We start from the raw sequence: 113,188 nt of genomic DNA on the forward strand, positions 1-113,188 counted from the left end.
CGCAACGGGCAGACGGCGAATATGCCGGGTTGGTGCGGTCATGTCATGTCTTGCGAGCATGGCCGTATTCCTCCTGAAGCCCCTGGATGACAAGTGTGTGTTCGAGTGGAGACACTTGCGCGATCTTGTTGAAAACATTGATGGAACGTGACCTAACCTCTCGAATGTATCACGCACTTGCACCCCTCGCCAGCGCATGCCCGACCCGCCGGAACGCGATATGTACCCTGTGAAGTGTTGTACAAGATGTCGATTTTCTTGTACAAATATTGCACGCCATACGTTCCACCACGTCATCTGCACGACGTCATTCTGTACGAGGTCACCATGCACGAGGTCGCCAGCATGCATTCGGGCAATGCGCCCGAAACCTCTCTGGTGTGGTTGCGTCACGACCTGCGGCTGGAAGACAACCCGCTGTTCGCGCTGCCCCTGTCACGTCGCCCGCACCAGATGCTGGTGATGTATGTCTTCGACCGTCGCTTGCTTGCGCCGAGCGACGGCTTGCCACGCCTGGGGCCAGCGCGTCTGCGCCTGCTGTGGCAGAGCTTGATGAACCTGCGTGGCATGCTGCTGCGCCGCGGAAGCGACCTGCTGGTGCGCGTCGGGGACCCCGTCGAGGAAGTGCTGACGCAGGTCGCCCGGCATGATGTCCAGTGTCTGGAAGTCAGCCTCGCCGCCGCGCCGGAAGACAGCCGCGCTCTGCAGCAGCTCTCACGCCGCCTGCCGGCCTCGACTCGGCTCCACTGTCACCCCCCTGACCAGATCGCCTTCGATAGCCAGCTGCTGGATGGCCCGCTGCTTGATCGCCTGCTGCCGGGCAGACTCCCCCGCGAAAAGTCTGCGCGCCTGGGTGATGCGCACGGGGCGACCCCTGTCGCAGACGAGCGTGCGGCTCCCTCTGGTGATCATCTCGATCTGCGTGATACAGACTCTGCTGATACAGGCGCATCAGGCGATCATGAGGATCTGGCGACCTGCGCAGCGCTTGCCTCGCAGGTGCTGCATGCCAGTGGTGGCGATGACTCTGGGGTGGCCGACCTGATGTTGCCGCCTTCGGCCGTGCTGGCGCCGGTACCCGGTGCCTTGCAGGCGCGTCCTCAGTGCGAGGCTCGGTCTCAACGCGCGGCTCTGTCTCAACGCGAGGCTTCCCCGTCGGGGCTGAATGATGAGCAGTGGCGCGCGCTGTGCGAGGCGCAGTCACCCTTGCAGGGGCTGCCCTATTCCCTGCCGCCGTGGCCCGATTCTGCCTCGCGTGGCTTTCCGCCGCTGGATGCCATCTGTGGCTCGGCGCAAGCCTGGCAGCCGGCGACTGACAGGCTTGCGGAGTTGCAGGGCGGCGAGGAACCCGCCCGCACCCACCTGTCGACCTTGCTGTGGGGCAAGGCCTGGGCGAAGGGAGATGCCGGCAAGAGGGATGATGACTCGATCGAAGGAGCGTCCTATCAGCGATCGCACCTTGCCGATGCCGAAGGCGCTGGTGTGCCGGCGGGGCTGGCACCCCAGCGGGAGGCGGGGAAGACGCTGGACGATATGCAATTGATGGCGCGTCCGGCGGATGCATGGCCCCTGGCAGCCTGGCTGGCGCTGGGTTGCATCAGTCCGCGCCGCATCCTGCAGGTGCTGGATGCCCGCCGCCACGAGGCGGGTGATGAGGCGATCAATCAGCAGCTGCTGGCCATCGTGCTGCAGCGCGAGTGCTGGCAGCGCATGCTGCGCGACAAGGACGAGGAGGCTCGCGCCGCCTGGTATGGCGCCGCGTTGCGGGAAGACGCCGCAAATGACGACGCCTTTGCGCGCTGGCGCGAAGGGCGAACCGGTGATGCCCGTGCCGACAAGGCCATGCAGGTGCTGGTACGCGAAGGCTGGTTGCCGTGGTCCGAGCGCAAGTATCTGGCCGGTGCCTGGCTGGAGCGCGGCGGCGACTGGCGGTTGGGTGCGCGTTGGTTCGAGCGTTGCCTGCTCGATTACGACGCCGCCATCCACTGGGGGGAATGGCGGCATCTGGCGGGCTTCGATGTGTGATCAGGCGGTGTCGATGCCACGCGAGTCGTCCGGGAAGATCCAGGCTCGACTGGCACCTCTTCTACGTCCTGCAGCCATGGCCAGCTGCTATGACTGCTGCTTTCATGACCTGCTTTTATGACCTGGCGCTCTTCAGCCCAGACGTGCCAATAGCGCCGTGACGGCCGTCTCGACGCGCAGGATACGCTCGCCCAGATGCACCCCTTCAAAGCCTGCCGCCATGAATTTCTCGACCTCATAGTCCACGAAGCCGCCTTCCGGGCCGATGGCCAGCATTACCGGCTCGCGGACGGCGCGTGGGCACTCATTCGGCATGCCCGGATGGGCGATGATGCCGCGGGGAGGCGTGCCTGATGCCGGTGCCATCAGTGCCGGCAGGCGGTCTTCCACGAAAGGTTTGAACAGTTTCTCGTGGGTCACCGTCGGCATGATGGTGTCACGTGCCTGCTCCAGTCCCAGCACCAGATGCTGGCGAATCTTGTCTTCCTTGAGCTCCGGCGACTGCCAATAACTCTTCTCGACACGTCGCGTATGCAGCAGGGTGATGTGCTTCACGCCCAATGCCGTGACGTGTTCCAGCGAGCGTGCCAGCATGCGCGGGCGCGGCAGCGCCAGCAGCAGATGCACATCGAGTGGCGCCGGCGGCTGACGGTCCAGCGTCAGGCTGAATTCGGCGCCGTCCGCGTCCAGTCGCTCCAGGCGGCCACGGCCGATCAGGCCACCCTCCACCCCCAGCGTCATCTCGTCGCCGACGTTGGCACGATGCACCTCACGCAGATGGCGCAGGCGGCGCGGGTCCGTGACACGTGCGTGGTCCTGAGTGGTCAGGTCATCAGCGCCGAGCAAAATCAGATTCATGGCAATACCGGGGCAGTGGAGGGCGGGATGCATCGCTTGCAGACAGTGGCAAGCGGGGCGTTATTCTAGCATGTCGTGCCTGCTGTCCCGACGGGGACAGCGTTGGCATGGCGTCAATGGCTGACGCGTGGAGACGCCTTTTCTTGCAGTCCCCCCCCTTGAGTGCACAATGAAGAAAAATCGACAGGAGCCTGACACGTGCGAGTGATCCGCAAATATGCCAATCGGCGCCTATACGACACCGAGCAGAGCCGCTACGTGACCCTGGAAGACCTGCGCAGCCTGGTGCTGGCGGAAGAGGTCTTCAAGGTCGAGGACGCCAAGAGCGGTGAGGACCTCACGCGTACCATCCTGCTGACCATCATCATCGAGCAGGAGCAGGGCGAGGGCGACGCCGAGGTCTTCTCCAACGAGCTGCTGGAGCAGTTCATCCGTATCTACGCGATGGCCAAGCCGTTGCCGCTGGCCGGTTATCTGGAGCAGGGTACGCGGCTGATGATGGAGCAGCAGCAGCGCATGCAGGAGCAGTGGTCTCAGGCCATGCGTCACTCGCCGATGGAAATGATGCGCGAGGTCGCCGAAGAGAATCTGCGCTTCTGGCAGCAGGCCATGGGAGGGGGCATGGGCGCTGGCAGGAACTCCTCGCGCTCACGGCCCGACGATGCGGATGCGGCGCCTGATGAGTCGGATATGCCGCCGGATGATGAGCGACGCTGAGTGTGACGCCGTGTCAGACTCAGCTTTCACACAAATTCATCATGATGTGAAAAGGGGCGCCCCGAGCAGGGCGCCTTTCTGCCATAATGCGCAGCCTGATATTTCCTCGGTAGCTCGCGCCATGCGGGTAGCCCTGATCCTCACTGGCTCATGAAGGTTGAAAAGATGAAGGTCCTGATCATCGGCGGCGGTGGCCGCGAACATGCGCTGGCCTGGAAGGCCGCCCAGTCATCCCGTGTCGAGGAGGTCTTCGTGGCGCCCGGCAATGCGGGTACGGCGCGCGAGTCCAAGCTGACCAATCTGGCGATTGCCGCTGACGATCTCGAGGCGCTGGTCGCCTTCGCGCGTGACAACGCCATCGAGCTGACCATCGTCGGCCCGGAAGCGCCGCTGGTGATCGGCGTGGTCGATCGCTTCCGCGAAGCGGGTCTCAAGTGCTTCGGCCCGACGGCCGGAGCCGCCCAGCTGGAAGGCTCCAAGGCCTTCACCAAGGACTTCCTGGCGCGTCATGCCATCCCGACCGGCGACTACGCGACCTTCGCGGAGGTCGATGCGGCGCTTGAGTACCTGGCGGCCCATCCGGCGCCCATCGTCATCAAGGCTGATGGCCTGGCGGCGGGCAAGGGTGTCGTGGTCGCGATGAGCGACGAGGAAGCCCGCGCAGCGGTGCGTGACATGCTCGAGGACAACGCCTTCGGCGATGCCGGCGCACGCGTGGTGATCGAGGAATTCCTCGACGGCGAGGAAGCCAGCTTCATCGTGATGGTCGACGGCGAGAACGTGCTGCCGATGGCCACCAGTCAGGATCACAAGCGCGTCGGCGAAGGCGATACCGGCCCCAACACCGGTGGCATGGGGGCCTACTCTCCGGCACCGGTGGTGACGGCTGACGTTCACCAGCGCGTGATGGACGAGATCATTCTGCCCACCGTTCGTGGCATGGCGGCCGAAGGCCACCCCTACACCGGCTTCCTGTATGCCGGTCTGATGATCGATGCCCAGGGCGCGCCGAAGATCATCGAGTACAACTGCCGCTTCGGTGACCCGGAAACCCAGCCGATCATGGTGCGTCTGAAGTCCGATCTGGTCGCGCTGTGTCTGGCCGCCGAAGAGGGGCGTCTCGACACCCAGAGCTGCGAGTGGGATTCCCGCGCGGCGGTCGGCGTGGTGCTGGCAGCGGGTGGCTATCCGGCCAGCTACCGCAAGGGCGATGTCATCAGCGGGTTCGACGCTGCCGAAGCGACCGGCTGCAAGGTCTTCCATGCCGGCACCGCCGAAAAGGACGGCCAGGTCATCACCAGCGGTGGTCGCGTGCTGTGCGTCACTGCACTGGGCGACAGCGTCGCGGCGGCCACCGAGCGTGCCTATGAAGGCGTCGATGCCATCAGCTGGCAGGACATGCTGGTGCGTCGCGACATCGCCTGGCGCGCCATCGCTCGCGAGCGCGGCGATAGCTGAAAGCGCTGAGTCGCACGGGCCATCCCCCCGCGACATGCCTGCTTCACGACAAGACCCGGCCTCAGGCCGGGTCTTGTCGTTGGGGTGTCTCTCGACGCCCTGAGCGCCTACGACCATCGTGTCGGGGTCTGGTCATGGCGGTGTCGGGCATGCGATAACCCTAGTCATCCTCTATTCCTTCTTGAGGCTGACCGGCGGCGAACGATGGCGTCGCCGTCCGCCCTGAACCCTTTTCCTGTCTCGCCGACAAGGAGTCTGCATGGACCGTATCCGGCTTGAATTTCCGGTTTCCCGCCTGGTACATCGCCACCCGATGACGATTCGGGTCAGCGACATCAACTATGGCCAGCACCTGGGCCACGACAGCGTGGTCAGCCTGGCGCACGAGGCGCGGGGCCAGGCTTGGCAGGCGCTGGGCTTCCCCGAGTGGAACATCGATGGGCTGATGAGCATCGTCGCGGATCTCGCCGTGCAGTATCAGGGCGAGGGCCGGCTGGGTGACGCTCTCGTGGTGGAAACGGCCATCGACAGCGTGTCCGGCAAGGGGCTTGGCGTCCATCACCGCCTGCTGCGTGTCAGCGATGACGCGGTACTGGCGACGCTGCGCGTCGGGCTGGTGTTCGCTGGCGAGCAGGGGCTGGCGGAACCGAGCGCGCGCGTCAGTACCGCCATCGAGCAGGCCGTCACTGCCATGTCTTCTCAGGTAACCAACTGATGTCGCGGGAATATCCGATCATCGCCGTGACGGGGTCTTCCGGCGCGGGCACCACTACCGTCATGCGCACCTTCGAGCGCATGTTCTCGCGTGAGGCGATTCATGCCGCCTACGTGGATGGGGATGCCTTTCACCGTTATACCCGTGATGAGCTGGTGCGCATGTTCCAGGAGGCGCCGGAGCGCAAGCGCGAGCTGTCTCACTTCGCGGTCGAGGCCAATCAGCTCGATCGTCTGGAAGCGCTGTTCGTCGAGTATGGCGAGCAGGGCTCCGGCACGCATCGTCATTACATCCATGCCGAAGACAAGCGCATGATCGAGGCCGGCTACAAGGTCGGCACCTTCACCGAATGGCAGTCGCTGCCGGACTGTACGGACCTGCTGTTCTACGAGGGGTTGCATGGCGGGCTGGTGACGCCGGAGCATGACATCGCGCGTCATGTCGATCTGCTGATCGGGGTGGCACCGACCATGAATCTGGAGTGGATCCAGAAGATCGATCGCGACACCAAGCTGCGCGGGCATTCCCAGGAAGCGGTGGTCGACACCATCCTGAGCCGCATGGATGACTACGTGCGCTACATCCAGCCGCAGTTCTCACGCACGCACATCAACTTCCAGCGCGTGCCGACGGTGGATACCTCCAACCCCTTCGAACCGCAGGATATCCCGACGGATGCCGAGTCGATGGTCGTGATTCACTTCCGTGATCCCGGCAGTGTCGACTTCCCCTTCCTGCTCGCGATGATCCAGGGCTCGTTCATGTCGCGTCCTCACACGCTGGTGGTACCGGGCGCGCTGATGGCACTGGCTATTGAACTGATCATCACGCCCTTGGTCAGAAGCCTGCTGGCGCAGCGGCGTTTCCGCTGACGCCAGTCAGCACCTGCGCGATGCCGTCATCGGGCATGCGTCGTCTTCATTCATTACAGGAATCATCGATGTCCCCGATCAAGGCCTTGTGTTTCTCCAGCTTGCTGCTCCTGGCAGGCAATACCTATGCCGCTCAGCCCGCTGATACCTCGTCACTCTCCTACGATGCCATGTTGACCGGCTATGCGTACGACTTCGACGTGAACTACTTCGCGTTCAATTCACAGCGCCAGTCCTTGAAGATGGCGTACATCTATCTGGCGCCATCCGAGGGCATGCCGGTCGTCACGCTCATGCATGGCAAGAACTTCAACGCCGATTACTGGACGCCAACCGCGCGCTATCTCCAGTCCCTCGGCTACGGCGTATTGATTCCGGACCAGATCGGGTTCGGGAAATCCTCCAAGCCGGTGGATTACCAGTATTCCTTCGCTGCCCTGGCGAAGCATACCCACGATCTGATGGATTCTCTGGGGATCAAGGACTCGATCATACTCGGGCACTCCATGGGCGGAATGCTGGCAAGTCGCTTTGCCTTGATGTATCCGAAGACGACGGATGAGTTGATTCTGGTCAATCCGATCGGCCTCGAGAACTATCTCGAATACGAGGATTACAAGGACACCGATTTCTTCTACAAGAACGAGCTGGCCAAGACACCGGAAAGCGTCAAGCGCTACCAGCAGAAGAACTACTACGCCGGAGACTGGAATGACGAGTACTCCTCGCTCACCGATTTCATCACCGGTCAGATCCAGGGGCCTGACAAGGACACCATGGCGTGGGTCAATGCCAAGACCTACGACATGATCTTCACCCAGCCGGTGATCACGGAATTCGAGGACTTTGCCGTTCCCGTGAAACTGATCATCGGGACGCGGGACAGAACCGCGCCGGGGCGCGGCTGGAAGAAGGACGGGGTGGAGCGCGAGCTGGGGCGTTATGATCAGCTCGGCAAGCATGCTGCTGCCTTGATCCCGGATGCCGAGCTTTATGAGCTTGACGGTCTGGGACACCTGCCGCAGATGGAAGACTTCGAGCGCTTCAAGGTGACACTGGACAAGGCGCTCAAGCAGGATTCATGAGCCTCTGCCACCTGAGATGACGTGGATAGAGGCTGGTTTGCGTCGTGACCTACCGACCCTTGAGGCGCGGCAGGATGCCTTTCTTCCAGACGCGCAGGGTGCGATTCAGACGGCCACTGCGGATCAGCAGGCGTGCCTCGCGGGTGCTCAGCGGCAGGCCGAGGGTGCGTTGCTTGAGCTTCAGCGAGTGGCGCAGATCGAAGCGGCGCATCATGCGCGCAAGGCTGGCCGTGCCCGGCAGGCGTGGCAGGCGCACGGCAGAGGTGAAGTCGATCAGGACCGGCACGCCATCGCGCAGCACGACGTTGGAACCTCGGATGTCGTTATGAGCCATCTGGCGCTGATGGAGTTGCTGCACGACGAGAATCAGCTGCTGACTGAGGCGGGCATCCGTCACGTCATCCAGGGCGGCATCACTCAGCAGCGGCCCGGGGATGTACTCCATCGCCAGCGACAGCGGTGACAGGCGCGCCACGGCGCGAGGGGCGTGTGTCCAGTCGCCCAAGCGCTCGAGCATCTTCAGCTCATGGCGTACCAGCCAGCGTGCCACCAATGCCGCCGGCGTGCCGGCATAGCGGCGGTAATCCTTGCAGACCACCGCCTGGCCATTGAGGTGCGTGATATAGACCTCGGCCTTGAGAAAGCCCTTGGCGCGCTGCAGGAACTCGCCCGGGGTCTGTTCGCCGTCAACACGCGCGACCCTGGGCGCGGCACGCAGTGCCGCCTGCGCCTTCTCGGCGCGCGTAGGCTCAGCGCGATCAACGGCGGGGGAGCCGACAGTGGCCGGTCGTGTCTCGCCGTGAGTGCCAAGGCCGGCCTCCAGTTCGTGGTTGGCCTTGCGCAGGGAGGAATCTTGGCGAGTGAACACGGGCATGACAGACGGCTTCTCGTTAGCGGGATAACAATGATTATCCTACTGTTTTCCTCATTCGCCCACTGGCAGCGGTGAATCAGTCTGTTTCCCTGAAGGCGACATTGCCCTGTCTGCAAGCTGGCCCGCGTATTCCTGTCTCTGCCCTTGGCCTGTTGCCCGGCTGGCGCTACGCTGGCAAGCCACGCTGCCATGGGCAGCCTCACTTCAAGGGAGAAGGTGTCATGGACTGTCTGTTCTGCAAGATCATCAACCGCGAGATTCCCGCCGATATCGTCTATGAGGATGATGAGGTGCTGGCCTTCAATGACATCAATCCGCAGGCGCCGACCCATGTGTTGATCATCCCCAAGCAGCACATCGCCACGCTCAACGATATCGAGGAGCATCAGCTGGCCACGGTAGGGCGCCTGCAGTACACCGCCGCCAGACTGGCGAAGGACTACGGTTTTGCCGAGGGCGGTTATCGCGTGGTGATGAACTGCAATGAAGATGGCGGCCAGACGGTCTATCATATTCATATGCACCTGATGGGTGGTCGCCGCTTCACATGGCCGGCTGGCTGAGCCGGCATAGAGCAGGCGCCTGTACCGGCGGTTCGCGGGCAGGTAGCGGCTAGCGATAACAAGCGCGCGGCACACAGGCGCATACCGGCAATGTCGTGAAAACGGCATTGCCGGTTTTTCATTGGGGAAGCCACGGCGCAAGGGGGCCGGTCAGGCCTCGCCCGGCGACACTCTGCCCCTTACCGTCGCGGGCTGGCTTGAGTAAGATGGCCTCATTGCTCACGCCGTGCAGGAGTCTTCCCATGCCGCATTCCGATGCCATTTCGGCGCAACGTCATCACAGCCGCGCCGATCAGTTGATCCATCAGTTCGACACCGTACTGCGTACCCTGGTGCCACATGCCGCCCAGCCGTCGCGTCCCTCTCCGGCGGGCGACATCCATGACGAAGCGATCAGCGATGAAGAGCGTCAGCACGCCGCTGGCCTGATGCGCATCAACCACACTGGCGAGGTGTGTGCCCAGGCGCTCTATCAGGGTCAGGGGTTCACGGCGCGTCTGCCCGAAACGCGCACGCAGATGGAGCTGGCCGCCCAGGAAGAGATCGACCACCTGGCCTGGTGCGATGCACGACTCGTCGAGCTGGATGCCAATACCAGCCTGCTCAATCCGCTGTTCTACATGACGAGTTTCGCGCTCGGGGCAGCGGCGGGAGCCATCAATGACAAGGTCAGCCTCGGGTTTGTGGCCGCGACCGAAGAGTTGGTCGGCGAGCACCTGTCGAAGCACCAGCAGACGTTGCCCGAGGGTGATCAGCGCTCACGCGCCGTGTTGCGTCAGATGGAAATCGACGAAGCCCATCATGAGCAGTGGGCGCTGGAAGCCGGTGGTCATCGCTTCCCGGGGCCGCTGAAGAGCGCCATGCGCCTGATGTCCAAGGTGATGACGGCCAGCGTCTATCGGGTGTGATGGTCAGACGCCTGAGCTTGCCTTGGCAGCTTCAGGATGCTGCAACGCAAAAGGCCGCCCCATGGGGCGGCCTTTTGCGTTCTTGGCGAACGTCGTGATGATCATTACGGGACAGTCATTGCGAGACGGCCGGTGTAAGACGTACAGCGGTCTCTGGCGTCAGGGCTTATTCCTTGACCTGGTACTCACCGTCCAGCGTCTCGGTGCTGCTGCCGTCTTCACGCGTGGCATCACGCGAATAGTTCTGGCGGCCATTGGCCTTGTCCTGGGCCTCCTGCATGCGCTGCTGCATCTCGCTCATGCGCTTTTTCATGCGACGGCGGATGAAGGGCAGCATGATGATGCCGAGTACCATCATCACCAGCGCTGCGAACAGGCTGAAGATCATGACCACGCCACCGATCAGCCAGGCGGCGACCAGCTTGAGGCCGGACAGGCCATTGGAGGGACGTTGGTTGCCTGCATTGGCCTGCCATTGGCGAGCCTGGTTCCACAGAGTGTTGTGCTGTTGGCCTTGCATGTGTCTTCTCCACGATAGAGCCGGGCCGTCAGGCCGGGCGAGGATGACCCGATAGGTGAAAGTGGGTGGTCGGGGATATCGGGTCAGGAAACAGGGGGTTATCTTTTCCGGCGCTACTGGCATTCGTGCTCAGGGCCGGGGAATGGATAAGTGGGGCTCGATGCGACGCACTTTTGCATGAGGCGTCTGATGGCATCGGGCGGGCGGTTGACTCGTTCAGCATCGAAGTTGGCATCGTTGCCGTCAAGCGGCTTCGGCGTTGACCCAGCGCTGGCGGTCGGGCCCAGTCCCGGAACCGCAATGAAGCACGATTGCGGGTCAAGCGGGTCAATCAGTTCACGGCCTGTAATCCGGATTCATGGATGCGCTGGCGGCGAGGTTGAAAGCATTGCCCGGCAGCGGCATGTTCAATGCCATCCTCTGCGGCCTGCCTTGCGCATCGCGCCCGTGAATCTTGATGGAGTGCGCGGTGACTTCGACGCTCTGCACTCTCTTGATGCCGTCGACAGCGGCAAAATTCAAGGTCTGACGCATGCTGTCGCCATCGATGGCCTTGCTGCCGGGCGCGGAATCACTCTGACGCAGCGCTTCGCTGATGAATTCTCCATCGGCGAGATTGATGGCCAGTTCCATCTGCCACCCATTATGCCCCCAGCCCGTGAACTGAACATGATCGTCGCGGATATCCAGCGTACTGAATTCCAGCATGCCTTTGCGACTGGCGTGGAGCATCATCTGCGTGAGCAGCTCTGGCGCAAGTCCCTGAGTGGACGCGGCGTCAGAGATATCCGTCGCCGGCTTCCCGGCATCATTGCCGAGCGTGGCGTGCGCCCGGTCGCCATTTGAGTGCTTGGTGGTCGAGGACCCATTGGCCGAGAGTCCAGAGGTCGAGAGCTCTGCCGCTGACAACTGATGGCGCACCGGCAGGTCCTCGATGCCATTGGCATAGGCGGGAGCCGAGCCCAGCATCAGGCCGAGTGCGCTGACGCCCAGGCCGTGTCGCCAGTGCTGGACTGCGCGGCTGGCGAGCCAGAAGCGAGACGGGGCGGCACCTGCGGCCGGCGGCTGCCGGGATGCGGAGTCTGATTCACGAACGGGAGCAATACGGGACGCGGCTGATGGGGACATGACACCCTCCTCAAGGATGGCTGGGCATGGCGCTCACTGTGGGCCAGGCGACCTTGCGCGACGCTGAGACGTGAATTCATCTGAGGTTCATTGCCTCCTGTCAGTCTCTGCATCACAGGGTCAGTGGTTGCTCTCGGAGTGGTCCGCGTTGTTCCAACGCAGGTTTGAGTGCACATTCCGTTGCTAGATTGCTCGCCACGCGCAAGCGTCCGCCATGGGCGCACACCAGCCCCGCCGTCATTCACGAGGTTCCCCTTCATGCAGACTCCCCACAAGGCTCAGCCAGACGCCAATGCAGCGCGTGGCAGTCAATGGCGGCAACGTTATGTCTGGCTGTGCCTCGGGCTCGGGAGCCTGCTGGTCGGTGCGCTGGCTCTGCCACCGCATGCGCTATGTGACAGCGAGCGCTGGCGCAGCCTGCACGATGAAGTCGCCGCCGGACGCGTCATCTCGTTGTCCGAGCTGCTCGATAGCCTCGAGCGTGACTGGCTGGGGCAGGTGGTCGAGGTGGAGCTCGAAGAGACACATGGCGAGCTGATCTACGAGGTCGAGATGCTCGGCCCGCAGGGCCAGATGGCCAGATTCACCGTGCGTGCCTCGGATGGCAGTCTACGTGAGGTGCGCGGGGTCAATCTCGATGCCATGCGTCGTGCTGGCAGTGGTTCCTTGTCTGAGCCCCTGCCCGAGACCGGCGACGCGCCGCTTGCGTCTGACGCTGGTAGTGCCGAGAGCGAGCGTCAGTAGGGCACGGCAGGCAGAGACCGCGCCAGGCAGTGCCAGCGCAGGCTTTGATAAGGCGCCGAGGGTGCCTGGCGGCCCGGAGGAACGGTATGCTAGTGCCATTGTCCATTGCGCCACCGGTAGAACGCCGCTTGCGTCAGGAGCCCGAGAATCGATGAAGATATTGCTGGTTGAAGATGACATGCCGTTGGCCGAAGCGCTGATGGCGCGCCTGGGAGAAGCCGATGTTCTGGTTGAGCATGCCACTACCGGGGGAGACGCCGACTTTCTGATCCAGACCGAGAGCTACGATGCCGTGGTGCTGGATCTCGGCCTGCCGGACGGCGATGGCACCCGCTGGCTGTCCCAGTGGCGAGAAGCCGGCATCGAGGTGCCGGTGCTGGTACTGACCGCGCGGGAGCGCTGGTCTGACAAGGCTGCCGGCTTCTCTGCCGGTGCCGATGATTACGTCACCAAGCCCTTCGAGACCGCCGAGGTCATCTTCCGTCTGCGCGCCCTGGTGCGTCGCTCACGCGGCCATGCCCACCCCGTGCTCAAGCTGGGTGATCTGGCCTGTGATACCCACGGCGGTACCGTCAGTCTGGCGGGGCGCCCCGTGTCGCTGACCGCCCAGGAAACGCGCCTGCTGATGCACCTGATGCACGCCGTGCCCGGTGTGGTCAGCCGTTCTGAACTGGTCGAGCATGTCTATGACCGCGACCACGAACCCGATTCCAACGTCATCGACGTGCAGATCAGCCGTCTGCGTCGCAAGCTGGGTGCCGAGCGCATCGAGACGCTGCGCGGACGTGGCTATCGTCTGCGTGATCCGGACGCCGAGACACAGGCGCCGACGGATGGCCGTGACGCATGAAGCCACTGTCCGTCGGCCGCCGCTTGCTGGGCGGCTCGCTGGTCATTGCCTTGATCGTCATGCCGCTGACCGGGCTCGGTCTGGCCTGGAGCTTCCGTGATGCCGTGACCACCGCCTTCGACCAGCGCCTGCTGTCGCTGTCGAAGGTGCTGATCGCCGCCATCCAGTTCGACCGCGAGAAGGGCCGCCCCGGCCTGACACGCTCGCTGGGCGACCCACGCTTCGACCAGGCCTACTCGGGCTGGTACTGGCAGATCTCCGATCGCAACGGCAATGTGCTGACGTCGCGCTCGCTGTGGGACCAACGCCTGCCGCCGCTGGAAGACATGGACAAGGGCGTCATCATCAGCCGTGACCTCAAGGGGCCGCGCCATCAGGTGCTGCGCTCCCTCGAGCGTGATATTCGCCTGCCCGGCCGCAATCAGCCACTGCACGTGATGGTGGCGGCCAGTCGTAGCGAGGTCGATGCCGAGGTCGCGCGCTTCGAGTGGCTGCTGGCGGGTGCGCTGGTGGCCTTGGCATCGCTTTTGGTGTGCGGCTCTGCCGCCCAGATCAGCTGGGGGCTGGCGCCTCTGCGGCGCCTGCGGGCTCGCCTCAAGAAGGTCGCCGACGGCGAGGCGGAGCGGCTGGAGGAGACCCGCCTGCCGCCGGAGCTGACCGAGCTGACCCGCGCCATCAATGCCGTGCTCGAGCGTGACCAGCGCTTGATCGAGCGTGGTCGCGCGGCGGCCGGCAATCTGGCGCATGCCCTCAAGACGCCGGTCAGCGTGCTCAAGGCGCAGTCCGAGCGCTTTGACGGCGAGGACCGTGCGCGGATCGACGCCGAGCTCAGGCGCATCGATGAAGCCGTGCGTCACCACCTGGCGCGTGCCAGTGCCGCCGGTGGCGCGCATCTCAGCGGGCGCATCAGCCTGCGTGAGGCGGCGGGGCCGGTCTTCGAGGGGCTCGGGCGGTTGGCGAGTCGGCGTGGCATCACGCTCAGTCTGGCGCTGGAGGATGACGCCAGCGTGAGGGTCGACCCGCAGGACCTGCAGGAAATGGTCGGCAATCTGCTCGAGAACGCCTTGCAGTGGGCGCGCCAGCAAGTGCGCGTCAGCAGCGAGACCCGCGATGGCGGCGTGTTGTTGATCATCGAGGATGATGGCCCCGGCATGAATGAAGAAGAGGGCGCTGCCGCTCTGGGGCGTGGGGCGCGTCTTGATGAAGGGCGCTCCGGTTCCGGTCTGGGGCTGGCGATCGTTGATGATCTGATGGCGCTCTACGGGGGCGAGCTGGCGTTGGAGCGCTCCAGTCTGGGCGGGCTGGCGGCACGCGTCTGGCTGCCGAGCTCTCCGCTGGTCGGGGCACAGCCGACGGAGTGACAGGGCGTCGCCTCGTTTATCGTCGGTCTTGTTTTGATAGTCAAGCGCTATCACAGCCATCCCGAGAGATGATTGGGCGCGGCCGGGGCGACACCGTATTCTGACGGTGTCCGGCTGGCAGCTGGACGGGCTTCGTTTCTGAGTCTCGTCTGCCGCGCCCTGCGGTGATGACGAACTGGCGCTCCTTCGGGAGCGCTTTTTTTTGCCTGTCATTCGCCACGCCGTGCCTGATCTATGATGCTCAAGGCGCCGATTGAACGCTGGCGGGGCTAACGGTCACGCTCAGGATCGCATAGGCTGTCAGAGAGTAAGCATCCGTTACGCCGGGCGTCAGGAGGTGGTGATGAAGGACATGACAATGTGTGCTCAGCATGGCGATCTGGAGGGCCTGGCGCAGGCATTGGCCGCCCCCGATGCGCACGAGCGAGTCAATGACGTGGATTATCGCGGGCGCTCGCCATTGCTGGTCGCGGTGCAGGCCAATCAGCCGGAAGCGGTAGAGGCACTGCTGTCCGCCGGCGCCGATTGCGAGCAGACCGATGCTCTGCATGACACGCCCCTGCTCGCCGCCGCCGCTCTCGGCTATGGCCGCTGTCTGAGCCGGCTGCTGGCGCATGGTGCCTCGGCGACGGTACTCAATCGCTTCTCCTCCACTGCGCTGATGTCGGCCAGTGAGCGTGGTCATGCCGATATCTGCCGTCAGCTGCTCGAGGAGACCGATGTCGACGTCAATCACCAGAATACGCTCGGCTGGACGGCGCTGATCGAGGCCGTGCTACTGGGGGATGGCAGCGTTGATTATCAACAGGTCGTCGAGCAGCTGCTGGCCCACGGTGCCGACGTCAATCTGGCGGACGCCGAAGGTGTCACGCCGCTGGCGCATGCGCGCTGGCGCCAGTTCGATGCGCTGAGCGAGAGGCTGGAAGCGGCAGGTGGTCGGGAGCAGGGCGTCGCCCATGATGTAAGTGAAGACGTCCATGCCCGTACCTCGACACCGCGTCGTGCATGATGGCACCGACCACAAGGAGGCATCGCATGGCGTTGACCTGGGGACTGATCATCATCGGCATCGCCTTGCTGCTGCTCGGTGGCTATCGCTGGCAGCAGGCGCAGTCCTTCGCCCGCAACAGCGCACAGGTGATGGGCGAGGTCATCAATCACGACCGCACCCTGCACGTTGAAGGGCGTGGCCCTATCCATCTGCCCAAGGGGGGCAGGCTCAGCGAGGATGAAGCCCTGGCGATGGCGGGCCTGCCGCCGGGCGGGCGCTTCAATATCGAGTCGATCCAGTATGCGCCCGTGGTGCGCTATCAGGATCAGCGTGATGGCTGGCACGAGATCATCTCGCCGCTGGCAGTGCCCTCGCCGACACCCGCGGTGGGGGAGAGCATGGCACTGGTCTATCGCCTGGATGCCCCGCATGAGGCCAGCCTGCCGGGAACGCGCGGCTGGCTGATCGGAGTGCCGTTGATACTGGGGTTCGCACTGTGCGCCGTCGGTTTGCGCCTGCTGTTGCGGGGTGGTGGATGAGTGATTCAGGAGGCGGCGCGACCCGCCGTTATGGTGTCGGCATGCTGGTGCTGTGCTGGGCGCTGATTCTCGCCATGCTGGTGTGGTGGTTTCAGGGCCAGCTTGATGAGCGCACCCGGCCCAATGCCTCGCTGGCCGGCCAGTCGCTGTCATCTGGAGAGCCACTGACGCTGTCGCGCAATCGCTCAGGGCACTTCGTGGCCCCCGGCACGATCAACGGTGAGCCGGTGACCTTCCTGCTCGATACTGGCGCCACCTATGTCTCGGTGTCCGAAGCGTTGGCCGAGCGTCTGCAGCTGCCACGCGGGCGGGATGCGCGCTTCACCACCGCCAATGGCGTCAGTCACGGCGCACTGACGACATTGGACGCCGTCAGCCTGGCGGGGCTCAGCCAGCGCGAGGTGCGCGGGGCCATCGTGCCGGGCATGCACGATGAGGTGGTGCTGCTGGGAATGAGTTTCCTTGGGGAGTTCGATATCAACATGCGCGGTCAGCAGATGACGCTGACGCCGGTGGATGGCGCTGGCGGCGGCCGATAACGTCAGTCGCCGACGCTGAGGGCTGACTGGGCTGGCAAAGGGCGGCTGACACTCCACCGCTCTGCCAGCAGACTCTGCAAACGACAACGCCCCGCTCATGATCTCCATGAGCGGGGCGTTTCATGTCTGGCGTGTCAGAGCAGGCGATCAGTCTTTCTTGGGCGGCTCGACATGGCCACCGAAGCCGAAGCGCATCGCTGACAGCAGGCGGTTGGCGTAGGTGTTTTCCTTGCGCGAGCTGAAGCGCGAGAACAGCGCATTGGCCAGCACCGGCACCGCGACACCCTGCTCGACGGCGGCATCGACGGTCCAGCGGCCTTCGCCACTGTCGGAGACGGCACCGCTGTAGTGGTCCAGACGCTCGTCACCGGCCAGTGCCTGGGCGGTCAGATCGAGCAGCCAGGAAGACACCACGCTGCCACGACGCCAGACCTCGGCGATATCGGCCAGATTGAGGTCGAAGCGCTGATCTTCCGGCAGCGCGTCGGAGCCCTTGCTCTGCATCAGCTCGAAGCCTTCGGCGTAAGCCTGCATCAGGCCGTACTCGATACCGTTGTGGACCATCTTCACATAGTGACCGGAACCGACCGGACCGGCGTGGATGTAGCCGCGCTCGGCGCGCTCATCCGGGGCGTTGCGGCCCTTGGTGCGTTCGAGGTCGCCATAGCCCGGGGCGAGGGTGTCGAACAGCGGCTCGAGATGCTCGAACACGGCCTTCTCGGCGCCGATCATCATGCAGTAGCCGCGCTCCAGGCCCCACACGCCGCCGGAAGTGCCCACATCGACGTAGTTCAGGCCCTTCAGCTTCAGGGCCGTGGCGCGGCGGATGTCGTCCTTGTAGAAGGTGTTGCCGCCATCGATGATGGTGTCGCCGGCTTCCATCAGCTCGGCAAGCGTGGCGATGGTCTGCTCGGTGATCTCGCCAGCCGGTAGCATGACCCAGACGGCGCGCGGCGCCTCGAGCTGTTGAACCAGTTCCACGAGGCTATCGACGTGCGTCGCACCGTCGGCGACCAGTGACTGGGCGATTGCCGCGTCACGATCATGGGCGACCACTTCGTGGCCATTGCGCATCAAGCGACGAGCGATATTGCCGCCCATGCGGCCGAGTCCGATGATACCGAGTTGCATGTTCGTTCCTTTCACGTGAAGCCGGGGAGAGTCGGGACGGCGCGAAGCCTACCCTGTGCGGGCGCTGGACGCAAAAACGGGCCATATCAATGACATGGCCCGTTGGGGTGCTCAGCGGAGACAGGCGTCAGTCGCGTGCCTGTCTCCGGGAGAGGGAGTGATCAGCGATCAATCCCAGCTCAGGGCACCGCCGACCTGATATTCGGTGACGCGCGTCTCGAAGAAGTTCTTCTCCTTGCGCAGGTCGATGATCTCGGACATCCACGGGAACGGGTTCTTGGCGCCCGGGAACTGCTCCTTGAGGCCCAGCTGCGCGAGGCGACGGTTGCAGATGAAGTGGAGGTATTCCTCCATGATGGCCGCGTTCATGCCCAGTACGCCGCGCGGCATGGTGTCACGCGCGTATTCGATCTCGAGCTGGGTGCCTTCCAGGATCATCTGGGTGACTTCGTCCTGGAATTCGGCAGTCCACAGGTGCGGATTCTCGACCTTGATCTGGTTGATCACGTCGATGCCGAAGTTCAGGTGCATGGACTCGTCACGCAGGATGTACTGGAACTGCTCGGCGACGCCGGTCATCTTGTTGCGACGACCCATGGACAGGATCTGGGAGAAGCCGCAGTAGAAGAAGATGCCTTCGGTGACGGCGTAGAAGCCGATCAGGTTGCGCAGGAATTCCTGGTCCGCTTCCGGTGTACCGGTGTGGAAGTCGGCACGCGCCAGCGCCTGGGTGTGCTTGAGGCTCCAGGCGGACTTGCGCGCCACGGAGTCCACTTCACGGTACATGTTGAAGACTTCGCCTTCGTCCATGCCCAGTGACTCGATGCAGTACTGGTAGGCGTGAGTGTGGATCGCCTCTTCGAAGGCCTGACGCAGCAGGTACTGGCGGCACTCCGGGTTGGTGATGTTCTTGTAGACGGCCAGCACCAGGTTGTTGGCGACCAGCGAGTCGGCAGTGGAGAAGTAACCCAGCGAACGCATCACGATCAGACGTTCGTCCTCGGTCAGACCGTCCTGGCTCTTCCAGAGCGCGATGTCCGCGTTCATGTTCACTTCCTGCGGCATCCAGTGGTTCGCGGAGCCGTCGAGGTACTTCTGCCATGCCCAGTCGTACTTGAAGGGCACCAGCTGGTTGACGTCGGCGCGGGCATTGATCATGCGCTTCTCGTCGACCTGAATGCGCTGGGCACCCATTTCCAGTTCTTCCAGACCCTTGGCCACGTCGAGATCGTCCAGCGCCTGCTGGGCGCGGGCGATGCGCTCGGCATCGCTGATCGCGTAGCCTTCGCTGTTCTCGCTCGCGACGACAGCGTCAGCCGCCGGAGCAGCAGCGGGAGCTTCGGACTGCGGCGCCGGTTTGGCTGTCGCCGGCTTCTCGGCAGCGGGGGCTTCGTCTTCGTGGAAATCGTCCCAGTTCAACATGTTGCGTTCCTCGTGTTCGGTGATGGTCACGCGGGCAGTCAGCGTGACGAAAAGGCAGGGGCGGTGCGTTCTACGACGCGAGCGCCATCGAGTGGCGTGGCTCCCGGAGGGGAGTCAGGCCCGGGCTTGTTTCGAGGTAATGTCAGGAGGCAGTGATTGTTGGTGGCGGCACAAGACCGAGCCAGGCTCGGTCTTGAGGGTTTGCCGCAGTCCGCCTGCAAGGTGTGTCCTGGCAGGCGGTGAGTCAGCGTCAGCGGACTCGGGTCTGGCGCAATCGCTTACTGACAGGCCTCACAGCCCAGCTCATCGATGTTGCTGGCGGAGGGGGCACGCTGACCGCTCTTGCCTTGCAGGAAGTCTTCGATGCCGCGCGGTTCCGGCTTGGCTTCCGGTGCCGGCGTCGGCGCGGGAGCCGGTGCCGGAGTCGGGGCGTTGCCGACGGCGTTGTGCTTGCTGCGATCGACGGTGGATTTCTCCACGGCGGTCGCACCCAGAGCACGGAGGTAATAGGTGGTCTTGAGGCCACGGAACCATGCCATGCGGTAGGTCACGTCCAGCTTCTTGCCGGACACGCCCTGGATGTACAGGTTCAGGGACTGGGCCTGATCGATCCACTTCTGACGACGCGAGGCGGCTTCGACGATCCACTTCGGCTCGACTTCGAAGGCGTTGGCGTACAGCGCCTTGAGGTCTTCCGGGATGCGCTCGATCGGCTGGACGCTGCCATCGTAGTACTTGAGGTCGTTGATCATGACCTCGTCCCACAGGCCGCGCGCCTTGAGGTCGTTGACCATGTAGGCGTTGACCACGGTGAACTCGCCAGACAGGTTCGATTTGACGAACAGGTTCTGGTAGGTCGGCTCGATGGACTGCGAGACGCCACAGATGTTGGAGATCGTCGCGGTCGGCGCGATCGCCATCACGTTGGAGTTGCGCATGCCCTGGGTGCGGACCTTCTCACGGATGTAGTCCCAGTCCTGGGTCTGGCTTTCGTCCATCTCGATGTAGTCGGCGCCACGTTCGGTCTTGAGCTTCTCGATGGAATCGATCGGCAGGATGCCCTGACTCCACAGAGAGCCGTCGAAGCTCTCGTAACGACCACGCTCGGCGGCCAGATCACTGGAAGCTTCGATGGCGTGATAGCTGACGAGTTCCATGGATTCGTCGGCGAAGGTCACGGCTTCTTCGGAGGCATAGGCGATGGACTGTGCATAGAGCGCGTCCTGGAAGCCCATGATACCGAGGCCGACCGGGCGGTGACGCATGTTGGAGCGACGTGCCTGCGGTACGGCGTAGTAGTTGATGTCGATGACGTTGTCGAGCATGCGCACGGCGGTACGCACCGACTTCTTGAGCTTGTCGCCGTCCAGCTTGCCGTCGATGACGTGCTGCGCCAGGTTGATCGAGCCCAGGTTGCAGACCGCGATCTCGTCCTCGGAGGTGTTGAGGGTGATCTCGGTGCACAGGTTGGACGAGTGCACGACACCGGCGTGCTGCTGCGGGCTGCGCAGGTTGCACGGGTCCTTGAAGGTGATCCACGGGTGGCCGGTCTCGAACAGCATGGACAGCATCTTGCGCCACAGATCACGTGCCTTGACGCGCTTGAACAGCTTCAGCTGGCCCTGACGGGTCATCTCCTCGTACTGCTCGTAACGCGCCTGGAAGGCCGCGCCGTACAGATCGTGGAGGTCCGGGCAGTCGGACGGCGAGAACAGGGTCCACTCGGTGTCATCGAAGACACGCTTCATGAACAGGTCCGGCACCCAGTTGGCGGTGTTCATGTCGTGGGTACGACGACGATCATCACCGGTGTTCTTGCGCAGGTCGAGGAATTCCTCGACGTCCATGTGCCAGGTTTCCAGATAGGCACAGACGGCGCCCTTGCGCTTGCCACCCTGGTTGACGGCAACGGCGGTGTCGTTGACGACCTTCAGGAAGGGCACGACGCCCTGGGACTTGCCGTTGGTGCCCTTGATGTAGGACCCCAGCGCACGCACCGGCGTCCAGTCATTGCCGAGACCCCCCGCCCACTTGGAGAGCATGGCGTTGTCGCGGATGGCGCCGTAGATGCCGTCGAGGGCGTCCGGCACGGTGGTCAGGTAGCAGCTGGACAGCTGGCTGCGACGGGTACCGGCGTTGAACAGGGTCGGCGTGGAGGCCATGTAGTCGAAGCTGGACAGCAGCTCGTAGAACTCGATGGCGCGACCTTCGCGGTCTTCCTCGTTCAGGGACAGACCCATGGCGACACGCATGAACATGACCTGCGGCAGCTCATAGCGCACGTCGTTCTGGTGCAGGAAGTAGCGGTCATACAGGGTCTGCAGGCCGAGATAGGTGAACTGGTTGTCACGTGTGTGATCGATGGCCGCGCCGAGGCGATCCAGATCGAAGGTGGCCAGTTGCTCATCCAGCTGCTCGAAGGCGATGCCGCTCTCGATGTAGGCCTTGAAGGCGACCGGGTAGTGCTCCTTCATCTCGCCGAAGGTGGCCTCGTCAGCGACCTTGAGGAAGCTCAGGGCTTCGCGGCGCAGGTTGTCCTGCAGCAGGCGGGCGGTGACGTAGGTGTAGTTCGGGTCCTTCTCGACCAGCGTACGCGCGGTCATCATCAGCGCGGTGGACACGCCATCGACCGGCACGCCGTCGTACAGATTCTTCAGGGAGTCATCGACGATCTTCTGGGCATCGACGTTGGAGAGCTCGGCGCAGGCATCGAAGACGAGGGTCTCGATACGGCCCAGATCCAGCGGACGCACGCTGCCGTCGAGGTGGGTGACATTGATGGTTGGGTGCGGCTTGGCGATGCCTTCGCTCTGGGCGCTGCGGGCACGGGCGTGCTCATCGCGGTACAGCACATAGGCGCGGGCGACCTTGTGCTCGCCGGAGCGCATCAGCGCCAGCTCGACTTGATCCTGGATGTCTTCGATGTGCAGGGTGCCACCGTCAGGCATGCGACGCTGGAAGGCGTCGGTGATCTGGCTGGTCAGCTGCTGAACCAGGTCGCGGATGCGCGAGCTGGACTCGACCTGATCGCCTTCCACGGCGATGAACGCCTTGGAGAGAGCGACGGAGATCTTGCTGGCGTCGAAGGCCGCAACATCGCCATTGCGCTTGATGACGCGCAGGCGCTGGGGGGCAGTCACGTCGACTGTCGCCTGATCGGTGCTGAAAGTGGAATCCATGACGCCTTCCTGAATCGTCTGAAGGTGAATCGTTGCCCGTTAGGGCTCGAGGGCAATTCGTATCGGGTCGCAGGCTGGAAATTCCCGTCTGCGGCCGGGGACATTCTGTCGTCGTCAGCCTTGTCGCCGAGAAACTCGATCAGGCTCAGACGGGGCAATCGACGCCCGGGCTGAGCCTGATATCGTTCATGAGACACGGATCCAGCAGCCTTGCGTGACTGCCGTCCCATACGCTGATTCATGCTTTCGGGGCTTGACAATCGTCGCCATGATCTATGGGTGTCGACGTCGCCAAAACCCTACATATGGGGTGTGAGCTGATTTTGGACACAAGATAGTGTTGTTTGGTGGGGCGTGCAAGTGGATAACTTGTGGGTAAGGTGTGGTTGAAAATCCGGCCTTGCCGCTGGAGGATGTCAAGAGTTCAGGTGTTAAATTTTCTGCGCTCCGTCAAAGCAGATGGTGCCTGCGCTGCTGGCGCGTAAACGCCCAAATTGGCGTATCATTCGTGACAAATCACCCTGAAAAGGTTACGACGTGGCACAGGAAAGTAACTGCTTGTGAGCTGCTGGCCACGTTGACCCAACGATGCGGATGGAATGCCCTTGGATACCAATGCGCAAGAACATGTATTGATTGTTGAGGATGACGAGCGTCTGGCGACACTGACGCGCGAATACCTCGAAGCCAACAACTTCCGCGTGAGCGTCGAGAACGACGGCGCGCGGGCGGTGGACCTGATCATCAGTCTGCGCCCCGACATCGTGATTCTGGACCTGATGCTGCCGGGGGAGGATGGCCTGTCCATCTGTCGTCGCGTGCGGCCTCAGTTCGCCGGGCCGATCCTGATGCTGACGGCGCGTACCGATGACATGGATCAGGTGCTGGGTCTGGAGATGGGCGCCGACGATTACGTGCCCAAGCCGGTGCAGCCGCGTGTCCTGCTGGCACGCATGCGAGCCTTGCTGCGTCGCGCCGATGGCCCCGAAGTGGCCGCCGGTGAAACGCGCCTGGTGTTCAATGATCTCGAGATCGACAACGCCACCCGTGAGGCATGGTTGGCGCGCGAGCGCATCGAGCTGACCAGTGCCGAGTTCGACCTGCTGTGGCTGCTGTCCTCGAACGCGGGTCGCGTGCTGACGCGCGAGGAGATCTTCTCTGCGCTGCGCGGCATCAAGTACGACGGCCAGGACCGCTCCATCGACGTGCGTGTCTCGCGCATCCGCCCCAAGATTGGCGATGACCCCAATCATCCTGAGCGGATCAAGACGGTGCGCAGCAAGGGATACCTGTTCGTCAAGGACCTCTAGACGATGCGCCGGGCTCTCTCCGACAGCATCTTCCTGCGTGTCTATGTCGCCTTGCTGGTGGCATTGGTGCTCACGCTGGGCATCGCGCTGGGCGGCTTTCAGCTGACCAACATGGTCCGGCTGGAGGCGTACCAGACGCGTCTGGGTGCGGCGCCGATGCGCCTGCTGGTGAGCCAGATCGCGGCCACGCCGGAAGCTGAGCGCGGCGCCTTCCTCAATCGGACCGCCCGGCTGCTGGATGGGCGGTTGTTGCTGGCACCGGCGGCGGTCTTTGACCTCAGCTGGTGGGAGCAGCGCCGCCTTGAAGCAGGGCGGCCGCTGGTGCGGCCCCATGATGACGCCGGCTGGCAGCTGCTGATGGCGGTGCCGGGCGAAGAGAGAGTGCTGGAATTCCGGCTGCTGCATCTCGCGGAGCGGCAGTTGCGCGGGTTGATGGTGTCGCTGCATGACACCCTGCAGCCCATGAATGCCGAGCAGCGCAGCGACTTGCTGGCCCGGCTGCAGCAGGCCTCCGGTCTGTCCTTCGCGCTGCTGCCGGACATTCCGCAGAACCTCGATGCGCAGCAGGCCAGCCGCCTGGAGGCCGGTCGGGTGGTGCTCAACGTGGCCAGTCACGGTCAGGCGATGGCGCTCTATACTCGTCTGGGTGACCGCACCATGCTCAAGGTCGGGCCCATCCGCGGCTTCGAGACAACACCGCCGGCCTTGATCATCGCCATGATACTGGCGGTCATCAGTCTGTTGGGCGGCGTCATCTATCTGGTGGTGCGTTCACTGGAGGCGCGCCTGACGCGCCTGGAAAAGGCTGCGACACGCATTGCGGGCGGTTATCTCGATACGCGAGTGCGCATCGAGTCCAATGACTTTCTCGGGCGTCTCGGCATGGCCTTCAATGGCATGGCCGAGCGGGTGCAGGGGTTGCTGGGCGCGCAGCAGGACATGATTCGAGCGGTCTCGCATGAATTGCGTACCCCGGTGGCGCGTATCCGCTTCGCACTGCAGATGATCGAGGACATGGTCGATGATGATTTCGTCCAGCGTCAGATAAAGGGCGCAGACGGTGACATCGAGGAGCTCGACAAGCTGATCGACGAGATCCTGACCTATGCACGCCTCAACAATGCCGCCGGTATCCAGCTGGATCTCGGCATGGTGGATTGCCGTGAGATCGCGGAGCAGGTCTGCGAGACGCTGGCGCCGCTGCACCCTGAATTGCTGCTGAGCATCGAAGGTGAGGCGCTGGAGGTCGAGGCCGAGGCGCGCTATCTGCAGCGGGCGTTGCAGAATCTGGTCTCCAATGCCTGCCGGCATGCGGACTCCCGTGTGCTGGTGCGCATCACCAGTGACCCGCAGGTGGTCAGGCTCGATGTCGAGGACGATGGCCCCGGCATCGATGAGGAAGACCGCAAGAAGGTCTTCAAGCCCTTTGCGCGCCTGGATGATTCGCGTACGCGTGCCTCCGGCGGCTACGGGCTGGGGCTCTCCATCGTGCAGAAGATCCTGCATTCCCACGGCGGCAGTGTGGTGGTGGACAAGGGCAGGTCGCTCAAGGGCGCACGCTTCAGCCTGTTGCTGCCACTGACCTCCAGTCAGCTGGAACGCAAGGCGCCTGTGCCCTTGCCGCCGGTCAAGCCGCCGTCACTCCAGGACGAGCACACCACCTGATCACGACCGTTTGAGGAATCGGCCATGCGGCAATCTTCCTTGTCACTGCATCCTGACTTGATCGGCGCATGGCGGCTCGAGCGTTTCTGGTATGCCTGGCCGGATGGACGCGAGCTGGAGCCGCTGGGCGAGTGCAAGGGCCAGCTGCATTACATGGCCAATGGCTATATGAGTGTGCAGCTGGTGTCCTGTGACCGTCAGCCTCTGGGGATGGCGCCGACGGATGATCAGCTGGTCGCCGCCTTTCGTGAAGGCTTTGCCTACTGTGGGCGCTGGCAGTGGGACAGTGAGCGGGAGGAGGTCTGCCATCATCTGTCGCTGGCCACGATCGCCGACTGGGATGAGGTGACGCTCGTGCGGCGGGTCACGCTCGAGGGGGACCGCCTGCTGCTGGGGACCGATGCGCCGAATCTGCAGCTGCCGGAAGGTGGTTTTCTGACATGGCTTGAGTGGCATCGATTGGCGACTGTGTGAAGTGATTGTCGAAAAGGCTTGACGTGATCATGGGTTAGCGTGCAATGTAGCCCCTGTTGGATAGCAAGACGCACCACTCAGTCGCCTGTGCTGCTCGGTAAATCGCCTTGAGCGCCCCGAGAAGCCTCGCTGATTTGATGCATGGTTTTGCTTTGCCCACGCTCTTCGGGTAATGCCCGTTATTTCAAACATGCTAATCAGAGAGGAATTTCTCATGGCTACAGGTACAGTTAAGTGGTTCAACGACGCTAAAGGTTTTGGTTTCATCGCTCCGGCTGACGGTGGTGACGATCTGTTCGTTCACTTCTCCGAAGTCCAGGCTGATGGCTTCAAGACCCTGCAGGACGGCCAGCAGGTCTCCTTCGACGTGACTCAGGGCCAGAAAGGCCTGCAGGCAGCCAACGTCAAGGCTATCGACTGATCATCACTCATTGCGGAATGCTTTCCGCTTGAGATGATAGATGTCAAGAACCGCCCCAGCTCATGCTGGGGCGGTTCTGTTTGTGCTGAAGAAAAGTCTTGCGCGCAAGCCGTAGTGATATGGCGCGAATACGCAGTGAACAGCAATGACAAGAAGCCCCACCACTCGACAGGCCGCAAGGCATCGAGTGGTGGGGCTTTCGTGTATCTATCCCTCGTAAGCGCTGAAGCCCGGGTATCAGGCAGGCTTCACGCCACTCAGCACCTCGAATGATGTCTCACGGGCGGTACGCAGGAAGTCGTCCATCCACGGCGTGCCGAGCAGGTCTTCTCTGACGGCGGCGTAAAGTGTCGCCCAGACACCGTCGCCCAGCGACAGGCCACGCACGTAATCACGTGTCAGATATTCGGCCAGCGCCCAGTTGGGGAGCGCCGTGACGCCGCGGCCGCTGGCGACCAGCTGCATCATCATCACCGTCATCTCGGCGCTGCGGATCTCGCGCGGGCTCACATTGGCCGGTTCGAGGAACTGGGTGAAGACGTCCAGGCGATCATGCTCGACCGGATAGATGATCAAGGTCTCGTCACACAGGTCCTGCGGCTCCACATGGCCCTTGATGGCCAATGCATGCTGGCGTGCCACGGCCAGCATGACCTCATAGCGGAACAGCGGGATGTACTGGATGCCGGTCATCTCCACCGGGTTGGCGGTGATGACCAGGTCCAGCTGCTCACGGCCCAATGCCTGCAGGGGAGCGAAGCTGTGGCCCGAGGGGATATCGACTTCAATCTCCGGCCAGTGATCGCGGAAGCGATCCACCGTGGGCATCAGCCACTGAAAGCAGCTATGGCACTCGATGGCCATGTGCAGTCGGCCCTGCTCGCTTCCCGCCATGCGGGCAATGTCGCGCTCAGCCATGCGGAACTGCGGCAGTACCTGCTCTGCCAGCGACAACAGGCGCTGTCCGGCGCGCGTGAATTCTACCGGCCGTGTCTTGCGGATGAACAGCGGCGCGCCCAGGCGCTCCTCGAGGTCCTTCAACTGATGGGACAGGGCGGACTGGGTGAGGTGGACACGTTCCGCGGCTTCGACCAGCGAGCCTGCATCACGCAGGGCCAGCAGGGTACGCAGATGGCGCAATTCAAGCATGATGAATGGTGCTCATGTTGAGAGGTTGAAAAAGGTACGTCGTGGAAGGTCACCATCATGAAGCGCGGCTGCCAGAGGGCGCTCATGACACTGTCTCATATTCATGGCGATTCGCGTATCACTAGGGGCGCTGGAACAGAAGGGGGCCGGAGTCGGATGCCAGGAGGGTGTCATGCAAGGCCGGCAGGGCACGTGTCTTGCGCCAACAGTGTATTCCCATCCCCACAAGGCTCACTGCGCTTGATAGACTTTGGCAGAGTGCGCCAGGAAGGCCGCCGTCTCCGCCTTGAAGTCCAGCCATGCCGCAGTGTCTCGTCGCGCGAGTCCTGCGCTGCATCTTGTCGTCCGACATGCCCAGGGAGGGTTCATCATGTCACGTCATTGCTGTCGTCTTTTTGCCATTTCCCGTGCGTTGCCTCATAGGTGGGCCACGAGCCTCACGCCAGGGGTGATCGCTGCCGGGCGAGCAGGCTTGCGCCTGTCGCCTCTGGCGGTGCCCATGCTACTGGCCGGATGTACCTCCCTGCCGTGGAGTCAGGACGCCACGACAGGGGTGGGTGCTGGCCAGCCGCCGCTGAAGGTGCCGGCCCCCGCGCAGGACCCGGGTCCCGTGGTGCATGAAGTGGCGGAGAAGCCTGCGCCGCCCAGTGTGGAGTCGCTGGGCAAGGCCGCTGCCGTGACCTTGCCCTCCAGCTTTCTGCCCCCGCCCCGAGCGAGCGAGTATCAGGTATGGCGCTGCACTCCGGCGCAGGATCTGTTGATGGCCTTCAGCGAAGGTGACGCCGAGACGTCTCATGACTGGCTGCGGCTGTGGTCACGGCGGCATGCCTATACCCTGGAGCGGGTCGTCAGTGCCTCGGGCGCGCGCTATCAGGCCAATGCCGGTGCATCGCCGGCCGGGCAGGCGTCCGGTGAAGTGAAGGCACTGCCCGGCGAAGAGGGGCTGGAGGTGTGGTTCAAGGGTTCCGAGGCGATGCTGCAGAATGCCCGCGGCAATCTGGAATGTGTGCAGGATGATCGGCGTGTGATTCATCCAACGACGCAAAAGCCGCTATTGGTGGCGCAGGGCAATGAGCCGGGCTGGCAGGTCAGTCTCGACAGCCAGCACAATCTGCTGACGCTGACGGCCATGCAGGGCTTGCTCGAGTCGCCACACGAGGCGCAGGCATCCGAGCGCTCTGCAGAGGCTGATGCTCGCTCGTCAGGTGTTCAGGTGGTGAAGCTGCCTTATCGGGTCGCCCGCGAAGCAAGCGATAGTCGTGTGCTCAAGGCGCAGCTCCCGACTGACGGCAAGCAGAGCGAGCCGTTGCAGCTGGTGGTCGCGCCGGGTGCCTGCTTCGATTCCATGCAGGGCGCGCCCTATCCCCTGACGGCGACCTTGACGATTGCAGGGCAGGAATTGAAAGGCTGTGGCGAGGCGTTCCGTTATCAGCCGGCGGTCGAATGAGGGGCGGGACTGGCTACAGTGTTCGTTTTTTTCGAATGATATAGGCGATTTAAGTCGCTTTTCGTGTGGAATGTTTCATTTATCATGCTGTGCATGCGGATCGGGTCGAATACTGTCGACAGGATCGCGCCTCACCTTGATGGAGACCCTCTACATGTCAAAAGCTTCGCTCAATGTCCTGCTGGTGTCTGCTTCCCTGTTCGCTGACAAGGGCAATTCACGTGCGCTGGCCACATCCTTCGTCAGTGCGCTCGAGGCCTCCGGGCAGCCATTTCAGCTGACGCACCATGATCTGGTCGAGCGTGACCTGCCGCATCTCGATGGCGTGGAAATGCAGGCCTGGATGACGCCAGCGGATGAGCGCAGCGCCGAGCAACGCAAGCTCGCCGCACTGTCCGATGGTTTTCTGGCCGAGCTGAGAGCGGCAGACCTGCTGGTCGTCGCGGCACCGCTCTACAATCTGGGCCTGCCGACGCAGATGAAGGCGTGGTTCGATCGAGTGCTGCGTGCCGGCGAGACCTTCCGTTACACCGAGAAGGGGCCGTCAGGTCTGCTGGAAGGCAAGCAGGCACTGGTATTGGCAGCACGTGGCGGGATGTATGCGGGCAGTGAGTTGGACTCCCAGACTCCGCATCTCAAATCCATGCTTGGGCTGATGGGCATCACCGAGCAGCACTTCATATACGCTGAAGGCCTCAACATGGGCGATGAGCAAAAGGTGGGGGCTTTGTCAGAGGCGAGGACCAGCATCGCCAACTACGTAGATGCTCTCTGACCCGATGTATCCGCTGTAGTTGAGCCACATGGGGTGAGCATGCAGAACGAAAACACCACCGCCGCTCTGAGAGGAGCGGCGGTGGTGTTTGTGCTATCGGGAAGCAGAGGTCACTGGGGGGAGGGGGGGCAGGTTGTCGGAAACGCTCAGCTTTGGTCTTCGAGCACTTCCAGTGCGCCCTTGAGGCGCGCATGCAGTTCTTCCAGCGGCGGCTGGGCACCGCCTTGCGGCCAGCCCGCCGTCAACACCACGCCATCGGCACCATAGTCGCTGGCATCCACCGGTACATCGTAGCCGCTCAGCCAGTGGCGAGCATCGGCTTCATGGGCGAAGCCGACCTTCAGGCGCCTGGGCGTGCGTGGTGTGAAGGTCGTGGTGGGCAGGTGCTCGAGCGCCTCGAGCACCGCGCGGCTGTATGCTCGCACCAGGCCACCGGTACCCAGCTTGATGCCGCCGAAGTAGCGGATCACCACACAGGCCACCTGGCCGACGCCGCTGCCTTCCAGCACCTGATACATCGGTCTGCCGGCGGTGCCACCCGGCTCACCATCATCGGAGAAGCCGATGGCGTTCTGCTCATTCGGCGCCCCGGCGATGAACGCCGTGCAGTGGTGGCGCGCGTTGGGGTGGGCGAGATGCGCCTGGGCCAGCAGCCGCGTCATGCCGTCTGGCGTCGGGGCATGGGCCAGCCAGGCGATGAAGCGGCTCTTCTCGATCTCGATGCTGTGTTCATGGTGCGCCTCGGGCGCCAGTGCTGGTATCTGATAGCTCATCTTGCCATCTTACCAAAGCATCGCTCTCAGTGAGTGACGGCATTGCCGCGGACCACGCCCATCACCATGCCCAGCACTTCGATATCGGCATTCTTGAGATAGATGGGGGCCATGCTGTCATTGGCCGGCTGCAGGCGCACGCCGGTCTTCTCGATATACAGCTTCTTCAGCGTCACTTCCTGCTGATTGATCATCACCACGGCGGTCTCGCCGTTCTCGGCGCTTTCGCTGCGTTCGATGATGATGATGTCGCCATCATGGATATTGCAGTTGATCATCGAGTGGCCGCGCACGCGCAGGGCGTAGGTGTTGCGGCGCACCATGCGTGTCGGCACGGCAACCGTACCGCAGTCGGCGATGGCTTCGATGGGCATGCCGGCGGTGATGTTGCCGAGCAGCGGGATATCCATCATGTCGCTGGCGGTGATTTCCTGCCAGGCCTGGTCATTGAGCGGCAGGTTGTGAAGACGCTGAAGGTAGTGCGGAGCGTGAAGACGTGACATGAGCTATCCCCTGATGCCATGCGGTCGGCGCGGATGGTGCGTCGGCCTGCGGTGCAGCGTGGAGGGTCGTCAGGCTGAGTTCATCTGTCGCCTGCTAGGCTCCGCGGACATGCTGACAACGCGTTGAGCCGACCCGATCAGTCTGTGCCTGCACTCGGCAGGCGTGTGATGAAGGTACTGTATGGATACTGTTTTTGTATACAGTGTCTGCATCATAGCAAGCTCTCGCGAAGTGGCAAGAGGTGAGCGAATTGACCGGCGCCAATTCAGCGAAAGTGTGTCGTATGAATGTGCATCACAAGTCGCTGATTTATTTCTCGAGTGCTTGACTGCCCGTCATGGCGGGGCCCTGAGGTCAGGCGATTGGCTGCTCGGTGGTCAGTGTCGGCCTCAGCTCGTAGAATGGCACGCAGTGACCCTTCGGGGTCAGCCCTTGATGTCGCACTCCGCGATGGCCCAGCCGCGAGAATCCGGGATGCCCAGCCAGCCTGCCAGCGATGAAGTCTGTAGCGCGCCGCCTCTGTTGACGGTCGTGGCGCTCGGCTGTGAGCGTGATGAGCGCTGGCTGTTCGAGGGGCTGGATCTCTCGCTGCATGCGGGAGAGATCCTGCAGGTCGAAGGGCCCAATGGCAGTGGCAAGACGACCCTGCTCAAGATTCTGTCCGGGCAGTTCCATGATCACGAGGGAGAAGTGCTGTGGCGCGGCCAGCCCACCTCGCGGATACGTGATGACTTTCTGGGCTCACTGCTTTATCTGGGCCACCAGCCCGGCATCAAGGGTGCCCTGACCGCATTGGAAAACCTCGCCTGGTATCAGGCACTTGGTGGTCAGTCGCAGGAGGGGGGAGGGGCTCGTAGCGAGCTTGCCTGGGCGGCTCTGGACGCCGTGGGGCTGGCCGGTTTCGAGGATGTGCCTGCCCAGCAGCTGTCCGCCGGCCAGCAGCGGCGTATCGCGTTGGCGCGACTACATCTGACGCCACGCCGGCTGTGGGTGCTGGACGAGCCCTTCACCGCCATCGATCGCGACGGCGTTCAGGCGCTGGAGGCATTGCTGCTGGCCCACGCCCAGCGTGGGGGCAGCGTGGTGATGACGACTCATCATCGCTTCTCACAGGCCTCGCGCTTGCGACGGATATGTCTGGGGCAAGCCTCAGGCGTGGATTCGAGAGGGAGCGTCTCGGCATGAATCATGAGCTGCTGACGGCACTGCCCGAGGCCCCGCCCACCAGTTCGCTGGCCGGTGCCTTCAAGGCGACCCTCGCGCGCGACCTGCGTCAGGCGCTGCGCCGACGCAGTGAGCTAATCAATCCGCTGGTGTTCTTCGCCCTGGTGATCACGCTGTTTCCGTTGGGCATCTCACCGGACAAGGCGCTGCTGGCGACGCTGGCACCGGGCTTATTGTGGGTGGCGGCGTTGCTGGCGACGCTGCTGTCACTGGATGGCCTGTTCCGGCAGGACCTGGAAGACGGCAGCCTCGAGCAACTGTTGCTGACACCGCAGCCATTGCCGTTGCTGGTGCTGGCCAAGGTGGCGGGCCACTGGCTGCTGACCGGCCTGCCGTTGGCGTTGATGGCACCTTTGCTGGGCGTGATGCTGGGGCTGCCGAGCGGCACCTTCGGCATCTTGATCGCCTCGCTGGCGCTGGGCAGCATGAGTCTGTCATTGATCGGTGCGATCGGTGCGGCGCTCACAGTGGGGCTGCGGCGCGGCGGTGTGCTGCTCTCGCTGATCATCCTGCCACTGTACATCCCGGTGCTGATCTTTGGTGCCGGCGCCGTACAGAGCGCCGTCAACGGCATGCCCAGTCTGGCGCATCTGGCCATTCTGGGCGCGATGCTGGCGCTGGCCCTGCTGCTGGCGCCGCTCGCCATCGCCGCCGGACTCAGGCTGAGCATCAATGGCTAGCCCGATCAAGAACTGCATGACGCTGCCCGAGTATTCTCGGGCATTCGCAAGGCTCTTCATTGCCCCTGACAAGAGGCCCGTGTGACCGCCGATTCCGACTCTCCTCAAGCGCCTGCCCACAAGGTTCGCCCCCGCAAGGGCGGACTGTGGCCGTGGCTGCATCGCATGGGCGCACCGGCGACCTTCTTCACAGCCAGCCGACGCTGGCTGCCCTGGCTGTGGGCGCTGGCGATCATCGCGCTGGTGGCCGGCAGTGTCTGGGGGCTGGCCTTCGCGCCCGCTGACTACCAGCAGGGCAACAGCTTCCGCATCATCTATGTGCATGTGCCGGCGGCGATTCTCGCCCAGTCGTGCTTCATGCTGCTGGCGGTGTGCGCGCTGCTCTTCCTGGTGTGGAAGATCAAGCTGGCCGACATGGTCGCCACGGCTGCCGCTCCCGTCGGCGCCTTGATGACGGCGCTGGCACTGTTTTCCGGCTCGGTATGGGGCATTCCCACCTGGGGCACCTGGTGGATCTGGGATGCCCGGCTGACGTCGATGCTGATCCAGCTGTTCCTGTATCTGGGCGTGATCGTGCTGCGTGGCTCCTTTGCCAGTCGTGACAGCGGTTCGCGTGCGGCCTCGATCCTCGCGCTGGTCGGCATGGTCAATATCCCGATCATCAAGTATTCGGTGGACTGGTGGAGCACACTGCATCAATCGGCCACCTTCACGCTCAGCGAAGCACCGCCGATGCCGGCCAGCATGTGGATTCCGTTGCTGTTGATGGTGATCGGCTTCTACGCCTTGTTCGGTGCATTGGTGCTGATGCGCACTCGCGTCGAAGTCCTGCGCCGCGAGAGCCGCAAGCAGTGGGTGCGTGATCTGCTGAGGCCGCACTCGGACTCACGCCCCGGCCAGAATTCGCCTGCGGGCTCCGTTTCCACAGAGGGTGATCACTGATGAGCCTGCCCGATGTCGCTTTCTCGAGTGTCAGCGAGTTCTTCGCCATGGGCGGCCATGCACTGTATGTGTGGTCCGCCTGGGGGCTGACGGCGACGTGCCTCGCGGGGCTGGTGATCGCCACGCGGCTGTCCCGTCGCGCGGTGGAGGCCGATATCCGCCGTCGCCTGCGTCGGGAATCCGCCCGCTCCTGAATCCATTCTCGACCTCCCGTGCCAGTCGTCCCGCTGGCCGCGAGAGGCATGACTGTCCCTTGCCCTGACCGAGCCCTGACCATGACTCCCAAACGCAAGCAGCGCCTGTATATCGTCACGGCCATCGTGCTGCTGGCTGCCCTCGCGGTCGGCCTGACGCTCTATGCCCTGCGCGCCAACATCAACGCCTTCTATACCCCGACGCAGATCGCCAATGGCGAGGCGCCCCAGGGGCGCCAGTTCCGCGCAGGCGGCATGGTGCGTGATGGCAGTGTCAGGCGCGACAACGAGACGCTGGATGCCATCTTCACCGTCACGGATTTCGATCATGACGTGACGGTGCATTATCAGGGCATCCTGCCGGACCTGTTCCGTGAAGGGCAGGGCGTGGTGGTGATGGGCACCTTCGATGGTGATCATCTCGAGGCCAGCGAAGTGCTGGCCAAGCATGACGAGAAGTACATGCCGCCGGAGGTATCCGACGCACTCAAGGCCTCCGGGCGCGATGTGTCTGGCAACAGGACCGGGAACATGGCTGGGAACGAGTCGAGCGACAAGATGACCGGCTCCTCCGTGGTCGAGAAAGCTTCGCGGGAGGCCCAGTGATGGTGACGCAACTGCTGCCGGAAATCGGCCACTTCGCGCTGATTCTGGGTGCCTGTCTGGCCCTCGTGCAGGCTGTCGTGCCGCTGGCGGGGGCCGCCACACGTCGCCCGTTGTGGATGAGCTTCGCCCAGCCGATGGCCTGGGGTCAGTTCCTGTTCGTGCTGATCGCCTATGCCTGCCTGACGGCGAGCTTCCTGCTGGATGATTTCAGCGTCGCCTACATCGCCAACAACTCCAACAGTCAGCTGCCGTGGTACTTCAAGTTCAGTGCCGTCTGGGGCAGCCACGAAGGCTCGGTGCTGCTGTGGAGTCTGATTCTGGCCGGTTGGGGCTTTGCCGTCTCGCTGGGCGCGCGTCATCTGCCGCGCGACATGCTGGCGCGAGTGCTGGGCATCATGGGACTGATCTCGACTGGTTTCATGGCCTTCGTGCTGCTGACCTCCAATCCCTTCGCACGCCTATTGCCGGACATGCCGACAGATGGCGCGGACCTCAATCCGCTGTTGCAGGACATCGGCCTGATCATCCATCCGCCGATGCTCTACATGGGCTATGTCGGCTTCTCGGTAGCCTTCGCCTTCGCGATGGCAGCGCTGATGGGCGGGCGTCTCGATGCTGCCTGGGCACGCTGGGCGCGCCCCTGGACCAACATCGCCTGGGCCTTCCTCACCGTCGGCATCGCGCTGGGCAGCTGGTGGGCCTACTACGAGCTTGGCTGGGGCGGCTGGTGGTTCTGGGACCCGGTCGAGAATGCCTCCCTGATGCCGTGGCTGGCCGGTACCGCCCTGATCCACTCGTTGGCGGTCACCGAGAAGCGCGGTGCCTTCAAGAGCTGGACGGTGCTGCTGTCGATCTTCGCCTTCTCGCTGTCACTGCTGGGCACCTTCCTGGTGCGCTCCGGCGTGCTGACCTCGGTGCACGCCTTCGCCAGTGATCCGGACCGCGGGCTGTTCATCCTCGTGCTGCTCGGTATCACCGTTGGTGGCTCGCTGCTGCTGTTCGCGCTGCGCGCACCGCGTGTGCGCTCAACGCTGGGCTTCCATTGGCTCTCGCGAGACGCCTTCCTGCTGGTCAACAATCTCGTGTTGCTGGTGATGATGGTTACCGTGCTGCTGGGCACTCTCTATCCGCTGGTACTGGATTCGCTGGGGCTGGGCAAGATCTCGGTGGGCCCGCCGTACTTCAATGCGCTGTTCGTGCCGCTGACCACCCTGCTGTGCGCCTTCATGGGCCTCGGGCCGGCCTCGCGCTGGAAGCAGATGCCAGGGCGCGAGCTCGTGCGCCGCCTGGCGCTGGCCGGTTGCGCGGCACTCGTGATCGGTGGGCTGCTGCCGCTGTTGCTGGATATCGAGTGGAGTCTCTCGGTGGCGCTGGGGCTGGTCATCGCGCTGTGGGTGGTGCTGCCGCTGCTGCGCGACCTGTGGGACAAGAGTGCCTCGAAGGCGGGGCGCTGGGCAGGACTCAAGCGACTCACGCCCAGTTACTGGGGCATGCAGCTGGCGCACCTGGGCCTGGCGGTGACCATCGTCGGCGTGACGCTGGTCTCCAATACCGAAGTCGCCGAGAACGTGCGCATGGTGCAGGGCAAGGAGGTCAGCGTGGGCGGCTATCAATTCCGCATGACCGAGCTTGGCGAGTATCGCGGCCCAAATTACCTGTCGGACCGTGCCACGGTGGAAGTCAGCCGAGATGGTGACCCCGTGACGACACTGCATCCCGAGAAGCGCCTGTTCCTGGCCAGCGGCATGCCGATGACTGAAACCGCGCTGGATGCCGGCTTCACGCGTGACCTCTACGTCGCCATGGGCGAGAAGCTCGATGACGACAGCTGGGCAGTGCGGATTCAGGTCAAACCCTTCGTGCGCTGGCTGTGGCTGGGCGCCTTGCTGATGGGCGCAGGTGGTGTGATCGCCGTGCTGGATCGCCGTTATCGTCGTCGTGTCGAGACCAGCACGGTGACCGACAATCCCTCACTCACCCCGCAGGAGGCTCGCCCATGAATCTTCGTCGTCTGGTGCTGTTCGTGCCGCTGCTGGTCGTGGTGGGGCTGGGTGCCTTCCTCTACCAGCGCCTCGATGATGACCCCTATGCGCGAGATTCCGCGCTGCTGTCGCGGCCCTTCCCCGAATTCTCGCTCAGCACGCTGAGTGACCCGCAGGCGCGCATCGATGCCTCGCTGCTCAAGGGCCAGGTCAGTCTCGTCAATGTGTGGGGCGAGTGGTGTCCGACCTGCAAGCATGAGATGCCACAGCTGCTGGACCTCGCCGATCGTGGCGTGCGCATGATCGGCGTCGACTACAAGGACACGCGCGCCAAGGGGCATGAGTTTCTTGAGGAGTTCGGGAATCCCTTCAGTCTCAACATCTTCGATCCCGATGGCACGCTGGGCTTTGATCTTGGCGTCTACGGTGCACCGGAAACCTTCCTGGTCGATGCCGAGGGCGTGATTCGCTATCACCACACCGGCTATATCCGCCCGGAAGACATCCGCGATGTGATCATGCCGACGCTGGAGCGAATCGCCGAGCCAGCGGCTGCCGACAACAAGAGCCGCAATGAGGCCCGTTCATGAAGCCTGTCCTCAAGAGCTTTGCCATCCCGCTGGTGCAGGCATTGGTCGTGCTGCTGTTTCTCTCATGGCTGGCAGCTGGCAAGGCACAGGCTGCCATCGAGGTGCATCAGTTCGACAACCCCGTGCTGCAGAAGCGCTACGACAGCCTGACGGCAGCCCTGCGCTGCCCCAAGTGTCAGAACCAGGCAATCGGCGACTCGGATTCGCCGATTGCCGGCGATATGCGTCAGAACGTGGCCGACCTGCTCAAGGACGGACGCAGTGACAGCGAGATCCAGAATTTCATGGTCGCGCGCTTCGGTGAGTACGTGCTCTACAATCCGCGCCTTGATGGCCGTACCTGGCTGCTGTGGGGCGGCCCGGCGGCGCTGATTCTGCTCGGCCTCATCATCGTCGCGCTGATCGTGCGCGCTCGGCGGCGTGCGCGGGTGCGCGCACTGGACCCCGAGGAACAGGCGCGCCTGTCAGCACTGCTCAATACGCATCGACAGTCCAGCGATGAGCTTGAGGCTGCCAGTGATGAGCAGGTATCAGGCACCCAAGACCGCTCGCCGAACGCCAAGGAGCGCTCATGATTCTGTTATGGCTGGCGATTGCCGTGCTGTTGATTCCCGCGGGCTGGTTGCTGTTGCTGCCGCTGCGTCGCGCGCGTCGCGTGCATGTTGACCAGCAGGCCTTCGAGGACAACGACAGCCTCGGCGCCGAGAACGTGCGCGTCTACCGCCGCCGGTTGGCCTCGCTGGAGCGCGGCCATGCGCGGGGCGAGCTGGATGACACGGCGCTGGCGGAAGGGCGGGTCGAGTTGGAACGCAGCTTGCTGGAAGACGCCGAAGCCCTGAAACGTTCTCCGCTCAAGCCCGCAAGCAGTGGACGCCTGCTGGTGCCCCTGTTGCTGGTGGCGATGGTGGCGGGGTCGCTCTACTGGTATCAGCGCGAAGGCGCGAGCGGAGACCTGGCGCTGGCGCAGGCGATCGCCGCCACGCCGATCCATGATGCCGCCAGCTTCGAGGCGCGCCTCGCGCGCCTGCGTGCCGAGGCCGAGGCCCAGCCCGACAACGCCAAGGTATGGATGGCGCTGTTCCCGCTCTACCGCGATGCCGGGCGCCTCGACGAGGCCATGCAGTCGCTCGAGGCGTTGATCGCGCTCGAAGGTCGCGTGCCCGCGCTGATCGCGCAGCTGGCGCAGCTCAAGTTCTTCGCCGCCCAGCGTACCTTGACCGATGAGGTGCAGGGACTGACCGATGAGGTGCTGGCAGCCGATCCGCGTCAGCCCACGGTACTCGGTCTGCTGGGCATCGAGGCCTTCGACCATGCCCGCTATCCCGAGGCCATCGACTACTGGCGCAAGGCGATTGCCGGCTTCGAGAATCCCGATGCCGCCAAGGCACTGCGCGAAGGCATCAGTGCTGCTCGCAAGCGCATGGCCAGCGCGGGTGAGGTCGATGCCTCGGTTGCCCTGGATGCCTCGGCAGCGGCGGGTCAGGACGCGGCGGCTGATCAGGATGCTGCAACTACTCAGAACATGAAAAAGAGCACGGCTCGCCTGACACTGAAAGTCTCGTTGGATTCATCGCTCAAGGCGCAGCTGGCAGCGATGCCCGTGAGTGCAGATGCCGCGACCGTATTCATCGTGGCGCGTGATGCTGAGGGCAAGCTGCCACCATTGGCGGTAGTGCGCACCACGGCTGACAAGTTGCCACTGACGGTCACGTTGTCGGATGACAATGCCATGGCCCCGATGGCGCGGCTCTCGATGGCAGAGAGCGTCAATCTGGTCGCGCGCATCTCTCCCTCAGGCAAGCCGGCGGCTCAGCCGGGGGATCTTGAAGGCAAGCTCGAGAATGTCATCGTCACGCGAGGGGCCGACTCCGGCGGCGAGGAAAGTTCTGGCATCAGTTCTGATGCCAGCTCTGATACCAGCATTGATGCTTCACAGGCGCCGCTGGCGCTGAAGATCGATCACGTCGTCGCTCAATAAGTCCCGCAAGGCCCCGGCTCGGCGTTGTGACGGCAGGCTTTGTCATCGCGCCGGTTGGGGCCATCGCCGCTTTTGGGTAGACTGCGCGCTGGTTTTTCGAAAATATCCTCGATGACCGCCTGTTTCGTTGTAAGGACCTGTTTACCCCGTCATTGCGCAAGCCCTTCATGCAGAGGCCTGTCCGCCGTGGTACTGCAGGTTTTTCTACTTCAGATTTTCTTTGTCTCGACTCAAGGACGCGCCAGGCGCAATGCGGCTCAAATCGATCAAGCTGGTCGGCTTCAAATCCTTCGTCGATCCGGTCACCGTGCCCTTCGACAGCAACATGACGGCGATTCTCGGCCCCAACGGCTGCGGGAAATCGAACGTCATCGATGCTGTGCGTTGGGTCATGGGCGAGTCCAGCGCCAAGAACCTGCGCGGCGAGTCGATGACGGACGTAATCTTCAATGGCTCCACCGGGCGCAAGCCGGTGGGGCAGGCCTCCATCGAGCTGACCTTCGACAATGCCGATGGCAGCCTCGGCGGTGCCTGGTCCGAGTATGCCGAGATCGCCGTCAAACGTCTGGTGACGCGCGATAGCCAGTCCGGTTACTTCCTCAATGGCCAGAAATGCCGTCGTCGCGATATCGCCGATGTCTTCCTCGGTACCGGTCTCGGGCCGCGCTCCTACTCCATCATCGGTCAGGGCATGATCTCGCAGCTGATCGAGGCGCGCCCGGATGACCTGCGCAGCACCCTCGAGGAGGCCGCCGGCATCTCCAAGTACAAGGAGCGCCGCCGCGAGACCGAGAATCGCATGAAGCGCACCCAGGAGAACATGGAGCGCCTGGATGACCTGCGCGAGGAGCTCGACAAGCAGCTCGAACGCCTCAAACGTCAGGCCGAAGCCGCCAGGCGCTACCAGACCCTCAAGCAGGACGAATACCGCCTCAAGGGCGAGCTGGCCGTGCTGCGTCGGCGTGGCCTGCGTGCGCAGCAGCGCGAGCAGCAGTCACGCGTCGCGGAGCTGGAAACCGGTGTCGAGCGCGAGATTCTCGGTCAGCGTCAGTGCGAGAGCCAGCTGGAAGAGCAGCGCTATCAGCACGACGAGCTGGCCGGAGAGCTGGAAACGCATCAGGCCGCCTTCTATGAGACCGGTGCCCAGATCGCGCGTCTCGAGCAGAGCCTCGAGCACGCTCGGACCCGTGAGCAGCAGCTGGCCGCGGATCTCGATATGGCCAGGCGCGAGCTGAGCGATATCCAGCGTGTCGAGGGCGAGGACGGCGAGCGTCTCGAGATGATCGATGCACGTCTGGAAGACATCGCCCCGGAACTCGAGCTGGCCCGCGAGACCCTCGAAGGGCTCGAGCTGTCATTGGAAGAGGCCGAAGAGCGTCGCCAGGACAGCCAGAGCGAGTGGGAGCGTTTCAGTCAGGCCGACAACGAATCCCAGCGTGGCGCCGAGCGCGCCCAGAGCGAGATTCAGCAGCTCGAGAATGCCATCGCCGACTCCGAGCGCCAGCGCGAACGTCGTCGTCAGCAACTCGCGGAGCTGCCCGATGTCGCCGAGCTGCGCGAGTCGCGTGAGGAGCTGCGCGAGCAGCTCGATGAATTGTCGCTCAGCGGCGAATCGCTGGAGTCGCGTCGCGAGCAGGCCAGTGAAGCCCGTGAGCAGGCTCAGGCCGATCGTCTGGCGCTGGATGGTGAGCGTGATCAGCTGCGCCAGCGTCGCAACGTCTTGCAGGGTGAGAAGGCCTCGCTCGAGGCACTGATCGACGCGGCACTGCGTGATGACGATGACAGTCTGGCGAGCCACCTGGAGCAGCACGGGCTCGCCGAGACCCCGGCGCTGGCCGAGGGGCTCGAGGTCGCCGAGGGCTGGGAATCGGCCAGTGCCTGGGTGCTGGGCCCCTTCCTCAAGGCGCGTCTGGCGGCGAGCGAGCCGTCTCGGCTGGCCACGCTGATGGATGAGCTGCCCGGCGGCGAGCTGTTGCTGGTCGATGGCACGCCGGCGTCCAGCGCGACAGCCCGCCCCGCTGGCACTCTGGCGGCGCAGGTGAGCGGCGCGGATGCCCTGGCCGGTTGGCTGGCGAGTATCCACTGTGTCGAGTCGCAGGCCGCCGCCTGGGCCAGGCGTGATTCGCTGGCCGCGCACGAGAGCGTGCTGACACCGGACGGTCTGTGGCTCGGACGAGGCTGGAGCCGCCGTCAGGTGGCCGGTGAACGTGCCGATAGCGTCATCGCCCAGCGGGCGCGCCTCGAGCAGGTGGTGCTGGAGCTAGAGTCACTGGATGAGCGTCTCGAGGAGATCGAGACGCGACTGGCCGCAGCCGCCGAACAGATTGCCGGCGCCGAGCAGCAGCTCGAGCATCTGCGCGTCGAAGAGCGGGAGCTGGGCGAGCGCCAGCGTGAACTCAGTCTCAAGGAGGCCGGCATCGCCAGCCGCCTGGAGCATGTCGATGGCCGCGCCCGAGAGCTGGATGAGGAGCTCGAGCAGCTGGCGGAAACGCGCGAGACTCAGGCCCTGACGCTGGAAGAGGCACGTGAGCGCTGGCAGCAGGCACTGGAGGCGGTCGAGAACAACGCCCAGTCGCGTGAGTCGCTGGAGCGTTCACGGCGCGAACATCAGGAGGCGCTGGCCGGGCTGCGTGCCCAGCTGGCGCCCGCGCGTGAGCAGGTCAACCGTCTCGACATGGAGCGTCAGCGCCTGACCACCGAGCGTGATGGCATGCAGGGCCAGCGCATGAGAGCCGTCGAGCAGCGCGAGAAGCTCGCCGAGCGTATCGAGATGCTCGAGGCCAGCCGCGAAGAGGCCTCGCTGCCGCAGGAAGAGGAGCGCGAAAAGCTCGAGATGCTGCTCGAGACGCGTCTGTATCAGGAAACCAAGCTCAACGCCTGTCGTGACAAGACTCATGAATTGGTCGAACAGATGCGCCAGGCGGAACAGTCGCGTCAGACTCATGAGCGCAATCTCGAGGGGATTCGCCAGCGTCTCGAGGAAGGCCGCATGCAGGTGCAGGCGCTGACCCTCAAGGGCGATGCGCAGGACGAGCAACTGGCGGAACTGGGTTATGACGAGGCGGCGATCACGCAGCTCGAGGACGAGCTGGATCCCAATGCCACCGAATCGGCCTGGAGTCACAACCTCGAGCAGATCGGCGAGCGCATCAAGCGGCTGGGGGCCATCAACCTGGCGGCCATCGAGGAATACGACCAGCAGGCCGAGCGTCGCAACTACCTGGAAGCCCAGCATGCCGAGCTGAGCGAGGCGCTGGAGACCCTCGAGCGCGCCATCCGCAAGATTGACCAGGAAACGCGGGTGCGCTTCAAGGACACCTTCGACAAGGTCAATGCCGGAATCCAGGCGCTTTTCCCCAAGATCTTCGGGGGCGGAACCGCATGGTTGACGCTGACTGGTGATGATTTGCTGGAGACGGGAGTCGCGATCATGGCGCGGCCACCGGGCAAGAAAAACTCCACCATTCACCTGTTGTCAGGCGGTGAGAAGGCACTGACGGCACTGGCGCTGGTCTTCGCCATCTTCCAGCTCAATCCGGCCCCGTTCTGCATGCTCGATGAGGTGGATGCACCGCTGGATGATGCCAACGTCGGACGCTATGCGAGGCTGGTGAAGGAGATGTCGGAAAGCGTACAGTTCATCTATATCACCCATAACAAGATCGCCATGGAAGCGGCAGATCGGCTGATGGGTGTCACCATGCAGGAACCCGGCGTCTCGCGCCTTGTCTCTGTAGGGATAGAAGAAGCTGCCGTGCTTGCCGAAGCGTGAGGGAAAAGCCGTTCAGGAGGGCAAGGTCATCCTCCGGCGCGGTAGCCAGTGGCCGCCTTGGCGGCCTAGTTGGCAAGATCGTGTTGCATCTAGAGATCGAAAGCACTACGAGTTTGCGTCATAGTGTCAGTCAGGGATAATTGAAGGGCGATTGCGCAGGTCACCACCACAGGATTGACATTCGAAAAAATGTCCCCTTTTTCTGCAATCGCGCTATGCTGTTCACGTGCATGGTGCCCAAGCAAACAGGCTAATGACCCATGGAATTGAGAGAGTGGCTCATCTTGTTGGGGTTGGTGCTGGTCGCAATCATCGTCGTTGACGGTGTGCGCAGGCTCCAACGTCAACGTCGAGTACCCCGACTGGATCGAGCGGGTACAGAGGATTCCACCGACGATGCGGGCAATCCCGCGGTGGAAGAAGAGGAAGAACGTGACAACTGGGAGCTGCCGAACGGCGGCTACCGGGTGGTTGGCGATTCCGGAACGCATGCCGAGGACGAGGAAGATGTCGTGCTCGACAATGCTCATGGCATTAAGGCCTCGCGGGTGACTCAACCGAGTCGTCCGGCGCAGCCCATGGAGCGTCGTGAAGCGCCGGAGCGCAAGGGCTTCGGCGAGCGTGCGGCTGCCTTCGGTGCACGTGCCAGTCAGTCAATGCGCGATGTGACGGCCAGTCTGGGCGCGCGGCGCGACGACGAGCATGAGCACGACGATGCGCATCGTGAGCCCGTGCTCGGCAGCGCCTCCAGTGAGCAGGCCGAGACGGCGCGCGAAGACGACTTCCATGAGAAGCCGGTGATCACCGCCGAGGACGACAGCATCAGCGTCTCCTCCACCCAGGCCGATGATCTCGAGCCGATGGCCGAGATCGAGGAAGGTCAGGATGTCAGGACTGAGGCGTCCTCCGCTGGCAAGCCGGCCGATGTCGCCAGCAGTGCTTCCCAGCGCCAGGAACCTTCACTGGAAGCGGCCGTCGCGCCTGCTGCCGATGCGACAGCGCCCGAGGATGATCGTCATCCTCTGGTGCTGCGTGCCGAACGCAATCAGGTCGATGACCAGCTCGCACGTGACACCCTGGCCGACGCCAGTGAAGTCATCATCATCTCGGTGATGGCGCGTGGCGATGAGGGCTTCAGCGGTGAAGACGTGCTGGGTATCTCGCTGGCCTGTGGTCTGCGTCATTCCGAGATGGGGCTGTTCCTGCGCCACGAGGAAGATGACGATGACAGCCCGCTGCAGTTCGCGATGGCCAACGTGGTCAAGCCGGGCATCTTCAAGCCGGCCGAGATGGTGGACAGCCAGCTGGATGGCGTCACCTTCCTCATGCCGCTGCCGGGCGCGGACGACACCTCCGCCGCCTTCGAGACCATGGTCGAGATCGCCATGCTGCTGGTGCGTCGTCTGGGGGGTGAGCTGAAAGACGAGAACCACAGCGTGATGACGGCCCAGACCATCGAGTTCAAGCGCCAGCAGGTGCACGAGTTCGAGCGCCGCAATCGTCTGCATCGCTACCAGGCCAACTGATCGACTCCCCAGCCATTCTCTGAGTCGACCAGTCATGCCAGAACGCCAACGGCGACCTTCGGGTCGCCGTTGGCGTTTTCGTTCCTGGTCACAGTACAGACGGCTTGAAGGTTCGGACTCGTGGTCGCATTGAGTACAATGGCAGCATCAAGGCGACCCCTCCGCCTGCAAGTCTTTGCAAGCTCTTGCAAGGGCGTCAGGTCGGAGGGTTCGCCACCCGTTTTCAGGTCGCTCAGCGCTGTCTTCTGGCAGTGCTGGCGAGCCACTGTATCGAGTGAGTGTCATGTCAGCCCAGGATGATCTGTTTTCGGCGCCCGCCGATGATTCCAACGCCTCGAGCGCTTCTCGCTCCGCTGCACCGGCCGCGCTGGAAGGCGTGCCAGCCAAGGTGATGGAGGAGGTTGCGCAGCTGCATCGCGAGCTGCTTGAGGCCAGCCACCGCTATTACGTGCTGGATGATCCGACGCTGACTGATGCTGACTACGACACGCGCCTGCGACGTCTCGAAGCGCTGGAAGCCGAATATCCTCAGCTGATCAGCTCGGAATCGCCTACCCAGCGTGTCGGAGCCGCGCCGGCCAGCGGCTTCGAGGAAGTGCAGCATGCGGTGCCGATGCTGTCGCTCAACAACGCCTTCGATGACGATGAGCTGCGAGCCTTCGTGCAGCGTGCGGCGAAAACGCTGGAGCTGGGAGACGCCCAGGATGCGGGGAATGAACTGAGCTTCTGCTGCGAGCCCAAGCTCGATGGCCTGGCCGTGTCGCTCATCTATGAGAACGGCGTATTGGTGCAGGGCGTGACGCGCGGCGATGGCCGCACCGGCGAAGGCATCACCACCAATCTTCGCACCATCCGCTCGATTCCGCTCAAGCTGCGGGGTGATGATCTGCCGGCGCTGCTGGAAGTACGTGGCGAGGTCTACATCAGCCACGCAGGCTTCGAGGCGCTGAACGCGCGCGGCCGCGACGAGGATGGCAAGGTGTTCGCCAACCCGCGCAATGCCGCCGCCGGTAGCCTGCGCCAGCTGGATTCCAACATCGCCGCTTCGCGTCCGCTGGAATTCTGCGCCTATCAGGTCGCGCGAGTAGATGATGCGCTGCTCGCCAGCGAGGCCGGCCAGAATCATTCCGGTCTGATGGCGCTGCTCAACGACTATGGCTTCCGCACCAGCCCGCAGCTTGAGGTGGTGCGCGGTGCCCAGGGCATCATCGACTACACCCGTCGCCTCGGCGAGCAGCGTGATGGCCTCGATCACGACATCGATGGCGCAGTCATCAAGCTCGATGCACTGCGTCTGCAGCGTGAACTGGGCTTCGTGGCGCGCGCACCGCGCTGGGCCATCGCCTACAAGTACCCGGCGCAGGAGCAGGAAACCACCTTGGAAGGTGTTGATTTCCAGGTCGGACGCACTGGCGCGCTGACACCGGTCGCCCGTCTGGCACCGGTGCAGGTCGCCGGTGTGGTGGTCTCCAACGCCACGCTGCACAACATGGACGAGGTGGAACGTCTCGGCGTACAGATCGGTGACAGCGTCATCATCCGCCGCGCCGGCGATGTCATCCCGCAGGTGGTGCGGGTCGCCAGTGAAGGTGCCAGCCGCGAAGCCATCGTGCTGCCGGACGGCTGCCCGGTGTGTGGCTCCGAGATCGAGCGCCTCGAAGGCGAGGTGGTGGCACGCTGCGCGGGCGGACTGATCTGCGCCGCGCAGCGCAAGGAAGCCCTCAAGCACTTCTCCAGTCGCAAGGCGCTGGATGTCGATGGCCTCGGCGAGAAGCTGATCGAGCAGCTGATCGAGCGCGAACTGGTCAAGACGCCGGCGGACCTGTTCCATCTCGACGCTGCCACGCTCGCCGAGCTGCCGCGCATGGGCGAGAAGTCCGCGGCCAATCTGGTCGCCTCGCTGGACAAGAGCCGCAGCACTACCCTGGCGCGCTTCATCTATGCCCTTGGCATCCGCGAAGTCGGTGAAGCCACCGCCGCGAACCTGGCCACGCACTTCGGCACGCTTGAGGCGCTGCGTGCAGCCGATCAGGCCGCGCTGGAGGCAGTGGAGGATGTCGGCCCCATCGTCGCCACGCATATCCATACCTTCTTCCAGCAGCCGACCAACAACGAGACGCTGGAGGCCTTGCTCGCTTGTGGCCTGAGCTGGGAAGAGGTCGAGATCGGTGAGCGTCCCCAGCCGCTGGCAGGCCAGACCTGGGTGCTGACCGGTAGCCTCGACAGCATGACGCGCGATGAAGGCAAGGCGCGTCTGCAGGCGCTGGGCGCCAAGGTGGCGGGCAGCGTCTCGAAGAAGACCGCTGGCGTGGTTGCCGGTGAGGCAGCGGGCAGCAAGCTGGAGAAAGCCATGCAGCTGGGCCTCACGGTGCTGGACGAAGCGACCTTCGTGGCGCGCCTGGCCGAATGGGAATCCGGGGCTGATGCACGGCAGGACAATCCGCAAGACAGTGCGCAAGACAGCGCGGGAGAGGATGCATGAGTACGGATACGCTGAATGATGCACCGCAGGCGGCGTCACGCCACCCTGATGATGGACAGGAGCTACCCATGAGCCAGATGCCGCTTGATCAGATGGATCCCAAGGATCGCTTCATCGAGGTGCCGCAGACCATGCTGCCCGCCGATACACGGCGTGCCCTGCTGGAAGCCTTCGTCACTCGTCAGGGCTACGACACCACCGATGTCGGTGAAGGCATGGCCGGCTGGGTCGCGGAGCTGGAAGGCCAGCTGTCACGCGGCAAGCTGTTGATCGTCCATGACATCGGCACCGAATCCACCGAGGTGATGACGCTGGAGCAATGGCAATCCTTCGGTCGCCAGCTGGCGGACGATGAGGAAGAAGGCGACTGAGCCCGGTCAGCTGACATGATGGGGTGAGCATGCCCTGCCCCCGGGGCTGGAAATAACAACGCCCCCGGCACAAGCCGGGGGCGTTGTCGTTCATGCAGCGCCTGTCGTTGCGCCAGTTGGTGCGGCTAGTGGCGTCTGGCGATGGGCCGGATCAGGCAAACCACATCGGTACGACCAGGCTTGAGATCAGCAGGATCAAGGCTCCGCCCAGGCGCGAGGAAATCTGCGCGAAGGGCATCAGCTGCATGCGATTGGCCGCCGAGAGCACGGCGACGTCACCCGTGCCGCCCATGTTGGCCATGCACAGGCCAGCGGTGATGGCAGATTCTATGGGGTAGAAGCCGACCAGCTTGCCCACCAGACCCGCACCGAAGGCGGCACCAGCGACGACACCGAACACGATCACCACGTAGGTGACGGTGATGGCATCGATCACCTGGCCCAGATCGGTGTAGGCCACGCCGATGCCGAACAGCAGCGCGAAGGTCCAGTTGCCTGCGACGAACCGGAACCATTGGGCGGCGGCCTGATTGATGTTCTCCGGCACCAGGTTGGCGCACTTGAGCACGGCGACCGCGATGATCATCAGCGCGTAGGGGTGCAGCGGAATGACCTTGCCGAGAATCTGGCTGGCGACGAAGAAGCTCAGGGCAATCACCATGCCGATGCCCAGCTGGGACAGATCAGGCGCACTCTTCTCTTCGCGGACATTGACGCCCGGCATCATCTGGCCACCACCGGTCAGCGACGGGAAGCGCTTGCCAAGCCCGTTGAGCAGCCCGGCAATGATGATGGCGAAGACATTGCCCAGCGCCAGTGCCGGCACCAGGATCGAGATATAGTAGCTGGCCGGCTGCCCCAGCAGGTGCTCGTAGATCTGGCTCATCGGCACGGCACCTGCGCCCATGCCGCCGCCCATGATGGGCAGGGCGATGACCATGACGGCATCCTTGGGCGAAAAGCCCATGACCCAGCCCACCAGCATCGCGAAGAGCGCCGCGAACAGCACCGAGCACAGCAGTGGCAGCGCGAAACGGGCCCCGACCTTGACCAGTACACGGGAGTCCATGCCGAGAATGCTGCCGGTGATCAGTGCCGCGATGTAGAAGTTCAGGAAGCCACCGGCCTTCATGAACTCACTGACATTCGCCGTGACGTCCTGCGGCAGCCAGCCGCTGTAGACCAGCGCTGCGGCACCGAAGATGGCGAGAATGGCGCCGCCACCCAGATAGCTGTTGATGATCGGCAGGCGGTCGCCCAGAAAGCCCAGCAGCTCACCGAGAATCATCATGACCAGCAGCGCGCCGATCATGCCGGCAGGCAGGGTATCGGTGGCGATGGCGGCAATCAGGACCAGAAAGGACAGGGCGAAGATCGGCAGCGACATGCCGAAGATGCGCGTCTTCTGCCAGGGGGACTCTGCGGCAGGCGTGGCCGTGGCGGTCTGCGAGGAATGTGTCATGCATGCTCCTTGTCCTGCACTCTGTCGTTGCAGGACCTGTTGTCATGCCCGGATGCGCTGGCGTGGCATCGCGGGATCGTTTGGGACGGGGTAGAGACATCATGTTCGCGCACCGGGTGTGCGCCACAGGGAGCTTACGGTGTGACTCCCGAGGGCCAAGTTTTGCGAATTAAAGAAAGCCTTTTGAAACTTATGAAACCGCTGACTGCTGCTCGCCCATGCGCAAGGCCGATTGACCATGCCACCAAGGGGGAAGAGGGCGTGTCGTGCGTGCTGCGACATTCTCATCCCGGGCTGAGCGCGCTGACCTCATTGCTCGCCGCCGGCATGGTGATCGTCAGCCTGCTGGTCGCGGCCTGGCTCTTCAGTACCCAGCTGGAGCGGACCCAGCGCGAGATTCAGGGCCAGCGTATTGCCGCTCTTGCCCAGCGTATCGCGCGTCTGCCCGAGGTGCGTTCCGCCCTGAGCGAGGCCAGCTCGCCGCAGGCTGCGCCTCCTGTCGCGGACAGCCGCCTGGCGGCACGCATCGAGCGACTGCGTCAGGAGAATGCCGTCGACTTCATCGTGGTGATGCGCCCGGATGGCTTGCGGCTCAGTCACCCGGATCCCGCACGTATCGGACAGCCCTTCCAGGGCGGCGACGAGCAGCGTGCGCTGGCCGGCGCCTCCTATCTCTCCGAATCCCGGGGTACGCTCGGTGAAAGCCTGCGCAGCTTCGTGCCGGTCATGGCGACCGCGTCCAAGGGCGGTGAGCGCTCCGTCGTCGGTGCGGTGGCCATCGGCATCACGCTGGACTCCCTGGGGCGGCGTCTGGCCGACGAAAAGCGCCAGCTGCTGCTCGGGCTGGGTGTACTGATGCTGTTCGGCACGCTGGGCGCACTGGGACTGGCGCGCTATCTGCGCAGACAGCTCAAGGGGCTTGAGCCTGCCGCCATCGCGCGTCTGGTAGAGGAGCATCAGGCGGTGCTCGCCAGCCTGGAAGAAGGCATCATCGTGGTCGACCCCAAGGGGCGGATCACGCTGGTGAATGCCGCGGCGCGCGAGTTGCTGGGAGCCTTGCCGACTTTGGGGCAGCGCCTCGATGACGGGTTGCCGGATACCGGCATGCGCGAGTGTCTCGCTGGCCATCTGCCAGTGAGCGAGCAGGAAGCGACTCGTCTGCGGCAGGTGACCTGTGGCGGGCGGCGATTGCTGGCGCGTTGCCAGCGGATGCATGATGGCGAGCTGCTGATGGGCGGCGTGCTGGTACTGCGTGAGTATGATCGCATGCAGCGCCTCGCCGAGGAGCTGACAGGCGTTCGCCGCCAGGCGGAGTCACTGCGTGCCGCGCGCCATGAGTTTCGCAATCGACTGCACGTACTGTCCGGGCTGACGCAGATGAAGGATCTCGCCGGACTGCGCGATTATCTGGCGTTGCTGGTGGAGCGGGAGTTGCCGGCGGATGCCGCGGCCGCCGAGCGCATCGCGGACCCTCTGCTGGCAGGTCTTCTGATCGGCAAGCACAGCGAGGCCCGGGAGCGTGGCATCACACTCAATGTCGAGCTGGAGATCGAATGCTCCAATGGCCGCCATGATGAGGGAATGTCGCCGGAAGAGGGGGCTCCGGTCGAGTTCCCGGTACTGGAGCGCAGTCTGAGTCATGATCTGGTCAGTGTGATCGGCAATCTGCTCGACAATGCCTTCGAAGCGCTGGAGGAGGTGGGCGCTGACGCTCACGCCCCGTCTGTGACCTTGGGGTTGATGCTGGAATCACTGGACCCGTCGGCAGAGGCGCAGTTGTCGATCAGCGTAGCGGACAATGGCCCCGGCATGCCGACGGAATTGAGGCAGACGGCACGCGAGGCGGGGGTGAGCAGTCATGGGGAAGGGCGCGGGCTGGGCCTGTCGCTGGTGCAGGAGATCGTGTCTGCGCGCGAGGGCGAATGGCACCTCTATGCGCCCTCGGGCGGCGGTACCCTGGTCGAGCTGACCCTGCCTTGCCGACTGCTGACTGGCGCGGCGCCCTGATAGGGGGCCGTGCATCACGGGATGGCGTTGCGGCCGGAATTTGCACAACGAAGGAGCCAGAGCGCATGCGTGTGCTGATAGTCGAAGACGACCCCATGGTCATGCGTCTCAATGTCGAATACCTCAGTCGCATCGACGGCATGCGCCTGGTGGCCCAGTGCGAGGATGTCGCGACGGCACTCGACGTACTGGCGCAGGAAGCGGTGGACCTGGTGCTGCTGGATGTCTACCTGCGCAGCCGCAGCGGGCTGGAAGTGTTGCGATGGCTGAGGCGCCACGCCGCCCCCGATATCCAGGTGATCCTGATCACCGCTGCCAGCGAAGCGGATACGGTACGTAGCGCACATGCGCTCGGGGTATGCGACTACCTGGTCAAACCCTTCAGCTTCGCTCGCTTTCAGCAGGCCCTGGCCTTGGCACAACGCGGCCGCCAGCAGCTGGAAAGCCTCGAGGGGGAGGTCAGCCAGCAGCAGCTGGATCAGCTGTTCGCAGTTCAGGGAATGGCCGCTGCTACCTCGGGTACCGTTCCAGATGGCCGCCTGCCCAAGGGTGTGACGGCGGCGTCACTTGCCCTGGTGGCCAGTGCCATCATGGCGCTGCCGCGCGAGGAAGGCAGCTTCACCAGTGAGGCGTTGCTGCCTGCCACCGGCATGTCGCGAGTGACCATCCGCAAGTACCTGCGCCATCTCGCGGCCTGCGGCATGCTCAGCGAGGCCTTCCACTACGGTCAGATCGGCCGGCCATCCTTCACCTATCAGGTCATCGACCGTCAGGCCCTGTCCAGACAGTGCCGTCAGGCCTGAGTGATGCCGACCTCTCAGCGCCGCTGGACGATATCGCGGATCAGGCGGCGTCCCGGGTGCAGGTGCTCGGCCAGTTCGCGTTCCAGCGGCAGCGGCTCGCCGCACAGTTGCGAGGCGATCAGTTCGGCGCACAGCGGGGCGGTGGTGAAGCCGCGTGAGCCGTGTGCGGTGGAGAGCCACAGGCCGGGCAGGTGGGCGCCGCTCGACTGTGGCACGCGCTTTTTCGCATCGAAGGCCATGGCGGCGTAGTCCTCACGCCATTGCGCGGCGTCCGGTGCCGGGCCGGCCAGCGGGCTCTTGTCGGGGCTCGCGGCGCGCCAGGCGACACGCCCCTGCCAGGCATCGTCTTCCAGCCTGACGCCACGCGCCTGCTCCCATGCGGCGACGAAGGCGGGCAGGGCACTGCGCAGCTCGGCGACATTGGCGGCGTGGTCGGCCTCACGTACCGAGTCATCCTCATCGCGCGGGGCGAAGGTCGCGCCGAAGCTCAAGGTCACGCTGCCATCGGTGTGGCGCTGACAGGGCGAGACATAGCCACCGGCACACACCACGCTGTCGAGCATGGGCAGACCTGCTGCCTGTTCGGGCGCTACCGTGATCTCGCTGACCTGGCCACGAATCGGCTGCAGCGGCAGGTGTGCGAGCGGCTCGGGCAGGTAAGTCTGCTCGCCCAGCGCGACGATCAGCTGATCCACTTCCAGACAGTGGCCGTCGCTGGCTTCCAGCTGCCAGCGTGGCGCTCCGTTGTCTGTCTTTCCGCCTTGCTCTCTGCCTTCCCCAGCCCCCAGCAACTGAATCGCCTCGATGCGCGCCTGCAGAAAGCGGATACCCGGCGTCGCGGCGAGGTGCTGACAGAGTGCTTTGGGGCGCACCCAGCCCGCCACCGGATAGAAGAGACCGTCGAAGGTGATCTCGCTGCCGGCGATTCGGCTGGCCTCGCTGGCACTGACAGGCGTGATCAGCGCCTCGGGCAGCGGGTGATTGTCGAGGAAGCGCTGTTGGCGCTTGCGCTCGCGCTCGCTCGTGGCCAGTTGCAGCACGCCGCTGGCGGACCACAGGGTCTGCTCGGGGTCGAGGCTTGCCAGCCAGCGACGGCTGTACTGCAGTGCGGCCAGCTGGAAGCGACTGGCGGGATTGGTCTCGGCGGCCAGCTTGACGTAGAGCGCGCCCTGGCGATTGCCGGAGGCCCGCGCGCCGGGGGCTTCGGCATCGATCAGCGTGACCCTCGCGCCGCGCCTTGCCAGCGCCTCGGCGCAGCTGGTGCCGGCGATGCCCGCGCCGAGTACCGCGACATGCGTCTCGCGAGAAATGGCGGCGGGTTGGGGAGGCTGCGTCCAGGGCTGTTCCCGGCGCAGTGGGTGGAGGGCGCCACGCACCGCATGCTCCTTCACGGGGGCATGACCGGACACGGGAGAGGCATCAAGCCCCATCAGTGCGGCGCGCGCGGCGGCGGTCGGCTCGTCCAGCTCGCCGCAGATCATCTCGCGCTTCATGCCGTGGCCGGGCACCTTGCGCCAGACAAAGCCTGCCGCGCGCAGGCCACGCCGCACGAAGCCCGCGGCGGTGAAGGTCGCGAAGGTCGCGCTGGGTTGCGAGACCCCCGCCATGGCTGCGAACAGCTCGGGGGACCACATTTCCGGATTCTTCGATGGTGAGAAGCCATCGAGGAACCAGGCATCCACACCACCTTCCAGCCGTGAGAGACGCTCCACCGCGTCGCCGAAGTGCAGGTCCAGGGTGATGCGCTCATCCAGCCACAGGCGGTGCACGCCGAGCACTGCTGACGGCCATTGAGCGACCAGCGGCTTCGCCAGTGAGGCAAGATCCGGCCAGGCGGACAGCGCACGTTCAAGGTCCGCTGCCTGCATCGGGTGCTTTTCCACCGAGACGACATGCAGGCGTGCCTCGGCGGGTGCAGTGGCCAGAAAGCGCTGGGCGGCGCACAGGATGTTGAGGCCGGTGCCGAAGCCGGTCTCGCCGATCACGAAGGGGCGCGCTTCCCGCCAGTCACGGAAACGCTCGCTCAGCCGGTTGCTGTCCAGGAAGACGTGTACGGTCTCGGCGCGGCCATCGTGGATCGAGAAGTACACATCGCCGTAATCGGTGGCCTGTGGCGCGGTGTCGTCCCACTCGAGCTGCGCCTCCTCCAATGCCGCCAGCGGCGCCAGCGGCACGTTCGGCACCACGCCGGGCGCCGTGACCGGCTCGATCGCGCTCGGCGGCGTCGTGGCAGGCTTGCGTGCCGCGGTGCCCGGGGTGTCCTGAGGCGACGTCTTTCGGGCTGACGCGGCGGCCTGATCAGGGGCTGGCTGATCGAAAGTTGATAGATCAGGAGCTGACGGATCGGGAGTGATCTGGCCGGGAGCGGGCTGGCGGGTAGAGGAGGGGCGATCGTTCACGGGCATTCCTGGCAGGAGGTCGAGCGGGAGAGCGGCACAGCGAGTCAGCATCAGAGTGAGACAGCATCAAGGCAAGGCCTGCAACGCAGACGACGGACAGCCAGGCTGTCCGTCGTCAGAAAGAAACCGCCGGTCAGATGACCGGCCGGGCGCCGGGCTAGGGCAGGGTCTGCTTGAAGGGCTTCACTTCGGCGCTTGCATAGACACCGGCGATGACGAAGGGGTCGGCATCGGCCCACTTCTGGGCGTCTTCGAGAGAATCGAACTCGGCGATGATGACGCTGCCGCTGAAACCGGCTTCGCCCGGGGTTTCGCTGTCGATGGCCGGGTTGGGGCCGGCGATGACCAGACGCCCGGCGGCGTGCAGCGCTTCCAGACGTGCCAGATGCGGCGGACGCGCCGCCATGCGCGCTTCGAGGCTACCTTCGACGTCCTGACAGACAATGGAGTAGAGCATCACGAATCATCCTTTTGAGAATTGGTCGAGGAAGCGTTCTCTTCCTGAGGGGCCTGCACCATATGACGGGACAGGTAGACGCCCTGAACGATGACGAACAGCAGTGTCAGACCGAGCATGCCGAACAGCTTGAAATCGACCCAGATGTCTTCCGAATAGTGACTGAAGACGTAGATGTTGAGGCCGCCCATGGCGAGGAAGAATACCACCCAGGCCAGGTTGAGGCGGTGCCAGATGGGGCGCGGCAGCTGAATCGCCTTTTCCATCATGCGCTCCACCAGCGGCTTGCCGCCGAACAGCGGCGACAGCAGGAAGGCGACGGCGAACAGCCAGTTGACCACGGTGGGCTTCCACTGGATGAAGGAGCTGTTGCCGAACAGCACGGTCGCGCCGCCCAGCACGACGACCAGCGCGAGAGTGACCAGCTGCATCTTCTCGACGCGCTTGTGGCGCCAATAGATGTACAGCACCTGCGCGAGGGTCGCGGGAATCAACACGGCGGTAGCCATGATCATGTCGCCAGTCATCTTGTAGACGGCGAAGAAGATCACGATCGGCAGAAAGTCGAGCAACATCTTCATGGGTAATGCGCACTCCTGAACACGACGACGCAGCCGTCGGGAAGGCAAGGGCCTGTGCGAGTGGTATCCTGTCTGACACCAGCGGCGCACCCCTGCCTGCATGTGCTCATTCTGCCGCCATTGCTGCCTGCTGACAAAGCCCCTGTATCTCCGGGCGCGCATCGCAGCCAATACTGCCCGACGTCTGTCGCGCTGGATCGCCTGCATCTCAGGCATCGCGTGGTACAGACGTTCATCCCGAGAGGTTCCCCGTGTCCGACGTCCCGTCCGACTCTTCGCCGATTTCCGCATCCCGCAAGCCGATCGAGTTTCGCCCGCTGCCCCAGCGCTTCGATTCCGATATCGAGGTGCCGGACATCGACCTGCACATGCATTCCACCGCCTCCGATGGCGGCATGGCACCGACAGAGCTGGTGGCGTTGGCCGCGCGGCGCGGTCTGTCACGCATGTCACTGACCGATCACGACAGCATGGAAGGCATCTTCGAGGCCCAGCAGGCCGCCCGCGCCGAGGGAATCTCGTTGCTGCCCGGCTGTGAGCTGTCAGTGCGCTGGCGCAACCAGACCATCCACATCGTCGCGTTGATGCCCGAGGGGGCCGGCGATGCGCTGAGTGCCGGCCTCAAGCAGCAGCACGAGGCGCGTGAGCGCCGCAGCCACGAGATCGCCATGCGCATGGAAAGGCTCGGGCTCGAAAATGCCTTCGAGCGCGCCCGTGAGCAGGCCACGCTGAGTGGCGCGGGCGACCGCCCGCTGTCACGCCCGGATTTTGCCCGTGCGCTGGTCGAGGCCGGGATTGCACGCAACCTGCAGGACGCCTTCAAGCGGCATCTGGGCGCGGGCCAGAAGGGCGACGTCAAGGCGCACTGGCCAGAGATGGAAGAGGCGGTGGGCTGGGTGCGTGCCGATGGCGGCATCGCCGTGATGGCGCACCCGATGCGCTACAAGCTGACGCGCACCAAGCGTGGCGAGCTGCTGCGTGACTTCATTGCCGCCGGTGGCGAAGGCGCGGAACTGGTCAGCGGCTTCCAGAATATCGATCGCGCGCGAGACCTGGCGCGTCAGCTGGATGAGCTGGGCCTTTATGCCTCCGTCGGTAGTGACTTCCACTTCCCCGGCGGCCCGCTGGCGCCTGGCAGCATGAGTCCGCCGCCGCGCACCAAGGTGCCGCCCGTGTGGTGTCATCCGCGCATCGCGCCCTTTTTTGCGGCCGACGCTGCCTCCATGTGATATCAAGAGATCACCGTGACGCCAGTCCGCCTGCCGGGCTGGTGCCCAGACGCAAGGAGCACCGCATGGGACAGTTCTTCCAGATTCATCCCGAAAATCCCCAGAAACGCCTCATCGATCAGGCCGTCGCCATCATCCAGCAGGGTGGCGTGATTGCCTATCCGACCGACTCCGGCTACGCGCTGGGCTGTCATCTGGGCGAGAAGAAGGCCATCGAGCGCATCAAGCGCCTGCGTCAGCTGGACGACAAGCACAACTTCACCCTGGTGTGTTCTGACCTCTCGGAAATCGGCACCTACGCCAAGGTCGACAACGCCATCTTTCGTCTGCTCAAGAGTCACACGCCGGGCGCCTATACCTTCATCCTGCAGGCGACTTCCGAAGTGCCGCGTCTGCTGCTGCACCCCAAGCGTCGCTCCATCGGCGTGCGCGTGCCGGACCACGCCATCACCCACGCCCTGTTGGAAACCCATCGCGAACCGCTGATGAGCGTGACGCTGATTCCGCCGGGCGAGGAGCTGCCGATGACGGACGCCGAAGAGATTCGCGAGCGCTTCGGACACGCGCTGGATCTGGTCATCGACGGCGGCGCCTGCAGCTTCGAGACCACCAGTGTGGTGGACCTGCGCGAGCTGCCGCCGGTGATCGTGCGTGAAGGGCGCGGCGATATCTCGAGCTTCACGGAGTGATCGCGACAGCGTAGCGCTTCACGGCGCTGGCTGACATCGCCTTGCCATACGAAGACGCCCCCGGACCTTGCGGTCGCGGGGGCGTTGTCATTTCTGAGGCATTGTCATTTCCGAGGCGTTGTCGTGGGCTGAGTGACACTCGGCTTCGTCAGCTGCGGTCGCGGTCGGGGGAGTCGTCACCTGGGGACGCGGTTTCCTCCTTCGCTGGCGGCTCGGCGTCGGGCTCTGGTCCAGATCCAGATCCAGGTTCGGGGTCTGAGTCTGTCTCAGGTTCCGGTTCCGGTTCCGGCTCCGGTTCCGGCTCGCGTGGGTCGCGGGTGTCCTCATCCAGCCAGGTGCCGCAGAACTTGCAGTACTTGGCGTTGCGGTCATGGCCTTCACGACCACAGCCCGGGCAGGCTTCGTCGCTGGTCTGCTGCATGCGCAGGCCGTTGAGGACCTCGGCCGAGAACACCCCGGTGGGCACGGCGAGAATCGAGTAGCCGAGAATCATCATCAGCGCCGAGATGAACTGCCCCAGTGGCGTGATGGGCGCGATGTCGCCATAGCCCACCGTCGTCAGCGTCACCACGCCCCAGTAGAGCGCCTTGGGGATGGAGGTGAAGCCGGCCTCGGGCGGCTCGATCAGATAGATCAGAGCGCCGAACACCGTGACGATGCTGAGCACGGTGATGAAGAACAGCAGGATCTTGCGCCGGCTGCGCGTCATGGCCTCGACCAGCATGCGGCCCTCGCCGACGAAGGCCATCAGGCGCAACACGCGGAACAGGCGCAGCACACGCAGCACGCGCACCACCAGCAGGGCCTGGGCGCCCGGTATCAGCAGCGACAGCCAGGTGGGCGCGATCGACAGCAGGTCGAGCACGCCGTAGAAGCCCTTGGCCCAGGTGCCGGGATGCTTCAGGCAGTAGAGGCGGACGGCGTATTCCAGCGTGAAGATGATCGTGAAGCCCCACTCCATGATGCGGAACAGTTCGCCGTATTGCGCATTCAGCGAGGGGACGCTGTCGAGCATCACCACGGCGACACTGGCGAAGATCATCAGGATCAGGCCGATGTCGAAGGCCTTGGCCGCCTTGGTGTCGGATTCGAAGATCCAATGGAACAGTCGCGCGCGCAGTCGACCTGTCGCGGGCTCGTAGTCGCTGGGGTGCGAGGGGGCCGCTGGGGGGCTTTGCGGAGTGCTGCCATATTCATTGGCAGGGCCCTGGCGTTCAGGCATGCAGGCTTCCTTGACGGGCGTGACGACGCCGGATGTATGTCAGGGCGTATCGGGGATGTCTCAGTGTGTGACCTTCAGTGACTGCCCGGCCGTTGTCCATCAGTCAGTGGTCTAGCGCCTGGCAGCTGGGCAGTCAGTGTCGTGCTGAGGTTCAGCTGCGCAGTGTCGCGAGCAGTGACAGGCTGTGCTGGCCGAAGTCGCGAGTCGCCCAGTCCTGTGAAGCGTCGCCGTCGCTGCTTTCCAGCGCCTCGACCAGCGCCACCGCATGGATATGGCCGGGATGCTGACAAGCGGCCAGCCGTGTTGCGAGCGCCGACAGGGCGGCCAGCGCATGCGCGTGCCACTTGAGGTCGTCTTTCGCCTGACGGTCGGCGTGGGCATCGAGTGCATCGATGGCGGCGGACAGCAGCGCGCCCGGGTCAGCGGTATCCAGCGTCTTCTCATGCCATTCGCCATCCCGCAGCGCCGCGCCGCGCTTGGCCTTGCTGGCATCTGCCGGACGCAGTGCCAGGCGGCTGGCCAGTGAATCCGCCAGCTGCCAGAGCACGCCTTCTCTCACCTCGGGGGCGAGTTCTTCGCCGCCGGTCAGCTCGAGCTCGATCTCCTGGATGGCCACTTCGCGACCACCGGCCTTCACCGCGCCCAGGTCCAGCGCCATCTCGACGCCGACGGTGACCTGCTCATCGCTCAGATTCTCGTCGCTAGATGTCGCCGTGACGTCGAGCTGCCAGGCATGGCGCTCGAAATCGGTGCTGAAACTGGGCGCGAGCGCATTCAGCAGCTGCTCGCGGGCGCCGTCTTCCAGTGCCTGCAAGGGCGGCAGGCCCCGCAGGCCGTCGAGGTCGAGGCCGGTCTGGCCCTCTGGCAGCTCCCACTCCCATTCGCCGCGAGAATGCAGCCCGCCATGGCTCTCGCCGCTGGTCTTGAGCGTCTGGCGCAGGGCGCCCGTGCTGTCGGCGTCCTCACCGCTCTGGCGCAGACGCAGCGCCATGCGCGCGCGCTCCAGCGCATGCTCGGGGGTGTCGAAGTAGGTGTTGGCCAGCCAGCGCCGCCTAGGGGTGACCGTTGCCAGCTCTGCAATGCTCGTCAGTGTTTCCAGAATGGCGTCGCGATCAATGACGGGTTGAGACAGTGCCAGTTTGAGTTCGATTTCCTGCGCCATGATGGGCACTCCCTGTACAGATGAAAGAAGGCGGATGCTGACGGATGAGGGTGACAGCGGCGCCAGGACCGCAGAGCCTTCGGCAAGCGTGGTGCATGGTGGTGAAGGCCCATGTGTCTCATGCTCGCGCCTGGCCCGCGGCAAGGCAAGCACGGGGAGTGGCAAGGGCATGGTGAGCGTCGGCGTGTTGGTGTGATCACACTTGTGTGACAGCATGATGACATTGGAGTGACAGCAATTGCCTGTCGTCACGTCCTTGGTTATATTAAGAACAGTGGATCAAGCCAGCGACCACGGGTCCTGCCGCTACAAGACAATCTCTCCTCTGGAATCCTTCGTGTTCCCCCGAACTGCCGCTGTTGTTGCGTAAACTACAACAGCATGGCGGTATCATGACGTTACGATGAAAGTTATGTGATCGTCACAAAGGCTTTGCTACACTCCGCGCGTCAATCCTTAACGCCGACGGCCACTATGGTAACGACCAACCCTTTCTCTTCGATGTTCGGGCGCTCGCCTTTCAAGGCGCTGCACACCCACATCATCAAGACCGACGAGTGCGCCCAGCACTTGCTGACCTTCTTCGACGCCTGCGAGCAGGGTGATTGGGAGCAGGCAGCCAGCATTCGCAAGACTATCAGCAGGCTGGAGCGTGAAGCGGACGAGTTGAAGACGCAGCTGCGTCTCAACCTGCCCAACTCGCTGTTCCTGCCGGTCTCGCGCTCCGACCTTCTCGAGCTGATCCATGTCCAGGATTCCATCGCGAATGTCACCAAGGACATCGCCGGGATCATGCTGGGTCGTCATATGCAGATACCCGCCGCACTGGTGCCCGCCATGCGTGAGTATCTCAAGACTGCGGTCGAATCGGTCTGCCAGGCGCGTCGTGCGTTGGGTGAACTGGAAGACCTCGTCGAGTCCGGTTTCGGGCGCAACATGAGCGAGCTGGTCGACAAGCTGATCAACGAGCTGCATGAGCTCGAGAAGCAGTCCGACGAACAGCAGATCGCCATCCGCCAGACCCTGTTCTCGCTGGAAGCCAGTCTCCCGCCCGTCGATGTGATCTTCCTCTACAAGATCATCGATTGGGTCGGCGATGTGGCTGACCAAGCGGAAAAGGTCGGTACCCGACTGCAGATCCTGATGGCGCGCTGAGCGCCATCAGGACGTCCTGCCATCTGTCCAAGAGTCTTCTATGTCCATCATTGCTCAATACGGCGATGTGCTCGTCATTCTTGCCTGCCTGTTCGGCTTCTTCATGGCATGGGGTGTGGGTGCGAATGACGTCGCCAATGCCATGGGAACCTCGGTAGGTTCCAAGGCGATCACCATCAAGCAGGCGATCATCATCGCCGTGATCTTCGAATTCCTCGGTGCCTGGCTTGCCGGTGGTGAGGTGACTGATACCATCCGCAAGGGCATCATCGACCCGTCACTGCTGATCGAGAATCCGCAGTTCCTGGTCTACGGCATGCTGGCCTCGCTGCTGGCCGCCGGTATCTGGCTGCTGATCGCTTCCATGAAGGGCTGGCCGGTCTCGACCACCCACTCCATCGTCGGCGCCATCGTCGGCTTCTCCGCTGCGGGGCTGGGCGTGGACGCTGTCGAGTGGTCCAAGGTCGGTCAGATCGCAGCCTCCTGGCTGGTCTCGCCGCTGCTGGCGGGCTCCATCGCTTTCGTGCTGTTCAAGTCCGTGCAGACGCTGATCTTCGACAACGAAGACCCGTTCGCGGCCGCCAAGCGCTACGTGCCGATGTACATGTTCCTGGTCGGTTTCATCATCTCGATGGTGACCATGGTCAAGGGCCTCAAGCATGTCGGCCTGCACTTGAGCTTCGAATCCAGCCTGCTGCTAGCCGTCGTCATCGGCGCCATCGTGATGGGTATCGGCGTGTTGATGGAGCGCAAGGTCGCGCGTTCACGTCTCAAGGAGAAGAATCGCGCCACCGGTGACGACTTCGACTTCAGCGGCGTCGAGAAGGTCTTCGGCCTGCTGATGATGTTCACCGCCTGCGCGATGGCCTTCGCCCACGGCTCCAACGACGTGGCCAATGCGGTCGGTCCGCTGGCGGCCATCATCAGCGTCGTCGACTCTGCCGGTCAGATCGGCGCCAAGGCGAGCATGCCGTGGTGGGTGCTGGTACTGGGCGGCGGCGGTATCGTCTTCGGTCTGGTCACCTATGGTCGCCGCGTCATCGCCACCGTCGGCACCGGCATCACTGAGCTGACGCCGTCACGCGGCTTCGCGGCCACCCTGGCGGCGGCCTCCACCGTGGTGCTGGCCTCCGGCACCGGCCTGCCGATCTCCACCACCCACACCCTCGTCGGTGCGGTGCTGGGGGTAGGTCTGGCACGCGGCATGGCTGCGCTCAACCTGCGCGTGATCGGCACCATCGTGATGTCCTGGCTGATCACTCTGCCGGCCGGCGCGATCCTGTCGATCCTGTTCTTCTTCATGTTCAAGGGCATGTTCGGCTAAGCCGATGCATGGTTCTGAGCCTGAGCCTTGGCTCGAGCAGACGCTCTGCATGAGATGAACGGGAAAACGAGAAAGGCGACCTTCGGGTCGCCTTTCTCGTGTCTGACACATGGATGTCAGGGGGCACCGCTCGCCGTGCAGGCTGCGGCGCTGATATGATGATTCATGGGCATGCCTGACATGCCATTTTCCCTCTCTCCTGCCCGGAGCTGGCTCTTGAACACGCGTTTCCCCTTCGCGGACTGGTTTCGCAACTCCTCTCCCTATATCAATGCCCATCGCGGCCGTACCTTCGTCATTCTGATCGAGGGCGATGCCCTGTCCTCGTCACGACGAACGCAGTTGATACAGGATCTGGCGTTGCTGCATACCCTCGGCGTGAAGCTGGTGGTGGTGTTCGGGGTGCGCCCGCAGGTGGCCGAGGCGTTGCAGGCTGCCGGTGTCGAGGCGGACCGTCATCAGGGCCGCTGGGTGGTGACGCGCGAGATTCTCGGCCACCTGGAGCAGCAGGTCGCCACACTGCGCCTGCGCCTTGAGGCCAGTCTGTCCCAGGGGCTGCCCAATACGCCGCTGCATGGCGTGGAGCTTTCCGCCGTCTCCGGCAATCTGGTGATGGCCAAGCCGCTGGGCGTGCGCAATGGCGTCGACTTCCTGCATGGTGGCGAGGTGCGTCGCGTGCGCAGCGAGGCGATCCAGGGGCTGCTCTCGCAGCAGGCCATCGTCGTGCTGCCGCCGCTGGGCTATTCCAGCACCGGTGAGGTGTTCGATCTGGACGCCGCTGAGGTCGCCGAACACGCTGCCGTGGCGCTGGCCGCTGACAAGCTGATCCTGCTTGGCGAAGGGGAGGGCCTGTTCGGCGAAGACGGCGAGCTGCTGCGTCAGCTCAATCCGGAGGAGGCCGCGCTGATGGCGCCGCCCCGCGATGACGACAGCGAGCTGTCGCGCCATCTGGCCGCTGCCTGTGGCGCCGCACGGCATGGCGTCGGGCGCACTCACCTGTTGAGCTGGCGCGACCGTGACGCCCTGCTGGGTGAGTTGTTCACCCGTGACGGTATCGGCACCATGATCACGCGCCAGGGCTACGAGCAGCTGCGCAAGGCCCGGCTCGAGGATGTCGGTGGCCTGCTGGCGCTGCTGGGGCCGCTGGAGCAGCGTGGCATCTTGGTGGCCCGCTCGCGGGAGCGTCTCGAACATGAGATCGACGACTATGTGGTGCTGGAGCGCGATGGCATGGTCATCGGGTGCGCGGCGCTGCATCTCAGCCGTGACGCCGCCATGGGCGAACTGGCCTGCGTGGCCGTGCATGATAACTATCGCCGCGGACAGCGCGGCGAGCAGCTGCTGGCCGAGATCGAGCTGCGCGCGCGTCGCGCTGGCGTCGAGCGTCTGTATGCGCTGACGACCCACACCGTTCACTGGTTCATCGAGCACGGTTTCGTGTCGGCTGGCCTGCAAGACTTGCCGCCCATGCGTCGTGAGGCCTACAACTCGGCGCGCAACTCCAAGGTATTGCTCAAGTCGCTCTAGTCACACCTCGCTTGCCTGCCACTGTGAATCGCTCAGAGAACACCCGCTGATGACTCCCTCGAAAAGGGCAGATCAGCGGGTGTTCTTGCGTAGGTGTCGCAGTTTCCCCTCACCCCTTGCGCAGCTGTCTTGCAAAGGAGACGTTTCAAGGCATTGATTTTAAAAGGGAAAACAGCATGCCTCGTATATGTGTTGGCAAATCGCGACGAATCGGCCAGTAAAACATGACGCTGTGTGCCGCCCGGGGCAACATTGGCATGTAAGTCGCCATGATATACATTTCAAGTCATTGTTTTGTAATGTGTTTTCGTGTTTATGGCACGCCTTTGGCAATAGTTACCGTGAGCAAGAGATATGCGGTGCATCATCGGCCCTTTCTCTGGCCTTCCAGCGATGACGGTACTCACTACCCTGTGCGCTCCGTGATCGCTGACAGGCCAAGCGTCTGCTCCACGCGATGTGTGACTTCAGGTTGCGATGAGACAGGTACGGCCCCTGGTGGGCATGGACAGTATCTTGAGGGCAAGGACGCCCGGGCAAGGATGCCCGAAACCGATGCGGTAGCCGGAGAGATTGGCTGCCGTCATCCCCGAATTGACGATCGAGGCGGGCAAGTCGGCAAGCCACCCGACTCGATCATCCACATTGCGATGTGTTGCCCCCTGCTTCACATCCGATAGGGAGCGCGGACGCTGTCCGGCGTGAACGTCAACTGACCTGGAGCGACCACCAGGTGACGTTCTTTTCTCCCGGGCCTGACAGGCAGACCACCTGTCAGACCCGCCAATCACGTGGTGCCTCTGGTCTCCAGGTACCAGAGGCACCACGTGATGACTGACCCTTCAGTTCCCTGCGTACTTGGGGCCGGCTATGCCGGCCCTCTTTTTTTGTGCGTCTAGCGCTGAATGGCCAACAATTTCATGCGAAACGTTGCCAATGGGCCGGTTTGTCTCGTGGCAGCGTGATGATTTGAATAAGAGTCATATTTATTAACGAACTGGCAACCGCGATGGACGCTGGTGAACTCTGGTATTCTAGGAAGACGTGATTCGATGATGACCACCCCTTTCTTGCATAGAGTTCTTTCCATGGCCTCCACAGTGTCACGACGCTGGCGTCCCCGCTCGCTGCCGCAGCTGGTTCTGATGGCATTTCTGGTGGTGATGCTGCCGATTGCCGTGCTCATGTTTCAAGCAGGGCAGGCGCTGTCGGAGTTGTCGGAACTGGCGGATGTCAGTGCCCGCCAGGCCGTCGACCAGACCCGCCGCGCCCGCACGCTGACCAATCTCGCCGTCGAGATGGAGCGTAGCGCCCGCCAGTACGCCGTGCTGGAAAATCCCGATCTGATGAAGATCTACGCCGACAAGGCCAACAGCTTCCGCACCTTGCTGGATGAGCAGGCGCGGCTGTTGGGCGAGGGGGATCCCCGCGTCAGCGAGTTGAAGGCGACGCTGTCACAGCTCGAACGCATGCCCGAGATGAGCGTCGACCAGGTCAGTCGTCATCTGGAAGATTTCGGGCCCTTCTCGATCCAGGCCAGCGGCCTGCTCAACTCCACGCGTGAACTCGTCGATGCGCGTATCGAAGGCATCCGCGCTCGCGCCTCCCAGGTCAAGAATCAGCTGTGGTGGCAGACCGCCGCGCTGGTCTCCATCAGTCTGCTGTTGATGCTGTTCTTCACCTGGCTGATCATCCGTCCCATCCGGCAGCTGGAGCGCCGCATCAATGGCCTGGGCAGCGGCACCGACAGCGAGCGACCCATCGTCATCAAGGGGCCGGCAGAGCTGGTGCAGCTGGGTGAGCGTCTCAACTGGCTGTCGACGCGTCTGGATGAGCTGGAGGAGCAGAAGCAGCAGTTCCTGCGCCACATGTCGCATGAGCTCAAGACCCCGCTGGCCAGCATCCGCGAAGGTACCGGCCTGCTGATCGATGAGGTCGCCGGGCCGCTGAGTCCGCACCAGGCCGAGATTCTTGGCCTGCTGGATGATTCCAGCAAGGAATTGCAGAAGCTTATCGAGCAACTCCTCGACTACAATCTGCTGCAGCACAATCAAGGCCTCGAACAGAGCCGCTTCGATGTGCATGAAGTGTTCAAGGAAGTGCTGGCAAAACATCGCCTGGCACTGGAAAAGAAGGGCATGCGCGTGCATCTTCCGCCTGCCAGCCTCAGTTGGGAGGCAGACAGGCCGCGTACCGGGCGTATTCTCGACAACCTGATCTCCAATGCCATCGCCTATGGCGAAGACAGCGGTGACCTGTGGTTGAGAGCCCGCAAGGAACGTCGCAAGCTGGTCATCGAAGTCGCCAACAGCGGTGAGCCCATCGCCGCCCAGGACCGTGACCACCTGTTCAAGCCCTTCTATCAGGGCGCGGTGAAGCGCAAGGGCCCGCTCAAGGGCTCGGGTATCGGTCTCTCGGTCGCCGCTGACAGCGCCCGCGCCCAATTTGGTCAATTGGCGCTGGTGGATGACCCCAAGGCGGATGTCTGCTTCCGGCTGACATTGCCGACACCGAGTCGCTCGCTGACGTCAGGGGAAGGTAGTGAGCATGAACCGCAGGCAGACAGGGATGCCGCCGGGGCGGATCAGCAGTCCACACCACATGAAATGGCGTCATTGAACGCCATCAAGCACGCAAGGAACTGAAGTGATGAAGGGTCAACGACTACTGATGCGCCTGGCCGCAGGCGTATTGCTCAGTACGCTTAGCGCCTGTGGCGCCCTGACCAATATCACCATGCCGGGCAGCGAGCCGGAAGTGGTCAGCCCGAGTGTGCGGGAGAGCTGCTACGGCGCCGGTGATCTGCCGGATTTCACCGGCGAGGACTGTCTGCTGGATGAATGGGTCGCCTTCGCGCTGCAGGCCCAGCGTGGCAACAGCGGCTGGCGCGAAAGCACCCTGCTGCAGCTGGAAGGCAACCGTCACGACCGTCGCCTCGCGCGTGCCATCGTGCTCAGCTGGGGCGATGAATCGGACTGGCAGCTGGCCTCCGACCTCTACAAGGCGGACCTGCCCACCGCCCCGAGCCGCCTGCAGCCGCTGCTTCGCCAGTGGCTCAATGGCCTCGAGGAGCGTCGCGGTCTGATCGCCGAGCGTGACAAGAATGACGGTGCCCGTCGCAAGCTCAGCGCCGAGAACGCCCAGCTGACCAAGAAGCTGGAAGCCTTGACGGCCATCGAAGAATCGATCAATTCGCGCCGCCAGAGCACGCCCTGAGCCATCAGCGGCAGACTCTGGCCACGACCCTGTCACTCAATCCCCGTGATTGCATGACGCAAGACTGTGCGGCCCCGACGTCGATGTCCCCAGGCCCTCGGGTGTCGCAAGGAGAGTTAGTGTGAAATACGCACAAGCGCATATTCTGCTCGTCGATGATGATGCGAGCCTGCTCAAGCTGCTCGGCATGCGTCTCGAAAGCCGTGGCTTCAAGGTCACGACGGCCAGCAGTGGCCGCGAGGCGCTCAGCCGTCTCGAAGCCGCACGTCCAGACCTGGTCCTGTCCGACCTGCGCATGGATGAAATGGATGGCATGGCCCTGTTCGGTGAGCTGCAGAAGCGTCAGCCGGGTATGCCCGTCATCCTGCTGACCGCACACGGCTCCATCCCTGATGCCGTCAGCGCCACCCGTCAGGGCGTGTTCAGCTTCCTGACCAAGCCGGTCGACAAGGACGAGCTGTTCGCCGCCATCGATGAGGCGCTGGCCCAGGCGCCGCCCGTAAAGGAGGGTGACGATGCCTGGCGCGCTGGCATCATCACTCGCTCCCCGCAGATGGAGCAGATTCTCGAGCAGGCGCGCATGGTAGCGGCATCCGATGTCAGCGTGCTGGTCACCGGTCCGTCCGGTTCGGGCAAGGAGCTGATGGCCAAGGCCATCCACAACGCCAGCCCGCGTGCCTCGCGTCCCTTCGTCGCCATCAATTGTGGCGCGCTGCCGGAACAGCTGCTGGAAAGCGAGCTGTTCGGTCACGCCAAGGGCTCGTTCACCGGCGCGGTCAGTGCCCATCAGGGCCTGTTCCAGGCCGCGGACGGCGGCACCCTGTTCCTCGACGAGATCGGCGACATGCCGCTGGCGCTGCAGGTCAAGCTGCTGCGTGCACTGCAGGAGCGTCAGATTCGCCCGTTGGGGTCCACCACCTCGGTGCCCATCGATGTGCGCATCATCTCCGCCACGCACCGCAATCTCGACAAGGCGATGCATGATGGCGACTTCCGCGAAGACCTCTACTACCGCCTCAACGTGGTCAATCTGAAGCTGCCCGCCCTGCGCGAGCGTGCCGAGGATGTGCCGCTGCTGGCCAAATACCTGATCAGCCAGGCCGCCGCGCGCCACAAGCCGTTCGTGAAGGGCTTCTCGCCGGAAGCACTCAACCTGCTGGCCTCCAGTGCCTGGCCGGGCAACGTGCGTCAGCTGGTCAACGTGGTCGAGCAGTGTGTCGCGCTCACCAGCTCCTCGATGATTCCGGAAGCGCTGGTCTCCCAGGCGCTGGCCGCGGAGGAGAACGCCTTGCCGTCCTTCTCCGAGGCGCGTGCCGGCTTCGAGCGCAGCTACCTGATCAAGGTGCTGAAGATCACCGAAGGCAACGTGACCCAGGCGGCGCGTATCGCCGGGCGTAACCGCACCGACTTCTACAAGCTGCTGGGGCGTCATGATCTGGAGCCAGGTGTGTTCAAGCCGGGCGCCGAGCAGGGTCCGCCTGATTTTTGATCTAACGCGCCCGCTGCCGCGCGAAAGGCATGAGGTCAAAAGCGGCCCGCAGCTTCTCGCAAGGCCACGCGCATAAAGCGTGAGTGCAAAAGCGGCTCGATGTGTCTGACGTGAAGCGCCCATGAAAAAGCCCCGTTACCGGTTCCGGTAGCGGGGCTTTTTCGGTTTGGTAGCGCGACAGTGCCGATCAGAGGATCAGGGGCGCGGCTTGTAGCGGCGTTTGACCTCGACGGCCAGGCGGCCTTCGCCGAGGCGGATGGAGAGCATCTCGCCGGGCTGGGTCTGGTGGGCGGCGCGAATCACCTTGCTGTCGCCGGGTGCCGGCATCTGGCTGCTGCCGACGCGTTCGACGATGGCGTAGCCACGGTTGAGCACATTGAGCGGACTGACCGCATTCAGTGCGCGCATCGCGCCTTCCAGGCGTTCACGGTCAGCGGCCAGGCGACGTGGCAGGGCGTTGTTGAGGCGCGGGGTCAGCATCGCCAGTTGCTGACGATGGCGCTGGATGTCGCGCGCGGGGCTGGCCTGCTGCAGGCGGCGGGTCAACTGGTCGGCCTTCTGCTGCTCACGGGTCATGCGCATGCGCACTGCGGCGTGCAGGCGGCGTTCCAGCTCGCGGGCCCGTTGGCGCTGGGTTTCCAGCTCACGGGCCGGATGGCGCAGGCGCGAGCGGGCATGATCCAGACGCTGCGCCGCCTGGTCGAGGCGGGCACGCTGCGCGCGCCACAGGCGCTGCTTGAGGGCACTCAGCTGCTGCACCTGGGCGCGTTGGTCCGGGTACAACGCCTCGGCTGCGGCGGAGGGCGTCGGCGCACGCAGGTCGGCGGCCAGCTCCGCCAGGGTGGTATCGGTCTCGTGGCCGATGGCCGCCACCACCGGCAGGCGCGAGTGGAAGATGGCGCGCGCCAGATGCTGGTCATTGAAGGCCCACAGGTCTTCCAGGCTGCCGCCGCCGCGCGTGATCAGCAGCGCATCACAGTCGCTGTCGCGATTGGCCATCGCCACCGCGCGAATCAGCTGTGGCACCGCCTGCGGCCCCTGTACGGCGACCGGCAACACGCTCAGATGCGCCTGGGGCCAGCGCTTGCGCGTCACCGCGATCACGTCCTGCAGCGCCGCACCGGTGGCGGAGGTGATCACGCCCAGATGGCGCGGCGGATGGGGCAGGGCGCGCTGATTGGCGAACACGCCCTCGGCCGCCAGTTGCTCCTTGAGGCGCGCCAGTCGCGCCAGCCACTCCCCCAGCCCCGCCTGCTGCAATGCCTCGACGATCAACTGATAGTCGCCGCGCGCCTCGAACAGTGACACCTTGGCGCGCACCCGCACCCGATCTCCGTCCTTGGGCTTCTCGCGCAGAAACTGGGCACGGCTCTTGAACAGCGCACAGCGCACCTGGGCGTTGTCATCCTTGAGCGTGAAGTAGCAGTGGCCGGAGCGTGGCTGCGAGAAACCCGAGATTTCCCCCTCGATCCAGAGCTCCCCCAGGCCTCGCTCCAGCAGGCCCTTGGCCTCGCGGTTGAGCTGGGTCACGCTGATGGCGTTGGCGGCAGACGAGGTTTCGAACACGCGACATTCCTTGTATGGGAGCGAGTGAGGGCGCGGGGCGGAAGCTTGGCCGAGTGAGGTGGACATGATGCCACAGGCGATGGCTCTGCCACCAAAAAGCCCCCGCACTCCTGAAGGAGAGCGGGGGCTTGGGGATTGCCACAGAGAGGGTCTGGGTCAGGCCGTCTGAGTCTTGCGCTTGCCGAGTCGTGACAGCAGGAACGGCCCGAGCAGCAGCACCAGTGAGGCCAACCACAGGCCCTGCGAGATGCCGGATTGCCACAGGATGCTGCTGTCCCCGCCGCTGATGGCCAGGGCGCGACGCAGGTTCTCTTCCATCAGCCCGCCGAGCACGAAGCCCAGCACGATGGTGGCCAGCGAGAAATTCAGCTTGCGCAGCAGGTAGCCCAGCACGCCGATGCCCAGCATCAGATAGATGGCTCCCATGTCGGAATGCAGCTGATAGACCCCGACGAAGGACAGGATGACGATGCCCGGCACCAGTGCCCAGCGCGGGATGGTCAGCACGCGAGCGAAGAAGCCGGCCAGCGGCAGGTTGAGCAGCAACAGCACGATGTTGCCGATATAGAGTGAAGCGATCAGGCCGCCCGCGACCTTGGGATGCTCGCTGAACATCATCGGGCCGGGCGTGATGTTGTAGAGCATCAGTGCGCCCAGCAATACGGCGGTAGTACCGGAACCCGGGATGCCCAGAGTCAGCATCGGCACGAAGGAGCCCGCCGCGGATGCGTTGTTGGCGGCTTCCGGCGCGGCCAGGCCGCGCATGTCGCCGGTACCGAAGGTGTTGTGCTTGTCGCTGACGCGCTTTTCGGTGGTGTAGGAGACGGCACCCGCCACCGAGGCACCGGTGCCCGGCAACACCCCGATCAAAAAGCCGAGCAGGCCGGAGCGCAGCATCGCGCCCTTGCAGTAGAGAATTTCCTTCATCGTCACGAACACGCGGCCGATGACAGGTAGGGCGCCGGTCTTGCCGTGTTGCAGGCGGCTCTCCAGCATCAGCAGGATTTCGCTGATCGCGAACATGCCAATGATCAGTACCACGAAGTCGATGCCGTCGTAGAGGTCGGGAATATCGAAGGTGAAGCGCTGGATACCGGTGCCGGAATCGACGCCGACGGTGCCGATCAGCACGCCGATGATGGCGCCCAGTGCGGTCTTGACCGGGTCCTTGCCCATCATCACCGACATGGAGGCGAAGGCGAACACCATCATGGTGAACAGTTCCGCCGGGCCGAACTGCACGGCTACCTTGGCCAGCAGCGGGGCGAACAGGGTCAGACCCAGGATCGCGATGCTGGCACCGACGAAGGAGCTGATCGCCGAGATGCCCAGTGCCGGTCCCGCCAGGCCCTGCTTGGCCAGCGGATAGCCGTCGAGGGTGGTCATCACGGCCCCGGCGTCACCCGGTACGTTGAGCAGGATGCTCGACATCCGGCCGCCGTATTCGGCGCCGGTATAGATACCTGCCAGCAGAATCAGTGCCGACTCTGCAGGCAGGCCGAGGGTATAGGCCAGCGGCATCAGGATGGCGATGCCGTTGATGGGGCCGATGCCGGGCAGGGCACCGAACAGGGTGCCCAGCAAGGCGCCGGTGAAGGCCAGGCCAAGGTTGAGCGGCGTCAGTGCGACGCCAAAGCCCTGGATGATGAAATCAAACATGAGAAAGCCCTCTCGGAATCAGGAAAACCACAGCCCGGTCGGCAGCGAGATTTCCAGCACGGCGGTGAACAGCACGTAGCTTGCGCCGGCCATCAGTACCCCGGTCACGCAGGCGGCGCGCCAGCTGGCACCGAACAGTCGTGCGATGGCGGTGATCGTGGCAACGGCCGTGATGGGGTAGCCAAGACGCACGAAGAAGAAGGCGAAGGCGATCAGAATCACCATCACCAGCCCCAGCTGCATCAACACGCTGGCGGATGGCCAGTCACCTTCCGGGCCGGGGCGCAGAATCAGCACTAGCGAGAAGATGGCCATCAGGATCGAGAGGCCGATGGGAAAGGCTTTGGGGCCTACCGGGTCGTAGGCGAAGGGCACTTCGATACTCAGGGACTGGGCGACGATGAACGCCGCCAGTCCCATCAGGGCGAAGCCCAGGATGCGATCGGCGGCGAGTCTCATTTTGTCAGTCCCACTTCCTTGGCGAGGTTCTTGAAGCCAGCGATCTGGGTTTTCACGTAGGTGTCGAAATCCGCGCCGAACTTCTGGATCGGGAACAGGCCGCGCGCTTCACGGATCTCGGCGAATTCCGGCTTGTCGCTCAGCTGCTTGAGGCGCTCGACCCAGGCGTCGTAGTCGGCATCGCTGACGTCCTTGCCCATGTAGTAACCGCGCCAGATCGGCCAGGTCACGTCGTAGCCCTGCTCGGCAGCCGTGGGAATCTCGGCGAAGGCGCCTTCGACACGCTCTTCGGATAGCGCCGCGAGTACGCGAATCTTGCCGCTGGAAAGCTGTGACTGAAGCTCTGACAGATCACCGGTATAGACCTTGATGTGATTGCCCAGCAGTGCCGCCAGGGCTTCACCACCGCCCTCGAAGGACACGTAACGCAGCTTGCGCGGTGACACGTCGATGGACTTGGCGATCAGCGCGGCCTTCATCCAGTCCTGGCTGCCGATGGTGCCGCCGGCACCGAAGGGAATCTCGCTGGGGTGTGCCTTGAGGTCCTGCATCAGTTCATCGAGGGTCTGCCAGGGAGCGTCTGCATTGACGACCACCGCGCCATAGTCGACGCCCAGTGCACCGACCCAGCGCACGTCATCGGCGCTGAACTTGCCGAACTTGCCCAGCGCCAGATTGACGGCGGCGCCGGTGCTGGCGGCCACCAGCAGATTCGGGTCATCGCTGCGCACCCCGATGACGTGGTTGTAGGCAACCGCACCGATGCCACCCGGCATGTAGGTGACCATCATCGGCGAGTCGATGATGCCGGTTTCCAGCAGGCCATTGGCGGCCAGACGACAGGTGAGGTCATAGCCACCACCGGGCTTGGCCGGGGCGATGCATTCGCTCTTGTCGGCGGCCGCGGCGGGCGTGGCCGAAAGGCTTGCCGTGGCCAGTGCGATGGGGACAGCCATCGCGGCGGCGAGGCGCAGTGGGGTGAAGCGGCGAAGTGAGGAGGGCAGGTATCGGGACTGGGGCATGGTGTGCTCCTGATGGCTGTTGTTTTTGTCTTCGCAGCGCCTTTTGCTTTATGTTCATGGCGGCAGGATGGCGCTGTCTCGGCAATGCATCGCATGCGTGATTGCGATACCGGCATGTTAGGAGCGCGACCTTTCATCAACCTGTCACTTTCCCTTCATCTCACTGAGACTTTGGATGCATGCGCCTGCTCGTCGTCGAGGATGATCCCCTCATTTCCCGCACCCTGCAGCGCAGTCTTTCGGCGCTGGGTTTCTCCATCGACGCCTTCGAGACTCTGGCTCCCGCGCGCGATGCCGCGCGTCAGGGCGGCTTTGATCTGATCCTGCTCGACCTCGGCCTGCCCGACGGGCAGGGCATGGACCTGCTGGCGGAGTTGCGCCAGCGCAATGACCTGACGCCGGTGCTGATCATCACGGCGCGGGACGGTGTCGATGACCGCGTGCGCGGGCTGGATCTCGGTGCCGATGACTACCTGGCCAAGCCGTTCTCGCTGGTGGAGATGGAAGCGCGCGTACGTGCCTTGCTGCGGCGCAGTCAGGGGCGCTGCGACAACAGTGTGCGCTTCGGGCCACTGTCGCTGTCGACCAGCAGCGGCATGTTCACTCTGAGTGAGGCGACGCTGGACCTGCCGCCACGCGAACGACGCCTGCTGGAAAGTCTGATGCTGCACGCCGGCAAGGTGGTGTCGCGCGAGGTGATCGAAGGCAAGGTGTTCGGTTATGGCGAGGTGGGCTCCAACGCGCTGGAGGTCTATATCAGCCGCCTGCGCAAGCGTCTGACAGGCAGTGAAGTGCAGATCCGCACCCTGCGTGGGCTGGGTTATCGTCTCGAGCTGACAGACGCCGGATGATCATCCACGGCAAGTTGCGTGATCGTCTGCTGGGCTGGCTGTTGAGCATGATGTTCATCGTCGGTGGCCTGCTGATGATCGACGCCTGGGCCACCAGTCAGCGCTCGGCGCAGCGCGCCTTCGACAATCAGCTCGAGGATGCGCTGCTCGCCATGTCAGAAGCCATCCAGTGGCAGGATGACAAACCGCGCATCATGATGCCGCCCGCCGCGCTCAAGATTCTCTCCACGCGCCATCAGGAGCGCGTCTTCTATCGCTTGATCGATGATCAGGGTCGGGTACTGGCCAACAATCTCGACATGCCTCTGCCGTCCGGGCTGCAGCGCGAGGCGGCCGAAGGCGATGTCTGGCATGACATGCGTTATCAGGGCGTCGATTGGCGGCTGCACGCGCGCAGCGTGCGCTCGGCAGGCTGGGAGCGGCAGTTTCGCGTGCAGGTCTGGGTCGGCCATACCACCGAAGGGCGCGAGCAACTGGCGCGTGAGCTGATGATTCGCGCCACGGGACGCATGCTGGTGATGGGGCTGTTCGCCGCCATGATGATCTTCATCACCCTGCGTCTGGCGCTGACGCCGCTCAAGCGACTGCGTCATCAGCTGCGTCGGCGCCAACCGCAGGATGCCAGCCCGCTGTCGGGCACCATGCCCGAGGAAATGCGCGAGCTGGTCGAGACACTGGAGCAGCTGTTCGCCCGTCAGGGGGAGTCACGTGATGCCCTGCTGCGCTTCACCGCCGATGCCAGCCATCAGCTGCGCACACCGCTGGCGGGTGTGCAGAATGCTGCCGAATTCGCGCTGAGCAGCGACTCACCGACCCAGTGGCATCAGGCCTTGAGCGATATCCATGCCAGCGCTGAACGCACCAGTCGTCTGGCCGGGCAGTTGCTGAACCTGACGCGGCTGCGTCATCTGGCACTGCCCACGCAGCAGGACGCGCTGGACCTCGCTGACTTGCTTCGCGACGTGGTGATGGAGTGGGTCGATCACGATCTCGCGCGCCAGCATGACCTGGGGATGGCTGAACTGCCCTCACAGCCGGTCTGCGTGATAGGCGAGGCGTGGGCGCTGCGCGAGATGATCGGCAATCTGATCGAGAATGCGCTGCGCTACACCCCGGCGGGTAGCGAGATCACCCTGGGACTTGTCCTTGAGGCAGAGGGCAGGGGAGTGGTGCTGAGCATCGAGGACAACGGCCCCGGCGTCGATCCACAGATGCTGGAACGACTCTGTCAGCCCTTCGAGCGCGCCGGACGTCAGGACACCGATGGTTCGGGGCTGGGGCTGGCGATCGTCGAGACGATTGCCCGGCGTCATCAGGCCGAGTTGCAGATCAGCAATCGCGACCCAGGGGGGCTGTGCGTGCGCATTCGCTTTGCGGGGAGACAGCTATGAAGTTCATGCCTGACAGGCTGCGCGCCATGGCCTTCGCTATCGTTTCCTCCATCGTTCCCACCCGGGCCTGCCGAGTCACGAGCCGCCTGTGGCTTGTGCTGTGGGCGGGGATTGGCATGTTCTCTCTGATTCAGCCAACCATGGCATCTGCGGCGCCACCCCAGGCACGGCTGGTGATCGAGGCGGCGATGGACCGGCAGGTCGCGGCTCCTTTGCTGGCGGCGTTCTCGCGCCGCTATCCCGACGTCGAGCTCGACTACCGCGACCGCAGCTCGATGGCCGTCAATGCCCTGGCCCAGCAAGCAGATGCGCAGGCAGACATCATCCTTAGCTCGGCAATGCCTTGGCAGGTGGCGCTGGTCAATCAGGGGCTGGCGCAGCGACTCGACAGCGACGAGGCTCGACAGTGGCCGGAGTGGGCCAAGTGGCGCGATGAGGTCTTCGCCTTCACCTTCGAACCCATCGTGATGGCCTATCGGCTGGACCTCGCCGCAAGGATGCTGCCGCCTGTCTCGCATGCCGATGTCCTGAATCTGCTGACAGAGCATGCCGAGACGCTGGCCGGCCGGGTAGTGGCCTATTCGCCCTCCAGAAGCGCACTGGGCTATGCGCTCTACCTGCAGGATTCCCGTTATTCTGGACGCTTCTGGAAGCTGGTCACGGCGCTGGGGCGGGTTGATGCCACTCTCGAGACCAGCACCCAGCGCATGCTGGAAGGTCTGAGTGACGGGCGCTACTGGCTGGGCTACAACCTCCTGGGCTCCTATGCATTGCAGTGGGCGCAGACGCATCCCGACATCATCGTGCAGATGCCCTCTGACTATGCGCTGATCTCGATGCGCACCGCCTTCATCCACCGCGATGCCCCGCACCCGGAGCAGGCGCGTGCCTTCATCAACTTCCTCATCGGGCGGGAAGGTCAGCACGTCGTGGCCGGCGAGACGCCGCTCTACAGCATCCGGGATGACATCACCGGCCCTTTCACCGCCCAGTCATTGCGCGACCAGGTCGGGCAGCGGCTGTATCCCCAACCGCTGGATGCCTCGTCATTGAGCATGTTGGATAACGCGCGTCGCAATGACTTCCTCGCCCGCTGGTTCGATGCCTATTCGGGCGGCGCCCCGACGCCCTGACGGTCGCCTGCGGCCTGGCAGGCAGCCGTTACGCTCTCACTGCCCGCCAGGCCGCAGGCCGCGCCATCCGTGGCTTTAGTTGACCAGATGGTTAGTGCCATCGGGACGAGAAGTTGCGAGTTTGATAGCCTGCGACGTTTGTCTCGAGTGGGGCGAATGGGTTATCATGGGTGATTACCTCGCAGCAACCGCTAGAACCGTAGTCATGGCGCCTGTCCATCGGGCCCTGCACTGCGGCTTTCGCGCATCCCTCATAAACTGCTACTGGGCGTTCGACATGCTACGTATAGCGCAAGAAGCTCTGACGTTTGATGACGTTCTTCTCGTCCCCGGCTACTCCGAGGTCCTCCCCAAGGACGTCAGCCTGAGATCACGTCTCACACGCGACATCAGCGTCAATATCCCGCTCATCTCCTCTGCGATGGATACCGTCACCGAAGCTCGCCTGGCCATCGCCATGGCGCAGGAAGGTGGTGTCGGCATCATCCACAAGAGCATGAGCATCGCCCAGCAGGCCGCGGAAGTCCGCAAGGTCAAGAAGCACGAGAGCGTCATCGTGCGTGACCCGGTCACTGTCAGCCCGAAGGCCAAGATCCAGGATCTGCTGGCGATGTCCGAGGAGCATGGCTACTCCGGCTTCCCGGTGGTCGAGGGTGAATACCTGGTCGGTATCGTCACCGGTCGCGACATGCGTTTCCAGCCTGACTTCAGCGACACCGTCGCCGGCATCATGACCGGCCGCGAGAAGCTGGTCACCGTGCTGGAAGGCACCCCGCTCGAGCAGATCAAGGCCAAGCTGCAGGAAAGCCGCATCGAGAAGATGCCGATCGTCGATGACGAATTCCGCCTGCGCGGTCTCGTCACCGTTCGCGACATCGAGAAGGTCAAGACCTACCCGAACGCCGCGAAGGACAGCAACGGCAGCCTGCTGGTCGGCGCCGCCGTCGGCACCGGCCCGGAAACCCCGGACCGCGTCGCGGCGCTCGCCGAAGCCGGCGTTGACGTCATCGTCGTCGACACCGCTCACGGTCACTCCAAGGGCGTGATCGACCGCGTCGCCTGGGTGAAGGAGCATCATCCGAAGATTCAGGTCATCGGTGGCAACATCGCGACCGCCGAAGCCGCCATAGCCCTGGCAGAAGCCGGCGCGGACGGCGTCAAGGTCGGCATCGGCCCGGGTTCCATCTGCACCACGCGCATCGTCGCCGGTGTCGGTGTGCCGCAGATGAGCGCCGTCGCCAACGTCGCGGCCGCCATGGCCAAGTACGACGTGCCGGTCATCGCCGATGGCGGTATCCGCTTCTCCGGTGACATCGCCAAGGCCATCGCCGCAGGCGCCAGCATCGTCATGATCGGCGGCCTGCTCGCCGGTACCGAGGAAGCGCCGGGTGAAGTCGAGCTGTTCCAGGGTCGTACCTACAAGGCGTATCGCGGCATGGGTTCCATGGGCGCCATGTCCCAGACCCAGGGTTCCAGCGACCGTTACTTCCAGGACAAGAACGCCGGCGTCGAGAAGCTGGTACCGGAAGGCATCGAAGGCCGCGTGCCCTACAAGGGCATGATGAGCGCCATCGTGCACCAGCTGATGGGCGGCCTGCGTGCCTCCATGGGCTACACCGGCAGCCAGACCATCGAAGAGATGCGCACCAAGCCGCAATTCGTGCAGATCACCGGTGCCGGCTTCGCCGAATCCCACGTCCACGACGTGCAGATCACCAAGGAAGCGCCCAACTATCGGCGCGACTGAGACATAGCGAAGCGCGACGCAAAGCGGGAGCCCAACACGGGTTCCCGCTTTGCTTGGGTCGAACGAACTTTCGGTATCGGCTACCCTCGACGCCAGATTGTTTCGGCCCTGCGCTCCCTCGCAGCTCCGAAGCGGGTCTCACGACTCCCCAATGAGAGACTGAAGATGCAAGACATCCATTCCCACAAGATCCTGATCCTCGATTTCGGTTCCCAGTACACACAGCTGATCGCGCGTCGCGTGCGTGAGCTGGGCGTGTTCTCCGAGGTGCGTGCCTTCGACATCACCGAAGAAGAGATCCGCGAGTACAACCCCAACGGCATCATCCTGGCCGGTGGCCCGGAATCCGTCACCGAGCTGGACTCGCCGCGTGCGCCCGAGTGCGTGTTCGAGATGGGTCTGCCGGTGTTCGGCATCTGTTACGGCATGCAGACCATGGCCGAGCAGCTCGGCGGCAAGGTCGAAGGCTCCAACGTGCGCGAATTCGGCTATGCCCAGATTCGTGTCGATGGTGAGTCCGCGCTGTTCAAGGACATCAAGGACCACCTGGACGACGAAGGTCGCCCGCTGCTCGACGTCTGGATGAGCCACGGTGACAAGGTCGCGAAGGTTCCGGAGACCTTCACCGTCACTGCCTCCACCCCGAGCTGCCCGATCGCCGCCATGGCGTGGGAAGAGAAGCAGTTCTACGGCGTGCAGTTCCACCCGGAAGTCACCCACACCCTGCAGGGCCAGCGCATCCTCGAGCACTTCGTGATCGAGATCTGCCAGTCCGAGCGTCTGTGGACCCCGGCCAAGATCATCGAAGACCTGACCGATCGCGTTCGCGCCCAGGTCGGTGACCGCAAGGTGCTGCTCGGCCTGTCCGGCGGTGTCGACTCCTCCGTGGTCGCGGCGCTGCTGCACAAGGCCATCGGCGACCAGCTGACCTGCGTCTTCGTCGACAACGGTCTGCTGCGCAAGAAGGAAGGCGACCAGGTCATGGAAACCTTCTCTCGCCACATGGGCGTCAAGGTCATCCGTGTTGATGCCGAAGACCTCTTCCTCGGCAAGCTGGCTGGCGTCAGCGACCCGGAAGCCAAGCGCAAGGCCATCGGCAACACCTTCATCGAAGTGTTCGATGCCGAAGCCGCCAAGCTCAAGGACGTCGACTTCCTCGCCCAGGGCACCATCTACCCGGACGTGATCGAATCCGCTGCCAGCAAGACCGGCAAGTCCCACGTCATCAAGTCCCACCACAATGTCGGCGGCCTGCCGGACGACATGAAGATGGAACTGGTCGAGCCGCTGCGCGAACTGTTCAAGGACGAAGTCCGCAAGGTCGGCCTCGAACTCGGCCTGCCCTACGACATGGTCTACCGTCACCCCTTCCCGGGGCCGGGTCTGGGCGTGCGTATCCTCGGTGAAGTGAAGAAGGAATACGCGGACATCCTGCGTGAAGCCGACGCCATCTTCATCGAAGAACTGCACAACTTCGGCTGGTATCACAAGACCAGCCAGGCGTTCGCCGTCTTCCTGCCGGTCAAGTCCGTTGGCGTCGTCGGCGATGGCCGTCGTTACGAGTGGGTCATCGCCATTCGTGCCGTCGAGACCGTCGACTTCATGACGGCCCGCTGGGCGCACCTGCCGTATGAGCTGCTGGAGAAGGTCTCCAATCGCATCATCAACGAGCTGGAGCACGTCTCGCGCGTCACCTATGACGTCAGCAGCAAGCCGCCGGCCACCATCGAGTGGGAATGATCACCTGACGATCACCCCTCGCTGAGCTGAGGCAGCGTTCTGTCGAGATGGTCTCTTGAGCTGATCGAGACGAGAACGCAGCAAGCAAAAAGCCCTTCTGGCCATTGGCCGGAAGGGCTTTTTTGTGGGCGCGATTCAGAGATCTCTTACCGCTTTGCTCACTTCTGCTCGGCTGTCTCCTTCCTGGCCTTCTGCAGGTTCAGCCGGACGCCGTGAGAAGAGTGAAAGAAGCCGAAGCCGGCCAGTGGGCGGGTGGCACCGTCGGGAGTCTGCCAGTAGACATCGGCGCGGTGATTGCGGACTTCGTGCATCACGGCATCGTATTGCAGTAGCAGTGAGTCCGGTTCGGGCTTTTCGGTCGTCACGTTCCATTCGGTGATGACCAGCACGTAGTCGCCGAGTTGTGGCTGATAGGTAGATGCGATATGCGCCCCGTTCAGCCTCAGCGGCAGGCTGTTGCCATCCTCGGAGAGCGCGAGGTGGTGACTGAGGTAGTCGCCGAGTTGGTCCACCAGTGGCTGTGGCAGGGACTGGCCTGGTGCCTGCTCACCAAGGGCTGCCAGTGCCGGCGCGGCGATCAGCAGGTCTTCACGCGGGAATTGGAGCGTGAGGTGCAGCGTTTCTTGCGATTGCTGCTCGAATGTCAGCACGCTGCCGGGCAGGGCGTGGGCGTGAGCCGTCTCGATGAGGCCGCCTCCCGCCCCGCTGGCCCCATAGCCGAGGGAGATCACGGCAAGGACAAGTAGGGCGGTGCGCCAGGAAACGTGCCGGATCATTCGGTCTGGCCGCCGTAGTCGTCGGTGCGATCCCGCCATACCGAGTGCGGGTGGTTGCCGACCTTGTCGGTGGACTTGTTCGACTGCAACGAGAATTCGATCCACAGCGAGGGGCCGTGGATACGCACGTAATCGTTCTCGGCGCTGACCTGCGGCGTGCCGGAGAAGCCGAGGTAGGTGTCCGAAAGCTCTGCGGTGTACTTCGCCATGTAGGCCTTGGCCTCCGGCGCGGAGATGTCATCCACATAGGTTTCGATGGCCTTCAGCAGCAGCGCTTGCTGGTCGTCATCCAGCTCGGAGACGGGAATGCCTTCATAGCTATCGGGGATGGCATCGTCGGCCTGGGGGCCAGCGAGGATGTCACGGTAGGTGCCTTCCAGCGTCGCTTCGGCCTGTTGATCCTCGGAGAGCGAGCTGAGCAGGGTGGCGAAGGCATCGCGTTCCTGGGTCAGCGGCTCGTTCACGCGGCCGTTCATCTCGAAATAGGGGAAGGGTTCCACGCCACGGAAGGAGGGGGTGGCCCCGGCCAGCTTGCCGTCGGTGTAGGTGTTGGCGAAGGCCATGTGGTGGCCGCCGTAGTACAGCTCCCAGGTGCCGCTTTCACCCGGTGTGCCGAGGAAGGCGAACTTGGTGTTGTAGGAGGAGTAACCGGCCTTGTAGTCGGTGCTGACGGTGTTGATGTAGTCGTCGGCGTTGAGCGTCTGAATCATCTCGTCGAAGCCTTCATCCGGCGCATGGCCGGTGGCTTCCAGCATGATGGCTTTGACGAGGCCGCGCTGCTTGATGCTCAGCTCGCCCAGCAGCACGCCGGGGCGTTTCGGGAAGGCACCGGCTGGCAGGTTGCTCCAGTTCTCGGCCTCTGCGAGGGAGTAGTCATGCTGCAGGTTATGCAGGATGGCATCGTCGGAGATGTCGGCCTTGAGCAGATCAATCAGGCACAGCATGCGCTCATAACCTGGCGTGTCGCCGCACTCGGCGGTGCTCTCGGGGATCGGCACGCTCTGCATCTGAGTGCTAGTATCGCCCATTCGCGCGCGCAGCGCCTCGCTCAGGGCCTGGTCTTCCGCTGACATCGGCGGCGGGCCATCGTGATCGGGCGGCGGCCCATCGTGCCCTTGTTGTGCGAGGACGGGGAAGGACAGGAGCGCGGCCAGCGCGGCTCCTCCGGTCACTACGAGACGTCGGGACATCGATGGGCCTATTTTCCGGGGACGAAGGAAAACCTTAGCCCGCCTGACGTCGAGCAGGAAGCCTTCACCCGATGATTTCTTTGTGCACATGCCGTGCCCTGTGCGTCGGCTGGCGACGACAGCCACGGGGCATGTACGGCTCACGCCAGTGTCAGGTCACCGTCGTATTCGAAGCGTCTTTCCTCGCCGGTGACAGGGTCAATGAACTCGAATCCCTTGGAGAGCAGCTGCAGGGGGCGCGCGTAATCATCCGGCGAGAGCGGTTGCAGCTCGGGGTAGTAGCGATCATTCAGGATCGGCCAGCCCAGCGTCTGCATATGCACGCGTAGCTGGTGGGTTCTGCCGGTGACAGGGTGCAGCTCGAACAATGCCTGGTGGTCAGTCTGCTGCACGCAGCGAATCACCGAGTGGCTGTTGGCCGCGCCTTCGGTGACATGAATGCGAAAGCGTTGCTCGCTCTGTTCGAGACGATTCTTCACCTCCCACTGCTGGCCCACCAGGGATTCCTCGCTGTGTATTTCGGCGATGGCCTGATAGGTCTTGTGGATATTCCGCGACTTGAATAGCTGATGGTAGAGGGGGCGCGTGTCGGGATTGACGGAGCACAGCACCAGCCCCGCCGTGACTCTATCCAGCCGATGCACCGCCTGCAGCGCCTCTATCCCGGTGTGCTTGCGCAGCCGCTGCTGCAGGCACTCATTCACGTACAGGCCACCGGGAGTCACCGGCAGAAAGTGCGGCTTGTAGGCCACCAGAATGTGCTCATCCTGATAGAGAATCCGCTCCGCGAAGGGAATGCTCGGCTCGCTTGCCACCTCGCGGTAATAGAACACGCGCAGGTGTGGCTGGTAGGGCGACTCTGGGGTAATCCGCGAGCCATCATCGCGATGCACCTTGCCCTCGGCCATGCGCTCGCGCCAGCGTGACTCGGCAATCGCCGGAAACTTGAGCAGTAGATACTCCAGTACCGTCGTCACACCGGGATTGACCTGAGGCAGACTCAGCTTGGAAGGACGCGCGGAAATGGACATGGAAGGCCTGAGGTTGGGTATAGGGCTATGATTTTTATTGTATATGAGTTATTACAAAATCTCTATTTTTAAAGTTTTCTTATAGTGCTTTGTTATTTGCATATTGGATAAGTTTGAGCTTATAGATCTTGTGTTAAGAAACGTGAATTTTTATGTAGAAAATCTATAAAAATTGATTTAGTGTCTGTTTTTACAGATATTGATGATTTATAGGTGATGCTCTTAAGTTTAAGCTATAACGCTCATTTCTATAATTGTCTAGCATAAGTACAAATTAACAGTGCGAGGATTTATGAAGACTATTGCAATATTTAATAACAAAGGTGGAGTAGGAAAAACAACGTTTTGTGCCAATTTAGCCACGCATGTTGCACTTAACTATGATAAGAAAGTGTTAGTTATAGATCTTGATCCCCAAGCTAATATCACACATTATATGTTAGGAGATGAGCTGGCAAGTAAGGTCATAGCTCCTTATTATGATAGTGATCTTGATAAAGAGTATGGCACGGTTGTAGATGCTTTTGATGATTATGAGCTTGGTAGCAGTGAGATAAATACTAAGATAACTCCTGTTGTTTGTGAGAGATTTGGTGCTTCTATTATAGCTGGCAATCCTTTTTTAGCCTCGTTTGAAGATATATTAAGTAAGAAGTGGAATGAGCTTTCTAATCCGGATAATGTAAGTGGGATAAGAATATCAAATTGGATAAATACTTTGCTGAAGCAGCAAGATGGAAATTTTGACTATGTGTTTATCGACTTAAGCCCAAGCTTGGGTGCTATTAATAGAACTGCTCTATTGGCTTCTGACTATTTTATATCTCCAATGAGTTGCGATATATTTAGTTTGGTGGCAATAAAGAATATTAGGCAATGGTTTGATGGCTGGGTATCATATTATAATGAGAGGATTGTCAGATTTAAAGAAGAAAAGCCTACTGTATGGAAGAAAATTGGATCTGGTGTTAAAGAAGAAGTATCTATAGATAGTGGTTTTTTAGGCTATACATTGCAGTCATATATTTCAAGAAAAGATGCTCAAGGTAATGTGAGAACAACACAAGCATATCAAAGAATCATTGATAATTTCGAACCTGAAGTTCAACAAAATATGGGGGGGTACAAGAAACCGAGTATCCATTCACATTTAGAGCTAAATTTAGGCGAAATACCTCATATGTTCGGGATTTTGGCCTTGTCTCAATATGTTGGGGCGCCTATAGCAAACCTCAATTCATCCGATGGAATGGCTGGTTCTCAATATGCACAAGCGAAGAACTATATCAAAGCCTTTGATGTTATAACCGAAAAGGTTATGAGGAATATTGGAGGTGTTGCTAATGTGGCCTGATTCTCTTGTGCGTGAATTGGTTGAGAAGCGATGTATAATTCATTTAGGTTCTGGTATATCCAGTCAGTCAACTAATGAGAATGGGGATAGACTACCAAGTTGGCATGATCTTTTAGATTATCTAAAGGAAAAAACATTGACAGAGGCTAATGATATACAATTAGTTAATGAGTTTCTTGAGCATAAGAAATTCTTAGATGCCGGCGAGGTAATTCGCACTAAAGGTAGTGATGCAGAATATAATGCTAAAATAAGGGAAGTGTTTATAGAGAGTGGGTTTAAGCCCTCTGCATCACATGAGGTGATTGTAAATATAGCTCCTAAGATTATTTCCACTACTAATTTTGATACGCTGATGGAATCGTCTTTAATAGACAATTCTGGTAATGACTCTTTTACTCAATTTGATCATACGCGCGATGGGTTGCTGGATGCTATAAGGTCTCCAGGAACTATACTTGTTAAAATGCACGGATGCGCTAAACATTCATCTCAAACAATATTAAGCCGTTCTGATTATTTTAAGCTCAGAAAAAAGCATCGTCAGTTTTTTGAACTTACATCTTCTCTCTATAAGGTGAATACAGTTTTGTTTATAGGGTGTGGGATAGAAGATCCAGATATCAATTTACTTCTAGAGAATAATAATATTGAAACAGATAGTTCAAACCCAAGTTATGCCCTTGTTGGATCGAGATCGTACGCATATAAAATAAGAGAGTCTATTAGATCTCAATACAATATTCAAGTTATATCCTATGAGCAAGAAAGTGATAATGATCATACTAAATTTTCAGAGAAGCTGTGTGAGCTTGCAGATAAAGTAGATGAAGTGCGTGCTAAGCATGGTACTGTTGCTTAATTAATAAGATTAAATTAAAAAAGCCCTCCCGGCATCGCCGGGAGGGCTTTTTCATGCGTCTTGCGGACTACGTTCACCGATGGGCTGATCTGCGGGGTTCTACTGAGATCAGACCGTTACATCGGGTGTTGCTCTTCTTCGTAGAGCTCGGCCTTGGCGTCGCGTAGGACATCTTCGCAGGCGCTGTGGTTGGCCAGTTGCAGCATCAGATTCTGGCTGAGGGCGAAGCCCTTGCCCAGGCAGGTGTCGACCTCTTCGCGGGTGAGCGCCGGGGTGACATTGCAGTCAATCTTCATCGTACGACTACCGCCATCAAAGCGGTCGGCGAGGGCGCGCAGGCGCCAGGCAAGCCGTGTTTTCCAGCGGGCGGTGGGGTCGGGGCCTTCCGTCACGTCGAGCGTGCAACGCCATTCAGGTTTGTAGACCTTCATGTGAACCTCCTCGGCTGGTCGTTTTCAATGATCGATCGTGATGTTCTGCTCCGCGTGCTGTGCTTGATGTCGTGCCTTGTTGCTCGTACCAGAAATGCGTTCCAGTCGTGCATATGACAGTCGTGCTAGAGGCTCGCGCGTCGTCTTGATCGACGACAGGCCGAGCCTCTCTACTCACCATACGAGTTTTGGCGCCGAGATACATCAGTCTGAGTGTAAACGGTGCTTATCCTGATGTATCTGCAACAGTTGCTCCAGCGCCAGATGCAGCCAGTCGAAAGTATCAAGTGGCCTCACGACCCGCGCTGGCACGCCACTTTGTGCGGCGGTGGCGGGGCTAGCAGTGGGAGTGTGCTCGCCCAGCAGCTCCGCCAGGCTCTCGACCTGGATGCCTTCGCGTAATGCGAATGTCTCAAGCTCGCCACTGGCCAGCCAGATCTCCTGAATCACCGTCGGCACCGCACTCATTGCACAGGCGTAGTCGAGAATCTCGCCGCGCTCGCGTTCTGCTGCAATGCGCGCGGCATGCGCCAGAAGTTGGGCGCTCAAGGCCGGAAAGCGTGCCTCGGCAATGTGGGGCGGCAGGTGCGAATCGCCAGATTCGGACGCTTGCCAGCGGCGCAGCGCAGGAGGGAGCTTTATTGAAGAGTCCGGCATTGAAGCGTCTGACGACGGGCAGGCAGACGGGTGATAAATCTTGGAGGCCATGTGGATAAACTCCAGAGCGAAGGGCGAACCGGCAGGCCGGTCAAGGGTCTAGGGTCGAGGGGCTAGGGCCGAAGGGCTAGGCTCAGGGCGAGGCAGCAAAGGCGACTGCCGCTGAAGGATCAGACAGCGAGAAAGGCAGAGTGTTGGATGGCGGGAGAGTCAGCGCCGCTTGCGCGGCAGTCACTGCTGCCATCGCGCCCCACCATGGCAGCTCGCGGAGGCTAAATCCCTCCGATGTGGCAGGTGTTTGCGTCAAGAGGCCTCAAGGCGGGATTGCGCTGCCAAGTGGTTAATCCTGCGAGACAAATCATCAATCGATGCAACCAGACGGCCACTTCGTGCGTACACAGCAGGACGTGCCCGCTGCGTTGCAGCGCCGGACCATCCCCCCTGGAGAGAATTGACATGACGAAGTACGCCGATCGAATCCGCATTTCCCTGTTGCTGCTGCGCCTCGGGGTCTTCCTCGTGATCACGATGTGGACACTGGACAAGTTCTTCAATCCTGGCCACGCCGCCGCCATCTTCGAGAAGTTCTATGCCATCGGTGGCCTGGGCGAAGGCATCGTCATCGCGATTGCCGTCGTCGAGATGATGCTGTTGCTGCTGTTCGTCACCGGCGTGAAGAAGACCCTCACCTACGGTCTGGTGCTGTTGCTGCACGCCGGGTCTACCTTCTCTGCCTTCAAGCAGTATCTGGACCCGTTCGATCACCTGCTGTTCTTCGCCGCCTGGCCGATGCTGGCGGCCTGTGTCGCGCTGTTCATGCTGCGCGAGATCGACACCTGCTTCACCCTCGGCGGCAAGCAGGCGCGCCTTGAGGAAGAAGCGGCACGCTAAGTGGCCGTGGCCGAACTGGCTGCAAGGTTCGGCCCTTTCCCTTGATGAGATGACACACAAAAGCGCCGTTCGGGACATGCCCGAGCGGCGCTTTTGTGTGGGGAAGTATCGCCATCGTACGTCTTCGTGTGGCCTTTGTTGCTTGCGCCGTGGAGAGTGGGGTTTCCAGCGTTGTTATGTGTTGTTTCTTGTTATGTTTATCCAAAAGGCAATCAGTTGGCTTATGTGCTGATGGTAAAGCCCATGATTGTATCTGCTGTGCTCCATAACCGGCATTACGTAATCATCTGATGGCAAGGTCCACAGGCAGCACTGTGCTTGCTCAGGTCACGTCATGCCTTGCTACGCCATGCGGGATTTCTGCTGCAGGCCCAGTGAGTCACTCAGCACCTTGAGAGCGCTGGAGAAATCCTCGGACTCGGTCGCCTGCGCGGGGCTGTCCGCGCTGGCCTTCTCGCTGACGACACTGCTGGCGCTGGTCTTGTCGCTGGCGAGTGTATCGTCACTGGCGTTGCGCGCGATGATGGCGTGGAGGGCCGGCAGGCTGGCGTGATTGTGGAACTGCCATACGCCATAGATGCGGCCATCGAAGGAGGCTTCACTGCCCAGAGTCGGGTCGACGGCAAGCCCGGCGCCCAGCCCGAACATGTAGAGGCCCGCAAGACGCTGGCCGTGGATGTCACAGGGGTTGCCGTTGGCATCGGAATCCAGACCGCCATTCACTTCGCGCAGCGTGATGGGCTGATGATGGGCGTCGCTGATGGTGGGCAGAATCGGCTGATAGCCATTGCACTGCACGACGATGGGCGCGTCGGCGAGCACTTCGCTGGCCAGTTCCAGGCGTTGGGCACTGCCGGGGCCGGTCTGCACCAGCTGGATGTCCATCGCGCACTCTTCGATGCGGCCAGTGGCCAGAATTTCCTGACCGATGGCCAGTGCCCGGTAGCGCAGCCCGCCGGAGCGATTGATGCGACCGCTGATCGGGCACACATCGCGCTCGGCATCATAGTGATAGCCTGCGGCGCGCGCCTCTTCGGCATTCTCGAAGAACAGCCGAATCGGCGAGCGATGCAGCAGGGTGATCTCCTTGACGCGGGTGTTGCGCAGCGCGTCGGCCAGCACGTCGAGCATCGAGAAGGCGCTGTGCGAGCCACCCACCACACAGACACGACCACCACGGCGTAGTCGTGGCAGCAACAGGCTGCGTAGCTGTCCCGGCGGCATGCGCAACAGCTCATCCCCGCTGTAGATGCGTGCCCGCCGCGACGGTGTCAGTCCCTGACGATTGAGGCTCTGGGTCAATCGCTCCGGGCATTGCTGGCCGCCCAGGTTGAGTACCAGGTTCTCGGTGCGCAGCCGCGACGTGCGCTGGGCCACTTCCGGTTCATGCGAGAGGGTCAGAATGCTGGTGCCGTCGAGGTATCGCAGCGTATCCAGGCTGGTGCCGCACCACATCTCGACGCCCGGCAGGGCGGTGATGTGCGCCAATACCAGGGCACTGGCGGCTTCCAGCAGCTCGCCGATCTCATCGAGTCGCGGGGAGGAGTAGGGATCGGCCCGGATTCGCTCCAGGCAGGGTTCGCCTTCGAGCGGGGCCAGCACGTCGGCGAGTGCCGGGTCGCGCAGGCAGTCGAGGAACACATCGCCGACCGAGTTGGCGGTGATGCGATATTCGCCCAGCCGCCCAGCACCAAGCTTGCCGCTGGCGTGGGTGCCGCCAGCATCGAGAATCAGCAGTCCGTGGCGGGCCAGTGTCGTGATCTGGCCTGTCTTGAGGGCATTGAACAGAAATCCCATGCCTGCCGGGCCGACACCGGCCACGATACATCCGTAGCCCGTGATTCTTGAGAGGTCCTTCATGTCGTCTTGCTCCCTGGGTCGTAGTGACATCTAGTGGCTGTTTCGGTAGAGAGGTGTGACCCCCTCTGACAGCTGGCGGCTTGATGACTGCGCCGCTCTATTGCTGCTCCCCTGTTGTCGGGGCAGCGGTGACCGTGGTGTTGCAGAGGGTAAATATCATCTGTCAGTGCGATATCGTTTTCTCTTTCTCACGCTATTACAGCAACTTTCCTATGCGTGGTGACGTGCATTGTGGCGATGAAGTAACAGGATTCACGTCATTGGTGTTTCCATGGTGTTGCCGGTTCTGTGTATCAGCGACCTGTGCCTTGGGCCGGGCTTGATGACCGGTTCCATGACCGGTTCCATGACCGGTTTCATGGCCAGTGTGATGAGCGGCTTTGCGCTGCCGGTCAGTACGCTTGCAACGATCCAATTCGGGAGACCACCCCGAGACTGAAAACGTCTGTGCGGCACGGACAGCATTTCGCTATCTGCAAGTCGTTGATATTCAAGACATAGATTCAGATAGAACCTTTGGGCGCGCAGCGGCACCGCTGCGGTAGCCGAGCGGTATCCCGCAGTACATCACTGATGAGAGGTGGCATTCCTCATGCTCGGCATGGGGGTGGGCCCATCTCGGTATGCGCCAATTCTGGTGTGTCATTGGCACTGATAGTCTGAGGCAGATAACAAGAACGTCTTGATGATTAACCCGTCACGAATGCCAGCGCCATTTTCATGAAGTGCGCTGCAGGAAATGCACGGCGTGAAATACGCAGCGACTCAGCCAACGTCTGATATTGGCTTCCGTACCATGCCAACTGACCGTTGGCCATTTTGTTTAATTAACGATAATTAATAAATGATATTTGGCAGGAATCGAATCCTGTCGTGACGAAAATCATGCTTTGAGTTGAGTTGAATTCGAGGTGACTCATACGGTGTGCTGAGAGGCGAGTCTGGCGAGCAAGAGAGGGCGTTGCTCAAAAAGGCTATCTCGCCTGGGGAGCAGGTATCAGGCGCAGACATCCGTGGCAGGCGTTGGTGGCCATGCTCTGCTATGCTCTGCGCCCGCGCGTAAGCCCGTTCGGCTCGTGCCTGTTCATCGATTGAAGGAATGTCCCCGTGACTGACGCCACCGCCACCCCTGCCTTTGCCTCTCTGGCGCTGGCGCCCGAGCTGCTCGACAACCTCGCCACGCTCGAATATCACACCATGACGCCGATTCAGGCGCAGAGCCTGCCGCCGATGCTGGAAGGGCGCGATGTCATCGCCCAGGGCCAGACCGGCTCCGGCAAGACCGCTGCCTTCGGGCTGGGCCTGCTGTCGCGCCTCAAGGTCTCGCGCTTCCGTGTGCAGTCACTGGTGCTGTGTCCGACCCGTGAGCTGGCCGATCAGGTCGCCGGCGAGATCCGTCGTCTGGCGCGCGGCCTGCACAACGTCAAGGTGCTGACGCTGTGCGGCGGCGCGCCCTTCGGCCCGCAGCTGGGCTCGCTGGAACACGGCGCGCATATCATCGTCGGTACGCCGGGACGCGTGGATGAGCACCTGCGCAAGGGCAGCCTCAGCCTTGTCGAGCTCAATACTCTGGTGCTGGACGAAGCCGACCGCATGCTCGACATGGGCTTCGCCGAGGTGCTGGATGCCATCGTCGCCGAGACCCCGGAAGAGCGTCAGACACTGCTGTTCAGCGCGACCTTCGCCGATGGCGTGCGTCCGATCGCCGAGCGCATGCTGCGTGACCCGGTCAGCATCGAGGTGGCCTCCACCCACGATGACAGCAGCATTCGTCAGCTGTTCCACCGTGTCGCCGATGACGAGGCGCGTTTCGAGGCGCTGCGTATCCTGCTGCTCAAGTACCGCCCGGAATCCAGCGTGGTGTTCTGCAACACCAAGCGTCAGGCGCAGGAAGTCAGCGATGCCCTCAATGAGCACGGCTTCAGTGCCATGGCACTGCATGGTGATCTGGAGCAGCGTGAGCGTGATCAGACGCTGGTGATGTTCGCCAACAAGAGCACCTCGATTCTGGTGGCTACCGATGTCGCGGCGCGCGGGCTGGATATCGAAGCGCTGGACGCGGTATTCAACTACGAGATCGCGCGTGATCTCGATGCCCACGTACACCGTGTCGGGCGTACTGGCCGCGCCGGCAGTTCCGGCATCGCCTGTACGCTTTACACCGAGAAGGAAGACTATCGTCTGGCCAAGCTGGGAGACTTCCTCGAGCAGACGCTGGAAGCCGAGCCGTTGCCCTCGAAAAGCATGCTGACGCGTGAGCCCTTCCATGCGCGCATGGCGACGCTGCAGATCGACGGAGGCAAGAAGGACAAGCTGCGTCCCGGCGATATCCTCGGCGCGCTGACCGGTGACGGTGGCCTGGAGGGCAGCAAGATCGGCAAGATCAAGGTGCTGGCGCGGACCACCTTCCTCGCCGTGGAGCGTGATGTCGCCAAGTCGGCACTCACCCAGCTGATGAACGGCAAGCTCAAGGGGCGCTCCTTCCGCGCGCGTCGTCTCAAGAGCTGAGCGGGGCAGTGTCAGGTCGCGTGATCAGCAGCTCTCTGAGGGAGGCTGCACCACGTATTTCATCTGCCATGCGACCTTGATATCACCCCAAGCGAAGCCCGCCACCACGGCGGGCTTCGTGCTTTTTGAGCAGCAGATTGACGCTCGCAGCCGCTGCGGGCGGTGGCTAAGCTTGAGGTAACGTCCCTGATCGGCAGGGCGCTGATCCGGTACCTCGTGATGACTGCCAACGCCGTCGACAACCTTCGCATCCGTGAAGAACGTCTCATTGATCATGAACGCATCTACCGTATTCATGAGTCCGTCTTTGCCGGCCATCGTGAAGCGCGCCTGGGTGACAGATTGCGCCGGGGCAATCTGGCGCAGATCTCGCTGGTGGCTGAGCGTGTCACCGACCCGGAGACCGGCCGCCATCTCAGTGAAGGCGAGGGCGGTCTGCTGGGGCATGTGATGGTGTCGCGCGTGACGCTTTCCGGCTACCCGGACCGCGTGCTGATGGCGTTGGCACCGCTGGCGGTGCTGCCCCAGCATCAGCGTCACGGCATCGGCAAGCGGCTGGTGATCTCGGCGGTCAAGCGCTGTCGGCTGTTGGGAGCGGGGGCTGTGGTGGCGGCTGGTCATGCGGATTTCTATACCCACCTGGGCTTTCATCCGGCGTGTCATTACGGGCTCTACTGCCATCATGACGACGTGCCGGGTTCCTTCGTCGCCTTCGAGTTGCTGCCGGACTATCTGGAGGGGCTGGGCGGAGAAGTGCAGTTTCCCGATACCTTCTCTGAGCTTGGTATCTGAGCCGTCTGGAGTGGGTGATCTGATCAGCTCTGAGCGGTTGTTGTGGACAGCAACGAGCAACTCGGTGTTGCGTGACCCTTGAAACTGCAAGGCTCCCGCTCCATGTCATGGGTAACACCACGTGGCAGCCTGCATGTGAAGGCAGGTGTCGCGTCATTCCGACCGATGATTCAAGGAGAGACATCATGAAGCTCAAGACTCTGGGTAGTTCGCTGATGATTGCCATGCTCGGTCTCGGTGGCCTGTCGCTCGCCGGTTGCGAGGACGAAGGCCCGATGGAGAAGGCCGGTGAAAAGATGGACAACGCCGTCGAGGAAGCCGGTGATAGCGTCGAGAACGCCACCGATAGCTGAGGCTCGGCTGCCAGCGCCGCGATGAGTCGCCGCTGATCTGAGTCGTCACCAGACACAAGAAGGCCCCGCCTCCCATGAGGCGGGGCCTTCTTGTGTCTGGCTCGGGGAGAAAGACGTCCGCTTATGCCGAGGCGGGCTGCTGCTCGCGCTGTTGCTTGCGGTCCGCGACGGCGGCGTCATAGGCGCGGCTTTCCTCGGCTTCAGTGGCGGCGCTGAAGCGCACCAGCAGCGCGAACAGCGAGATCACGATCACGCCCATGCCCAGGTACATCAGGCCTTCCTGGTAGGTCAGTTCCTCACTGCGGAACAGGAAGCCCGCGGCGACCGCGCCTGCGTTGCCGCCCGCACCGACGATACCGGCCACCGCGCCGAGTGCCTTGCGATTGACGAAGGGCACGATACCGAAGGTGGCGCCTTCCGCCATCTGCACGAAGAGGCTGAAGACCAGCATGATGCCGATGGCCACCGCGAGGGTTTCCATCTGAGCGAAGCCGACCAGCGCGACGCCTTCACACAGCAGCGCGATGAACAGCCAGCGCACGCGGCCCTTGAGGCCGGACTGGCGGGCGAACAGGTCGGAGAACACGCCGCCCAGGGTGCGGGCGAACAGGTTCATCAGGCCGAACAGACCCGCGATGAGACCGGCGGTGGCGAGATCGAGATCGAAATGATCGAAGAAGTAGATGGCGGCGACGTTGTTGATGGTCAGCTCGACCCCGAAACAGGCGCCATAGACGAGGAACAGGGCCCAGACGCGAATGTCGCGTGCCGCCGCGCCGAAGGTGGCGCGCATGCTGTATTCCTTCTCGGCCTTGGGCAGCTCACCACGCTCACGCAGCTCGCTGAAGTTGCCGTCCGGCGCATCCTGGGTGAAGAAGTAGTAGGCGAGCCCGGTGAGGAACAGCACGATGCCCGGCACGATCATCGCCAGACGCCAGCCCAGGGTCTGCTCGACGCCCAGCATCAGCAGGCCTGCCATCACCAGCGGCATCAGCATCTGGGTGGTGCCGCCGCCCAGGTTGCCCCAGCCCGCCGTGGTGGCGTTGGCGGTACCGACCACATTCGGGCCGAACATCACGGAGGTGTGGTACTGGGTGATGACGAAGGAGGCGCCGATGGCACCGATGGCCAGGCGGGCCAGGAAGAAGGATTCGAAGCTGTCGGCGAAACCGATGCACATCACTGGCAGCGAGCCGAGGCACAAGAGCCAGGTGTAGGCCTTGCGTGGCCCGATGCGATCACACAGCACGCCGATGGCGAGACGCACGATCACCGTGATGGCGACCGAGGCGATGATGGTGTTGCCGATCTGGGTCTTGGTCAGGCCAAGGTCGTCACGCACCACGGCCATCAGCGGCGCGATGCCGAACCAGCCGAAGAAGCAGACGTGGAACGCGAACCACGACATGTGGAAGGCGCGCATTTGCGGGGTGTTGAAGCTGAACAGCCGGATGCGGCTGGCCTTGTTGCGGATATCCATGAGTGGGCTCCTGATTCAGCGTCGGTGCCGGGCACGAAGTCAGGTGTGCTCGGCGAGTGGTCGAACGGCTGTGAATGAACGACAGCAAGGGCGCCTCGTCTTTGAGGGGCCTGGTTCGACGCACTCGTACTCCGAAGAGCCTGGTCCACGTCATGGATAGCGATGGCAGCAGTCGGTGATGCCATGGTTGCCGGCAGCAGAGCGTCTGTGCGGCAAGTGACAGGAACAAAGCAAGTAGCGCGCCAGTTGCGGGGGTATGGTCGGGACAAGTCCCAGAAGATCAATGCCTTGGCGATGGCAGTGGCTTGGCCTGCGCAGGCGGTATCACGGGATGGCTGCCCACTCGATGCGCGCTGGCGGTGCGCCGGCAAGGCGCGAGGTACCAGTCTGGCGCACGCGAGTGGCGTTGAGAGCGCCGGCAAGGCGCGTGCCTCATTGCAGTGCAGCGGCGCTTTCGGCTCGACGGCTGCGAAGGCCCTTGGCCGCAAGGTTGCACCAGATTGCGGCACGAATCCTGCTTGGGTGTACCGCAAGACTCATGCCCGACTCAAGGAAACCTGACATGCCCGTGACCGTGCTGATCGTCGATGTCCGCAGTGAGCGCTCTGCCGCGCTGGAGCAGGCGCTGTTGAGTGCTGGCTTCGAGGTAGCGCTGCGCGTTGACGAGCACGAGGACCTGCACGCGCTGGTCGAGCAGCATCAACCCGATGCGGTGATCATCGACGCCGATCTGCCCAGCCGCGACACCCTGGAGCATCTCGGCCAGCTGGGGCGACGCTATCCCAAGCCGATGATCATGCTGGCCAGTGAAGATGCCCCGGACCTCGTGCGTGAGGCGGCCGGCGCCGGTGTCTCGGCCTATGTGGTGGACCACGTCATGCCAGCGATGGTGCGCAGCATGGTCGAGGTCGCCATCACCAGCTTCGAGGCGCACCGTGCGCTCAAGGGGGAGCTCAACCGTACCCAGACCACATTGGTGCAGCGCCGCAGCGTCGATCGCGCCAAGGCCGTGGTGATGGAGACGCGCGGGCTCAGTGAAGATGCCGCCTACCAATACCTGCGCAAGACCGCCATGAACCGGCGCCTGGCCCTGCATGAGCTGGCCGATGAGCTGCTCAAGGCCGCGCGACGGCGTTGAGCCGGTCGCCGTACTGTCCTTCTCTCTCGATCGTTCAAGAGGTGTGCGTGATGCCCACAGATGTACCCCTGAATGGCCATCAGCTGACGCTGGGCCTGATGCCACTCAATGATGCCGCGCCCTTCGTGGTCGCTGAGCAGTTGGGGCTTTTCCGCGAGGAGGGGCTGGCGGTGACACTCAAGTGGCAACCTTCGTGGGCGGCGTTGCGCGATGACCTGCAGACCGGTGTGCTGCAGGGCGCGCAGATGCTGGCGCTGATGCCGCTGACCTCGACCCTGGGCCTGGATGGTCGCGCCACGCCGGTGATCAGTGCCATGACGCTCAATCTGGGCGGCAACTCCATCACGCTGTCACGCGCGCTGATGGCCACCCTCGGCGAGGATGGCCACGACCTCTCCAGTCCGTTGCAGGTCGCGAAGGCGCTGGCGGCGCATGTGCGCGAGCGCAAGCAGCGCGGCGAGCCGCTGCTCAAGTTGGCCAGCGTGCACCCGTTCTCCTCGCATCGCTATCTGTTGCGCTACTGGCTGGCAGCGGGCGGCATCAATCCGGACCGCGACGTCGAGATGCGCGCCGTGGCACCGCCGCTGATGGCGGCACAGCTGGCCAGTGGCGCGCTGGATGGCTTCTGTGTCGGTGAGCCCTGGAACAGTCTGGCGGCGGCGCAGGGCATGGGGCAGGTGGTGGCAGGCAGTCACGATATCTGGCGCTTCGGGCAGGAAAAGGTGCTGGGCGTGCGCGAGGACTGGGCGGAGCAGCATCCGCTGGCGCATCAGGCGCTGATTCGCGCGCTGCTCAATGCCTGCGCCTGGCTGGACCGCCCCGGCAATCGGGCGAAAGCCGCCGAGTGGCTGCACGACGAGGGCATGCCGGAGGTGCCGATGAGCGTGGTGACACGCGGGCTGGAGGATGTCGATGTCGAGCAGTCGGTGGAGGAGTTTCAGCAGCACAACCCTGGCTGGACCATCTTCCATCGCTACGCAGCCAACTTCCCGTGGCGTTCCCAGACTCGCTGGTACATCGCCCAGATGCAGCGCTGGGGGCATCTGCAGGGCTTCAATGACGAGGATCTCGAGGCGACGCTGACACGTTGTGTGCGCCCGGACCTCTACCGCACGGCGGCCCGCAAGCTGGGCATGGTGGTGCCGGTGGCGGATGAGCGCAGCGAAGGCACGCACCCGGCCCCCTGGTGGCTGAGCGGCGAGGCGGGCCAGGTGCCGATGCCGGCGGATGGCTTCATCGATGGCGCGGTCTTCGAGTGACGTTTCGGCTGCGCGCCTTGCAGCCCCCTGCGAGCAAGGGCTGTCAGGGCAACCGCCGCCATTGAGCGGATGCCGGGGAAACCTGACGGCTCAGACATGTTGGCAGTGCGGTTGTGATATTCTCATCGCACTGCCAGCACCGCGTCAGGGGATCGCATGACCACTCGCAAGTCTCAGATTCGCAAGGACAATGTCGGCCGCATTCTGCTCGCCGCCGAAAAGATCTTCGCTCTCAAGGGCTATGTCGGCGCCAGCATGGTCGATATTGCCGCCGAGGTAGAGCTGCCCAAGTCCAATCTGCATTACTACTTCAGCACCAAGGAAGCGCTGTATCGCGCGGTGCTCGATGGTCTGCTGGCGCTGTGGAAGGAAGATGCGCTGTGCTTCGAGGCCTATGACGACCCGCAGCTGGTGCTCTCCACCTACATCCGCGCCAAGATGATGCACTCGCGCCAGCGCCCCTATGGCTCCAAGGTGTGGGCCAGCGAGATCATGCAGGGCGCGCCGGTGCTGGGCGAAGAGCTGACGGTGTGGCTCGACGAGTGGGCCGAGATGAAGAAGTCACGTCTGCGCCAGTGGATCGGCGAGGGCCGCATCGACAACGTCGATGCCTCTGCCTACCTGTACATGATCTGGGCCAGCACCCAGCACTACGCCGACTTCGACCACCAGATCGCGGTGCTCAATCAGGGCAAGGCGCTGAGTGATCGCGAATTCGAGCAGGCGGTGCAGAACGTGACGCGGGTGCTGCTGAAGGGCGTCGGATTGTCTGCCTGAGTCAGCAGGTGACTTCATGATTTCATTGTCCTTAAGCTAATCATTGTCATAATTGGTGGGTCATCAAGCCAATAAAAAAGGGGCTGCCATTGCTGGCAGCCCCTTTTTGATTCTCATCTATTGCTAGCTGTTCCCCGGGATCAGGGGAGCACCAGACGATCAGGCCGCGCGATGCGGATTGCGCGGGTCCTCCATCCAGTTCATGTACGGCTTGCCGGTGTCCTGCACTTCCATGGTGATGCAGTCCTCGACCGGGCAGGTGATCTCGCACAGGTTGCAGCCCACGCAGTCGGCGTCCTTCACCTCATAGCGGGCGGTGCCGTTGTCCTTGGCCAGATGCAGGATGGCCTGGTGCGAGGTGTCCTCGCAGGCGATATAGCAGCGTCCGCAGCCGATGCACTTGTCCTGGTCGATGCGGGCGATCACCTGATAGTTCATGTCCAGCTGCTTCCAGTCGGTGGTGTTGGGCACCGCCGCGCGGGAAAACTCGTCGATACGCTGATAGCCCTTGCTGTCCATCCAGCGCCCCAGGCCATCCTTCATCTCCTCGACGATACGGAAGCCGTGCAGCATCGCCGCGGTGCACACCTGGACGCTGCCCGCGCCGAGGGCGATGAATTCGGCGGCATCTTCCCAGTTGGAGATGCCGCCGATGCCCGAGATCGGCAGGTTGGCGGTTTCCGGCGTGCGTGCGATCTCGGCCACCATGTTCAGCGCGATGGGCTTCACGGCGCTGCCGCAATAGCCGCCGTGGGTGCTGCGGTCGCCGACGATGGGATGCGCGACCATGCGGTCGAGATCCAGATGGGTGATGGAGTTGATGGTGTTGATCAGCGAGACGGCATCGGCGCCGCCACGCCAGGCGGCCTTGGCCGGTTCACGCACGTCGGTGATGTTGGGGGTCAGTTTGACGATTACCGGCAGCGAGCTGTAGGTCTTGCACCAGCGCGTGACCTGCTCGACATACTCCGGCACCTGGCCCACCGCCGCGCCCATGCCGCGTTCCGGCATGCCGTGGGGGCAGCCGAAGTTGAGTTCGATGCCGTCACAGCCGGTGGCCTCGACCTGCGGCAGGATGGTCTTCCAGGCTTCTTCCTCACACGGCACCATCAGCGAGACGATCAGCGCGCGGTCCGGCCAGTCCTTCTTGACCTGGGTGATCTCGCGCAGGTTGATCTCCAGCGAGCGGTCGGTGATCAGCTCGATGTTGTTGAAGCCGCTGACCTCGCCATTCGGGCCATAGTGCGCCGAATAGCGCGAGGAGACGTTCACTGCCGCCGGGTCTTCCCCCAGCGTCTTCCAGACCACGCCACCCCAGCCGGCCTCGAAGGCGCGTACCACGTTGTAGGCCTTGTCGGTGGGCGGGGCGCTGGCCAGCCAGAAGGGGTTGGGGGCGCGAATACCGGCGAAGTTGACCGACAGATCGGCCTTGTAGCTGGTGACGTGATCGTCAGCCGCGCCAGCGCCTGCCGGGCGTGCATTGTCATCATTGAGCGGGGTATGAATGGTCATCAGGCGGCCTCCACCTTGAGCATCAGATCGTGATGGATGGCCTCGGCGGCCAGCTTGCCATGGGCGACGGCTTGAACGGTGAGGTCCTGCCCGCGAGCGATGCAGTCACCGCCGGCATAGACGCCCGGCAGACTGGTGCGCAGCATCTCGTCCACCTCTATCTTCGCTCCCTCGCGGGCCAGCCCTGCGGCATGGGTATCGCTCAGGCTCGCGTCATCAAAGCCCTGACCGATGGCGGTGAAGACCCCATCGCAGGCCAGCGTGAAGGTCTCGCCGGTATCGACGAGGCGGCCATCCTCGACCCGCGTGCGCGCGAACTGCATCGCACTGAGCGCGGCATCACCACCACCCTCACTGCCGCTTGCCACATCGATGGCCAGCGGGCGCGCCCAGGTGTGGATCATCACACCATTGGCGCGCGCGATTTCCTGTTCGTGATGGGTGGCGGACATCTGCTCCTCGCCACGCCGGTAGACCAGGTCCACCGTCTGCGCGCCCAAGCGTTTGGCCTGCACGGCGATGTCGATGGCGGTGTTGCCCGCGCCGATCACCACCGCGTGCCTGGGCACCGCCAGGGCGTTCAGTTCGCCGCTCTGACGTAGCACCTTGATGAAGTCGGTGGCCGCCATCAGGCCGCTGGCATTCTCGCCGGTCAGGCCGAGGGCATGGCTGGTGCCAAGGCCGAGGCCCAGGAAGACGCTGTCGAATTCGCGTGTCAGGGAGGCCAGCGCCAGGTTGTCGCCGAGGCGCTGGCCGTGGCGGATCTCGATACCGCCGATCTCGAGCAGGAATTCGACCTCGCGGGCGGCGAAGTCATCGGTCAGCTTGTAGCGGGCGATGCCGTATTCGTTGAGGCCGCCGGCCTTCTGCTCGGCCTCGAAGATCACCACGTCGTGGCCGAAACGCGCCAGGCGGTGGGCGCAGGAAAGTCCGGCAGGCCCGGCGCCGACCACCGCGATACGTCGGCCGGTGCTCGCTGCCCGCGTGAACGGGTGGGCTTCGAACTGGGCGTTGTCCAGCGCATGTCGCTGCAGCAGGCCGATCAGCACCGGCTGGCACTCATCGCCCTGATTGCGCACGCAGGACTGCTCGCAGAGGATCTCGGTGGGGCAGACGCGGGCGCAGCTGCCGCCGAGGATATTGGCATCGAGAATCTCGCTGGCGGCGCCTTCGAGATTGTCATCGTGGATACGGCGAATGAAGGTCGGGATGTCGATGCTGGTCGGGCAGGCCTTGATGCAGGGCGCGTCATAGCAATACAGGCAACGCGAACTCTCGATGAAGGCCTGGCGCTTGCTGAGCGCCGGATGCAGGTCTGTGAAACGCGCACTCAGCGCCTCTTCCGCGAGCCCGGACGGGGCCCAGTGGGAAGGAGTGGAGGATGTGGTCACGGTGTGGCTCCTGCCCGCGCTCAGGCGCGGGGTCGTTGTTGTTGGTCTTGCAGGCGAGTCGGGTTGCGCTTCTTGACTGGCAGCGGCTTGTTTGGAAGTGCTAAGGGACCGGCAGCGCGTCAGGTGCGCCGCCAGGCCGCCGTTCAGTCGTGCCGTACTGGTCTCAGCCGTTTCGTACTGGTCTCAGGCTGGCCGTTCGTCGTCCGTCAGCTGCGATCCACGGCACTGACGACATTGCTCTCGGCGCGGGCCTTGAGCTGGTCGAAGACACTGGGGTAGGGCGGGCGTTCGACGTACTGGCCGTGGCCGCGCTTGGCATGCAGCTCGCCATCGCGCCATGCCCAGTCGCCGCGGCTGATGGTGTGACGCGGGATACCCTTGACCGTGCGGCCTTCGAAGATGTTGAAGTCGATGTTCTGGTGATGAGTCTTGGCCGAGATGGTGCGTTCGGCGTTGGGGTCCCAGACCACGATATCGGCGTCACTGCCGACGCGGATCGCGCCCTTGCGCGGATACAGATTGAAGATCTTGGCCGCATTGGTGGAGGTCAGCCCGACGAAGTCCTCGGCGGAGAAGCGCCCGGTGTTGACGCCCTCGTGCCACAGCATCGCCATGCGGTCCTCGACCCCGGCGGTGCCGTTGGGAATCTTCGAGAAGTCGTCCTTGCCCATCTCCTTCTGCTCGGCGCAGAAGCAGCAGTGATCGGTGGCGGTGGTCTGCAGGTCACCGGACTGGATGCCGCCCCACAGCGCCTGGCGGTGCTCCAGCGAGCGGAACGGTGGGCTCATCACGTGGCCTGCCGCGAATTCCCAGCTCTTGTTCTGATAGACCTCTTCATCGATCAGCAGATGGCCTGCCAGCACCTCGCCGTAGACCGGCTGACCGTGCTCACGCGCGTAGCGGATCTCCTCCAACGCATCGGCGGTGGAGACGTGAACCAGATACACCGGGGTGCCCAGAGTGCCGGCGATGCGGATGGCACGGCTGGCGGCTTCGCCCTCGACCTGCGGTGGGCGTGACAACGGATGTGCCTCGGGCCCAGTGATGCCATCGGCCAGCAGCTTCTGCTGCAGGTGGTAGACCAGCTCGCCGTTCTCGGCATGCACGGTGGGAATCGCGCCCAGCTCCAGGCAGCGCGCAAAGCTCGAGACGAGGGTGTCATCCGGCGCCATGATGGCGTTCTTGTAGGCCATGAAGTGCTTGAAGCTGTTGACCCCGTAATCGGAAACCAGCGTCTGCATGTCCTGGCTGACGCTCTCGTCCCACCAGGTGACGGCGACGTGGAAGCTGTAGTCACAGCACGACTTCTCGGCCCACTCGCGCCAGGTGTGATAGGCCTCCATCAGCGGTTGCTGCGGGGAGGGGATCACGAAATCGATGATCATGGTGGTGCCGCCGGCCAGTGCCGCGGCGGTGCCGCTCTGGAAGTCCTCGCTGGCCACGGTGCCCATGAAGGGCAGCTGCATGTGGGTGTGCGGATCGATGCCGCCGGGCATCACCAGACAGCCGCTGGCGTCGATCACTTCGCAGTCGTCCGGGACGTCCAGGTCGGTGCCGATGGCGGTGATGGTCTCGCCGTCACACAGCACATCGGCGGTGTAGCGCTCTTCGTGGGTCTGGATGCTGCCGCCCTTGATCAGGATTGCCATGAATCTCTCCCGGCCGCATCGCGCGGCCTTGTCCGGCATTGAGTGTCAGGTCGTGTTGTCGTTGTCGTTGTCGTTGTCGTTGTCGTTGTCGTCGCCGTTGTCGTGCTGGTGGCGAAGATCGCCGGTCCGTCACTCGCCATCGGTGAGGCGGGTATAGGCATCGGGGCGACGGTCGCGGAAGAACTGCCAGTTGTTGCGCACCTCGCGCACCATCGCCATGTCGAGGTCGTGGATCAGCAGCTCATCCTCGGTGGCGCTGGCCTGGGCTTCGATCTGGCCGCGTGGATTCACGAAGTAGGAGGAGCCGTAGAACTCGCCGATATCCCAGGGCTGTTCATGGCCGACACGGTTGATGGCGGCGATGTAGCAGCCATTGGCGGCGGCGGAGGCGGGCTGTTCCAGCTCCCAAAGATATTGGGAGAGGCCCGCGACGGTGGCGGAGGGATTGAAGATGATCTCGGCGCCGTTGAGCGCCAGCGCACGCCAGCCTTCCGGGAAGTGGCGGTCGTAGCAGATGTAGACGCCGATGCGCCCGTAGGCGGTGTCGAAGACCGGCCAGTCGGACTTGCCCGGCTTGAAGAAGAATTTCTCCCAGAAGCCCGCCACCTGCGGGATGTGGGTCTTGTGATACTTGCCCAGATAGCTGCCGTCGGCATCGATGACGGCGGCGGTGTTGTAGTACACCCCCGGCTGCACTTCCTCGTAGATGGGCACGATGATCACCATCTGATGCTTCTTCGCGTACTGCTGCATCAGGGTGACGGTGGGGCCGTCGGGCACGCGCTCGGCGGCGGCATACCACTTGGCATCCTGGCTCGGGCAGAAATAGGGCTGATTGAAGACTTCCTGGAAGCACAGGATCTTGACGCCTGCCTCACCGGCCTGGTCGATCAGCGGCAGGTGGGCCTCGTTCATGGCATCACGGATCTGCGCGGGCTCGAGGTCGGTGGAGACGTTGAGTCCCATCTGGATGACGGCGCAGCGCAGCTTGCCGGCATCCTCGGTATAGGAGATGCGGGAATCGTTCGACATGTCTTCCTCATCGGGCGCTTGGCGCCGGTTGTTGTTGTCTTCAATGAGTGCTGGTGGGCTGAACGGGTGAGCAGGGATAGCGCGAAATGGCCCCAGGAAAAACACGCCGCCTGCCTGGCAAGTCTGCATGCCGCTGGCAGGCATCGTGGGTCAGGAAAGGTCCGATTTAAATCCTGTCTTACCAGTCAGCTTAATGAACATTAGACAGTGTTCCCGCGTTCGGCAAGATGAAGTGCCAAATAAAGTCTTGTGGATTCATCTTGTTGTTATCAAAGAGGTTTTATCCCGAAAAAGACCATATTTCACCATTGTGGTGCCTGGAATATCAGCGTGGTTCATGCGGCTTTCAGAGGAAAAGACGATCCACAACAGTGGCTTGTGATCGTTTGCGGGGGTGTTGCACAAGACCGCCTTGCACCAGCTTGGAACCTGACCATACTGACAGTTGGCGCGAACACGGCTTGTCGCCACCTGACAGGCGTCATGCATGTCAATACGCGCCACTGCATCTCAAGTTGTCTTGCAAGACAGGTTTGATTTGTCGGCAATAATCCGGCCGTCGGCATGCGATTTGCCACAGGGTTTTGCACATAAACTGCGCAAGGTGTTTCTTCTACACGGCCTGCCGCAGATTCGTCTGCCGCAGATTCGTCTGCCGCAGTTTCGTCTGCCGCAGAATCTTCTGCATGCAGTGCTGAATGAAGTGTGCCTGATGAAGTGTGCCGAACGGGGAGGAGCAAGGAGGAGTCAGAAAAGCGACGGAGAAGGTGAGGCAGAGACGAAACGACAAGTGACACAAGGCAAGCGCAGTGCATCACCCTGAACAATAACAACAGCTGAACAGGTGAGGACTCATGGCCCCGACACAGACGCGCTCGCACATGGTGCGCAGCAATGAGGAAATGATCGAGCTGGTGGTGGCACAGGATGTCGCCCGCAGCCCGCGCTACAACGAGGATATCGCGCCGACCAGAAGTGCCGAACGCACCTGGTCGCGCTGGAATATCGCCGCACTTTGGGTCGGCATGTCGATCTGCGTGCCGACCTACACCCTGGGTGGCGTCCTGACCGCCTACTTCGGCCTGAGCGTCGGCGAGGCGCTGTTCACGATCTTGATCGCCAACCTGGTGGTGCTGATTCCGCTGACTCTCAATGCCTTCCCCGGTACGCGTTTCGGGATTCCCTTTCCGGTGGTGCTGCGCTCATCGTTCGGCATCATCGGTTCCAACGTGCCGTGCATGATTCGCGCGGTGGTCGCCTGTGGCTGGTTCGGTATCCAGACGATGTTCGGCGGGCTGGCGATCCACCTGCTGCTGTCGAGCCTCTCGGCCGACTGGAAGGCGCTGGGCGGGGTAGGCGAAGTCATCGGCTTCTTCGTGTTCTGGGCGCTCAACCTGTTCGTGGTGATTCGCGGCGCGGAATCCATCAAGTGGCTGGAGACGCTCTCCGCGCCCTTGCTGCTGGCGGTGGGGGTCGGCCTGATGGTGTGGGCGCTGCCGCATACCTCGATCAGCGAGCTGTTGGCCCAGCCGCCCAATCGCCCGGAAGGCGATGGCGTGGCCAGCTACTTCATGGCGGGCCTGACCGCGATGGTCGGCTTCTGGGCGACGCTGTCGCTGAACATCCCTGACTTCAGCCGTTACGCGAAGAGCCAGAAGGACCAGATCGTCGGTCAGATCATCGGCCTGCCGCTGACGATGTTCTTCTTCGCCGCGCTCGGCGTGGTGCTGACGGCCGCTTCCAGCTCGCTGGTGGGCGAGACCATCTCTGACCCGGTCAACCTGATCGGTCGCATCGACAGCCCCGGCTGGGTCGCCATCGCCATGGTGCTGATCATCATCGCGACGCTCTCCACCAATACCGCCGCCAACATCGTCTCGCCGACCAATGATTTCCAGAACATCGCGCCGAAATTCATCAACCAGACGCGCGGCGTACTGCTGACCGGGCTGGTCGGCGTGCTGTTGATGGGCTTCGAGCTGATCAAGAAGATGGGCTGGATCGTCTCGGACGTCAGTCTCGAGAGCCTCTATTCCAACTGGCTGCTGGGCTATTCGAGTCTGCTGGGGCCGATCGCGGGGATCATGATCGTCGACTACTTCGTGATCCGTCGTCAGTCCTTCGACCTGCCGGCGCTCTATCTGGATGGCAGCACCTATCCGGCCTTCAATCCGGCGGGCTTCATCGCCTTCTTCGTGCCGGTGGGACTGACGGTGATCAGCTTCTCGCAGCCTGGGCTGTCCTGGTTCTACGACTACGGCTGGTTCACCGGCTCGCTGCTGGGGGCGCTGGTCTATTTCGTGGCCAGCAAGCTGCTGGTCAAGGCACCACCAGTACATCTGCCCGAGGCAGTACCTGGCAGCGGCGCGCAGCGCGCCTGACGCCGCTGATGAGTATGGTGAGTGCAATGACAGACGGGCTGCCAATCGGCAGCCCGTCTGTCGTCGTGGCCAGGGAAAGTGACGGCCGGTTCAGGCCTTCGCGCCCTGGTCGTCAGCCCACCAGACCGGGGATGCCGCCCTCGAAGCGCTCGACCATGAAATCGACGAACTGGCGCACCTTGGGCGAGAGGTGGCGGTGGCGGGGATAGACGATCCACACCCCGGTATCGCGCACCTGGTACTCATCCAGCACCGAGATCAGCTTGCCGCTGGCCAGATGGGGCGCGACGTAATAGTCGGGAATCTGAGCAAGGCCAAGGCCCTTGAGCGTGGCGTCCAACAGCGCCGGGCCGGAGTTGGCCTGCCAGCTGCCGGTGATGCGCACCTCACGGCGCTGACCCTCGACCTCGAACAGCCATTCGCGCTTGGAACCGGCCAGACAGCGGTGACTGGAGAGCTCGGCCAGGGTGTGCGGGCGCGGCGCCTGCTGGAAGTAGTCATGCGAGGCGACCACGAATTCGCGGCGGTCCACCAGCCGCCTTGCGATCAGCGAGGAATCCTTGAGCACGCCCATGCGGATGGCGACGTCGAAACCCTCGTCGATCAGTTCCACCGGGCGGTTGGTGAAGTGCATCTGCACTTCCAGTTGCGGGTGCAGCAGCTGGAAGTCGTTGACCAGCGGCGCGACGTAGCGCTCGCCGAAGGTGGTGGCGCTGGTCAGCTTGAGCACGCCGCTGGGGCGGGCGTGGAAGTCACCGATGGCCTGTTCGGCGGCGCGGAAGCCATCGAAGAGGTGATGGCAGTGCTCGAAATACACCTGTCCGGCATCGGTGAGACGCGTCTGACGGGTGGTGCGGTAGAGCAATTGGGTATCGAGCTGGGCTTCCAGCTGGCTGATCAGACGACTGACATGTGAGCTGGACACCCCGAGATGACGGGCGGCACCGGAAAATGAGCCGATTCTGACGACTTCCACGAAGGCTTCGATACGGTCCCAGCGCTGCATGCTGGCTCCTCTTTCATTGTTGTTGAGTGGCAATAATCATCTGAGTGCCGACGGCTTAATCCCACCCGCATGACTGCGTAGACTGTGCTCCATGCCAAGCCCGCAAGGATGAACCGCAAGGACGAGCCCAGTGCCTGTCGCGTGGGGAGTCCCCCGGGCGACTCATCTATGCAACCTGTCAGGTGCTGCTACCTTTCAGGGTGACCTCCGCGCTGGTCGTCACTACGCCAGGGGGCATGAGATTGGCAGCCAGTTTACCGCTATTGATGCTCACTAGGAGAGATTCATGAAATCACGTGCTGCGATTGCGCTGGAAGCCGGCAAGCCGCTGGAACTGGTCGAGATCGATGTCGAAGGGCCGAAGGCCGGTGAGGTGCTGGTACGCATCGTCAATACCGCCGTCTGCCATACCGATGCGTTCACCCTGTCCGGCGCAGACCCGGAAGGCCTGTTCCCGTCCGTGCTGGGCCACGAAGGCGCCGGTATCGTCGAGGAAGTGGGCGAGGGCGTGACTGGCCTGGTGCCGGGCGATCACGTCATTCCGCTCTATACCGCGGAATGCGGCAAGTGCAAGTTCTGCCTCTCCGGCAAGACCAACCTGTGCAGCGCCGTGCGTGCCACCCAGGGTCGCGGCCTGATGCCGGACGGCACTTCGCGCTTCTCTCTCGATGGCAAGATGCTGCACCACTACATGGGCACCTCTACCTTCTCCGAATACACCGTGGTGCCGGAAGTCTCGCTGGCCAAGGTGTCCAAGGAAGCGCCGCTGGACAAGATCTGCCTGCTGGGCTGTGGCGTCACCACCGGTATCGGCGCGGTAATGAACACCGCCAAGGTCGAGCCGGGTGCTACCGTCGCCATCTTCGGCCTCGGTGCCATCGGTCTGGCCGCCATCCAGGGCGCGGTGATGGCCAAGGCGTCGCGCATCATCGCCATCGACATCAATGAAGACAAGTTCGACCTGGCCCGCAAGTTCGGCGCCACCGACTTCGTCAACCCGAGCAAGCTGTCCGTGCCGGTTCAGGAAGCCATCGTCGAGATGACCGACGGCGGCGTCGACTACTCCTTCGAGTGCATCGGCAACGTCAATGTCATGCGTGCCGCGCTCGAATGCGCGCACAAGGGTTGGGGCGAATCCATCATCATCGGCGTCGCCGGTGCCGGTGAAGAGATCTCCACCCGTCCGTTCCAGCTGGTGACCGGACGCGTCTGGAAAGGCTCCGCCTTCGGTGGCGTCAAGGGACGCACCGAACTGCCGGGCTACGTCGAGCGTTACATGGACGGCGCGATCAATCTGGACGACTTCATCACTCACCAGATGCCGTTCGAGAAGATCAACGAATCCTTCGATCTGCTGCACGAAGGCAAGTCGATCCGTACCGTGCTGAGCTTCTGATCCGGGGCTGAACTGCCGCCGGGCAACACGAAAACGCGTGTTGCCCGGAGAGGTCTGGAACGCGAAACGGCGTCGGCTTGCCGACGCCGTTTTCACGGGCGATATCACAAGGGAGAGCATGATGACCGCGACCGAACAACTCGAGCTGGTCAGCGCCAACAAGGTGCATGGCGGCTGGCTCAAGCGTTACCGTCACCGCAGCGGCAGCCTGGATTGCGACATGGTGTTCGCCATCTATCTGCCACCTCAGGCCGAACAGGGCCCGGTGCCGATGCTGTGGTGGCTGTCGGGGCTGACCTGCACCGACGAGAACTTCATGCAGAAGGCCGGCGCGCAGAAGAAGGCGGCGGAGCTGGGCATCGCCCTGATCTGTCCGGATACCAGCCCGCGTGGCGTGGACCTGCCCGGCGAAGACGACAGCTACGACTTCGGCAGCGGTGCCGGCTTCTACGTCAATGCCACCCGCGAGCCATGGGCGCGCCATTACCGCATGTACGACTACGTCACCGAGGAGCTGCCGGCGCTCGTCAAGCGTCACTTCCCGGTGGATGGCGAACGCGAGTCCATCTCCGGCCACTCCATGGGCGGCCACGGCGCGCTGATCTGCGCGCTGAAGAATCCGGGCCGCTATCGCTCGGTCTCCGCCTTCGCGCCGATCGCCAATCCGATGGCCTGCCCGTGGGGCGAGAAGGCCTTCAGCGGCTATCTCGGGGATGACCGCACCCAGTGGGCGCAGTGGGATACCTGCGAGCTGGTCAAGCAGGCGAGCAACAGCGGCGCCGCGCGTCAGGAGCTGTTCGTCGAGCAGGGCGAGAATGATCAATTCCTCGAGGAGCAGCTCAAGCCGGAGCGCCTGGAGGCGGTCTGCGCCGAGCTGGATCATCCGCTTGTCCTGCGCCGTCAACCCGGCTACGACCACAGCTACTTCTTCATGGCCAGCTTCATCGATGAGCATTTGACCTACCACGCGAAACACCTTCTTTGAGGTGTGAGTGTGGTCGCCGGTAGAAATGAAAAAGCATTCAAAGCACCTGCTTTGAGGTGTGAAAGTGCCCATCGCAGCTGATCGCTCGCCGAGCAGAGACACTGCGTGAAAGACAGAAACGACAGTCCCGCTATCGATTGATGGATAGCGGGACTGTCGTTTTTTCGTCATGAGAAGCGGTGTCTTTCAGAACCTTCAGGCATGAAAGCCCGTTTTGGTGGCGTTTGCTTATGCTGCGTCAGTGGCAGCCAACTCAGGCGTTATTCTGTGCCGTACGGCAACGATGATTTGCTGCACAGCGGCGATAAAGTCACTGCGCCATGCAGGCGCGATGGTTTACTGTCGAGAGGTGGACAACGCACGACGTCCAGGCAGTGAAACACGACATCCCTGACGCTATCGGAATTGCAGAGGTCGCTTATTGACCTTCCCCTGATGGGGCCGATCGCCGATGTCGTCGCTGCTGGAGCCGACCTCCAAGGTTCGCTCCCTGCTGAGACCCAATAACGATAATACTGCGGACCCCCGCCGGCCTCATCAGGCCACGGGAGAGGGCACCACGAGCCCCCGGTCTGCCACTCAAGCAGATATAGAGAAGGACTCCCCTCATGGCATTGACCAGTGGCCGTTTCGCCCGCCCGTACGAAGCTCACTCATCCGCTGCAGGAATGGCCGGCGAGACGCGTCAGCCGCAGACCATCGGCTTCCTGCTGCTCGACAGCTTCACGCTCATCTCGCTGGCCTCGGCGGTGGAACCGCTGCGCATGGCCAATCAGCTGGCCGGACGCGAGCTGTACCGCTGGTATACCGTGGCGCTGGAAGGCGCCCCCGTGCGCGCCAGCGATGGCCTGCAGGTCACGCCCGATACCTCCACCGAGGCCTGCCCGCCGCTGGATATCGTCATCGTGTGCGGTGGCGTCGGTATCCAGCGCTCCGTGCATCGCCCGCATGTCAGCTGGCTGCAGGCGCAGGCACGTGCCGGCCGCAAGCTGGGTGCCGTCTGCACCGGCAGCTGGGCGCTGGCCCAGGCGGGGCTGCTCGAAGGCCATGAGACCAGCATCCACTGGGAGTGTCTGGCCGCGATGCAGGAAGCCTTCCCGCGCGTGCCGCTGACCACGCGACTGTTCTCCATCGATCAGGACCGCGCCACGGCCTCCGGCGGTACTGCGCCGATGGACATGATGCTGACCATGATAGGTCGCGAGCATGGCCGCGAGCTGGCGGCGGGCATCTCCGAGATGTTCATCTGCGACCGCGTGCGTGGCGAGCAGGACCAGCAGCGCGTGCCGCTCAAGCATGTGCTGGGCACCACCCAGCCGAAGCTTCTGGAAATCGTCGCGCTGATGGAAGCCAATCTGGAAGAGCCCATCGGCCTGGACGAGCTGGCGCACTATGTCGATGTCTCGCGCCGTCAGCTGGAGCGTCTGTTCCAGCGCTATCTGCACTGCTCGCCGTCGCGCTACTACCTCAAGCTGCGCCTGACCCGCGCGCGTCAGCTGCTCAAGCAGACGGCGCTGTCGATCATCGAGGTGGCCTCGGCCTGTGGCTTCGTGTCCACGCCGCATTTCTCCAAGTGCTACCGCGAGTATTTCGGCATGCCGCCGCGTGACGAGCGCATCGGTGGCGAGCGCAGTGTCAGCGTGCTGGAGGTACCGTGTCGCGCCGATGGCGACCATCAGCTGACCGGTGTCGCCAGTCTGGAAGGGCTGCTGCACCAGTCGATCGGCCAGAGCATGGGCGGCAATGCCCCTCTGCAACCGGCCAGCGAGTCCCCCGTCTCCTCGGCGATTCTGGCACTGGCCAATGCGCGCGGTGAGCCGACCTACGCCAGCGTGCGTCTGCAGGGCTGACACCTGCCCAACTGACCAGCCTCCCACAACGTCCAACGCCTCTGCCTCTGTGGCAGGGGCGTTGTCGTTTTCACAGGAGCCACCGGCACGCTCTGGTACACTCGAAGGCACCAGGAAGCAGTAGCTGACATGACAATGGCTCGGCGGCGGAATGACGCGCCACGACAGGGGACGGCAAGGGATGGCACGAGGACAGCAACGCAGGCAGGAAGGCACGGAGCGTGTGGCGGGTGTACGGCGCGGTGCGACACGCCGCCCGGTGCCGCGTGCCGGCATGCGCCCGATGGAGCGTCTGCGCTGGCTGGCGGTGTGGGCATTCAAGGTCGTCGCCTGCTGGATGGTGGCCTGCATCGGCCTGGTGGTATTGCTGCGCTTCGTGCCGCTGCCGGTGTCGATGGTGATGCTGGAGAAGTGGGGCTATGGCCTGGTCACCGGCGAGCCGATGGCGCTGCAGCATGACTGGGTGCCGATGGAGCAGATTTCCAACAATGCCCGTCTGGCGGTGATCGCCTCGGAAGACCAGAAGTTTCCCGATCACTACGGCTTCGATGTCGATCAGATCGTCAAGGCCATCGATGCGCGGCTGGCCGGTGAGCGCCTGCGCGGTGCCAGTACCATCAGCCAGCAGACCGCCAAGAATGTCTTCCTGTGGAACGGGCGCAGCTGGGTGCGCAAGGGGCTGGAGGTCTGGTTCACCATCCTGATCGAGGTGATCTGGCCCAAGGAGCGCATTCTCGAGGTCTACCTGAACGTCGCCGAATGGGGGCCGGGCGTCTTCGGCGTCGAGGCTGCGGCCGAGCATCACTTCAATACCGATGCCGCCAGCCTGTCCGCCTACCAGGCCAGCCTGCTGGCGGCGGTATTGCCCAATCCGCTCCGCTTCAATGCCGGCAAGCCCTCGGCCTATATCCAGCGGCGTGCCAGCTGGACACGTCGTCAGATGAACAATCTCGGCATGGGCTATCTCAAGCGCCTGGAACAGCCGCGTGGCTGGTTGAGCTGGGACCTGCTGCCTTCGCTGAAGGAGCTGTCCCCCGCGCATTGAGCAGCGTGACGCTACACCCTCGGCTGTCCCACGACGCCCCGGCTCTCTCGAGTCGGGGCGTCGTCGTTTCAGAAACGACAGCCCTGACGCGATTCGATAGCCACGGGTCGCATCTGGCGTCAGAGGGGAAAGAGGGCAGGACTATGCTGGCACAGCCTGCTGGAGATCGTGCTCCGGCAGGCCCTGTCCGCCGGGTACGGGCAGTGACCTGACTTCCAGAGCCGCCTGCCCAGCGCCGGAGCGACATGATGTCCGAATTCTCCTCCTCCTTCGGTGGGTCCGATGCGGCCCGCGCCCTGCACGATGACAGCATCGTCATCGATGGTCTGGTGATCGCCAAGTGGCAGCGCGAGCTGTTCGAGGACATGCGCAAGGGCGGTCTGACCGCGGCCAACTGCACCGTCTCGGTGTGGGAAGGCTTCCAGGCGACCGTCAACAACATCGTCAAGAGCAACCAGCTGATCGCCGAGAGCAGTGATCTGGTCTGCGTAGCGCGCACCGCCGCCGACATCCGCGCCGCCAAGGCCGCAGGCAAGACCGGCATCATCTACGGCTTCCAGAATGCCAACGCCTATGAAGACCAGATCGGCTATGTCGATGTCTTCAAGCAGCTCGGCGTGGGCATCGTGCAGATGTGCTACAACACCCAGAATCTGGTCGGCACCGGCTGTTACGAGCGCGATGGCGGCCTGTCGGGCTTCGGGCGCGAGATGGTCGCCGAGATGAACCGCGTCGGCGTGATGTGTGATCTGTCCCACGTCGGCTCGAAGACCTCCGAGGAAGTCATTCTCGAATCCAAGGTGCCTGTCTGCTATTCCCACTGCGCGCCGGCTGGTCTCAAGGACCACCCGCGCAACAAGTCCGATGCCGAGCTGCGCTTCATCGCCGAACACGGCGGCTTCGTCGGTGTCACCATGTTCACCCCCTTCCTCAAGGCCGGCGTCAACGCCACCGTCGACGACTACGTCGAGGCCATCGAATACGTGATGAATCTGGTCGGCGAGGATGCCATCGGCATCGGTACCGACTTCACCCAGGGTCATGGGCAGGACTTCTTCGAGTGGCTGACCCACGACAAGGGTTACGCCCGTCGTCTCACCAACTTCGGCAAGATCGTCAATCCGGAAGGCATCCGCACCATCGGCGAGTTCCCCAATCTGACCGAGGCGCTGCTGCGTCGCGGCATGAGTGAGCATCAGGTGCGCAAGATCATGGGTGAGAACTGGCTGCGCACGCTGGAAAACGTCTGGGGCGGCTGAGTCTGGCTGTCCGTGCCTTTTCTTGATCTCTCTTTCCCGATCTCTTTCTTGAACTCTCTTTTACATCTCCCTTAAGCCCCCTTTCGAGGATACCGACATGAGCAAGATGGCCCCTGAACTGCCGATCGAAGTGGATAGCGAGACAGGCGTCTGGACCTCCGACGCCCTGCCGATGCTGTACGTGCCGCGTCACTTCTTCATCAACAACCACGTCGCGGTGGAAGAGGCGCTGGGCGTTGAGAAGTACGCCGAGATTCTCTACCACGCCGGCTACAAGAGCGCCTGGCACTGGTGCGAGAAGGAAGCCGAGCTGCACGGCCTGGTCGGGGTGGAGGTCTTCGAGCATTACATGAAGCGTCTGTCACAGCGCGGCTGGGGCCTGTTCATCACCGAGGAGATCGATCTGGAGCGCGGCACCTGCAAGGTGCGCCTGGAACACTCCTGTTTCGTCTATCAGCAGGGCAAGACCGGCACAAAGCTTGAGTACATGTTCACCGGCTGGTTCGCAGGCGCGATGGACCAGATTCTGGCCGCGCGTGGCAGCGAGCTGCGCACCGTCGCCGCCCAGACCCAGAGCGGTGGTGAGGAAGGCTGTGACGTGGGGTATTTCGAGGTCGCTCCCGGAACAGTGTGACGTTTTCGGATCCGCCACTCTCTATTCCATGGCTCGGGTCAAGGCCGAGGCCCAG

98 protein-coding genes are annotated in these 113,188 nt (G+C 63.0%); 65 read left to right on the top strand and 33 right to left on the bottom strand.

Annotated features, from left to right (window positions below; genetic code table 11):
- The first annotated feature begins 327 nt into the window (after nt 1-327).
- Nucleotides 328-2,025 (top strand): deoxyribodipyrimidine photo-lyase, encoded by a 1,698-nt coding sequence (locus CDPAHKCJ_RS13305; RefSeq protein ID WP_205700842.1) that lies wholly within the window; start codon nt 328-330, stop codon nt 2,023-2,025.
- 132 nt (nt 2,026-2,157) lie between these two features.
- On the opposite strand, the gene CDPAHKCJ_RS10265 is transcribed toward CDPAHKCJ_RS13305, so the two are convergent.
- The gene (locus CDPAHKCJ_RS10265) at nt 2,158-2,883 is read right to left on the bottom strand and encodes a 16S rRNA (uracil(1498)-N(3))-methyltransferase (RefSeq protein WP_166019705.1); all 726 of its coding nucleotides are present in this window, start codon (nt 2,881-2,883) and stop codon (nt 2,158-2,160) included.
- A gap of 198 nt (nt 2,884-3,081) precedes the next feature.
- On the opposite strand from CDPAHKCJ_RS10265, the gene phaR reads away from it, so the two are divergent.
- From phaR to CDPAHKCJ_RS10290, 5 genes are all read left to right on the top strand, one after another.
- A complete protein-coding gene (gene phaR, locus CDPAHKCJ_RS10270) occupies nt 3,082-3,600 on the top strand; it encodes a polyhydroxyalkanoate synthesis repressor PhaR (protein ID WP_166019706.1) in 519 nt (172 codons plus the stop codon).
- A gap of 165 nt (nt 3,601-3,765) precedes the next feature.
- On the top strand, nt 3,766-5,058 hold the full coding sequence (purD, locus tag CDPAHKCJ_RS10275; RefSeq protein WP_166019707.1) for a phosphoribosylamine--glycine ligase: 1,293 nt from the start codon (nt 3,766-3,768) through the stop codon (nt 5,056-5,058).
- 259 nt (nt 5,059-5,317) lie between these two features.
- The gene (locus tag CDPAHKCJ_RS10280; RefSeq protein WP_166019708.1) at nt 5,318-5,773 is read left to right on the top strand and encodes an acyl-CoA thioesterase; all 456 of its coding nucleotides are present in this window, start codon (nt 5,318-5,320) and stop codon (nt 5,771-5,773) included.
- Nucleotides 5,773-6,645, top strand: a complete 873-nt coding sequence (locus CDPAHKCJ_RS10285) for a phosphoribulokinase (protein WP_166019709.1) — start codon at nt 5,773-5,775, stop codon at nt 6,643-6,645. The genes CDPAHKCJ_RS10280 and CDPAHKCJ_RS10285 overlap by 1 nt, the downstream gene beginning before the upstream one ends.
- Before the next feature lie 68 nt (nt 6,646-6,713).
- Nucleotides 6,714-7,730: an alpha/beta hydrolase gene (locus CDPAHKCJ_RS10290; protein WP_166019710.1), complete on the top strand. Its 1,017-nt coding sequence runs from the start codon at nt 6,714-6,716 to the stop codon at nt 7,728-7,730.
- 49 nt (nt 7,731-7,779) lie between these two features.
- On the opposite strand, the gene CDPAHKCJ_RS10295 is transcribed toward CDPAHKCJ_RS10290, so the two are convergent.
- Nucleotides 7,780-8,604: an RIO1 family regulatory kinase/ATPase gene (locus CDPAHKCJ_RS10295; protein ID WP_166019711.1), complete on the bottom strand. Its 825-nt coding sequence runs from the start codon at nt 8,602-8,604 to the stop codon at nt 7,780-7,782.
- 221 nt (nt 8,605-8,825) lie between these two features.
- Between CDPAHKCJ_RS10295 and CDPAHKCJ_RS10300 the strand changes: the two genes are divergently transcribed.
- Together CDPAHKCJ_RS10300 and coq7 are read left to right on the top strand one after the other, a co-directional pair.
- Nucleotides 8,826-9,167 (top strand): histidine triad nucleotide-binding protein, encoded by a 342-nt coding sequence (locus CDPAHKCJ_RS10300; protein ID WP_043334727.1) that lies wholly within the window; start codon nt 8,826-8,828, stop codon nt 9,165-9,167.
- 260 nt (nt 9,168-9,427) lie between these two features.
- Nucleotides 9,428-10,075: a 2-polyprenyl-3-methyl-6-methoxy-1,4-benzoquinone monooxygenase gene (gene coq7 / locus CDPAHKCJ_RS10305; RefSeq protein ID WP_043334772.1), complete on the top strand. Its 648-nt coding sequence runs from the start codon at nt 9,428-9,430 to the stop codon at nt 10,073-10,075.
- Between the two features lie 166 nt (nt 10,076-10,241).
- On the opposite strand, the gene CDPAHKCJ_RS10310 is transcribed toward coq7, so the two are convergent.
- Together CDPAHKCJ_RS10310 and CDPAHKCJ_RS10315 are read right to left on the bottom strand one after the other, a co-directional pair.
- Nucleotides 10,242-10,595 (bottom strand): hypothetical protein, encoded by a 354-nt coding sequence (locus CDPAHKCJ_RS10310; protein ID WP_166019712.1) that lies wholly within the window; start codon nt 10,593-10,595, stop codon nt 10,242-10,244.
- A gap of 336 nt (nt 10,596-10,931) precedes the next feature.
- On the bottom strand, nt 10,932-11,723 hold the full coding sequence (locus tag CDPAHKCJ_RS10315; protein WP_166019713.1) for a hypothetical protein: 792 nt from the start codon (nt 11,721-11,723) through the stop codon (nt 10,932-10,934).
- 258 nt (nt 11,724-11,981) lie between these two features.
- Between CDPAHKCJ_RS10315 and CDPAHKCJ_RS10320 the strand changes: the two genes are divergently transcribed.
- The 6 genes from CDPAHKCJ_RS10320 to CDPAHKCJ_RS10345 all read left to right on the top strand — a co-directional run bounded on the left by CDPAHKCJ_RS10320 (nt 11,982) and on the right by CDPAHKCJ_RS10345 (nt 16,747).
- Entirely contained in the window at nt 11,982-12,467 is a 486-nt protein-coding gene (locus CDPAHKCJ_RS10320; RefSeq protein WP_200018633.1) for a hypothetical protein, read from the top strand.
- Between the two features lie 151 nt (nt 12,468-12,618).
- Nucleotides 12,619-13,317 carry a response regulator transcription factor gene (locus CDPAHKCJ_RS10325; protein WP_166019714.1) on the top strand — a complete coding sequence of 233 codons (699 nt, stop codon included), beginning with the start codon at nt 12,619-12,621 and terminating at the stop codon, nt 13,315-13,317.
- A complete protein-coding gene (locus tag CDPAHKCJ_RS10330; RefSeq protein ID WP_166019715.1) occupies nt 13,314-14,678 on the top strand; it encodes a HAMP domain-containing sensor histidine kinase in 1,365 nt (454 codons plus the stop codon). The genes CDPAHKCJ_RS10325 and CDPAHKCJ_RS10330 overlap by 4 nt, the downstream gene beginning before the upstream one ends.
- Before the next feature lie 343 nt (nt 14,679-15,021).
- Nucleotides 15,022-15,687 (top strand): ankyrin repeat domain-containing protein, encoded by a 666-nt coding sequence (locus tag CDPAHKCJ_RS10335; RefSeq protein WP_166019716.1) that lies wholly within the window; start codon nt 15,022-15,024, stop codon nt 15,685-15,687.
- A gap of 26 nt (nt 15,688-15,713) precedes the next feature.
- The gene (locus CDPAHKCJ_RS10340; protein WP_166019717.1) at nt 15,714-16,208 is read left to right on the top strand and encodes a hypothetical protein; all 495 of its coding nucleotides are present in this window, start codon (nt 15,714-15,716) and stop codon (nt 16,206-16,208) included.
- Nucleotides 16,205-16,747 (top strand): retropepsin-like aspartic protease, encoded by a 543-nt coding sequence (locus CDPAHKCJ_RS10345; protein ID WP_166019718.1) that lies wholly within the window; start codon nt 16,205-16,207, stop codon nt 16,745-16,747. The genes CDPAHKCJ_RS10340 and CDPAHKCJ_RS10345 overlap by 4 nt, the downstream gene beginning before the upstream one ends.
- 147 nt (nt 16,748-16,894) lie before the next feature.
- On the opposite strand, the gene gnd is transcribed toward CDPAHKCJ_RS10345, so the two are convergent.
- The 3 genes from gnd to CDPAHKCJ_RS10360 all read right to left on the bottom strand — a co-directional run bounded on the left by gnd (nt 16,895) and on the right by CDPAHKCJ_RS10360 (nt 22,479).
- Nucleotides 16,895-17,878, bottom strand: a complete 984-nt coding sequence (gene gnd / locus CDPAHKCJ_RS10350) for a phosphogluconate dehydrogenase (NAD(+)-dependent, decarboxylating) (protein WP_166019719.1) — start codon at nt 17,876-17,878, stop codon at nt 16,895-16,897.
- Between the two features lie 168 nt (nt 17,879-18,046).
- On the bottom strand, nt 18,047-19,300 hold the full coding sequence (locus CDPAHKCJ_RS10355; RefSeq protein WP_166019720.1) for a ribonucleotide-diphosphate reductase subunit beta: 1,254 nt from the start codon (nt 19,298-19,300) through the stop codon (nt 18,047-18,049).
- A 278-nt stretch (nt 19,301-19,578) separates the two neighbouring features.
- Nucleotides 19,579-22,479 carry a ribonucleoside-diphosphate reductase subunit alpha gene (locus CDPAHKCJ_RS10360; RefSeq protein WP_166019721.1) on the bottom strand — a complete coding sequence of 967 codons (2,901 nt, stop codon included), beginning with the start codon at nt 22,477-22,479 and terminating at the stop codon, nt 19,579-19,581.
- Between the two features lie 599 nt (nt 22,480-23,078).
- On the opposite strand from CDPAHKCJ_RS10360, the gene CDPAHKCJ_RS10365 reads away from it, so the two are divergent.
- The 4 genes from CDPAHKCJ_RS10365 (at nt 23,079) to CDPAHKCJ_RS10380 (ending at nt 26,349) form a co-directional block, all read left to right on the top strand.
- The gene (locus CDPAHKCJ_RS10365) at nt 23,079-23,789 is read left to right on the top strand and encodes a response regulator (RefSeq protein ID WP_043334706.1); all 711 of its coding nucleotides are present in this window, start codon (nt 23,079-23,081) and stop codon (nt 23,787-23,789) included.
- Nucleotides 23,790-23,792: 3 nt separating this feature from the next.
- Entirely contained in the window at nt 23,793-25,454 is a 1,662-nt protein-coding gene (locus CDPAHKCJ_RS10370) for an ATP-binding protein (protein ID WP_166019722.1), read from the top strand.
- 24 nt (nt 25,455-25,478) lie between these two features.
- Complete coding sequence (locus CDPAHKCJ_RS10375; RefSeq protein ID WP_166019723.1) at nt 25,479-25,928, top strand: lipocalin-like domain-containing protein; 450 nt, start codon at nt 25,479-25,481, stop codon at nt 25,926-25,928.
- A 214-nt stretch (nt 25,929-26,142) separates the two neighbouring features.
- On the top strand, nt 26,143-26,349 hold the full coding sequence (locus tag CDPAHKCJ_RS10380) for a cold-shock protein (protein ID WP_043333698.1): 207 nt from the start codon (nt 26,143-26,145) through the stop codon (nt 26,347-26,349).
- Nucleotides 26,350-26,586: 237 nt separating this feature from the next.
- Here the strand turns inward: CDPAHKCJ_RS10380 and CDPAHKCJ_RS10385 are convergent, their stop codons facing one another.
- Nucleotides 26,587-27,498, bottom strand: a complete 912-nt coding sequence (locus CDPAHKCJ_RS10385; protein WP_054555293.1) for a LysR family transcriptional regulator — start codon at nt 27,496-27,498, stop codon at nt 26,587-26,589.
- A 499-nt stretch (nt 27,499-27,997) separates the two neighbouring features.
- Here CDPAHKCJ_RS10385 and CDPAHKCJ_RS10390 point away from each other — a divergent pair, with 499 nt between their 5' ends.
- Nucleotides 27,998-28,945 carry an MliC family protein gene (locus CDPAHKCJ_RS10390; RefSeq protein WP_166019724.1) on the top strand — a complete coding sequence of 316 codons (948 nt, stop codon included), beginning with the start codon at nt 27,998-28,000 and terminating at the stop codon, nt 28,943-28,945.
- 154 nt (nt 28,946-29,099) lie between these two features.
- On the top strand, nt 29,100-29,720 hold the full coding sequence (locus tag CDPAHKCJ_RS10395; RefSeq protein ID WP_166019725.1) for an NAD(P)H-dependent oxidoreductase: 621 nt from the start codon (nt 29,100-29,102) through the stop codon (nt 29,718-29,720).
- A gap of 146 nt (nt 29,721-29,866) precedes the next feature.
- On the opposite strand, the gene CDPAHKCJ_RS10400 is transcribed toward CDPAHKCJ_RS10395, so the two are convergent.
- Together CDPAHKCJ_RS10400 and CDPAHKCJ_RS10405 are read right to left on the bottom strand one after the other, a co-directional pair.
- Complete coding sequence (locus CDPAHKCJ_RS10400; RefSeq protein WP_166019726.1) at nt 29,867-30,493, bottom strand: YigZ family protein; 627 nt, start codon at nt 30,491-30,493, stop codon at nt 29,867-29,869.
- Nucleotides 30,494-30,519: 26 nt separating this feature from the next.
- Complete coding sequence (locus CDPAHKCJ_RS10405; protein WP_043333703.1) at nt 30,520-30,996, bottom strand: LexA family transcriptional regulator; 477 nt, start codon at nt 30,994-30,996, stop codon at nt 30,520-30,522.
- Nucleotides 30,997-31,471: 475 nt separating this feature from the next.
- Between CDPAHKCJ_RS10405 and ccmA the strand changes: the two genes are divergently transcribed.
- From ccmA to smc, 10 genes are all read left to right on the top strand, one after another.
- Nucleotides 31,472-32,182, top strand: a complete 711-nt coding sequence (ccmA, locus tag CDPAHKCJ_RS10410; RefSeq protein WP_166019727.1) for a cytochrome c biogenesis heme-transporting ATPase CcmA — start codon at nt 31,472-31,474, stop codon at nt 32,180-32,182.
- Nucleotides 32,179-32,901, top strand: coding sequence for a heme exporter protein CcmB (gene ccmB, locus CDPAHKCJ_RS10415; protein ID WP_166019728.1), 723 nt, complete (start codon nt 32,179-32,181; stop codon nt 32,899-32,901). The genes ccmA and ccmB overlap by 4 nt, the downstream gene beginning before the upstream one ends.
- A gap of 144 nt (nt 32,902-33,045) precedes the next feature.
- On the top strand, nt 33,046-33,843 hold the full coding sequence (locus tag CDPAHKCJ_RS10420) for a heme ABC transporter permease (RefSeq protein ID WP_277343457.1): 798 nt from the start codon (nt 33,046-33,048) through the stop codon (nt 33,841-33,843).
- On the top strand, nt 33,843-34,037 hold the full coding sequence (gene ccmD / locus CDPAHKCJ_RS10425; protein ID WP_166019729.1) for a heme exporter protein CcmD: 195 nt from the start codon (nt 33,843-33,845) through the stop codon (nt 34,035-34,037). The genes CDPAHKCJ_RS10420 and ccmD overlap by 1 nt, the downstream gene beginning before the upstream one ends.
- Nucleotides 34,038-34,118: 81 nt before the next feature.
- Nucleotides 34,119-34,643: a cytochrome c maturation protein CcmE gene (ccmE, locus tag CDPAHKCJ_RS10430; RefSeq protein WP_166019730.1), complete on the top strand. Its 525-nt coding sequence runs from the start codon at nt 34,119-34,121 to the stop codon at nt 34,641-34,643.
- Nucleotides 34,643-36,643: a heme lyase CcmF/NrfE family subunit gene (locus tag CDPAHKCJ_RS10435; RefSeq protein ID WP_277343455.1), complete on the top strand. Its 2,001-nt coding sequence runs from the start codon at nt 34,643-34,645 to the stop codon at nt 36,641-36,643. The genes ccmE and CDPAHKCJ_RS10435 overlap by 1 nt, the downstream gene beginning before the upstream one ends.
- Complete coding sequence (locus tag CDPAHKCJ_RS10440; protein ID WP_166019731.1) at nt 36,640-37,215, top strand: DsbE family thiol:disulfide interchange protein; 576 nt, start codon at nt 36,640-36,642, stop codon at nt 37,213-37,215. The genes CDPAHKCJ_RS10435 and CDPAHKCJ_RS10440 overlap by 4 nt, the downstream gene beginning before the upstream one ends.
- On the top strand, nt 37,212-37,790 hold the full coding sequence (locus tag CDPAHKCJ_RS10445) for a cytochrome c-type biogenesis protein (RefSeq protein WP_166019732.1): 579 nt from the start codon (nt 37,212-37,214) through the stop codon (nt 37,788-37,790). The genes CDPAHKCJ_RS10440 and CDPAHKCJ_RS10445 overlap by 4 nt, the downstream gene beginning before the upstream one ends.
- Nucleotides 37,787-39,193 (top strand): c-type cytochrome biogenesis protein CcmI, encoded by a 1,407-nt coding sequence (ccmI, locus tag CDPAHKCJ_RS10450; RefSeq protein WP_166019733.1) that lies wholly within the window; start codon nt 37,787-37,789, stop codon nt 39,191-39,193. The genes CDPAHKCJ_RS10445 and ccmI overlap by 4 nt, the downstream gene beginning before the upstream one ends.
- Nucleotides 39,194-39,443: 250 nt before the next feature.
- The gene (smc, locus tag CDPAHKCJ_RS10455; protein ID WP_166019734.1) at nt 39,444-42,965 is read left to right on the top strand and encodes a chromosome segregation protein SMC; all 3,522 of its coding nucleotides are present in this window, start codon (nt 39,444-39,446) and stop codon (nt 42,963-42,965) included.
- A gap of 89 nt (nt 42,966-43,054) precedes the next feature.
- Here smc and CDPAHKCJ_RS13385 read toward each other — a convergent pair whose 3' ends face one another.
- Nucleotides 43,055-43,495 carry a hypothetical protein gene (locus CDPAHKCJ_RS13385; RefSeq protein ID WP_240916756.1) on the bottom strand — a complete coding sequence of 147 codons (441 nt, stop codon included), beginning with the start codon at nt 43,493-43,495 and terminating at the stop codon, nt 43,055-43,057.
- An 18-nt stretch (nt 43,496-43,513) separates the two neighbouring features.
- On the opposite strand from CDPAHKCJ_RS13385, the gene CDPAHKCJ_RS13490 reads away from it, so the two are divergent.
- The 3 genes from CDPAHKCJ_RS13490 (at nt 43,514) to CDPAHKCJ_RS10470 (ending at nt 47,344) form a co-directional block, all read left to right on the top strand.
- Complete coding sequence (locus tag CDPAHKCJ_RS13490) at nt 43,514-44,491, top strand: cell division protein ZipA C-terminal FtsZ-binding domain-containing protein (protein WP_346773920.1); 978 nt, start codon at nt 43,514-43,516, stop codon at nt 44,489-44,491.
- 391 nt (nt 44,492-44,882) lie between these two features.
- The gene (gene ligA, locus CDPAHKCJ_RS10465; RefSeq protein WP_240916775.1) at nt 44,883-46,973 is read left to right on the top strand and encodes an NAD-dependent DNA ligase LigA; all 2,091 of its coding nucleotides are present in this window, start codon (nt 44,883-44,885) and stop codon (nt 46,971-46,973) included.
- Nucleotides 46,974-47,065: 92 nt separating this feature from the next.
- Nucleotides 47,066-47,344, top strand: coding sequence for a YheU family protein (locus CDPAHKCJ_RS10470; protein ID WP_166019899.1), 279 nt, complete (start codon nt 47,066-47,068; stop codon nt 47,342-47,344).
- Between the two features lie 151 nt (nt 47,345-47,495).
- Here the strand turns inward: CDPAHKCJ_RS10470 and CDPAHKCJ_RS10475 are convergent, their stop codons facing one another.
- Nucleotides 47,496-48,806 carry a 2-hydroxycarboxylate transporter family protein gene (locus CDPAHKCJ_RS10475; protein WP_166019737.1) on the bottom strand — a complete coding sequence of 437 codons (1,311 nt, stop codon included), beginning with the start codon at nt 48,804-48,806 and terminating at the stop codon, nt 47,496-47,498.
- A 270-nt stretch (nt 48,807-49,076) separates the two neighbouring features.
- Here CDPAHKCJ_RS10475 and CDPAHKCJ_RS10480 point away from each other — a divergent pair, with 270 nt between their 5' ends.
- The gene (locus CDPAHKCJ_RS10480) at nt 49,077-50,813 is read left to right on the top strand and encodes a sensor histidine kinase (protein WP_346773921.1); all 1,737 of its coding nucleotides are present in this window, start codon (nt 49,077-49,079) and stop codon (nt 50,811-50,813) included.
- A gap of 65 nt (nt 50,814-50,878) precedes the next feature.
- Complete coding sequence (locus CDPAHKCJ_RS10485) at nt 50,879-51,616, top strand: response regulator (protein WP_166019738.1); 738 nt, start codon at nt 50,879-50,881, stop codon at nt 51,614-51,616.
- A 14-nt stretch (nt 51,617-51,630) separates the two neighbouring features.
- On the opposite strand, the gene mnmC is transcribed toward CDPAHKCJ_RS10485, so the two are convergent.
- The 3 genes from mnmC to CDPAHKCJ_RS10500 form a co-directional block, all read right to left on the bottom strand.
- Entirely contained in the window at nt 51,631-54,015 is a 2,385-nt protein-coding gene (mnmC, locus tag CDPAHKCJ_RS10490; protein WP_346773922.1) for a bifunctional tRNA (5-methylaminomethyl-2-thiouridine)(34)-methyltransferase MnmD/FAD-dependent 5-carboxymethylaminomethyl-2-thiouridine(34) oxidoreductase MnmC, read from the bottom strand.
- Between the two features lie 157 nt (nt 54,016-54,172).
- Nucleotides 54,173-54,472 carry a YciI family protein gene (locus tag CDPAHKCJ_RS10495; protein WP_166019740.1) on the bottom strand — a complete coding sequence of 100 codons (300 nt, stop codon included), beginning with the start codon at nt 54,470-54,472 and terminating at the stop codon, nt 54,173-54,175.
- Nucleotides 54,472-55,053 carry a septation protein A gene (locus CDPAHKCJ_RS10500; protein WP_043333711.1) on the bottom strand — a complete coding sequence of 194 codons (582 nt, stop codon included), beginning with the start codon at nt 55,051-55,053 and terminating at the stop codon, nt 54,472-54,474. Before CDPAHKCJ_RS10500 ends, CDPAHKCJ_RS10495 begins: the two co-directional genes overlap by 1 nt.
- A 368-nt stretch (nt 55,054-55,421) precedes the next feature.
- On the opposite strand from CDPAHKCJ_RS10500, the gene CDPAHKCJ_RS10505 reads away from it, so the two are divergent.
- On the top strand, nt 55,422-56,282 hold the full coding sequence (locus CDPAHKCJ_RS10505; RefSeq protein ID WP_166019901.1) for a PHP domain-containing protein: 861 nt from the start codon (nt 55,422-55,424) through the stop codon (nt 56,280-56,282).
- A 65-nt stretch (nt 56,283-56,347) separates the two neighbouring features.
- Complete coding sequence (locus CDPAHKCJ_RS10510) at nt 56,348-56,971, top strand: L-threonylcarbamoyladenylate synthase (protein ID WP_054555307.1); 624 nt, start codon at nt 56,348-56,350, stop codon at nt 56,969-56,971.
- A gap of 148 nt (nt 56,972-57,119) precedes the next feature.
- On the opposite strand, the gene CDPAHKCJ_RS10515 is transcribed toward CDPAHKCJ_RS10510, so the two are convergent.
- Both CDPAHKCJ_RS10515 and CDPAHKCJ_RS10520 read right to left on the bottom strand, forming a co-directional pair.
- On the bottom strand, nt 57,120-58,193 hold the full coding sequence (locus CDPAHKCJ_RS10515) for an ion transporter (protein WP_166019741.1): 1,074 nt from the start codon (nt 58,191-58,193) through the stop codon (nt 57,120-57,122).
- Between the two features lie 151 nt (nt 58,194-58,344).
- On the bottom strand, nt 58,345-59,355 hold the full coding sequence (locus tag CDPAHKCJ_RS10520; protein ID WP_166019742.1) for a CYTH domain-containing protein: 1,011 nt from the start codon (nt 59,353-59,355) through the stop codon (nt 58,345-58,347).
- Between the two features lie 474 nt (nt 59,356-59,829).
- On the opposite strand from CDPAHKCJ_RS10520, the gene CDPAHKCJ_RS10525 reads away from it, so the two are divergent.
- From CDPAHKCJ_RS10525 to glrR, 6 genes are all read left to right on the top strand, one after another.
- Nucleotides 59,830-60,510 (top strand): TIGR00153 family protein, encoded by a 681-nt coding sequence (locus CDPAHKCJ_RS10525; RefSeq protein ID WP_166019743.1) that lies wholly within the window; start codon nt 59,830-59,832, stop codon nt 60,508-60,510.
- A gap of 40 nt (nt 60,511-60,550) precedes the next feature.
- Nucleotides 60,551-61,834, top strand: a complete 1,284-nt coding sequence (locus tag CDPAHKCJ_RS10530; protein WP_107335585.1) for an inorganic phosphate transporter — start codon at nt 60,551-60,553, stop codon at nt 61,832-61,834.
- Nucleotides 61,835-62,050: 216 nt separating this feature from the next.
- The gene (argA, locus tag CDPAHKCJ_RS10535) at nt 62,051-63,361 is read left to right on the top strand and encodes an amino-acid N-acetyltransferase (RefSeq protein ID WP_166019744.1); all 1,311 of its coding nucleotides are present in this window, start codon (nt 62,051-62,053) and stop codon (nt 63,359-63,361) included.
- Nucleotides 63,362-64,449: 1,088 nt separating this feature from the next.
- Entirely contained in the window at nt 64,450-66,006 is a 1,557-nt protein-coding gene (locus CDPAHKCJ_RS10540; protein ID WP_166019745.1) for a HAMP domain-containing sensor histidine kinase, read from the top strand.
- 4 nt (nt 66,007-66,010) lie between these two features.
- Nucleotides 66,011-66,577, top strand: a complete 567-nt coding sequence (locus CDPAHKCJ_RS10545) for a hypothetical protein (RefSeq protein WP_166019746.1) — start codon at nt 66,011-66,013, stop codon at nt 66,575-66,577.
- A gap of 121 nt (nt 66,578-66,698) precedes the next feature.
- Nucleotides 66,699-68,066, top strand: a complete 1,368-nt coding sequence (glrR, locus tag CDPAHKCJ_RS10550) for a two-component system response regulator GlrR (protein ID WP_054555312.1) — start codon at nt 66,699-66,701, stop codon at nt 68,064-68,066.
- 195 nt (nt 68,067-68,261) lie between these two features.
- Here glrR and xseA read toward each other — a convergent pair whose 3' ends face one another.
- From xseA to CDPAHKCJ_RS10570, 4 genes are all read right to left on the bottom strand, one after another.
- A complete protein-coding gene (gene xseA / locus CDPAHKCJ_RS10555; protein WP_346773923.1) occupies nt 68,262-69,632 on the bottom strand; it encodes an exodeoxyribonuclease VII large subunit in 1,371 nt (456 codons plus the stop codon).
- A 156-nt stretch (nt 69,633-69,788) separates the two neighbouring features.
- Nucleotides 69,789-71,291, bottom strand: coding sequence for a tripartite tricarboxylate transporter permease (locus CDPAHKCJ_RS10560; protein WP_166019748.1), 1,503 nt, complete (start codon nt 71,289-71,291; stop codon nt 69,789-69,791).
- Nucleotides 71,292-71,309: 18 nt separating this feature from the next.
- Nucleotides 71,310-71,750: a tripartite tricarboxylate transporter TctB family protein gene (locus CDPAHKCJ_RS10565; protein ID WP_166019749.1), complete on the bottom strand. Its 441-nt coding sequence runs from the start codon at nt 71,748-71,750 to the stop codon at nt 71,310-71,312.
- Complete coding sequence (locus CDPAHKCJ_RS10570) at nt 71,747-72,772, bottom strand: tripartite tricarboxylate transporter substrate binding protein (RefSeq protein WP_240916757.1); 1,026 nt, start codon at nt 72,770-72,772, stop codon at nt 71,747-71,749. The genes CDPAHKCJ_RS10565 and CDPAHKCJ_RS10570 overlap by 4 nt, the downstream gene beginning before the upstream one ends.
- Nucleotides 72,773-72,951: 179 nt before the next feature.
- Here CDPAHKCJ_RS10570 and CDPAHKCJ_RS10575 point away from each other — a divergent pair, with 179 nt between their 5' ends.
- The 5 genes from CDPAHKCJ_RS10575 (at nt 72,952) to guaA (ending at nt 79,634) form a co-directional block, all read left to right on the top strand.
- Nucleotides 72,952-73,623 (top strand): response regulator, encoded by a 672-nt coding sequence (locus CDPAHKCJ_RS10575; RefSeq protein ID WP_166019750.1) that lies wholly within the window; start codon nt 72,952-72,954, stop codon nt 73,621-73,623.
- Nucleotides 73,620-75,014 carry a sensor histidine kinase gene (locus CDPAHKCJ_RS10580; RefSeq protein ID WP_166019751.1) on the top strand — a complete coding sequence of 465 codons (1,395 nt, stop codon included), beginning with the start codon at nt 73,620-73,622 and terminating at the stop codon, nt 75,012-75,014. The genes CDPAHKCJ_RS10575 and CDPAHKCJ_RS10580 overlap by 4 nt, the downstream gene beginning before the upstream one ends.
- A 116-nt stretch (nt 75,015-75,130) precedes the next feature.
- On the top strand, nt 75,131-76,147 hold the full coding sequence (locus CDPAHKCJ_RS10585; RefSeq protein ID WP_166019752.1) for an ABC transporter substrate-binding protein: 1,017 nt from the start codon (nt 75,131-75,133) through the stop codon (nt 76,145-76,147).
- 277 nt (nt 76,148-76,424) lie between these two features.
- The gene (guaB, locus tag CDPAHKCJ_RS10590) at nt 76,425-77,894 is read left to right on the top strand and encodes an IMP dehydrogenase (protein ID WP_166019753.1); all 1,470 of its coding nucleotides are present in this window, start codon (nt 76,425-76,427) and stop codon (nt 77,892-77,894) included.
- Between the two features lie 165 nt (nt 77,895-78,059).
- Nucleotides 78,060-79,634, top strand: a complete 1,575-nt coding sequence (gene guaA / locus CDPAHKCJ_RS10595; protein ID WP_166019754.1) for a glutamine-hydrolyzing GMP synthase — start codon at nt 78,060-78,062, stop codon at nt 79,632-79,634.
- A gap of 158 nt (nt 79,635-79,792) precedes the next feature.
- Here guaA and CDPAHKCJ_RS10600 read toward each other — a convergent pair whose 3' ends face one another.
- The 3 genes from CDPAHKCJ_RS10600 to CDPAHKCJ_RS10610 all read right to left on the bottom strand — a co-directional run bounded on the left by CDPAHKCJ_RS10600 (nt 79,793) and on the right by CDPAHKCJ_RS10610 (nt 82,631).
- Nucleotides 79,793-80,410 carry a hypothetical protein gene (locus tag CDPAHKCJ_RS10600; protein WP_166019755.1) on the bottom strand — a complete coding sequence of 206 codons (618 nt, stop codon included), beginning with the start codon at nt 80,408-80,410 and terminating at the stop codon, nt 79,793-79,795.
- A complete protein-coding gene (locus CDPAHKCJ_RS10605) occupies nt 80,407-81,600 on the bottom strand; it encodes a DUF3500 domain-containing protein (RefSeq protein ID WP_205700844.1) in 1,194 nt (397 codons plus the stop codon). Before CDPAHKCJ_RS10605 ends, CDPAHKCJ_RS10600 begins: the two co-directional genes overlap by 4 nt.
- A 140-nt stretch (nt 81,601-81,740) precedes the next feature.
- The gene (locus tag CDPAHKCJ_RS10610; RefSeq protein WP_166019756.1) at nt 81,741-82,631 is read right to left on the bottom strand and encodes a pseudouridine synthase; all 891 of its coding nucleotides are present in this window, start codon (nt 82,629-82,631) and stop codon (nt 81,741-81,743) included.
- A 292-nt stretch (nt 82,632-82,923) separates the two neighbouring features.
- On the opposite strand from CDPAHKCJ_RS10610, the gene CDPAHKCJ_RS10615 reads away from it, so the two are divergent.
- Nucleotides 82,924-83,985, top strand: coding sequence for a ParA family protein (locus CDPAHKCJ_RS10615; RefSeq protein WP_166019757.1), 1,062 nt, complete (start codon nt 82,924-82,926; stop codon nt 83,983-83,985).
- Nucleotides 83,975-84,847, top strand: a complete 873-nt coding sequence (locus CDPAHKCJ_RS10620; protein WP_166019758.1) for an SIR2 family protein — start codon at nt 83,975-83,977, stop codon at nt 84,845-84,847. Before CDPAHKCJ_RS10615 ends, CDPAHKCJ_RS10620 begins: the two co-directional genes overlap by 11 nt.
- A 116-nt stretch (nt 84,848-84,963) precedes the next feature.
- Here CDPAHKCJ_RS10620 and CDPAHKCJ_RS10625 read toward each other — a convergent pair whose 3' ends face one another.
- Nucleotides 84,964-85,278, bottom strand: coding sequence for a hypothetical protein (locus CDPAHKCJ_RS10625; RefSeq protein WP_043333722.1), 315 nt, complete (start codon nt 85,276-85,278; stop codon nt 84,964-84,966).
- 204 nt (nt 85,279-85,482) lie between these two features.
- Nucleotides 85,483-85,986, bottom strand: coding sequence for a hypothetical protein (locus CDPAHKCJ_RS10630; protein WP_166019759.1), 504 nt, complete (start codon nt 85,984-85,986; stop codon nt 85,483-85,485).
- Nucleotides 85,987-86,391: 405 nt separating this feature from the next.
- On the opposite strand from CDPAHKCJ_RS10630, the gene CDPAHKCJ_RS10635 reads away from it, so the two are divergent.
- Nucleotides 86,392-86,826 (top strand): hypothetical protein, encoded by a 435-nt coding sequence (locus CDPAHKCJ_RS10635; RefSeq protein WP_166019760.1) that lies wholly within the window; start codon nt 86,392-86,394, stop codon nt 86,824-86,826.
- A 342-nt stretch (nt 86,827-87,168) separates the two neighbouring features.
- Here CDPAHKCJ_RS10635 and CDPAHKCJ_RS10640 read toward each other — a convergent pair whose 3' ends face one another.
- A complete protein-coding gene (locus CDPAHKCJ_RS10640) occupies nt 87,169-88,686 on the bottom strand; it encodes a hypothetical protein (protein ID WP_205700845.1) in 1,518 nt (505 codons plus the stop codon).
- A 1,107-nt stretch (nt 88,687-89,793) separates the two neighbouring features.
- Between CDPAHKCJ_RS10640 and dbpA the strand changes: the two genes are divergently transcribed.
- From dbpA to CDPAHKCJ_RS10655, 3 genes are all read left to right on the top strand, one after another.
- Nucleotides 89,794-91,194, top strand: coding sequence for an ATP-dependent RNA helicase DbpA (dbpA, locus tag CDPAHKCJ_RS10645; protein WP_166019761.1), 1,401 nt, complete (start codon nt 89,794-89,796; stop codon nt 91,192-91,194).
- Nucleotides 91,195-91,413: 219 nt separating this feature from the next.
- Nucleotides 91,414-91,986 (top strand): N-acetyltransferase, encoded by a 573-nt coding sequence (locus CDPAHKCJ_RS10650; RefSeq protein WP_166019762.1) that lies wholly within the window; start codon nt 91,414-91,416, stop codon nt 91,984-91,986.
- Between the two features lie 185 nt (nt 91,987-92,171).
- The gene (locus CDPAHKCJ_RS10655) at nt 92,172-92,339 is read left to right on the top strand and encodes a hypothetical protein (RefSeq protein ID WP_166019763.1); all 168 of its coding nucleotides are present in this window, start codon (nt 92,172-92,174) and stop codon (nt 92,337-92,339) included.
- 121 nt (nt 92,340-92,460) lie between these two features.
- Here CDPAHKCJ_RS10655 and CDPAHKCJ_RS10660 read toward each other — a convergent pair whose 3' ends face one another.
- Entirely contained in the window at nt 92,461-93,819 is a 1,359-nt protein-coding gene (locus CDPAHKCJ_RS10660; protein ID WP_166019764.1) for a NarK family nitrate/nitrite MFS transporter, read from the bottom strand.
- Nucleotides 93,820-94,381: 562 nt separating this feature from the next.
- Between CDPAHKCJ_RS10660 and CDPAHKCJ_RS10665 the strand changes: the two genes are divergently transcribed.
- The 3 genes from CDPAHKCJ_RS10665 (at nt 94,382) to CDPAHKCJ_RS10675 (ending at nt 96,993) form a co-directional block, all read left to right on the top strand.
- Complete coding sequence (locus CDPAHKCJ_RS10665; protein WP_054555320.1) at nt 94,382-94,957, top strand: ANTAR domain-containing protein; 576 nt, start codon at nt 94,382-94,384, stop codon at nt 94,955-94,957.
- 50 nt (nt 94,958-95,007) lie between these two features.
- A complete protein-coding gene (locus CDPAHKCJ_RS10670; protein ID WP_166019765.1) occupies nt 95,008-96,216 on the top strand; it encodes a CmpA/NrtA family ABC transporter substrate-binding protein in 1,209 nt (402 codons plus the stop codon).
- A gap of 156 nt (nt 96,217-96,372) precedes the next feature.
- Nucleotides 96,373-96,993, top strand: coding sequence for a TetR/AcrR family transcriptional regulator (locus CDPAHKCJ_RS10675; RefSeq protein ID WP_043333730.1), 621 nt, complete (start codon nt 96,373-96,375; stop codon nt 96,991-96,993).
- 159 nt (nt 96,994-97,152) lie between these two features.
- On the opposite strand, the gene preA is transcribed toward CDPAHKCJ_RS10675, so the two are convergent.
- The 4 genes from preA to CDPAHKCJ_RS10695 form a co-directional block, all read right to left on the bottom strand.
- Nucleotides 97,153-98,505 carry an NAD-dependent dihydropyrimidine dehydrogenase subunit PreA gene (gene preA / locus CDPAHKCJ_RS10680; RefSeq protein ID WP_166019766.1) on the bottom strand — a complete coding sequence of 451 codons (1,353 nt, stop codon included), beginning with the start codon at nt 98,503-98,505 and terminating at the stop codon, nt 97,153-97,155.
- Nucleotides 98,505-99,896 carry an NAD(P)-dependent oxidoreductase gene (locus tag CDPAHKCJ_RS10685; RefSeq protein WP_166019767.1) on the bottom strand — a complete coding sequence of 464 codons (1,392 nt, stop codon included), beginning with the start codon at nt 99,894-99,896 and terminating at the stop codon, nt 98,505-98,507. The genes preA and CDPAHKCJ_RS10685 overlap by 1 nt, the downstream gene beginning before the upstream one ends.
- Before the next feature lie 206 nt (nt 99,897-100,102).
- Nucleotides 100,103-101,545, bottom strand: coding sequence for a dihydropyrimidinase (gene hydA, locus CDPAHKCJ_RS10690; RefSeq protein WP_166019768.1), 1,443 nt, complete (start codon nt 101,543-101,545; stop codon nt 100,103-100,105).
- A 129-nt stretch (nt 101,546-101,674) separates the two neighbouring features.
- Nucleotides 101,675-102,577 carry a nitrilase-related carbon-nitrogen hydrolase gene (locus CDPAHKCJ_RS10695; protein WP_052384559.1) on the bottom strand — a complete coding sequence of 301 codons (903 nt, stop codon included), beginning with the start codon at nt 102,575-102,577 and terminating at the stop codon, nt 101,675-101,677.
- Nucleotides 102,578-103,064: 487 nt separating this feature from the next.
- Between CDPAHKCJ_RS10695 and CDPAHKCJ_RS10700 the strand changes: the two genes are divergently transcribed.
- Together CDPAHKCJ_RS10700 and CDPAHKCJ_RS10705 are read left to right on the top strand one after the other, a co-directional pair.
- Nucleotides 103,065-103,400, top strand: a complete 336-nt coding sequence (locus CDPAHKCJ_RS10700; protein WP_166019769.1) for a hypothetical protein — start codon at nt 103,065-103,067, stop codon at nt 103,398-103,400.
- A gap of 79 nt (nt 103,401-103,479) precedes the next feature.
- Nucleotides 103,480-104,958 carry an NCS1 family nucleobase:cation symporter-1 gene (locus tag CDPAHKCJ_RS10705; RefSeq protein WP_240916782.1) on the top strand — a complete coding sequence of 493 codons (1,479 nt, stop codon included), beginning with the start codon at nt 103,480-103,482 and terminating at the stop codon, nt 104,956-104,958.
- 112 nt (nt 104,959-105,070) lie between these two features.
- Here CDPAHKCJ_RS10705 and CDPAHKCJ_RS10710 read toward each other — a convergent pair whose 3' ends face one another.
- Nucleotides 105,071-105,964, bottom strand: coding sequence for a LysR family transcriptional regulator (locus tag CDPAHKCJ_RS10710; RefSeq protein WP_166019770.1), 894 nt, complete (start codon nt 105,962-105,964; stop codon nt 105,071-105,073).
- A 286-nt stretch (nt 105,965-106,250) separates the two neighbouring features.
- On the opposite strand from CDPAHKCJ_RS10710, the gene CDPAHKCJ_RS10715 reads away from it, so the two are divergent.
- From CDPAHKCJ_RS10715 to CDPAHKCJ_RS10740, 6 genes are all read left to right on the top strand, one after another.
- Complete coding sequence (locus tag CDPAHKCJ_RS10715; protein WP_166019771.1) at nt 106,251-107,360, top strand: S-(hydroxymethyl)glutathione dehydrogenase/class III alcohol dehydrogenase; 1,110 nt, start codon at nt 106,251-106,253, stop codon at nt 107,358-107,360.
- Between the two features lie 121 nt (nt 107,361-107,481).
- A complete protein-coding gene (gene fghA, locus CDPAHKCJ_RS10720) occupies nt 107,482-108,345 on the top strand; it encodes an S-formylglutathione hydrolase (RefSeq protein WP_166019772.1) in 864 nt (287 codons plus the stop codon).
- Between the two features lie 668 nt (nt 108,346-109,013).
- Nucleotides 109,014-110,195, top strand: coding sequence for a GlxA family transcriptional regulator (locus tag CDPAHKCJ_RS10725; RefSeq protein ID WP_166019905.1), 1,182 nt, complete (start codon nt 109,014-109,016; stop codon nt 110,193-110,195).
- Between the two features lie 181 nt (nt 110,196-110,376).
- Nucleotides 110,377-111,240, top strand: coding sequence for a monofunctional biosynthetic peptidoglycan transglycosylase (gene mtgA / locus CDPAHKCJ_RS10730; RefSeq protein WP_240916758.1), 864 nt, complete (start codon nt 110,377-110,379; stop codon nt 111,238-111,240).
- Nucleotides 111,241-111,488: 248 nt separating this feature from the next.
- On the top strand, nt 111,489-112,499 hold the full coding sequence (locus CDPAHKCJ_RS10735; protein ID WP_052384560.1) for a dipeptidase: 1,011 nt from the start codon (nt 111,489-111,491) through the stop codon (nt 112,497-112,499).
- Between the two features lie 97 nt (nt 112,500-112,596).
- Nucleotides 112,597-113,133, top strand: coding sequence for a DUF5943 domain-containing protein (locus CDPAHKCJ_RS10740; RefSeq protein ID WP_166019773.1), 537 nt, complete (start codon nt 112,597-112,599; stop codon nt 113,131-113,133).
- Nucleotides 113,134-113,188: the final 55 nt, after the last annotated feature.

Origin of the sequence: Cobetia sp. MB87, assembly GCF_011319755.1 — a bacterium.
Classification (GTDB): Bacteria; Pseudomonadota; Gammaproteobacteria; order Pseudomonadales; family Halomonadaceae; genus Cobetia.

Bases quoted from the DNA above. Each gene is read 5' to 3' on its own strand.
- CDPAHKCJ_RS13305 (WP_205700842.1), top strand. From the start codon at position 328: ATGCACGAGGTCGCCAGCATGCATTCGGGCAATGCGCCCGAAACCTCT.
- CDPAHKCJ_RS10265 (WP_166019705.1), bottom strand. From the start codon at position 2,883: ATGAATCTGATTTTGCTCGGCGCTGATGACCTGACCACTCAGGACCAC.
- purD (WP_166019707.1), top strand. From the start codon at position 3,766: ATGAAGGTCCTGATCATCGGCGGCGGTGGCCGCGAACATGCGCTGGCC.
- CDPAHKCJ_RS10280 (WP_166019708.1), top strand. From the start codon at position 5,318: ATGGACCGTATCCGGCTTGAATTTCCGGTTTCCCGCCTGGTACATCGC.
- CDPAHKCJ_RS10285 (WP_166019709.1), top strand. From the start codon at position 5,773: ATGTCGCGGGAATATCCGATCATCGCCGTGACGGGGTCTTCCGGCGCG.
- CDPAHKCJ_RS10290 (WP_166019710.1), top strand. From the start codon at position 6,714: ATGTCCCCGATCAAGGCCTTGTGTTTCTCCAGCTTGCTGCTCCTGGCA.
- CDPAHKCJ_RS10295 (WP_166019711.1), bottom strand. From the start codon at position 8,604: ATGCCCGTGTTCACTCGCCAAGATTCCTCCCTGCGCAAGGCCAACCAC.
- CDPAHKCJ_RS10300 (WP_043334727.1), top strand. From the start codon at position 8,826: ATGGACTGTCTGTTCTGCAAGATCATCAACCGCGAGATTCCCGCCGAT.
- CDPAHKCJ_RS10310 (WP_166019712.1), bottom strand. From the start codon at position 10,595: ATGCAAGGCCAACAGCACAACACTCTGTGGAACCAGGCTCGCCAATGG.
- CDPAHKCJ_RS10315 (WP_166019713.1), bottom strand. From the start codon at position 11,723: ATGTCCCCATCAGCCGCGTCCCGTATTGCTCCCGTTCGTGAATCAGAC.
- CDPAHKCJ_RS10320 (WP_200018633.1), top strand. From the start codon at position 11,982: ATGCAGACTCCCCACAAGGCTCAGCCAGACGCCAATGCAGCGCGTGGC.
- CDPAHKCJ_RS10325 (WP_166019714.1), top strand. From the start codon at position 12,619: ATGAAGATATTGCTGGTTGAAGATGACATGCCGTTGGCCGAAGCGCTG.
- CDPAHKCJ_RS10330 (WP_166019715.1), top strand. From the start codon at position 13,314: ATGAAGCCACTGTCCGTCGGCCGCCGCTTGCTGGGCGGCTCGCTGGTC.
- CDPAHKCJ_RS10335 (WP_166019716.1), top strand. From the start codon at position 15,022: ATGAAGGACATGACAATGTGTGCTCAGCATGGCGATCTGGAGGGCCTG.
- CDPAHKCJ_RS10340 (WP_166019717.1), top strand. From the start codon at position 15,714: ATGGCGTTGACCTGGGGACTGATCATCATCGGCATCGCCTTGCTGCTG.
- CDPAHKCJ_RS10345 (WP_166019718.1), top strand. From the start codon at position 16,205: ATGAGTGATTCAGGAGGCGGCGCGACCCGCCGTTATGGTGTCGGCATG.
- gnd (WP_166019719.1), bottom strand. From the start codon at position 17,878: ATGCAACTCGGTATCATCGGACTCGGCCGCATGGGCGGCAATATCGCT.
- CDPAHKCJ_RS10355 (WP_166019720.1), bottom strand. From the start codon at position 19,300: ATGTTGAACTGGGACGATTTCCACGAAGACGAAGCCCCCGCTGCCGAG.
- CDPAHKCJ_RS10360 (WP_166019721.1), bottom strand. From the start codon at position 22,479: ATGGATTCCACTTTCAGCACCGATCAGGCGACAGTCGACGTGACTGCC.
- CDPAHKCJ_RS10365 (WP_043334706.1), top strand. From the start codon at position 23,079: ATGCCCTTGGATACCAATGCGCAAGAACATGTATTGATTGTTGAGGAT.
- CDPAHKCJ_RS10370 (WP_166019722.1), top strand. From the start codon at position 23,793: ATGCGCCGGGCTCTCTCCGACAGCATCTTCCTGCGTGTCTATGTCGCC.
- CDPAHKCJ_RS10375 (WP_166019723.1), top strand. From the start codon at position 25,479: ATGCGGCAATCTTCCTTGTCACTGCATCCTGACTTGATCGGCGCATGG.
- CDPAHKCJ_RS10380 (WP_043333698.1), top strand. From the start codon at position 26,143: ATGGCTACAGGTACAGTTAAGTGGTTCAACGACGCTAAAGGTTTTGGT.
- CDPAHKCJ_RS10385 (WP_054555293.1), bottom strand. From the start codon at position 27,498: ATGCTTGAATTGCGCCATCTGCGTACCCTGCTGGCCCTGCGTGATGCA.
- CDPAHKCJ_RS10390 (WP_166019724.1), top strand. From the start codon at position 27,998: ATGCTACTGGCCGGATGTACCTCCCTGCCGTGGAGTCAGGACGCCACG.
- CDPAHKCJ_RS10395 (WP_166019725.1), top strand. From the start codon at position 29,100: ATGTCAAAAGCTTCGCTCAATGTCCTGCTGGTGTCTGCTTCCCTGTTC.
- CDPAHKCJ_RS10400 (WP_166019726.1), bottom strand. From the start codon at position 30,493: ATGAGCTATCAGATACCAGCACTGGCGCCCGAGGCGCACCATGAACAC.
- CDPAHKCJ_RS10405 (WP_043333703.1), bottom strand. From the start codon at position 30,996: ATGTCACGTCTTCACGCTCCGCACTACCTTCAGCGTCTTCACAACCTG.
- ccmA (WP_166019727.1), top strand. From the start codon at position 31,472: ATGCCCAGCCAGCCTGCCAGCGATGAAGTCTGTAGCGCGCCGCCTCTG.
- ccmB (WP_166019728.1), top strand. From the start codon at position 32,179: ATGAATCATGAGCTGCTGACGGCACTGCCCGAGGCCCCGCCCACCAGT.
- ccmD (WP_166019729.1), top strand. From the start codon at position 33,843: ATGAGCCTGCCCGATGTCGCTTTCTCGAGTGTCAGCGAGTTCTTCGCC.
- ccmE (WP_166019730.1), top strand. From the start codon at position 34,119: ATGACTCCCAAACGCAAGCAGCGCCTGTATATCGTCACGGCCATCGTG.
- CDPAHKCJ_RS10435 (WP_277343455.1), top strand. From the start codon at position 34,643: ATGGTGACGCAACTGCTGCCGGAAATCGGCCACTTCGCGCTGATTCTG.
- CDPAHKCJ_RS10440 (WP_166019731.1), top strand. From the start codon at position 36,640: ATGAATCTTCGTCGTCTGGTGCTGTTCGTGCCGCTGCTGGTCGTGGTG.
- CDPAHKCJ_RS10445 (WP_166019732.1), top strand. From the start codon at position 37,212: ATGAAGCCTGTCCTCAAGAGCTTTGCCATCCCGCTGGTGCAGGCATTG.
- ccmI (WP_166019733.1), top strand. From the start codon at position 37,787: ATGATTCTGTTATGGCTGGCGATTGCCGTGCTGTTGATTCCCGCGGGC.
- smc (WP_166019734.1), top strand. From the start codon at position 39,444: ATGCGGCTCAAATCGATCAAGCTGGTCGGCTTCAAATCCTTCGTCGAT.
- CDPAHKCJ_RS13385 (WP_240916756.1), bottom strand. From the start codon at position 43,495: ATGAGCATTGTCGAGCACGACATCTTCCTCGTCCTCGGCATGCGTTCC.
- ligA (WP_240916775.1), top strand. From the start codon at position 44,883: ATGGAGGAGGTTGCGCAGCTGCATCGCGAGCTGCTTGAGGCCAGCCAC.
- CDPAHKCJ_RS10470 (WP_166019899.1), top strand. From the start codon at position 47,066: ATGGATCCCAAGGATCGCTTCATCGAGGTGCCGCAGACCATGCTGCCC.
- CDPAHKCJ_RS10475 (WP_166019737.1), bottom strand. From the start codon at position 48,806: ATGACACATTCCTCGCAGACCGCCACGGCCACGCCTGCCGCAGAGTCC.
- CDPAHKCJ_RS10485 (WP_166019738.1), top strand. From the start codon at position 50,879: ATGCGTGTGCTGATAGTCGAAGACGACCCCATGGTCATGCGTCTCAAT.
- CDPAHKCJ_RS10495 (WP_166019740.1), bottom strand. From the start codon at position 54,472: ATGCTCTACTCCATTGTCTGTCAGGACGTCGAAGGTAGCCTCGAAGCG.
- CDPAHKCJ_RS10500 (WP_043333711.1), bottom strand. From the start codon at position 55,053: ATGAAGATGTTGCTCGACTTTCTGCCGATCGTGATCTTCTTCGCCGTC.
- CDPAHKCJ_RS10505 (WP_166019901.1), top strand. From the start codon at position 55,422: ATGCATTCCACCGCCTCCGATGGCGGCATGGCACCGACAGAGCTGGTG.
- CDPAHKCJ_RS10510 (WP_054555307.1), top strand. From the start codon at position 56,348: ATGGGACAGTTCTTCCAGATTCATCCCGAAAATCCCCAGAAACGCCTC.
- CDPAHKCJ_RS10515 (WP_166019741.1), bottom strand. From the start codon at position 58,193: ATGCCTGAACGCCAGGGCCCTGCCAATGAATATGGCAGCACTCCGCAA.
- CDPAHKCJ_RS10520 (WP_166019742.1), bottom strand. From the start codon at position 59,355: ATGGCGCAGGAAATCGAACTCAAACTGGCACTGTCTCAACCCGTCATT.
- CDPAHKCJ_RS10525 (WP_166019743.1), top strand. From the start codon at position 59,830: ATGGTAACGACCAACCCTTTCTCTTCGATGTTCGGGCGCTCGCCTTTC.
- CDPAHKCJ_RS10530 (WP_107335585.1), top strand. From the start codon at position 60,551: ATGTCCATCATTGCTCAATACGGCGATGTGCTCGTCATTCTTGCCTGC.
- CDPAHKCJ_RS10540 (WP_166019745.1), top strand. From the start codon at position 64,450: ATGGCCTCCACAGTGTCACGACGCTGGCGTCCCCGCTCGCTGCCGCAG.
- CDPAHKCJ_RS10545 (WP_166019746.1), top strand. From the start codon at position 66,011: ATGAAGGGTCAACGACTACTGATGCGCCTGGCCGCAGGCGTATTGCTC.
- CDPAHKCJ_RS10560 (WP_166019748.1), bottom strand. From the start codon at position 71,291: ATGTTTGATTTCATCATCCAGGGCTTTGGCGTCGCACTGACGCCGCTC.
- CDPAHKCJ_RS10565 (WP_166019749.1), bottom strand. From the start codon at position 71,750: ATGAGACTCGCCGCCGATCGCATCCTGGGCTTCGCCCTGATGGGACTG.
- CDPAHKCJ_RS10570 (WP_240916757.1), bottom strand. From the start codon at position 72,772: ATGCCCCAGTCCCGATACCTGCCCTCCTCACTTCGCCGCTTCACCCCA.
- CDPAHKCJ_RS10575 (WP_166019750.1), top strand. From the start codon at position 72,952: ATGCGCCTGCTCGTCGTCGAGGATGATCCCCTCATTTCCCGCACCCTG.
- CDPAHKCJ_RS10580 (WP_166019751.1), top strand. From the start codon at position 73,620: ATGATCATCCACGGCAAGTTGCGTGATCGTCTGCTGGGCTGGCTGTTG.
- CDPAHKCJ_RS10585 (WP_166019752.1), top strand. From the start codon at position 75,131: ATGTTCTCTCTGATTCAGCCAACCATGGCATCTGCGGCGCCACCCCAG.
- guaB (WP_166019753.1), top strand. From the start codon at position 76,425: ATGCTACGTATAGCGCAAGAAGCTCTGACGTTTGATGACGTTCTTCTC.
- guaA (WP_166019754.1), top strand. From the start codon at position 78,060: ATGCAAGACATCCATTCCCACAAGATCCTGATCCTCGATTTCGGTTCC.
- CDPAHKCJ_RS10600 (WP_166019755.1), bottom strand. From the start codon at position 80,410: ATGATCCGGCACGTTTCCTGGCGCACCGCCCTACTTGTCCTTGCCGTG.
- CDPAHKCJ_RS10605 (WP_205700844.1), bottom strand. From the start codon at position 81,600: ATGTCCCGACGTCTCGTAGTGACCGGAGGAGCCGCGCTGGCCGCGCTC.
- CDPAHKCJ_RS10610 (WP_166019756.1), bottom strand. From the start codon at position 82,631: ATGTCCATTTCCGCGCGTCCTTCCAAGCTGAGTCTGCCTCAGGTCAAT.
- CDPAHKCJ_RS10615 (WP_166019757.1), top strand. From the start codon at position 82,924: ATGAAGACTATTGCAATATTTAATAACAAAGGTGGAGTAGGAAAAACA.
- CDPAHKCJ_RS10620 (WP_166019758.1), top strand. From the start codon at position 83,975: ATGTGGCCTGATTCTCTTGTGCGTGAATTGGTTGAGAAGCGATGTATA.
- CDPAHKCJ_RS10625 (WP_043333722.1), bottom strand. From the start codon at position 85,278: ATGAAGGTCTACAAACCTGAATGGCGTTGCACGCTCGACGTGACGGAA.
- CDPAHKCJ_RS10630 (WP_166019759.1), bottom strand. From the start codon at position 85,986: ATGGCCTCCAAGATTTATCACCCGTCTGCCTGCCCGTCGTCAGACGCT.
- CDPAHKCJ_RS10635 (WP_166019760.1), top strand. From the start codon at position 86,392: ATGACGAAGTACGCCGATCGAATCCGCATTTCCCTGTTGCTGCTGCGC.
- CDPAHKCJ_RS10640 (WP_205700845.1), bottom strand. From the start codon at position 88,686: ATGAAGGACCTCTCAAGAATCACGGGCTACGGATGTATCGTGGCCGGT.
- CDPAHKCJ_RS10650 (WP_166019762.1), top strand. From the start codon at position 91,414: ATGACTGCCAACGCCGTCGACAACCTTCGCATCCGTGAAGAACGTCTC.
- CDPAHKCJ_RS10655 (WP_166019763.1), top strand. From the start codon at position 92,172: ATGAAGCTCAAGACTCTGGGTAGTTCGCTGATGATTGCCATGCTCGGT.
- CDPAHKCJ_RS10660 (WP_166019764.1), bottom strand. From the start codon at position 93,819: ATGGATATCCGCAACAAGGCCAGCCGCATCCGGCTGTTCAGCTTCAAC.
- CDPAHKCJ_RS10665 (WP_054555320.1), top strand. From the start codon at position 94,382: ATGCCCGTGACCGTGCTGATCGTCGATGTCCGCAGTGAGCGCTCTGCC.
- CDPAHKCJ_RS10670 (WP_166019765.1), top strand. From the start codon at position 95,008: ATGCCCACAGATGTACCCCTGAATGGCCATCAGCTGACGCTGGGCCTG.
- CDPAHKCJ_RS10675 (WP_043333730.1), top strand. From the start codon at position 96,373: ATGACCACTCGCAAGTCTCAGATTCGCAAGGACAATGTCGGCCGCATT.
- preA (WP_166019766.1), bottom strand. From the start codon at position 98,505: ATGACCATTCATACCCCGCTCAATGATGACAATGCACGCCCGGCAGGC.
- hydA (WP_166019768.1), bottom strand. From the start codon at position 101,545: ATGGCAATCCTGATCAAGGGCGGCAGCATCCAGACCCACGAAGAGCGC.
- CDPAHKCJ_RS10695 (WP_052384559.1), bottom strand. From the start codon at position 102,577: ATGTCGAACGATTCCCGCATCTCCTATACCGAGGATGCCGGCAAGCTG.
- CDPAHKCJ_RS10700 (WP_166019769.1), top strand. From the start codon at position 103,065: ATGTCAATACGCGCCACTGCATCTCAAGTTGTCTTGCAAGACAGGTTT.
- CDPAHKCJ_RS10705 (WP_240916782.1), top strand. From the start codon at position 103,480: ATGATCGAGCTGGTGGTGGCACAGGATGTCGCCCGCAGCCCGCGCTAC.
- CDPAHKCJ_RS10710 (WP_166019770.1), bottom strand. From the start codon at position 105,964: ATGCAGCGCTGGGACCGTATCGAAGCCTTCGTGGAAGTCGTCAGAATC.
- CDPAHKCJ_RS10715 (WP_166019771.1), top strand. From the start codon at position 106,251: ATGAAATCACGTGCTGCGATTGCGCTGGAAGCCGGCAAGCCGCTGGAA.
- fghA (WP_166019772.1), top strand. From the start codon at position 107,482: ATGACCGCGACCGAACAACTCGAGCTGGTCAGCGCCAACAAGGTGCAT.
- CDPAHKCJ_RS10725 (WP_166019905.1), top strand. From the start codon at position 109,014: ATGGCCGGCGAGACGCGTCAGCCGCAGACCATCGGCTTCCTGCTGCTC.
- mtgA (WP_240916758.1), top strand. From the start codon at position 110,377: ATGGCACGAGGACAGCAACGCAGGCAGGAAGGCACGGAGCGTGTGGCG.
- CDPAHKCJ_RS10735 (WP_052384560.1), top strand. From the start codon at position 111,489: ATGTCCGAATTCTCCTCCTCCTTCGGTGGGTCCGATGCGGCCCGCGCC.
- CDPAHKCJ_RS10740 (WP_166019773.1), top strand. From the start codon at position 112,597: ATGAGCAAGATGGCCCCTGAACTGCCGATCGAAGTGGATAGCGAGACA.